General features: G+C 33.2%; 97 protein-coding genes, 6 tRNA genes and 1 riboswitch (2 of these 104 cut by a window edge). Of the genes, 33 read left to right on the top strand and 70 right to left on the bottom strand.

The window, feature by feature from the left end:
* The 3 genes in view from mobB to MYRA21_RS00590 are tightly spaced (at most 49 nt apart) and all read right to left on the bottom strand, a layout consistent with a single transcriptional unit that may run on beyond the window.
* A protein-coding gene (gene mobB, locus MYRA21_RS00580; protein WP_039328199.1) for a conjugal transfer protein MobB crosses the window boundary here: on the bottom strand, positions 1-648 show its 5' portion. It extends 630 nt beyond the left edge of the window; the window shows 648 of its 1,278 coding nt (coding positions 1-648); its start codon is at positions 646-648; its stop codon lies beyond the left edge, outside the window.
* Between the two features lie 3 nt (positions 649-651).
* Positions 652-1,080, bottom strand: a complete 429-nt coding sequence (locus tag MYRA21_RS00585; RefSeq protein WP_039328202.1) for a plasmid mobilization relaxosome protein MobC — start codon at positions 1,078-1,080, stop codon at positions 652-654.
* A 49-nt stretch (positions 1,081-1,129) separates the two neighbouring features.
* Positions 1,130-2,857, bottom strand: coding sequence for a DUF6035 family protein (locus MYRA21_RS00590; RefSeq protein WP_039328206.1), 1,728 nt, complete (start codon positions 2,855-2,857; stop codon positions 1,130-1,132).
* A gap of 151 nt (positions 2,858-3,008) precedes the next feature.
* On the opposite strand from MYRA21_RS00590, the gene mobC reads away from it, so the two are divergent.
* Positions 3,009-5,012, top strand: coding sequence for a conjugal transfer protein MobC (gene mobC, locus MYRA21_RS00595; protein ID WP_039328208.1), 2,004 nt, complete (start codon positions 3,009-3,011; stop codon positions 5,010-5,012).
* Between the two features lie 7 nt (positions 5,013-5,019).
* On the opposite strand, the gene MYRA21_RS00600 is transcribed toward mobC, so the two are convergent.
* Complete coding sequence (locus MYRA21_RS00600) at positions 5,020-6,264, bottom strand: serine hydrolase (protein ID WP_039328210.1); 1,245 nt, start codon at positions 6,262-6,264, stop codon at positions 5,020-5,022.
* A gap of 297 nt (positions 6,265-6,561) precedes the next feature.
* Between MYRA21_RS00600 and MYRA21_RS00605 the strand changes: the two genes are divergently transcribed.
* Entirely contained in the window at positions 6,562-7,032 is a 471-nt protein-coding gene (locus MYRA21_RS00605; protein WP_039328213.1) for a RadC family protein, read from the top strand.
* Positions 7,033-7,047: 15 nt separating this feature from the next.
* Here MYRA21_RS00605 and MYRA21_RS00610 read toward each other — a convergent pair whose 3' ends face one another.
* Complete coding sequence (locus MYRA21_RS00610; RefSeq protein ID WP_235280015.1) at positions 7,048-7,779, bottom strand: hypothetical protein; 732 nt, start codon at positions 7,777-7,779, stop codon at positions 7,048-7,050.
* A 257-nt stretch (positions 7,780-8,036) separates the two neighbouring features.
* Here MYRA21_RS00610 and MYRA21_RS00615 point away from each other — a divergent pair, with 257 nt between their 5' ends.
* Entirely contained in the window at positions 8,037-8,564 is a 528-nt protein-coding gene (locus tag MYRA21_RS00615; protein WP_039328215.1) for an antirestriction protein ArdA, read from the top strand.
* A gap of 63 nt (positions 8,565-8,627) precedes the next feature.
* Here MYRA21_RS00615 and MYRA21_RS00620 read toward each other — a convergent pair whose 3' ends face one another.
* The 3 genes from MYRA21_RS00620 to MYRA21_RS00630 all read right to left on the bottom strand — a co-directional run bounded on the left by MYRA21_RS00620 (position 8,628) and on the right by MYRA21_RS00630 (position 12,414).
* Positions 8,628-10,691, bottom strand: coding sequence for a type IA DNA topoisomerase (locus tag MYRA21_RS00620; RefSeq protein ID WP_039328218.1), 2,064 nt, complete (start codon positions 10,689-10,691; stop codon positions 8,628-8,630).
* A gap of 11 nt (positions 10,692-10,702) precedes the next feature.
* Positions 10,703-12,016 (bottom strand): DUF3945 domain-containing protein, encoded by a 1,314-nt coding sequence (locus MYRA21_RS00625; RefSeq protein ID WP_039328220.1) that lies wholly within the window; start codon positions 12,014-12,016, stop codon positions 10,703-10,705.
* A 101-nt stretch (positions 12,017-12,117) separates the two neighbouring features.
* Positions 12,118-12,414, bottom strand: a complete 297-nt coding sequence (locus MYRA21_RS00630) for a helix-turn-helix domain-containing protein (protein ID WP_039328223.1) — start codon at positions 12,412-12,414, stop codon at positions 12,118-12,120.
* 190 nt (positions 12,415-12,604) lie between these two features.
* Here MYRA21_RS00630 and MYRA21_RS18650 point away from each other — a divergent pair, with 190 nt between their 5' ends.
* On the top strand, positions 12,605-13,435 hold the full coding sequence (locus MYRA21_RS18650) for a hypothetical protein (protein WP_052237527.1): 831 nt from the start codon (positions 12,605-12,607) through the stop codon (positions 13,433-13,435).
* Between the two features lie 76 nt (positions 13,436-13,511).
* Here the strand turns inward: MYRA21_RS18650 and MYRA21_RS00640 are convergent, their stop codons facing one another.
* Positions 13,512-13,877 carry a helix-turn-helix domain-containing protein gene (locus MYRA21_RS00640; RefSeq protein WP_235280017.1) on the bottom strand — a complete coding sequence of 122 codons (366 nt, stop codon included), beginning with the start codon at positions 13,875-13,877 and terminating at the stop codon, positions 13,512-13,514.
* Positions 13,878-15,024: 1,147 nt separating this feature from the next.
* Between MYRA21_RS00640 and MYRA21_RS00645 the strand changes: the two genes are divergently transcribed.
* The 4 genes from MYRA21_RS00645 to MYRA21_RS00660 are packed head-to-tail and all read left to right on the top strand — an operon-like array spanning position 15,025 to position 22,773.
* Positions 15,025-18,093 (top strand): TonB-dependent receptor, encoded by a 3,069-nt coding sequence (locus tag MYRA21_RS00645; protein WP_039328228.1) that lies wholly within the window; start codon positions 15,025-15,027, stop codon positions 18,091-18,093.
* Positions 18,094-18,103: 10 nt separating this feature from the next.
* Positions 18,104-19,495 (top strand): RagB/SusD family nutrient uptake outer membrane protein, encoded by a 1,392-nt coding sequence (locus tag MYRA21_RS00650; protein ID WP_052237528.1) that lies wholly within the window; start codon positions 18,104-18,106, stop codon positions 19,493-19,495.
* A complete protein-coding gene (locus tag MYRA21_RS00655) occupies positions 19,485-20,207 on the top strand; it encodes a hypothetical protein (RefSeq protein ID WP_039328231.1) in 723 nt (240 codons plus the stop codon). The genes MYRA21_RS00650 and MYRA21_RS00655 overlap by 11 nt, the downstream gene beginning before the upstream one ends.
* Before the next feature lie 4 nt (positions 20,208-20,211).
* Positions 20,212-22,773 (top strand): S9 family peptidase, encoded by a 2,562-nt coding sequence (locus MYRA21_RS00660; RefSeq protein WP_039328232.1) that lies wholly within the window; start codon positions 20,212-20,214, stop codon positions 22,771-22,773.
* 63 nt (positions 22,774-22,836) lie between these two features.
* Here the strand turns inward: MYRA21_RS00660 and MYRA21_RS00665 are convergent, their stop codons facing one another.
* From MYRA21_RS00665 to MYRA21_RS00675, 3 genes are all read right to left on the bottom strand, one after another.
* Positions 22,837-23,133 carry a hypothetical protein gene (locus MYRA21_RS00665; protein ID WP_235280019.1) on the bottom strand — a complete coding sequence of 99 codons (297 nt, stop codon included), beginning with the start codon at positions 23,131-23,133 and terminating at the stop codon, positions 22,837-22,839.
* A gap of 315 nt (positions 23,134-23,448) precedes the next feature.
* Positions 23,449-24,093 (bottom strand): response regulator transcription factor, encoded by a 645-nt coding sequence (locus MYRA21_RS00670; RefSeq protein WP_039328237.1) that lies wholly within the window; start codon positions 24,091-24,093, stop codon positions 23,449-23,451.
* Entirely contained in the window at positions 24,086-24,859 is a 774-nt protein-coding gene (locus MYRA21_RS00675; RefSeq protein ID WP_039328238.1) for a sensor histidine kinase, read from the bottom strand. Before MYRA21_RS00675 ends, MYRA21_RS00670 begins: the two co-directional genes overlap by 8 nt.
* 228 nt (positions 24,860-25,087) lie before the next feature.
* Here MYRA21_RS00675 and MYRA21_RS00680 point away from each other — a divergent pair, with 228 nt between their 5' ends.
* The gene (locus tag MYRA21_RS00680; protein ID WP_039328242.1) at positions 25,088-25,930 is read left to right on the top strand and encodes an RteC domain-containing protein; all 843 of its coding nucleotides are present in this window, start codon (positions 25,088-25,090) and stop codon (positions 25,928-25,930) included.
* Positions 25,931-25,998: 68 nt separating this feature from the next.
* Here the strand turns inward: MYRA21_RS00680 and MYRA21_RS00685 are convergent, their stop codons facing one another.
* Both MYRA21_RS00685 and MYRA21_RS00690 read right to left on the bottom strand, forming a co-directional pair.
* Complete coding sequence (locus tag MYRA21_RS00685) at positions 25,999-27,546, bottom strand: glycine--tRNA ligase (protein ID WP_039330369.1); 1,548 nt, start codon at positions 27,544-27,546, stop codon at positions 25,999-26,001.
* A gap of 562 nt (positions 27,547-28,108) precedes the next feature.
* Positions 28,109-28,501, bottom strand: a complete 393-nt coding sequence (locus tag MYRA21_RS00690; protein ID WP_039328245.1) for a nuclear transport factor 2 family protein — start codon at positions 28,499-28,501, stop codon at positions 28,109-28,111.
* A gap of 108 nt (positions 28,502-28,609) precedes the next feature.
* Between MYRA21_RS00690 and MYRA21_RS00695 the strand changes: the two genes are divergently transcribed.
* Positions 28,610-28,942 carry a helix-turn-helix domain-containing protein gene (locus tag MYRA21_RS00695; RefSeq protein ID WP_039328248.1) on the top strand — a complete coding sequence of 111 codons (333 nt, stop codon included), beginning with the start codon at positions 28,610-28,612 and terminating at the stop codon, positions 28,940-28,942.
* Between the two features lie 43 nt (positions 28,943-28,985).
* Here the strand turns inward: MYRA21_RS00695 and MYRA21_RS00700 are convergent, their stop codons facing one another.
* The 7 genes from MYRA21_RS00700 to MYRA21_RS00730 form a co-directional block, all read right to left on the bottom strand.
* Entirely contained in the window at positions 28,986-29,534 is a 549-nt protein-coding gene (locus MYRA21_RS00700; protein ID WP_039328249.1) for a cysteine hydrolase family protein, read from the bottom strand.
* Between the two features lie 104 nt (positions 29,535-29,638).
* The gene (locus MYRA21_RS00705) at positions 29,639-30,490 is read right to left on the bottom strand and encodes a Sir2 family NAD-dependent protein deacetylase (RefSeq protein WP_052237529.1); all 852 of its coding nucleotides are present in this window, start codon (positions 30,488-30,490) and stop codon (positions 29,639-29,641) included.
* Positions 30,490-31,392: an NAD-dependent protein deacetylase gene (locus MYRA21_RS00710; protein WP_052237530.1), complete on the bottom strand. Its 903-nt coding sequence runs from the start codon at positions 31,390-31,392 to the stop codon at positions 30,490-30,492. Before MYRA21_RS00710 ends, MYRA21_RS00705 begins: the two co-directional genes overlap by 1 nt.
* A 101-nt stretch (positions 31,393-31,493) precedes the next feature.
* On the bottom strand, positions 31,494-32,375 hold the full coding sequence (locus MYRA21_RS00715; protein WP_039328258.1) for an AraC family transcriptional regulator: 882 nt from the start codon (positions 32,373-32,375) through the stop codon (positions 31,494-31,496).
* An 89-nt stretch (positions 32,376-32,464) separates the two neighbouring features.
* A complete protein-coding gene (locus MYRA21_RS00720) occupies positions 32,465-32,878 on the bottom strand; it encodes an OsmC family protein (RefSeq protein ID WP_039328260.1) in 414 nt (137 codons plus the stop codon).
* A 91-nt stretch (positions 32,879-32,969) separates the two neighbouring features.
* Complete coding sequence (locus MYRA21_RS00725) at positions 32,970-33,806, bottom strand: AraC family transcriptional regulator (RefSeq protein ID WP_039328262.1); 837 nt, start codon at positions 33,804-33,806, stop codon at positions 32,970-32,972.
* 140 nt (positions 33,807-33,946) lie between these two features.
* Positions 33,947-34,780, bottom strand: a complete 834-nt coding sequence (locus MYRA21_RS00730) for an MBL fold metallo-hydrolase (RefSeq protein ID WP_052237531.1) — start codon at positions 34,778-34,780, stop codon at positions 33,947-33,949.
* 117 nt (positions 34,781-34,897) lie between these two features.
* On the opposite strand from MYRA21_RS00730, the gene MYRA21_RS00735 reads away from it, so the two are divergent.
* The 3 genes from MYRA21_RS00735 to MYRA21_RS00745 all read left to right on the top strand — a co-directional run bounded on the left by MYRA21_RS00735 (position 34,898) and on the right by MYRA21_RS00745 (position 36,088).
* A complete protein-coding gene (locus tag MYRA21_RS00735; RefSeq protein ID WP_052237532.1) occupies positions 34,898-35,338 on the top strand; it encodes a GNAT family N-acetyltransferase in 441 nt (146 codons plus the stop codon).
* A gap of 198 nt (positions 35,339-35,536) precedes the next feature.
* A complete protein-coding gene (locus MYRA21_RS00740) occupies positions 35,537-35,791 on the top strand; it encodes a hypothetical protein (RefSeq protein ID WP_039328265.1) in 255 nt (84 codons plus the stop codon).
* Positions 35,792-35,794: 3 nt separating this feature from the next.
* Positions 35,795-36,088, top strand: coding sequence for a hypothetical protein (locus MYRA21_RS00745; RefSeq protein ID WP_039328268.1), 294 nt, complete (start codon positions 35,795-35,797; stop codon positions 36,086-36,088).
* Positions 36,089-36,110: 22 nt separating this feature from the next.
* Here the strand turns inward: MYRA21_RS00745 and MYRA21_RS00750 are convergent, their stop codons facing one another.
* From MYRA21_RS00750 to nhaC, 11 genes are all read right to left on the bottom strand, one after another.
* Entirely contained in the window at positions 36,111-37,433 is a 1,323-nt protein-coding gene (locus tag MYRA21_RS00750; protein WP_039328272.1) for a site-specific integrase, read from the bottom strand.
* A 273-nt stretch (positions 37,434-37,706) separates the two neighbouring features.
* Positions 37,707-37,791, bottom strand: a tRNA-Ser gene (locus MYRA21_RS00755).
* Positions 37,792-37,999: 208 nt separating this feature from the next.
* Positions 38,000-39,133: a 3,4-dihydroxy-2-butanone-4-phosphate synthase gene (gene ribB / locus MYRA21_RS00760; RefSeq protein WP_006264300.1), complete on the bottom strand. Its 1,134-nt coding sequence runs from the start codon at positions 39,131-39,133 to the stop codon at positions 38,000-38,002.
* A 25-nt stretch (positions 39,134-39,158) separates the two neighbouring features.
* Positions 39,159-40,619: an LptF/LptG family permease gene (locus MYRA21_RS00765; RefSeq protein WP_006264301.1), complete on the bottom strand. Its 1,461-nt coding sequence runs from the start codon at positions 40,617-40,619 to the stop codon at positions 39,159-39,161.
* An 8-nt stretch (positions 40,620-40,627) separates the two neighbouring features.
* Positions 40,628-41,266, bottom strand: a complete 639-nt coding sequence (locus tag MYRA21_RS00770) for an outer membrane lipoprotein carrier protein LolA (protein ID WP_006258623.1) — start codon at positions 41,264-41,266, stop codon at positions 40,628-40,630.
* Between the two features lie 9 nt (positions 41,267-41,275).
* A complete protein-coding gene (locus tag MYRA21_RS00775; RefSeq protein WP_006265863.1) occupies positions 41,276-43,786 on the bottom strand; it encodes a DNA translocase FtsK in 2,511 nt (836 codons plus the stop codon).
* 110 nt (positions 43,787-43,896) lie between these two features.
* Positions 43,897-44,397, bottom strand: coding sequence for a thiol peroxidase (gene tpx / locus MYRA21_RS00780; protein ID WP_006258625.1), 501 nt, complete (start codon positions 44,395-44,397; stop codon positions 43,897-43,899).
* A gap of 221 nt (positions 44,398-44,618) precedes the next feature.
* Positions 44,619-44,876, bottom strand: a complete 258-nt coding sequence (locus MYRA21_RS00785) for a hypothetical protein (protein WP_006258626.1) — start codon at positions 44,874-44,876, stop codon at positions 44,619-44,621.
* A 20-nt stretch (positions 44,877-44,896) separates the two neighbouring features.
* Positions 44,897-45,205, bottom strand: coding sequence for a co-chaperone YbbN (locus tag MYRA21_RS00790; protein ID WP_006258627.1), 309 nt, complete (start codon positions 45,203-45,205; stop codon positions 44,897-44,899).
* A 37-nt stretch (positions 45,206-45,242) separates the two neighbouring features.
* Entirely contained in the window at positions 45,243-45,881 is a 639-nt protein-coding gene (locus MYRA21_RS00795) for a peroxiredoxin (RefSeq protein ID WP_006258628.1), read from the bottom strand.
* A gap of 586 nt (positions 45,882-46,467) precedes the next feature.
* On the bottom strand, positions 46,468-47,922 hold the full coding sequence (nhaC, locus tag MYRA21_RS00800; RefSeq protein ID WP_006258629.1) for a Na+/H+ antiporter NhaC: 1,455 nt from the start codon (positions 47,920-47,922) through the stop codon (positions 46,468-46,470).
* A gap of 520 nt (positions 47,923-48,442) precedes the next feature.
* Between nhaC and MYRA21_RS00805 the strand changes: the two genes are divergently transcribed.
* Complete coding sequence (locus MYRA21_RS00805) at positions 48,443-49,369, top strand: bestrophin family protein (protein ID WP_039328278.1); 927 nt, start codon at positions 48,443-48,445, stop codon at positions 49,367-49,369.
* A gap of 67 nt (positions 49,370-49,436) precedes the next feature.
* Here MYRA21_RS00805 and MYRA21_RS00810 read toward each other — a convergent pair whose 3' ends face one another.
* The 5 genes from MYRA21_RS00810 to MYRA21_RS00830 all read right to left on the bottom strand — a co-directional run bounded on the left by MYRA21_RS00810 (position 49,437) and on the right by MYRA21_RS00830 (position 54,797).
* A complete protein-coding gene (locus tag MYRA21_RS00810) occupies positions 49,437-49,637 on the bottom strand; it encodes a hypothetical protein (RefSeq protein WP_006258632.1) in 201 nt (66 codons plus the stop codon).
* Positions 49,638-49,855: 218 nt separating this feature from the next.
* Positions 49,856-50,056, bottom strand: a complete 201-nt coding sequence (locus MYRA21_RS00815) for a hypothetical protein (RefSeq protein ID WP_029988608.1) — start codon at positions 50,054-50,056, stop codon at positions 49,856-49,858.
* Between the two features lie 352 nt (positions 50,057-50,408).
* Entirely contained in the window at positions 50,409-50,831 is a 423-nt protein-coding gene (locus tag MYRA21_RS00820; RefSeq protein WP_006265870.1) for an HPP family protein, read from the bottom strand.
* Positions 50,832-51,080: 249 nt separating this feature from the next.
* On the bottom strand, positions 51,081-53,636 hold the full coding sequence (locus MYRA21_RS00825) for a WG repeat-containing protein (protein WP_006258636.1): 2,556 nt from the start codon (positions 53,634-53,636) through the stop codon (positions 51,081-51,083).
* Positions 53,637-53,846: 210 nt separating this feature from the next.
* The gene (locus MYRA21_RS00830; RefSeq protein ID WP_039328281.1) at positions 53,847-54,797 is read right to left on the bottom strand and encodes an NADP-dependent oxidoreductase; all 951 of its coding nucleotides are present in this window, start codon (positions 54,795-54,797) and stop codon (positions 53,847-53,849) included.
* A 79-nt stretch (positions 54,798-54,876) separates the two neighbouring features.
* Here MYRA21_RS00830 and MYRA21_RS00835 point away from each other — a divergent pair, with 79 nt between their 5' ends.
* Positions 54,877-55,710, top strand: coding sequence for an AraC family transcriptional regulator (locus MYRA21_RS00835; protein WP_039328284.1), 834 nt, complete (start codon positions 54,877-54,879; stop codon positions 55,708-55,710).
* A 122-nt stretch (positions 55,711-55,832) separates the two neighbouring features.
* Positions 55,833-56,444: a hypothetical protein gene (locus MYRA21_RS00840; RefSeq protein WP_039328288.1), complete on the top strand. Its 612-nt coding sequence runs from the start codon at positions 55,833-55,835 to the stop codon at positions 56,442-56,444.
* A gap of 48 nt (positions 56,445-56,492) precedes the next feature.
* Here MYRA21_RS00840 and metE read toward each other — a convergent pair whose 3' ends face one another.
* On the bottom strand, positions 56,493-58,802 hold the full coding sequence (metE, locus tag MYRA21_RS00845) for a 5-methyltetrahydropteroyltriglutamate--homocysteine S-methyltransferase (protein WP_039328290.1): 2,310 nt from the start codon (positions 58,800-58,802) through the stop codon (positions 56,493-56,495).
* A gap of 177 nt (positions 58,803-58,979) precedes the next feature.
* A riboswitch (cobalamin riboswitch) is annotated at positions 58,980-59,167 on the bottom strand.
* Positions 59,168-59,329: 162 nt separating this feature from the next.
* Here metE and MYRA21_RS00850 point away from each other — a divergent pair.
* A complete protein-coding gene (locus MYRA21_RS00850) occupies positions 59,330-59,791 on the top strand; it encodes an Lrp/AsnC family transcriptional regulator (RefSeq protein ID WP_006258641.1) in 462 nt (153 codons plus the stop codon).
* A 276-nt stretch (positions 59,792-60,067) separates the two neighbouring features.
* Here MYRA21_RS00850 and MYRA21_RS00855 read toward each other — a convergent pair whose 3' ends face one another.
* The 4 genes from MYRA21_RS00855 to MYRA21_RS00870 form a co-directional block, all read right to left on the bottom strand.
* A complete protein-coding gene (locus MYRA21_RS00855) occupies positions 60,068-61,459 on the bottom strand; it encodes a TolC family protein (protein WP_039328293.1) in 1,392 nt (463 codons plus the stop codon).
* 94 nt (positions 61,460-61,553) lie between these two features.
* Positions 61,554-64,688 carry an efflux RND transporter permease subunit gene (locus MYRA21_RS00860; protein ID WP_039328296.1) on the bottom strand — a complete coding sequence of 1,045 codons (3,135 nt, stop codon included), beginning with the start codon at positions 64,686-64,688 and terminating at the stop codon, positions 61,554-61,556.
* Between the two features lie 14 nt (positions 64,689-64,702).
* A complete protein-coding gene (locus tag MYRA21_RS00865) occupies positions 64,703-65,824 on the bottom strand; it encodes an efflux RND transporter periplasmic adaptor subunit (protein ID WP_039328299.1) in 1,122 nt (373 codons plus the stop codon).
* A gap of 997 nt (positions 65,825-66,821) precedes the next feature.
* Positions 66,822-67,685, bottom strand: a complete 864-nt coding sequence (locus MYRA21_RS00870; RefSeq protein ID WP_039328302.1) for an AraC family transcriptional regulator — start codon at positions 67,683-67,685, stop codon at positions 66,822-66,824.
* 197 nt (positions 67,686-67,882) lie between these two features.
* Here MYRA21_RS00870 and MYRA21_RS00875 point away from each other — a divergent pair, with 197 nt between their 5' ends.
* The 7 genes from MYRA21_RS00875 to MYRA21_RS00905 all read left to right on the top strand — a co-directional run bounded on the left by MYRA21_RS00875 (position 67,883) and on the right by MYRA21_RS00905 (position 77,630).
* Positions 67,883-68,722 carry an NAD(P)-dependent oxidoreductase gene (locus MYRA21_RS00875; RefSeq protein ID WP_039328305.1) on the top strand — a complete coding sequence of 280 codons (840 nt, stop codon included), beginning with the start codon at positions 67,883-67,885 and terminating at the stop codon, positions 68,720-68,722.
* 31 nt (positions 68,723-68,753) lie between these two features.
* Complete coding sequence (locus tag MYRA21_RS00880; RefSeq protein WP_006264316.1) at positions 68,754-69,569, top strand: 2,3,4,5-tetrahydropyridine-2,6-dicarboxylate N-succinyltransferase; 816 nt, start codon at positions 68,754-68,756, stop codon at positions 69,567-69,569.
* Positions 69,570-69,647: 78 nt separating this feature from the next.
* A complete protein-coding gene (locus MYRA21_RS00885; protein ID WP_082013828.1) occupies positions 69,648-71,516 on the top strand; it encodes an LTA synthase family protein in 1,869 nt (622 codons plus the stop codon).
* Positions 71,517-71,566: 50 nt separating this feature from the next.
* Entirely contained in the window at positions 71,567-72,310 is a 744-nt protein-coding gene (locus tag MYRA21_RS00890) for a glycosyltransferase family 2 protein (protein ID WP_039328312.1), read from the top strand.
* 55 nt (positions 72,311-72,365) lie between these two features.
* The gene (locus MYRA21_RS00895; RefSeq protein ID WP_006258650.1) at positions 72,366-73,130 is read left to right on the top strand and encodes a glycosyltransferase family 2 protein; all 765 of its coding nucleotides are present in this window, start codon (positions 72,366-72,368) and stop codon (positions 73,128-73,130) included.
* A gap of 149 nt (positions 73,131-73,279) precedes the next feature.
* Positions 73,280-76,951 carry a phosphoribosylformylglycinamidine synthase gene (gene purL / locus MYRA21_RS00900; protein ID WP_039328313.1) on the top strand — a complete coding sequence of 1,224 codons (3,672 nt, stop codon included), beginning with the start codon at positions 73,280-73,282 and terminating at the stop codon, positions 76,949-76,951.
* A gap of 187 nt (positions 76,952-77,138) precedes the next feature.
* A complete protein-coding gene (locus MYRA21_RS00905; protein ID WP_006258652.1) occupies positions 77,139-77,630 on the top strand; it encodes a hypothetical protein in 492 nt (163 codons plus the stop codon).
* Positions 77,631-77,660: 30 nt separating this feature from the next.
* Here the strand turns inward: MYRA21_RS00905 and MYRA21_RS00910 are convergent, their stop codons facing one another.
* The 3 genes from MYRA21_RS00910 to MYRA21_RS00920 all read right to left on the bottom strand — a co-directional run bounded on the left by MYRA21_RS00910 (position 77,661) and on the right by MYRA21_RS00920 (position 80,416).
* Complete coding sequence (locus MYRA21_RS00910) at positions 77,661-78,098, bottom strand: hypothetical protein (RefSeq protein ID WP_016648893.1); 438 nt, start codon at positions 78,096-78,098, stop codon at positions 77,661-77,663.
* 2 nt (positions 78,099-78,100) lie between these two features.
* A complete protein-coding gene (locus MYRA21_RS00915) occupies positions 78,101-79,189 on the bottom strand; it encodes a hypothetical protein (RefSeq protein WP_039328316.1) in 1,089 nt (362 codons plus the stop codon).
* A 105-nt stretch (positions 79,190-79,294) separates the two neighbouring features.
* Positions 79,295-80,416 (bottom strand): SPFH domain-containing protein, encoded by a 1,122-nt coding sequence (locus MYRA21_RS00920; protein WP_006265887.1) that lies wholly within the window; start codon positions 80,414-80,416, stop codon positions 79,295-79,297.
* A 252-nt stretch (positions 80,417-80,668) separates the two neighbouring features.
* On the opposite strand from MYRA21_RS00920, the gene MYRA21_RS00925 reads away from it, so the two are divergent.
* Both MYRA21_RS00925 and MYRA21_RS00930 read left to right on the top strand, forming a co-directional pair.
* Positions 80,669-81,640, top strand: coding sequence for an SMP-30/gluconolactonase/LRE family protein (locus MYRA21_RS00925; protein ID WP_006265888.1), 972 nt, complete (start codon positions 80,669-80,671; stop codon positions 81,638-81,640).
* Between the two features lie 119 nt (positions 81,641-81,759).
* On the top strand, positions 81,760-82,233 hold the full coding sequence (locus tag MYRA21_RS00930; RefSeq protein ID WP_006258657.1) for a DUF4265 domain-containing protein: 474 nt from the start codon (positions 81,760-81,762) through the stop codon (positions 82,231-82,233).
* A gap of 71 nt (positions 82,234-82,304) precedes the next feature.
* Here the strand turns inward: MYRA21_RS00930 and MYRA21_RS00935 are convergent, their stop codons facing one another.
* The 4 genes from MYRA21_RS00935 to argS all read right to left on the bottom strand — a co-directional run bounded on the left by MYRA21_RS00935 (position 82,305) and on the right by argS (position 88,689).
* On the bottom strand, positions 82,305-83,966 hold the full coding sequence (locus tag MYRA21_RS00935) for an MBOAT family protein (protein WP_006261788.1): 1,662 nt from the start codon (positions 83,964-83,966) through the stop codon (positions 82,305-82,307).
* Between the two features lie 4 nt (positions 83,967-83,970).
* Positions 83,971-85,401, bottom strand: a complete 1,431-nt coding sequence (locus MYRA21_RS00940) for a LysM peptidoglycan-binding domain-containing protein (protein WP_039328318.1) — start codon at positions 85,399-85,401, stop codon at positions 83,971-83,973.
* Complete coding sequence (locus MYRA21_RS00945) at positions 85,388-86,848, bottom strand: membrane protein (RefSeq protein ID WP_039328320.1); 1,461 nt, start codon at positions 86,846-86,848, stop codon at positions 85,388-85,390. The genes MYRA21_RS00940 and MYRA21_RS00945 overlap by 14 nt, the downstream gene beginning before the upstream one ends.
* Before the next feature lie 62 nt (positions 86,849-86,910).
* Positions 86,911-88,689 carry an arginine--tRNA ligase gene (gene argS / locus MYRA21_RS00950; protein WP_039328322.1) on the bottom strand — a complete coding sequence of 593 codons (1,779 nt, stop codon included), beginning with the start codon at positions 88,687-88,689 and terminating at the stop codon, positions 86,911-86,913.
* A 409-nt stretch (positions 88,690-89,098) separates the two neighbouring features.
* On the opposite strand from argS, the gene MYRA21_RS00955 reads away from it, so the two are divergent.
* On the top strand, positions 89,099-89,935 hold the full coding sequence (locus MYRA21_RS00955) for an AraC family transcriptional regulator (RefSeq protein WP_039328323.1): 837 nt from the start codon (positions 89,099-89,101) through the stop codon (positions 89,933-89,935).
* A gap of 88 nt (positions 89,936-90,023) precedes the next feature.
* Complete coding sequence (locus tag MYRA21_RS00960) at positions 90,024-90,572, top strand: YbhB/YbcL family Raf kinase inhibitor-like protein (RefSeq protein ID WP_039328324.1); 549 nt, start codon at positions 90,024-90,026, stop codon at positions 90,570-90,572.
* Between the two features lie 80 nt (positions 90,573-90,652).
* On the opposite strand, the gene MYRA21_RS00965 is transcribed toward MYRA21_RS00960, so the two are convergent.
* From MYRA21_RS00965 to MYRA21_RS00990, 5 genes are all read right to left on the bottom strand, one after another.
* The gene (locus MYRA21_RS00965; protein ID WP_039328325.1) at positions 90,653-91,915 is read right to left on the bottom strand and encodes a hypothetical protein; all 1,263 of its coding nucleotides are present in this window, start codon (positions 91,913-91,915) and stop codon (positions 90,653-90,655) included.
* 62 nt (positions 91,916-91,977) lie between these two features.
* On the bottom strand, positions 91,978-92,385 hold the full coding sequence (locus MYRA21_RS19245) for a hypothetical protein (RefSeq protein WP_225600898.1): 408 nt from the start codon (positions 92,383-92,385) through the stop codon (positions 91,978-91,980).
* Between the two features lie 27 nt (positions 92,386-92,412).
* Positions 92,413-92,802 carry a hypothetical protein gene (locus MYRA21_RS00980; protein WP_039328326.1) on the bottom strand — a complete coding sequence of 130 codons (390 nt, stop codon included), beginning with the start codon at positions 92,800-92,802 and terminating at the stop codon, positions 92,413-92,415.
* A 140-nt stretch (positions 92,803-92,942) separates the two neighbouring features.
* Positions 92,943-93,935, bottom strand: a complete 993-nt coding sequence (locus MYRA21_RS00985) for a DUF6266 family protein (protein WP_039328327.1) — start codon at positions 93,933-93,935, stop codon at positions 92,943-92,945.
* A 656-nt stretch (positions 93,936-94,591) separates the two neighbouring features.
* Positions 94,592-95,485 (bottom strand): IS982 family transposase, encoded by an 894-nt coding sequence (locus MYRA21_RS00990; RefSeq protein ID WP_039328328.1) that lies wholly within the window; start codon positions 95,483-95,485, stop codon positions 94,592-94,594.
* Positions 95,486-95,662: 177 nt separating this feature from the next.
* Here MYRA21_RS00990 and MYRA21_RS00995 point away from each other — a divergent pair, with 177 nt between their 5' ends.
* Together MYRA21_RS00995 and MYRA21_RS01000 are read left to right on the top strand one after the other, a co-directional pair.
* Positions 95,663-96,016: a hypothetical protein gene (locus MYRA21_RS00995; RefSeq protein WP_006260368.1), complete on the top strand. Its 354-nt coding sequence runs from the start codon at positions 95,663-95,665 to the stop codon at positions 96,014-96,016.
* Entirely contained in the window at positions 96,003-96,989 is a 987-nt protein-coding gene (locus MYRA21_RS01000) for a transposase (RefSeq protein ID WP_039328333.1), read from the top strand. The genes MYRA21_RS00995 and MYRA21_RS01000 overlap by 14 nt, the downstream gene beginning before the upstream one ends.
* A 123-nt stretch (positions 96,990-97,112) precedes the next feature.
* Here the strand turns inward: MYRA21_RS01000 and MYRA21_RS01005 are convergent.
* The 10 genes from MYRA21_RS01005 to MYRA21_RS01050 all read right to left on the bottom strand — a co-directional run bounded on the left by MYRA21_RS01005 (position 97,113) and on the right by MYRA21_RS01050 (position 102,316).
* Positions 97,113-97,187 (bottom strand) — tRNA-Val (locus MYRA21_RS01005).
* 30 nt (positions 97,188-97,217) lie between these two features.
* Positions 97,218-97,292 (bottom strand) — tRNA-Val (locus MYRA21_RS01010).
* A 30-nt stretch (positions 97,293-97,322) separates the two neighbouring features.
* Positions 97,323-97,397 (bottom strand) — tRNA-Val (locus tag MYRA21_RS01015).
* A 30-nt stretch (positions 97,398-97,427) separates the two neighbouring features.
* Positions 97,428-97,502, bottom strand: a tRNA-Val gene (locus MYRA21_RS01020).
* Positions 97,503-97,544: 42 nt separating this feature from the next.
* Positions 97,545-97,622, bottom strand: a tRNA-Val gene (locus MYRA21_RS01025).
* A 92-nt stretch (positions 97,623-97,714) separates the two neighbouring features.
* Positions 97,715-98,932: a folylpolyglutamate synthase/dihydrofolate synthase family protein gene (locus MYRA21_RS01030; protein ID WP_039328335.1), complete on the bottom strand. Its 1,218-nt coding sequence runs from the start codon at positions 98,930-98,932 to the stop codon at positions 97,715-97,717.
* Between the two features lie 16 nt (positions 98,933-98,948).
* Complete coding sequence (locus MYRA21_RS01035) at positions 98,949-99,764, bottom strand: energy transducer TonB (RefSeq protein ID WP_039328337.1); 816 nt, start codon at positions 99,762-99,764, stop codon at positions 98,949-98,951.
* Positions 99,765-99,766: 2 nt separating this feature from the next.
* On the bottom strand, positions 99,767-100,162 hold the full coding sequence (locus MYRA21_RS01040; protein ID WP_006258674.1) for a biopolymer transporter ExbD: 396 nt from the start codon (positions 100,160-100,162) through the stop codon (positions 99,767-99,769).
* Complete coding sequence (locus MYRA21_RS01045) at positions 100,162-100,881, bottom strand: MotA/TolQ/ExbB proton channel family protein (RefSeq protein ID WP_006261801.1); 720 nt, start codon at positions 100,879-100,881, stop codon at positions 100,162-100,164. The genes MYRA21_RS01040 and MYRA21_RS01045 overlap by 1 nt, the downstream gene beginning before the upstream one ends.
* A gap of 346 nt (positions 100,882-101,227) precedes the next feature.
* Positions 101,228-102,316 carry an anhydro-N-acetylmuramic acid kinase gene (locus tag MYRA21_RS01050; RefSeq protein WP_006264331.1) on the bottom strand — a complete coding sequence of 363 codons (1,089 nt, stop codon included), beginning with the start codon at positions 102,314-102,316 and terminating at the stop codon, positions 101,228-101,230.
* Between the two features lie 234 nt (positions 102,317-102,550).
* On the opposite strand from MYRA21_RS01050, the gene MYRA21_RS01055 reads away from it, so the two are divergent.
* Positions 102,551-103,690 carry an acyl-CoA dehydrogenase gene (locus MYRA21_RS01055; RefSeq protein WP_006258677.1) on the top strand — a complete coding sequence of 380 codons (1,140 nt, stop codon included), beginning with the start codon at positions 102,551-102,553 and terminating at the stop codon, positions 103,688-103,690.
* 60 nt (positions 103,691-103,750) lie between these two features.
* Here the strand turns inward: MYRA21_RS01055 and MYRA21_RS01060 are convergent, their stop codons facing one another.
* On the bottom strand, positions 103,751-104,566 hold the full coding sequence (locus MYRA21_RS01060) for a hypothetical protein (RefSeq protein WP_006258678.1): 816 nt from the start codon (positions 104,564-104,566) through the stop codon (positions 103,751-103,753).
* A 367-nt stretch (positions 104,567-104,933) separates the two neighbouring features.
* On the opposite strand from MYRA21_RS01060, the gene MYRA21_RS01065 reads away from it, so the two are divergent.
* The gene (locus MYRA21_RS01065; RefSeq protein WP_006258679.1) at positions 104,934-107,390 is read left to right on the top strand and encodes an ATP-binding protein; all 2,457 of its coding nucleotides are present in this window, start codon (positions 104,934-104,936) and stop codon (positions 107,388-107,390) included.
* Between the two features lie 63 nt (positions 107,391-107,453).
* Here the strand turns inward: MYRA21_RS01065 and fabV are convergent, their stop codons facing one another.
* Together fabV and MYRA21_RS01075 are read right to left on the bottom strand one after the other, a co-directional pair.
* Positions 107,454-108,647, bottom strand: coding sequence for an enoyl-ACP reductase FabV (gene fabV, locus MYRA21_RS01070; protein WP_006258680.1), 1,194 nt, complete (start codon positions 108,645-108,647; stop codon positions 107,454-107,456).
* Between the two features lie 174 nt (positions 108,648-108,821).
* On the bottom strand, positions 108,822-109,466 hold the full coding sequence (locus MYRA21_RS01075; RefSeq protein ID WP_006258681.1) for an OmpA family protein: 645 nt from the start codon (positions 109,464-109,466) through the stop codon (positions 108,822-108,824).
* A gap of 144 nt (positions 109,467-109,610) precedes the next feature.
* Here MYRA21_RS01075 and MYRA21_RS01080 point away from each other — a divergent pair, with 144 nt between their 5' ends.
* Positions 109,611-110,606, top strand: a complete 996-nt coding sequence (locus tag MYRA21_RS01080; RefSeq protein ID WP_006258682.1) for an IS110 family transposase — start codon at positions 109,611-109,613, stop codon at positions 110,604-110,606.
* 116 nt (positions 110,607-110,722) lie between these two features.
* Here the strand turns inward: MYRA21_RS01080 and MYRA21_RS01085 are convergent, their stop codons facing one another.
* The 3 genes from MYRA21_RS01085 to MYRA21_RS01095 all read right to left on the bottom strand — a co-directional run.
* Positions 110,723-111,787, bottom strand: a complete 1,065-nt coding sequence (locus MYRA21_RS01085) for a gliding motility-associated C-terminal domain-containing protein (RefSeq protein ID WP_006258683.1) — start codon at positions 111,785-111,787, stop codon at positions 110,723-110,725.
* 997 nt (positions 111,788-112,784) lie between these two features.
* On the bottom strand, positions 112,785-114,755 hold the full coding sequence (locus MYRA21_RS01090; protein ID WP_039330374.1) for an OmpA family protein: 1,971 nt from the start codon (positions 114,753-114,755) through the stop codon (positions 112,785-112,787).
* 25 nt (positions 114,756-114,780) lie between these two features.
* On the bottom strand, positions 114,781-115,343 hold the 3' portion of the coding sequence (locus MYRA21_RS01095) for a type IX secretion system membrane protein PorP/SprF (RefSeq protein ID WP_006258685.1). The gene runs 370 nt beyond the window's last position; the window shows 563 of its 933 coding nt (coding positions 371-933); its start codon lies beyond the right edge, outside the window — the gene reads right to left on this strand; the stop codon is at positions 114,781-114,783.

Below are 115,343 nucleotides of genomic sequence, written 5' to 3' on the forward strand. Positions count from 1 at the left end.
AACTTCTACCCTCTCAGCTCTTATGTTAAATAGAGATAATAAAACATTGTAGCTTCCAAAACTATCATAACTATAGTATTTAGGTAGATAGCGTATTACAGAGGCTATTTGCCCTTTTAAATTGTGTTTAGTATAATCAATTGGGCTAAATTGAACTTGTTTGGATTCTTTGTGTGTATGATTGACTGATGAAGTTAGATTAAACTGTTTTTCAATTTCACGACAAGCTTTCATTGATTTTAGATGATCATATTTATCATCAATTTTCTTTCCATGAAGATCTGTGCAAATGGTAACTATATGGATATGCTCTCTTTCTATATCACTATGTTTATAGACCATGTAAGGTTGATCTTCATACCCCATACTATCCATATACTGTTGGGCTATTTTATTTAAGGTCACATCGGATAATTTATCATTAGGGTTAGGATTTAAAGAAATATGCCTAACAACTTTTTCAGTCTTGTTATTTAAAAGAAAATAGGGTTCAAAGTGTTTGTAAAGTTGAGGGATATAGTTTGACGTATTAGTTGGTTCAGGCAAGTTGTTTGTAAACAAAACGGAGCCTTGTCCTTTATCAACTTTTAATTGATTGTAGGACAAAGCTCCAATAAGATTACTTCCTTTACCAATCTTAGCTATCATAATTTATGGATTAACGTTAAGATACTTCTCTTCAAACTCTTTGGTTAGCTTGATAATATAATAGCATAACTTGGATAAGTCCTTGGTATATTCTTCAAGTTTTGAGATAGATTGTTTCGCTTTATCTTCAGAGAAGTATTGATTGCATAGCTTTACAATCTGGTTGTAGTTCACTCCTACCGCTCTAAATTGATTAAAAAGCTTAGTAAGTGTTACATGATATTGCAAAGCAGCAACATCTACTTTGACTGTTTTAACTTGTCTATCTAATAGCATAGAAACAAGAAAGCTTGCTTTGTTTGTCATTCCTGATGATGCAAACAAAGCAAGCAGTTTATTATTTTCAGATTCAGTGAGTCTAAAAACATGTCTATATTTTTTAGGATTGGATTTTAGTTTTCTTCCTCCTTTGTTTTTATTGGTAGTTTGCATAGTTTCTTATTTAATTCTATCAAAATAAGATTCTCTTAAACAAACCTCTTTAAAATGACCTTGAGAGGTTTAATTTGGAAGTTATGTAATCCTCAAAAATATCAGGATGTACTTTTACAAGAATATTATAATATGTTGTATCTGTTTCTTCGTCAACCAAATTTTCTAGTCTTTTAGCAATTGTTCCATTCTTATCTGTTCTTTCTAATTCAGCACCTAATTCTGTTTTATTTAATACATATACAAAATAGGAATGAAGATGTTTATTTTGATCTACTATTGGAGTAAGATATTGAACCCAAGATTTAAGGTTTTTCCCAATTATCTTCATCTTTTTAGCAGACTCAATAAATAAAAGGAAGTCAAGTATATTTCGTACTTTATCTAATTCTTCTAACTTACTAAAATTAGAATAATACATCCATTCATAATACTTTGAATCCCAAAACTTTCCTCCTTTTAAAATTAATAAATCTTTATCCTGTTCAGTAGGTTGATAACCATGATAGAAAATAGATTTTTCAACCTTATAGAGTCTTTTTAATAAATACTCATTACCATAGAGATAATCCATTACTCCCTTTCCTAAGTTATCCTTTAGGTTTATATCAAAATCGAAATTTTTCGTTGTAAGTAAAAATTCAACTATATTCATTGAGCTTTCCTTTTCTTCTTTACCGAATTGATATTGTTTTATATAGAATAAAAACAGAGGTATCCCTTCTATTTTTTTATTCAAGTCTACAGCAGACTTTAGTGCATCAATCTCAAGATAACTAAAATTATCTACCTCTTTTTTCAGTGAGTAAAAGTTCCATCCCCTACTTCTATAAGCTTTCATCCTATTTAGTAACGAAATAATCTTTTCCTTAGCTTCTCCTTTCTTCAATGATTTGATCTCTTCCTCTTCCCTAAGTTCTAAGTTTCTTTTTATGTAACTAAGTTCATTTTCTTTCCGCCCCAACTCAAAGTTAAAATGATAATAAAAACAATAATATTCTTGAATATTAAAAATCAAATTATCTAATGAGATTCTAACATTATTCCACCTATTATGGATTACTTCATCCTTGTAAATAAATGGTTCTTTAAAATAACATTCCAAAACAAGTTTGTCATCTTCATTGTTATCTACACTTAATAAATTTTGATGTGACCAAACGTATTTTATATCACGTTGAAAATTATATAATTCTGTAGGCATATTTTTTAAATCAATAATCCAGATTAAATAAATACCGTTATTTTTATAAAAGTCATATCTATGTTTAATATAGTGTAATGGTAAACTAGACAACTGTATTTCAAAGGCTAGTTTATATCCTTTATACTCACAATATACATCTGGTCTTCTTTTACCATCTAGTCCCATAATAAACTTTGAATCTATATCAATAGAATTAATATCTACACCAGGTTCTTTCATCAACAATTGTCCAATTTTATGCTTTAGTTCTTTATGTCTCGAACTTTCTTTACAAATTGCAGAGATTTTATAGGCTTCTAATAAATTGTTGTCTGGATTTAATAGTTCAGAATCACATAACACACAATATGTTGCTTGAGGTAGATGTCTAAAGTAAACTTTGTCTTTACTACTGTTTGCGCAAACTAGATTTTGCCCACATTCTACACATGTAAATCTAATAGTATTAGAATTATATTGGTTTCTTATTTCAAAACCATCCTTCTGAGACTTAATAGTTTCATTTAAATCTATTATCTTCTTTTCTTCATTATCATAAACATAGTCAATACTTCTCTCCTGTTTACTCATCCTTATGTATCCTATTGATATTATACATTAGCAATTTAATTAAAATAAAACTATCAATCTAATGTAGCCAAACAAAACCACTGCATTCCATTACAAGGTACTTTCTTTAATACAATTTTACTTTAAATCGTTAATCTTAATTACATTCATTATGCAATCAGAAGACGATTTAAAAGCGCTTGCTAAAATCTTAGCGTTTATGCGAGCAGTAAGTATTCTTATTATACTTATGCACTTATACTGGTATTGTTATTCTTTCTTTTTAAACCTTGGAATAACACATACTGTTGTAGATAGAATACTAGTGAATTTCAATCGAACAGCAGGACTGTTTTCTCATTTACTTTATACGAAACTCTTTTGTCTGGTTTTACTCTCTTTAAGCCTATGGGGAGGCAAAGGTGTAAAACATGAAAAGATAACAATCTCTAAAATCATAGGTATTTTTACAGTTGGTTTTAGTTTGTTCTTTTTCAATTTCTTTTTACTTGATTTTGGATATGTTTGGAGTGCTATACTGTATATAGCAAGTACTTTCTTAGGCTATATTCTACTTTTGGTATCTGGTGCTTGGATAAGTAGACTCTTAAACGATAACCTAATGCAAGATGTATTTAATTTTGAAAACGAGAGTTTTATGCAAGAGACTCGTCTTATTGAAAATGAATACTCCGTAAATCTTCCCTCAAGGTTTTATTACAAAAGAAAATGGAATAGTGGTTGGATAAATATCGTTAATCCTTTTAGAGCAACGATTGTACTTGGTACGCCTGGTTCTGGTAAATCCTATGCTGTGGTTAATAGTTTTATCAAACAACAAATTGAAAAGGGATTCTCCATGTATATCTACGATTTTAAGTTTGATGATTTATCAACTATTGCTTATAATCATCTGCTTTTACATAAAGATAAATACGCTATTGCGCCTAAGTTCTATGTGATAAACTTTGATGATCCCAGTCGTAGTCATCGCTGTAATCCAATTAACCCATCTTTTATGACTGATATATCTGATGCTTATGAATCAGCTTATACCATCATGCTTAACCTAAATCGTTCGTGGATACAAAAACAAGGTGATTTTTTTGTAGAATCTCCAATCATTCTATTAGCTGCAATTATATGGTTTTTGAAGATTTATCAAAAAGGTAAGTACTGTACGTTTCCACACGCAATTGAGCTTTTAAATAAAAAGTATGCAGATGTATTTACCATCCTTACCTCCTACTCTGATTTAGAAAATTACCTCTCTCCTTTTATGGACGCATGGGAAGGTGGAGCTCAGGACCAATTACAAGGGCAAATAGCTTCTGCTAAAATTCCCCTTTCTCGTATGATATCACCATCACTGTATTGGGTAATGACAGGGGATGATTTTACTTTGGATATTAATAATCCGGCAGCGCCTAAAATACTATGTGTAGGAAACAATCCTGATCGCCAAAACATTTACTCTGCAGCTCTTGGACTATATAACTCTCGTATTGTAAAACTAATCAATAAAAAAGGACAACTTAAAAGTTCTGTTATTATTGATGAATTACCAACAATCTACTTTAAAGGTCTTGATAATCTTATTGCTACTGCTCGTAGTAATAAAGTAGCGGTGTGTTTAGGGTTTCAAGATTTCTCACAGCTTAACAGAGATTACGGAGATAAAGAAAGTAAGGTAATTCAAAACACAGTTGGTAATATCTTCTCAGGTCAAGTTGTTGGAGATACAGCTAAAGCACTATCAGAACGCTTTGGTAAAATACTTCAAAAACGTCAAAGTATTTCTATTAATAGAAATGATCGTTCTACCTCCTTCTCTACCCAGCTTGACACGCTTATTCCTGCTTCAAAAATATCTACCCTTACACAAGGAATGTTTGTAGGGGCTGTCTCTGATAATTTTGATGAGCGTATAGAGCAAAAGATATTTCACTCAGAAATAGTGGTTGATAACGAAAAAGTCTCTAAAGAAATGAAATCCTATAAAAAGATACCTCAGATAACTTCGTTCTTAGATGCTAAGGGTAATAATACCTTAAATGAAACGATTCAAACCAATTACAGGCAAGTTAAGCATGATGTTGAGTCTATTATTGAATCAGAGTTAAAACGTATTGAAAACGATCCTGAATTGGTTCATTTGATTAATAAGAAGAAGTAAACTAAAATTAGTTATCTAACTTATCTTGATACTTTTCTAACACATCCCATATTCCATAGAAGTCTTGGCTTCCCTTTTGTCCTGAAAAAGAAGTGTTCAAAATCAAAATACGTCCCGTATTATTCTTTGGATCAAAGAACATAACGGAAGCTACTCCCGGATCTCCGCCAGTATGACCAATATAGCCTGAGAACCCAAAACCAATAAACACTCCTACATTGTAACTTTCATTGTAGGGGTTATTTTCATCTCTTTCTAAAAAATTAGCTTCTTTTAAATGTGGGCGAAAGAACTCTTTATAACTCTCCTTATTTAGTATTGTGCCTTTTTGATTGTATCCTTTTATTAATTCTGTTAGAAATAAACTCAAATCGCTAATAGATGTAATAAAACCTCCATCTGGATAAGTAATGATATGGTAAAAAGGTAATACTGTTTTCTTATCAGCATACAGTTTAGAATAATTCTCAAACTTCACATTTTGAAAACTCCATCCAGAATCCTTCATTTTTAAAGGTTCTAAAATATATTTCTCAGTAAATGTATCAAATCGCTCCCCTGTTGCTTTTTCTAAAACAAAAGCAGCTAATGTTGTACCAATATTAGAATACTCATACATGGCTCCTGGTTTATATTTAGAATAAGAATCTTTTGTATTCCATTTACCTCCTTGTACAAGTACATTTTGTAAAAACTCTTCTATTGAAATAATAGAATCAACAGGGTTAAAGGTTTGCATATCATCAAAGCCTAAGTTTGCCTTTTCAGTAGACATTTCTTCTTTTAAAATGTAGTTCTTACTTAAATAAAATTCATTATCTACAATACCTGAGGTATGAGTTGCTAAATGTCGAATTGTTATTTCCTTGTCAGGATAAGAAGGGTTGACTACTTTAAACGGTAAGTAGTTATTAATTGGATCATCTAATTTTAGTTTCCCTAATTCTTGAGCTTTTAACAACGCAACTCCAACAAACACTTTAGAGACCGAAGCTATATTTTGAATGGTTTTATCTGTATAAGGAATCTCATTTTCAATATCAGCATATCCAAACCCTTTCTGATACAAAGTCCCCTTATCATTGACAATAGAAACGGCAAATCCATTAAAATCACTTTGCTTGTAGATTTTACTAATAGCCAATGTCAGTGAATCTGTATAAGACACATCCTGTGCTTTTCTCTGTGAACTCTCTTTCTTACAAGAAATAGAAAACACTACTAATAAAACTAAAACAACTATTTTTTTCATCAAACTAAGATTCTATTTAAGTGATTTAAAACCAAATAGCTATACTCTTTGCTTTACAGCGTAGAGATATACTTTCCACTACTCCCCTATTTTTTCACTAACAATAATAAACAATTCATTCCTAATACGATATATTTTTCACCAATTATCTCACTAAGCTAGGCAATGCTTAGCTATTCGCTTTCAAAAAATTCCCCCATAAATGCTTGATCTTGTCTTCGCTTTATTGCGTTGCTTTTTGATCTTGCTTAAGCATTACCTGTAGCTGCTCCATAATTAATTTAAAAATATAATAGTATGGAAAATGCAGTTTTACACAGCAATTGGTTAGTGGCATCAGAGATAAAACTAATCTACAAATCTAAAGTTAAAGCATCTGAAAGACCAAGAATTGACTCTTCTTACTCCGCTTTTGAAGTAGCTTTAAAAGCATGGGATGAGAATAAAATTGAACTATTAGAGCAATTTAAAGTACTTATGCTTTCAAACAATAATAGAGTACTTGGTGTACTTGAGATATCATCAGGTGGTATTACTGGAACAATCGTTGATCTTAGATTGATATTTGCTGCTTTATTAAAAGCAAAAGCAACTGCTTTTATCTTAGTACATAATCACCCTTCAGGGAAATTACAACCAAGTGATGCAGATAGGCAAATCACACAAAAGATTAAACAAGCAAGTCAAATACTTGATATTGCTCTTTTAGATCATTTAATAATAACTTCTGAGAGTTATTACTCTTTTGCAGATGAAGGCGTCTTATGACGCCTTCTTTTTAATTTAGTTCTCTTTTCTTATAATATCATTTTTAATTTCAGTCAGTTCATCGCAAATAACTAAACATTCGCGTGCTTCATCTAAAACTATTTTATTAATATACCATTTAAAGAAATACACTGCAACAAAAAGAGTAAGGCCTAAGAAAGCTATGTTTAATAACGAAGTATTACCACCTACATCTTTTATATACAAAGTCCAAATACCTCCCATGAAAAAAACTAAAATTTTACTATTTGAGCTAATAGTATCTTTAAAATCAGATTTTTTCCTATCAATAAGAGACAAAAGATGTTTTAAATCAGCTTCAAGTATAATAATATTATTCTCTTCATTATCTTTTTTCAAAATCTCTTTCTCAATTAAGTTATTCTTAAAGTTTACCTGTTCATCTTTCTTCATACCTTGAGTTCTCCAATCTCCTTTTAGGATATTTTTCAAATTCTCCATTTTACTATCTCGAAATACCTTAATTGCTTTCAATACATCAAACATACAGAGAGAAATATAAACTGAAGAAAATAAACTAATAACAAACATTAAAAATTGGAATGACCATAAATAACTAGGAAAGAAAAGTATTACTATTAGAATACCTAAAATTATCCCTATGACTCCTCCTCCTATAAAATGGAGCGTTTTTTTCTTTATTTCTAAATCAGTTAATACAGTATTCCTTGATCTAGCTTTAACATAACACTCCCTATACTTCTGAAACAACAATCCTTTATTCATTATTTAAATTTTAAAATTAACTACAAACATAAGAAGTATTAAAATTTAGACAGTATTAGTCAATGACTTAGCACTGGTATTTCAATAGGCAAAGTTTTTTAGCTTTTTAGCCCTTACAAGTTCATGTCCTTTGGATTACTGCAATAAATCTTCCTCAAGTTTTGAGCGTATTTATTTTGTAAGACTTGCCTAACCTAAAAATCAAAACTCAAATGCCATGAAATTAACCAGACCCTAAGGTCATAATACTATTTATCATGGAAAATTTAATGCACTCAAAAGTTTATGTTGGTACTTATGCTAAGTATAACAATGGTTCAATTAAAGGAGAATGGATAGAGCTTAGTAACTTTAGTTCTATTGAAGAGTTTTATGAGTTCTGCTTAGAACTACACGCTGATGAAACAGATCCAAAGTTTATGTTTCAAGATTGGGAAAATATTCCATCTGAGTTAATCTCAGAAAGTAGTCTTTCAGAAAATATCTTTTCAATCATTGAAAAAGTATCAGATTTAGATTATAAAACCTTAGAAGCTTTTTCAACTTGGGTAAGTATAGGTAATCACGATATTGCATCTGATGATATAGACTCATTATTTGAATCATTTGAAGATGATTATCAAGGACATTATGATGGTGAAGATGATTTCGCTTATCAAATCATTGATGAATGCTATGATTTATCTGATTTTGCTAAAACTTACTTTGATTATGAAAGCTTTGCTAGAGATCTTTTTATGAGTGATTATACCTATGAAAATGGTCATGTATTTAGAAATAATTGATTATTTGATTAATATATATAACAAAAGAAGTTATCTAGTGTCAGATAACTTCTTTTTCTTTGGTTACTTATTATTAAACTCAAAGCCTGTTGTACAATCTTCTTTTAAGATGATGTAAGCATCAAAACCCTTCCCTGCTTTGCTTATCAATCCTTTTAACAGTTTGGTTCTACCGTTTTCTATCAAATCTGTTACATCATCTACCGAGAGTTTAATTCCGCAAATGATTCTAAACAAAATCCAATTGCAATCTGTATCTAAACATTTGACAACCTTTTCTCTTAGTTGAAGTGTATGCTGTTTACACTTGGGACAAAATAAATGATCTGTTTCACTGTTTGATCTGATGGATAGAAGCTCATTAGTAATCTCTGTGGTATAATCCTCTATCTGCCTATGAAAGTCTTCCATATCGGTTTTATTCTCTTCTATTTCTTTAAAACCAGATTCCCATTTAGCTGTTAGAAGTACATCGGAGATAAGTTTATCCTTGACTATTTCATACACTTTGAGTCCTTTTTCTGTTGGAACAAGGGATTTCGATTTTCTTATGATGTAATCCCTTTTTAAAAGCGTTTCAATAATAGAAGCTCTTGTTGCTGCTGTTCCAATTCCAACGTCTTTAATAACGCTCTGAAGTGATTTATCCTCAACCTCTTTAGAAGCGTTTTCCATAGCAGAAAGCAGTGTGCTTTCTGTATACAATGCTTTTGGTCTTGTTGATTTTTCAAGGGTTTTAGCTTCTTTTATCTTTAAGTTATCTCCTTGCTTTAACTCAGGTAAATCTACAATTACCTCATCATTGGTAGGTAACTCCTTTCTTACCTCTCTCCACCCAAGCTCTATAATTGAAAACGTTTTAAAACTAAACTCATAATCCAAAACATTTAAGGTTACCTCTGTTTGCTTTTTTACACAAGGTTCAAACACCGCTTCCCATACTCTTTGAGCAATTAGATGGTAAATACTCTCTTCTTTAGCATTAATAGCTGAAGGAAGTCTGTCTGTAGTTAATAGTGCATGGTGATCCGTTACTTTTACATCATTTACTATCTTCTTATTAAGCCTTGTCATCTTTAGTTTTAGGAGCAGGTTACTATATCTACTATCATCTGAAAGTACCTTTAGTAAATTAGGAACCTCAGCCCATAAATCCTCTGGAATATACTTACTTGATGTTCTTGGATAGGTAGTAAACTTCTTTTCATACAAACTTTGAGCAATACTGAGCGTCTCATCGGCTGAAAAACCAAACAGCTCATTGGCTCTTTTTTGAAGTGAGGTTAAATCAAAAAGAAGTGGAGACTCTTCTCTTATTGTTTTGGTTTCTACTTTCTGTATTTTAACCTCACTTTGTTTGTCAATGAGTTTTAAAGCTTGTTCTGCCTTTTGTTTATCTTCCCATTTATCAGTTGAGAGTGATTTAAAGAGTAAATCATCTTTTAAGTGTTGAAGTTCAATTTGATAGTACAGCTTCTTTTTAAAAGAAGTGTTCTCTAAATACCGTTTACATATTAAACTGAGCGTTGGAGTTTGTACTCTCCCAAGTGAATACACCGAATCATTCATTGAAACAGTAAGCGCCTGTGAAGCGTTTATACCAACAAGCCAATCCGCTCTCCTTCTACTGTGACCTGCCCTGAAAAGTCCATCAAATTCGCATCCTTCTTTAAGGTTTTGAAGTCCATCTTTAATGGCTTTTTCAGTTAGTGAGCTTATCCAAAGTCTTTTAAATGGCTTATTGCAGTTTAGATACTGGTAGATGTAGCGAAATATGAGCTCTCCTTCCCTACCTGCATCAGTGGCTACAATAATCTCAGAACAATCTTTAAAGAGTTTATCAATGACTTTAAGCTGTTTTAAAGCTCCTGGATCAGAAGTGTATTTGTTTGCTTTTTTGATCTTTCTTGGAAGTAACAAATATGACCTTGGTAAAATAGGCAAAGCCTCTCTTTTAAAACCTTGAAATCCATAATCCTCTGGCATAGCCAAAGAAACTAAATGTCCAATAGCCCAAGTAACGCAGTATCCATTTCCTTCTATGTAGCCATCCTTTTTTGTTTTAGCTCCAACAAGCATAGCTATCTCCCTAGCTACACTTGGTTTTTCTGCAAGAATTACAATCATAGTCTTTAGCTTTACATTTTACGTCCTTTTGATTTTTTAGGCTCATCCGCTTGTTTTTCTGACTGTGATTGCGCCTTTGACTGCTGTTCTTTATTTGGATTTTGAAACGAGAAGTCCCTCTGCTTGGTTTCTTTGTTATACGTTACATACCCTTGATACGGATTTCCTCTTTTATCCAACAAATCTTTAATATAAATAGGTTTACCTTCTAGTAAATCGCTTTGCTGTTTTTCAGTAAGTTCTTTCCCTCTAAAGGTTTTTAAATCATCAGATAGTTGTGATTGGTTTTGCGAGTTATTCTGACTTTGTTTATTGGTATTGTCAAACAAGAACTCAATATGGCCTTTAGCTGCGTTAAACTGAATCTCAGCATTAAAAAGATTCCCTTTAGCCGAGGTCATCCCTTCTACAAGAAGCGGCTTACCTTCTTTTAAAGTTTGTAGCTGCTGTTCACTAAGTACAATGCCTTTTACCTCTTGTGGTAACTGCATCTTTTCAACTCTTGTTACCACAAGGTTATTAGTTAGTCTATCCACGCTTACAACTGATGGAATCATCTCCTTAGTAGTTGGATGGACAAGATCCACTACCCTACCCATATTACCCGTTTTTAAAAGGTTGTGTTTATCCTGCTTTGAAAAATCGTGCCCATAAAGTGGTACATTTAAATTGGGGTATTTCTTTACTCCTTCTAGTGCCATTACCACTTTACCTTCTTCGTTTTTCTGTAGTGAAAGTCTTGCATCCAAAGAAAAAACCGCTGAACCTAAATCAAGATTTACAGCCACTAAATCTTTGGTTTTATAACCTTGTAATAATGGTTCTAATAAATCCATTTCTTGAAGCTTCTCTTGTGAAAGACCAAGTCTTGATAAAGAGTCCCAATCAACGTCTTTAATATCAAACTTGTTAGAATTATACTGCTCCTGCTCTTTTGTAGGTTCAGCTACTTTGTTTTCTTTTTTTGACTCGTTACCTACTTCTGTTATTTGGTGCTTTAAAAACAGCTCATGAGTAGGCCCTGATTGATTGAGTTCCTTTTGCATTTGATTGGCCATCTTGATGGTCAATAGTTCTGGAACTCTAAAGAAGGTAAACTGCGTTGGATTTTTAAGTTGGCTGAAAAAATTAGAAAAGAAGTTTGAAAAGAAATCTCCGTTGCGATCAACTTTTAAAAATTGATTTTGATTCTTTTTAGTAGCCGGCACTGTTTCAAGTTTACCATCTTTATCTAATCCCTTTACCACCTGAATCTTGTTTTTTGTTTTGTCATTGACAAGAAGCACATCGTGCTCTACTTGTCTTTGTGTGTCTTCTGTACTCATAATACATAGTTTTAAATGATTAAAAACTTAAAACTAAAGCCAAGAGAGTCTGCTCAGTAAATAGTATGCTTTAAAGGTCATTCTTGGCTTTTAGCTGCTATTTACTTCTTGCGTACAGGATGTTTAAAACATTCTCTGATAAACTGATTGACATCGGAGCGTTTGTAATAAAGTTTACCACTAATGGTATAATAAGGGAGTTTGCCGTCTGAGCGGTAACGTTGTAAGGAACGTGGGCTTATTTTAAAAAGTGCCATTACATCTTGACTGTCTAAAAGCTCTTCTCCATCTATAGTTTGAGTTTTTATAGGGAGGTCTTTGATATGTTCTGACAAATGATCAAAGCGTGTTATAATACGCTCCATCCATAAAAGGAATTCTGTGCGATCTATATTCATAATGTTAGAATTTAATGGGTTAATTAAATTTGTTAGCTAACATTACAAAGCAACAAAGCTTGGGAGAATAAATCTGCCAAGCTCTGCCAATGGGTAGTTGTAAAATAAAAACAATAATTAATATTCCTACCTTTGTTAAAAAGAATATTCTTTTAATACCTTAGATTTAATAAATATAAACCATTATTCTATGACAAATAGAGATGATTTTACTTCAAAAACAAAAGACATACTATCAAAAAGAGTTGGACTAACATGTAGTAATCCTGATTGTAAGAGAATTACAAGTGGACCAAATGAAGCTCCCAATAAAGTAACTAGTATTGGTGTAGCTGCTCACATAACAGCTGCTGCCCCTGGAGGCCCTAGGTATGATGAGAGTATGGATAGTAGCTCTAGAAAAGATATAAATAATGCAATTTGGTTATGTGTAAACTGTTCTACTCTAATAGATAGAGATCCTATTAATTACACTGTCGATGTTTTATTAAATTGGAAAAATTCAACAGAAGCAGCTATTTATAGTGCATTGACTGGTTCTACAACATCTTCTAATATAGTTCCATTTATTGAAGCTGATTTGATTTATGATTTTAAATCAAGAATGTCAAATGGCTTTAGTCCTAAAAATTTTATTTATTATGACGAACCTTTTGATGCTAATACTGATTTTTATAAATATTGGACTTTAACATGGAAATTTAATATAACATTACATAATAATTCTGAAACACCTTGCTATAATGTTAAGGTAATAGACACCTCTAATTTACTGTCTCACTTACAAGATTTGGGTAGAGTAAACCACATAAAGCCGTTTCATAGTATTACAATTGAAGCCATTTTTACAAAAGAATTTGAAGGTACTTCAAAAGAAGCTAATATACTTCTTTCAGAATATATTCCTATAGAGCTAAATAATGAAACGTTAAATATTATCTATTACGATAATCAAAGAGTCGAACACAAAACTATTGTGACATTATCTACAACTAATATTATCGTTAATACAAAAATTTAATTATTATTTTTTTTATTAATGATAATATCTTCATCACATTTTTCAAAAATTATTAAAGAAGAAATAAAAAAACATTCTATTTCTTCTTTAATAACTTCTCCTCCTCAACAGATTGCCATTCAGAAATGTACTTATCAACATCAATTTCTATATCGAATATACTAAACTTTTTTATTTCTAATCCTTTTGCTAGAATAATCAGTTTATCCAAGGTTGGATTTGATAACCCACGTTCTAAAAGACCTATATAATTTTTTGTAAGATCTAAGCTTTTATCAGCTAACTCTTGTTGGGAAATATAATCTTTATTATAATCAGAACTTTCTACCTTTTCTCTAATCTTTCTGATTCCTTCCCCAAGCTTCTCTTTTTCCGTCATTTCAAAACTTTTTATAAAAGTCTCATTTATAAAAAAAACTAATGGAACTATATATCGTTCCATTAGTTTTTTTTACTATATTTGCTTATATCTATATTCTAAAAAGATATAATTATAGTCTTGATGACATACAAAATATAAGCTAAAGCTTATTTATTTCTCGCATTAGAAAACTGGCACTTTTCATTTTAGCAACGAGAAAATAAGTATCTTAGCCCATGACCTAGGCATGGGCTCACTTATTCGTTGCATGGTATGCCAGTACCCCTAATGCGGATATTGTGAGTACCCATGCCAACTTATTTTGATATAGGTTTGTTATTTGCTTCTCACTTTATTGAAATACTTAAGTTTCGCTTTATATTAAACATACTACATACCTCTTGTTCATACCGTCTCCCAATTAGGTATATAGAGGTTTAAAACAAAGGTGGATTTGTTTAGTGTTCATTGTATTAATTAATGAATGCTTGCAATACCTTATCTATCCTTAATGGACTTATCGAATGATTCTATTCGAGATTTTTTTCAATTATTACATTTTATTAAACAACAAACAAGTAGTAACTAAACTCACATTTAGCCTATGATTAAACTTTAGTTTAACTAAATCTTATCGATGTAGATTGATTTGACATTAACTCTTTAATGTTAGATGGCTACCCTATTATCTATTTAGTTAGAGTTATAACACATTTTGCGCTAGGTCTAAAAACAGTTTTTAGATGCGTACAGGATAACTATTGCCTTTAATTCACACATAAAATAGTTCGTTCATCCATTCGACTAAAAGGCAATATGGATTAGTTAGTAAGGAAAACGCTATGAAATAAGTCTCTCCTAACTGTTTATTTAATAATCTATTAATCACTTGTAAAACTATTAATTATGGAGAAAAACCGCTTGCTAAAAGGCTTTAGCCTAGGTTGGTTAATGTAGGCTTAGTCCTTAGTGAGCATTTTAAACAAAACAAAAAAATAGGATGGCTTAAAGGGATTTTAAGTCGTGCTATAAGTCCATGACTATCCCTTTGCTCTAGTTTGCATTTTGGGAGACGTGCTTTAGAGCTTGGGGATAGTTTTTATAAAAATATATATGAATTAAATATTACCAATTAACTAACCTTTTGATATAAGGCTTGTTTTAGTACTACGGCAATAAGAATCTTAATGATTTAAAAGCATTTATATCAAAATCAATTATAAACATTATGAAAACTCAATTTTTAACCTTTTTTGGTTCTAGGAAGGCTATACCGCTAATATTTTTAATTAGTTTAACTAGCAGTCCAATCTATGCCGTATCAAATGATAAACATTTGTTTTTTAGTGTATCTGATTTGCAGCAAGATACAAAACAAAAACCAACTATAAAACTCTCAGGAACAGTAAAAGATTCCTTTGGTACTCTTGGAGGTGTTATAGTGACTGTTGGAAGCAAAGTAGTTACAACAGATGTAGATGGAAAATACACCACCTATATTACCTCTGGTGATAAGATAACCTTTTCAATGATTGGTTATAAAGATCAATCAATTGTGTACTCTGGAGGAAGTGTACTTAATATTACACTTAGTGAGGATAATAATACCCTTGACGAGATAGTAGTCAATGCAGGGTATTATAGCGTTAAAGATCGTGAGCGAACTGGAAGTATTGCTCGAGTAACTGCTAAAGAGATCGAGTTCCAGCCAGTAACTAATCCTTTACAAGCAGTACAAGGTAGAATGACTGGGGTGGATATCACACAAAGTAGCGGAATTGCTGGTGGTAATATGGATATAGAAATACGTGGAACAAATTTCATGGGAGACAAATTGTCTGGACGAAATAATCCACTCTATATCATTGATGGTGTACCGTTTCTTTCAAATGCTCTTGGCTTATCAAGTGGTAATATTGGTATTGAAATCTTGCAAAGTGGTATGTCACCGCTTAATGCTATAAATCCAAATGATATAGAAAGTATTGAAGTTTTAAAAGATGCAGATGCAACAGCTATCTATGGTTCACGTGGAGCTAACGGGGTTGTCTTAATAACAACTAAAAAAGGAAAATCAGAAAAAACAAGCTTCACTGTATCCTCTGCAACTAGTTTTAGCAAAGTTCCAAAATTATTAGAACTAATGAATACTGAGCAATATGTACAGATGCGCGAAGAAGCCTTTACTAATAGTGGTATTACTGATCTTCCTGCAAATGCATATGATCTAAACGGTGCTTGGGATAGAAATCGCTATACCAATTGGCAAAAAGAATTAATTGGAAAAACAGCAATAGCCCAAGATATTTCTCTAGGAATAAATGGAGGTAGTAATCAAACCCATTTTAATGTTAATCTAGCTCATAACAATTCCAATACAGTATTTCCTATTGATAAAGGATATAAAAGAAACTCTGTTTTAATAGGACTTAATCACCAAAGTAAAGACAATAAATTACAGCTTAACTTTTCTACATCCTATTCTAACCAGAGCAATAATCTACCGACAATGGATCTAACAAGACAAGCATTGACCTTAGCTCCCAATGCACCTGCCTTATATGATCAATATGGAAATCTTAATTGGCAAGGGGGAACTTTCACTAATCCATTAGCTCAATTAGAAGGAGCATATGAAAACAGCACTAACTCGTTAATTCTGAATATGAATCTTTCATATAATATCTTTAAAAATCTTGATCTTAAAGTAAATACTGGACTAACAACGAATAATCTTGAAGAGAGAAACATCATTCCTCATACTGTTTTCAACCCTAGTGATGGATATACTAGTGAAATGTCTGAGTCCTCAAAGGCTACAAATCAATCCCAAACCTATATCATAGAACCTCAACTAAACTTCAAAAAGAGTTGGAATAAACACTCTTTTGAAATCTTAGTGGGTTCAACATTACAATCCACCGAATCAGATAACCTAAATATTACTGGTAGAAACTTTTCTTCCAATGCCTTAATAAGAAATATAAGTGCTGCTAAAGACAAATACATTGGAATATCATCTGATTCACAATATAAATATGCAGCAATATTCTCGCGTATCAACTATCAATATGATAGTAAATACTTTTTAAACTTAACAGCAAGAAGAGACGGTTCTTCTCGTTTCGCAGAAAACAACCGTTTTGGTAATTTTGGGGCAATTGGGGCTGCTTGGATTTTTTCAGAAGAATCGTTTCTTAAAGATATATCTTGGCTTTCTTTTGGAAAGATTCGCGCTAGTTATGGAATTACAGGTAGTGATAATATTGGAGATTATGCTTATTTGGATTCTTATACCGTATTTGCACCTCAATATAATGGAGAAACGGGGTTATATCCTACTGCTTTACACAACACAAATTATAAATGGGAAAAGACTACCAAACTTGAGACAGCATTAGAACTTAGTTTCTTGCAAAATAGAATAAACACATCTGTTGCTTATTATAACAATCGTTCTACTGACCAACTAGTAGGAATGACACTTCCAACAACTACAGGATTCTCTACTATTTTAACTAATTCCCCTGCGGTGGTTGAAAATACAGGATGGGAATTTACACTTAACACTACTAATATTAATACTAGTGAGTGGAAATGGTCTACAAATTTTAATATCTCTTTTCCTAAAAATAAATTAGTGGCTTATCCTGGTCTTGAAGAAGGCACTCAAAGTAGTTTTTATGTAATTGGGAAACCATTAAACATTGTAAAACTTTATCAATATGAAGGCATTGATTCAAATACTGGAGAATTTACTTTTAAAGATTTTGATAATAATGGAATTATAAATGCTCAAGATCAACAACTAGTAAAAAACTTAAACCCAAAATTCTACGGAGGTATACAAAACACTATTATGTATAAAAACTTAGCATTAGATTTTCTGTTTTACTTTAAAAAACAAGAGAATTATAATTTAAATCAATACTACAATGTTGCTGGTGCAGCCCTAATTAATCAACCTATAGAGATGATAGACAGATGGTCACAATCGAATCCTAGTGGAATCTATATGCCTGCAGGTTATAAAAACAGTGCCCTTAACAAACTCTCAACTCCATTTAAACGAAGTGATGCTTCCATTAGTGATGCTTCATACATAAGGTTAAAAAACGTATCTCTTTCTTATATTTTAAAAATACCAAGAGCTCATATAGAATCATTAAGAATTTACCTGCAAGGACAAAATTTATGGACAATTACTTCTTATAAAGGAATGGACCCCGAATTTACAACTTTTGGATACCTACCTCCTCTTCGTACTTATGCCTTTGGAATGCAATTAATTTTTTAAAACTGTAATCATGAAAACGACCAAAAAAAACACCAGTATAAGAGCTACAATCTTAGTCTCAATGGCTATTTTCTTACTTGCAAGTACTTTGACTTCTTGTGAGAGTATGATTGAAGTAGACTCCCCAACCAATATGGTTAACAAAGAAGATGTTTATAAAGATATTGCTACAACAAAATCAGCGCTCGCCTATTTATACTCAAATATTAGAGCTAATTCTTTTTTATCCAAAAAACCAACAGGATTACATCATGGATTAAGTCTATACACGGATGAACTTGAACATATTGGAACAACAGATAACAATTATTTTTTAAATACTATACAAGCAAGTGGTTCTGAAACCGCTCAATGGTGGAATAATGCATATCAAGATATTTATGCTATTAATGCATTTATAGAAGGATTAAGCCAATCATCATATATTGAACAAGAGATAAAAAAAACACTCTTAGGAGAAGCTTATACACTTAGAGCGTTATACTTCCAAAATCTAGTCCAACTCTATGGGGATATTCCCTATACAACTTCAACAGATTTTAAGTCAAATACGACTATTTCTAAAAAACCGTATCAACTAGTATTAATTGATATAGAACAAGACTTACTCAAAGCTATAGAGTACCTAAAGTATTCCTTTAGAAGTCCTGATAAATATTACGTTAACAAAGCTGTAGCAGAGTTGCTTCTAAGTGAAAATTATTTACTTCAGAAAAAATATGATTTAGCTGAATTATACAGTAAAAATGTAATAGATAGCAATTTATATCATATAGAAGAAGATCTAACTAAGACTTTCAAAAAAGATGCTAAAAGTACTATTTGGCAAATTAGCCCAGAACAAGGTAGTTATATAACACCAGAAGCAAGTAACTATATTTTTACAACGATTGCTGCTAATACTTCAGTTATTAGTGACAAGCTATTAAATAGTTTTGATACTAGTGACTTAAGAAAACAGTATTGGCTTAAAGAAATAGAGGTAAATGGACAAGTATTTTATGGGGTTTACAAGTATAAAAACAAAACGAATAATACAGATGAAAATTCTATTTTCTTTAGAATAGAACATGTCTACTCCATTTTAGCTGAAAGTCTTTTAAACCAAAATAAACTTTCTCAAGCAACTCAAATAATAAATAAAATAAGAACCAAAAGAGGTCTATTACCACTTGATACAAATATTGCTAAACAAGAATTAGAGCAAAACTTTTTACAAGAAATGTATAAAGAGTTTTTTGCCGAAAATGGGCATCGCTTTTTTACCTTAAAACGACTAAATCAATTAGGTCAAATAAAAGAAATAAAAACTAATTGGAAAGATTATAACAATCTATTTCCAATTCCTGAAAAACAATTACTAATTAATACAAACCTTAATCCTCAAAACAATGGTTATTAAAATAAAACACATCATATTACCTCTTAGTAGTATCCTTATTCTATTTCTCTTCTATGCATGCTCTCCTATGCTAAGCAACAAGGTTCAGAATGACTCAATACTGATTCAAGGCAGAGTTACTCTTTTAGGAACAGATTCTATTCCTTTGGGAATAACATCAGTCAACATAAAAAACAAATGGGTATGGAAAGATGAAAATCTAGAAGCTTATGGAGAGAACAAAAGAGTATTCATTGATAAGGAAGGATATTACAAAATTCATATTCAAAAAAACGACACTTTAGTATTCATACCTAATCACATACTTTATGGAAATAATATTGACCAATATACGTATTCCAATCTCAACGAAAGTCAAACTTTAAATGTGCAAATAAAAAAAGACCCAAAGACCTATGAGGCGCTTACAAAAAACAATCCTATTCTTAAAGCTAACTTAGAGAAACACCTGAAGGATACAGATACCGAAACTCTTGTAACTGTTTCTGGTACAATATTTAGCAAAGAGACACACAAACCATTAAAAAATGTAGACGTAGGCTCTGCCTTTAACAACAGTACTTTTGGTACAGGAACCTACCACTTAACAGATGAAAAAGGAGAATTTAAACTCCAACTACACAAAGGCAGTTTGTTTAGTGTTCTTTCTCTTTCCCAAAATTCTATTGGATTCTATCCACAAAGAGATACGATTGTCAACCTTTATATATAACAGCATGAATAAATTAAGTAAAACACTAGCTTTAGTTGGCATTGTAACCACATCATTTCTATCTTATGCTAACCTACAGCAAGACAGCATACCTTCGGATACTAGATGGAATATTTTATTGGCCTCTAAAATTAGTCCTGACGGGAATTGGGCATTAGTTTATAACAAAACCCCTATTAATCAAACGCCTAATTCAACTGATTATGTCAATACTCAAAGTGGCCAAAAAGTTGATATTACAAAGCTAAATGGCGCAAATAATCATATGTTATACAATGATATTCTTGTGGGGAAAAAGCAAAATAAAATAGAAATTGTACATCTTCATGATGAGCAAAATTCTTTTTCTCTTGAGAAAATAAAACGCTTTGAAACCAGAGCTAAGCTAGATCACAATCTACTACTAACTTTATCTGATGACTCAGTTTTAGAAGTTCGAAACCTCAATAATAAAAATAAGGTGGTATTCTTGGACACAGCTGTAGATGAGTTCGCTCTAAATCCAAACAAAAGCACGCTTCTTTATCGCAAATCCAATACAAAAGATACCTTATTTATCGTAGATTTAAATACAACTAAAAAACAATCGATAAACCTAGCTACTGATAGCTTAAAATCGCTCTACTGGAATACCAATCAAGATGTTTTTGCTTTTTTAACTAGTGATAATAATTTAAAAATTGTCAATATTAAGTTGCAATCGGTAAAAAAATTAGCTCTTGACAAGGAAAAACTAGAGCGTTTTGAGCTGAAATTCTATAGCAACAACGATATTTTTATTAAGTATAACATTAAAACGGATCAAATAATTGAAAGTTCTGATTATCTTGATATTTGGAATGGAAATTCTAAATTTCTATCACCTAGTTTATTCAATCTAAAACATAAACTAAAGTACAAAGCCCTTGTATATAAATACAAGGAAGAAGTTGTACATCAGATTAATCGTTCTAGAGAGAACGACTGTGAATTCGTAAATATCCCAAATCACATTTTAACGTATAATCCTTTTAATTTAATCGATTTTAACGACAATGTTAAACGAGCAAATTACGCATTAGTAGAGCTTTCAACAAATAAACAAGTGCTATTAACTACAGCTAGAGGAAAATGGGACTTCATTCCTTCCAAAAATTCCAAGCACTTGCTTTACTTAATGGATGAGAAATTAGCTCAATGGGGGGTTTATACAATACAAACTCAAGAAACAGTAGACCTATATATTAATAATGACTACTCATTTAAACCTACATGGAGTTTAGATTCAAAAAACATTTATTATGCAAATGAAAATGAACTTTGGAACTTGGATATTACTAAAAATCAACATAAAAAAATCTCCGATTTTAAACTGGAAAACATAATAAATCCAATAAATGATGTTCGTTTTATAAACTATGATAATGCCTTTATTAATACTGCTAAGTCAGTTCTATTTGTTTCAACAAGTATAAAAGGAACTGCCATCCATTCTTTACAGAAAGATCGGTTTGAACTTCAAAAAAAAGCCAATAATACATCGCTGACCAATACTTCAAAAATTTATGATTTAGTAAGTCAAGATGCTAAAACCATCGTATATACAGAAGAGAATCTTTTAACACCTCCTACAGTTAAGTCACTTAAGAACAAAAAAGAAAGTACAATCCTCCCACCTAACCTACCACAGGAGCTATACAACTGGTATAAATATGAAACCATTGACTTTACTGATAAATATGACGTTCCACTAAAGGCTTTACTATATTATCCTAAAGATTATAATCCAAATAAGAAGTATCCAATGATTGTATACATTTATGACATAGTTAATACAACAAAATCTTTTTCTGATCGTTCATTTAAAAGCCCAGAACCTCTAAATTCAGTGGGATTTAACCATGTTAAATTAAATGAGGATGGTTATTTTATCTGCTATATTGATACCTATGTTTCTGATGAAGGACCTGGACTATCAGCAGTTGAATGTGTGACAAAAGGAGTTGAAGCTGTAACTTTAGCGCAGCCAAGTATTGACAAAACTAAACTAGGACTTATTGGACACTCTTTTGGAGGATATAAAACCAGTTTTATTGCATCCCATTCAAATCTGTTTTCAGCAATTGTTAGTGGGGCTGGAGCACATGATTTTATTGGTGGTTTTACTTATAGATTCAGTAACTATAGGTATAACCCAGAATGGTTTATGGCGGAAAACGGTCAGTATAATATGAAGCAAAGTTATGCGGAGAACCCTCAAAAATATATCGATAACTCTCCTATTTTACATGCACAAAATGTCAACACACCTCTTCTGATTTGGACTGGACTCCTGGATGAAAATGTATATTGGGAAAATACTCGTAAAATGTATATTGCACTTCTGCGATATAAAAAGCCTACAATTGCTCTTTTTTATAACGATATGGATCACGGAGGAGGTTTTGATGTTCCCACACAAACATTAGACCTGAATCATCGTGTTAATGATTGGTTTGACTATTACTTAAAAGGCAAACAAGATAGAAATTGGATTATAGAAGGTATTAAAAATCCTTATTCATGGAATCAATTAGATGATTTTTAGAAATAATAGTAGAAGACGCCAATTAGCGTCTTCTACCTTTTTATTAATGTCTATCAAACTCTTTTATTGAGTAATCTCAAAAAGAGGAAGATATCTCCCTTGAATAGAATCCCAACCATACATACGCTCATTCTGACCATCTACATCTTCATAATAAGGAATACTTGTTCCTTCTAAAGTACAGATCTCCAGATTTGTTATACCTGCCTCAGGATACAAATTTCCAACTTTATAATGAAGTTTTCCTGTATAGGGAACTTGGGCTAATACTGCTGTTTCTTCTTTAACAACTTGATCATTATTACTAGCATTCACACTGAATGCACCTATACTTAGCATTGCAACAACGGCAAATGACATAAGTAGGGTTTTTATTGAGTTTTTCATAATTTACTTGGTGTGAAATTAAAATAACAAACCTCGTGTCTGTTATCGTTTATGGTCGTTTTTTAAGTTAGTTGGTTTTACTTTTATTTAGTCGATTTGTATGGTTACTTTAAATCGAACAGCTGTGCTACTTTATATCTCTAGAAAACATAAGGTATTAGTTTTCAGTATCAATTCATTTTAGATTGATTCGAACCAAAGTAAAATTACAAAGGACTATTATTCAAAACAATACGTGTTTTCACGATATTTTTATATTTGATATAAACCAATAACCTCCTTAAAAATTTACCGATATAACTCACTCAAGGATATGTAATGTCTTTGCATTGCATAAATAATTACACCTATAAAATTACTAGCACTAGTTTTGTATATCAAATTTTCTTTATACTTTTCTATGGTTCTCAAACTTAAATTCAATTTTTCTGCTATTTCTTTTCCACTATGTTGTAGAGCAAATAATTTAATAATTACAATTTCTTTATCCGTTAAAACTACTTCGCTTTTATAAACATGCTGCTGAAATATATGTATAATCTGTTTTATGTTTCCATCATAAAAAACTCCCCCTTCAGAAACTATTCGAATTGCTTTTTCTAATAAACTAGGCTGTATACTCTTTGTTAGATAACCTGAAATATTTAACTGTAACATTCTTTCAATGTTATACAAATCACTAAAACTAGTTAGTACTATTATCTTTATTTTTGGGAATCTAGCCAATACCAAAGAAGCTGTTTGAAAACCATCCATTACGGGCATTTGAAGATCTAAAAAAATCAAATCAATTTCTTTTTCTTCTAACTCTTTCAATAGCTCTAATCCATTAGAACATTGAGATACTACTTTACTATTTTCAAATTGATTAACTAATAATTCGAAGCTTTCTCTAAAAAGTGTATGATCATCAACAATACCTATTCTAACCATATTTTTCTCTATTAATACTTAAACAAACTATATTTTGCTCTTTAACAAATTCATGCGTTAATATTGCTTTAATCTTTTTTGCTCTTAAAATCATACTTTTTAATCCTAACCCTTCTTGATCAGTAAAACATAAACTAAAATTGTATTTCATTCCATTATCAGAAATAAACAAGGTAAATTTCTGAGAGTACCATACTATTCTAACACCAATATTTGTAGCATTACTGTGCTTGATAATATTTTGAACTACTTCTTGAGTAATTCTATAAATCTCTAATTTAACTGAATCACTAAAAAAAAATGTTTGCTCCATTGTTTTCATAGACACATTAATTTTATTTAACTTGGATACTTTAAGTACATAATTTTGTAAAATACAATTGATAGAATTATCTAATATTAAAGGAGGTAAAAGTCCATAGCTAATATGCAAGACATTATCATAACATTGCTTTAGCTCTTGCTGTAGATTTTTAATAATCATATCACGCATTTTAGGGTCCTTTGTCAACTCAAAAGACGCTAACAAATTAAGTAGACTCACTAGATCACTACATACTCCATCATGTAACTCCTTTGCTATTCTCTCTCTTTCTCTATAAACTAGCAAAGACTTATCAATTATACATTTATCAAGTTTTTGTTTTGTTTTAAACTTATTCAAAACATTACAATACCCTATAACTAGTACAAGGAAAAAAGCCACTAAAATAAATAGTCTAATTTCATACTCAAAGAATACAAATAATTGCAAACAATCTCTCATACTTCTAAATATTATTAATCTACCTACCTATTACCTATGGTACTAAATTTGGTTAGTAAAAAGAAAACAATTCTAATCTTATTAAACTATACGTGTTTTCCGTACATTTTATAGTGAATTCACGTATTGACTCACTATTTAAATTCGAACTATATTTAAATAGTGCATATAAAAAAGAGTAAAACACTTCTAATGCATACCAGTCATAAATAACCAACCTTATTTTTTATGACACAGATCGCTAATTACAAAAACTCGTTAAAGCTCATTGAAAAAAAAGAAAATGAATTAATATCATTTGAACCTTTGACAATTGAAAAATCGTTTGAAATGATTCAATTTCTAAAAAAAACACTAACTGATATCAAAACAGAACTTCTTCTAATAGGTTTTGAAAATTCAAATGAAGAAGTGTTTTTTTTTAAAAACATAAAACCCATAATACTAGGAAAACTTATCTTTTATAATAAAATCTATAGAATAGAGACAAATTGTCCTATTAATGCTTCAAACAAAAATGAATACTACCTTGAAAAAATTTCTGAACTAAATAAAGAATACGAAAAATATTTTCGCAATAACGATTTCTATAAATATTACCAAGCTAATCGTGTAGATAGAGATTTAGAGTATTTTACTCTAGGTCAAATCAATTTACTTGTGGGAATCAACAGTTTTGCTTTTGAAATTGATCCTCTTTTTTCAACTTATTATGATTACAAATTAGCTAGAATACTAGCCAACACTCATTTAATCAACTATCTACAAGAACAAGTATCCTACTCAAATGATCCTAAAATTAACTATGTAAAAAACAATGAATCACTCACATGGTCTGAATCCCAGAATGCACTTATAGAATTAATATATGCTCTCTATGTAAGTGGTTCTATTAATAATGGCAAGTCTGATATCAAAAAAATAGCCGTTCTATTTCAACAACTTTTCGGAATTTCATTAAATGACATCCATCACGCTTTTCACAGAATGAAAAGTCGAGCAAAATCTAGAACAATATACTTAGATAGACTAAAAGAATCATTGGAAGACTACATGAATAACTCTTTGTAAATCTATTCAAAACACTACATACAAAACGACTATGATAGTTGTATTTGTATGTAGTGTGCCGTTTCCTTTTACATTACTCTTTTTAACCAACTTTTTATCGATATTTCCTCATTGATTAGCGTGCGAAGGTCAGCAATTGCAACACGATCTTGCTTCATTGTATCTCTGTGACGGATGGTAACTGTTTTGTCTTCTAGTGTTTGGTGATCCACCGTAATACAGAAAGGAGTTCCCAAAGCATCTGCACGACGGTAACGACGTCCTACAGCATCTTTTTCATCATAAGCGACATTGAAATCCCATTTCAAGTCTTCGATAATCTCTTGTGCAATTTCTGGTAAACCATCTTTTTTCACTAGAGGGAAGATTGCCGCTTTAGTTGGGGCTAATACCGCAGGTAATTTCAATACCGTTCTCGTTGTTCCATCTTCTAGTGTTTCTTCTTGAAGTGATTTAGAGAAGATAGATAAGAACATACGATCCAATCCTACTGATGTTTCTACAACATAAGGAACATAAGATGAATTTGTTTCGTTGTCGAAGAACTGTAATTTTTTACCAGAGAATTGCTCATGTGCTTTTAAATCAAAATCCTTTCGAGAGTGAATTCCTTCCAATTCTTTAAATCCAAATGGGAAGTTAAACTCAATATCCGTAGCAGCATTGGCGTAGTGTGCCAACTTCTCATGGTCGTGGTAACGGTAGTTTTCTGCTCCCATGCCTAGAGATAAATGCCATTTTAAACGCGTATCTTTCCAATACTCGTAATATTTCATTTCCTCTCCTGGTTTCACAAAGAATTGCATTTCCATTTGTTCGAATTCGCGCATACGGAAGATAAACTGGCGGGCAACGATTTCGTTACGGAATGCTTTTCCTGTTTGTGCAATACCAAAAGGAATTTTCATACGTCCCGTTTTTTGAACGTTTAAGAAGTTTACAAAAATACCTTGAGCTGTTTCAGGACGAAGGTATAAATCCATCGCTGTATCTGCAGAAGCTCCTAATTTTGTACCAAACATCAAGTTGAATTGACGTACTTCGGTCCAGTTTTTAGAACCTGTATCAGGATCAGCGATTTCTAACTCTTCGATAAGTGCTTTTACATCAGCCAAATCTCCTGTATCTAAACCGCGAGCCATACGCTCTAAAATTTCTTTTTTCTTTGCGTAGTATTCTACAACGCGTGGATTAGTCGCAATAAATTGCTCTTCATCAAAAGCTTCTCCAAAGCGTTTTTTCGCTTTTTCAATTTCTTTTAATGCTTTTTGGTGTAATTTTTCACAGTAGTCTTCAATTAAAACGTCTGCTCTATATCTTTTTTTACTGTCTTTATTGTCAATTAAAGGGTCATTGAATGCATCAACGTGACCTGAAGCCTTCCAAGTGGTTGGATGCATAAAGATTGAGGCATCAATTCCTACAATATTTTCGTGCATTTGTACCATGGATTTCCACCAGTACTCTCTAATATTTCTCTTTAATTCTACACCGTTTTGAGCATAGTCATATACTGCGCTTAAACCATCGTATATTTCGCTAGATGGAAAAATATATCCATACTCTTTTGCATGCGAAATAACGTTCTTAAAAATATCTTCTTGTTGTGATACCATAAAATAATAAATGATTAAATTAAACCTAAATTGACCTCTCTCTATAGAACCTTTTATTTTAAAACCATACTGATTCGCAATTTGTCCAATAAATTCATTTTTCACATTTGGTCAAAAAAACAACACGCGCGACTTTTACTATCACAACTTTTTAGTTAGATGGTTGAAGTAAAAAACATGAAAAATCTATAGAGAAAATAATATAACTGAAATACTTTTAGCTAGTAAATGCTTAAGTATTAAAAAACAAAGAAAGACACAACATCGCTATCTGGGTAACGATTAGTGTAAGAAATGCGAGAATTTATAGTCTTTTTAGACATAAAGTTTGATTTAAACTACTTTGAAAATAAACAAAATCAAGGATTTTAACAACTATTTATCAATACATTAGAATAAACTAATTGAAAAAAAACATACTTTACAAAGTAATAATCCTTGTTTGCTAAAAAGCAAATATAGAATAAAAGTCACATCAAACATTAACTTTTATTGTAAAAAGTTAAAAGGAATACCACAAGAAGGTATTCCTCTATTGGTTATTTTTTTTGGTAAAATTCTATTATTTACCCCAAAAAACATCTTCTTCTTCTTGATTGTCAGAAAACAACCATATTTCTACAATCTTATCTCCTTCTATTTTAAATAGGTCAATACCAAACATATTGATAGTTCGATCCTCCACAGTACCCGTAAAATTTAAGGGCATAGAAACAAGATTGCCATTTACCATCAAAGATCCTTTAGGAACTAAAGAGAACGTTCCTTTAGATACTTGCATCATTGCATTAAGCATCTCTCCTATTGATTCAACACCCGTTTTTACTCCAGAAAATTGATTATTACCAGGTTGATGCCATTTAACATTTGAATCAAAAAAAGAAAATGCAGTTGGAATATCACCTTTTCCCAGTGCATCAACATAAGCTGTTACTACTTCTATTGAATTTTTCATACTTTTTAAAATTTATTGTTATACGAATTAAATTAATATTTTACTTTTACACAAGTACTTACCTATGGGTTAGGTACTTACTAATTAGTTAGAATAACTGATAATCAAATGGAAAAAAAACTAAAAAAAATAAATACATCAGATGAGAATTGCCCAGTAAGGAAAACAATGTCTCTTGTAAGTGGAAAATGGACGCTATTAATATTATTTCAGATTAATGATAGAACTATACGATATGGGGAACTAAAGAAAACAATTCCTGGTATAAGTGAGAAAATGCTTATTCAACAGCTAAATTTTTTAGTCAAAAATGAATTTGTTTCCAAAAAAGCATACCCAGAAATTCCTCCTAAAGTAGAATATACCCTCACAAATCTAGGATTAAAAACACTTCCAATTATAGAGCAATTAGCTAAGTTTGGACTAGAAAATTTAAAATAAGCAAAAGCTGGAACATCATATTCCAGCTTTCTATTAAATCTAATTAAGCAGACAAGTATTCTTCTGAAGTTACAACATTGGCGTAAAAAAATGTCAATGCTGCTAAAAACGCTGTATGAACTTCTAAAGCTGGTACTGTTTTTCCGTCTAATACTTGATCTCTTGAAGCACAAGCATCTGAAATCACCGTACATTCAAAGCCAAAATCTTTTGCTGCTCTTGTTGTTGCATCTACACACATATGAGACATCATACCTGTAATCACAACTTCAGTAACTCCCTCAGCTTTCAAATAGGCTAACAAATCAGTTTCTCTAAAACTATTGGGATAATTCTTTTTAATTAGTTTCTCTCCTTCTAGTGGTTTTACATTTTCATGAATCTCTGCCCCATTTGTTCCTTCATGGAAAAAAGGAATATTACCTTGAACAGCAAAATGCTGAATATGTGCAATAGGTAAATTATGTGATCTAAAATGATCAATCATTTTTCGTGCCTTTAAACTAGCCTCTAAAGATCCCACCAGTTCCCAAGCTCCGTTTTCAAAATAATCATTTTGAATATCTATTACTAATAATGCTTTTTTACTCATAATTATCTTTTTTATATAATTAAACATCTAACACAAATCTCTTCAAAATAATAATTTAAACAGGTACCCAATCAAGCATTTAAACTACCATTTTGATAAATCAACTAGCGACCATTAAGTCCTACAATCTCACTTAAACTTTGTCCAATATCCCCATCTAATGTTATTGACTGTGCATCAATCTCAATAGGTACATAAATCTCTCCTTTATTAAAAGTTATATAACAAACATTAGAATTGTAATAAGTTAAATTCATAAATGGTTGTTTTATCAATATATTGCGTAAACCTACACCTAACTCCAATAAAACAATTTTCTTTTGCTTATTCTTAGCTTGATCTAAAAATGCCCTATATTTTTGGTTATTCTCTTGCCAAGTAGCTCCCTTTACAAAATGGGAGTCAACCTCTATATTAAGTTTCATATTACCTCCACATTTAGGGCATTTGGGCACAAGTTTAGTTGGTATACTCCCATTTTCTTGCTTTGCGTAAAATGCTAATAATTTTTGTTCGGCATCATAAAGCGTATCATGACAAGCAGTTTCGCATTGCATAAAACGACAATTACCCTCTATCTCAAATATAGCATGCGGATCAAATCCAGAATTTATAAAATGAGAATCAATATTTGAAGTAACAACAAAATAAGGCTTATCCTTCATTAAGGACAATAGCTGTTGCATAACCTGAGTAGGTTTTCTATCTATAGTAAAATAATGATACATCTTACTATAAAATGCCCATTTTTGCTCCTCTTTAGAAAACTGATGAAAACAACCTTGTATAATACTCTTTATTGCATTGTTGTTTTTAAAATCACTGAAATAATCATTAAAATCTTGATTATCTGCAAAAATATGAATACCCTGAGCAATAGACAGTCCATTGCTAGCTCCAATTAATACCATATCAGCTTGTAAAATAGCCTTTCTTGCGCGTTTGATACTATCCATTAATATACACGTGAAGGGTTGAAAATTTTCTCCGCATCAAAATGATCTACGGAATCTATGGGCTTATTTAGAAGTTGTTTCAAAATAATTGAAATATCATCACTCAATGCCAAACCTTTTGAGGCTATGATTTCAGGCACAAGTGCATGTTGAGGGTTTAATGTTGCGTAAAAAGCATTGGGCAATTGGTAAACCATGCTTATAAATGGTTTTTTTATAAACATTGGAGTCATTAATCCTACTCCTAATTCCAAAAACAAAATACGATCTCCTGCGTGCTTTTCAATAAAATCATAATACAACTTCATTTCTTGTTGGTAGTAATTTCCCTCTAGAAAATTTCTTGATCGTATCCAGGCATCCATATACCCACCACATTTAGGACATTTAGGAATTAAAGCGTCTGTGAGCTTATCTGCCTCTATATATTTGCTTAACTCTAATGTTTGTTCTTTGTTGTCATAAATTTGATCATGACAACGTTTCTTACATTGCCAATAGCGCCAATCTCCTTGAATTCTTGTAATTTTGTTAGCATCAAAAACTCTATAAAATTGAGCGTCTTGATTCGTTGTTGCTATATAGTAGTTTTTACCCTCTAATAAGGCTGCCAAATCCTTATAGGTCTCTCCTGTGTCACAATAATGAATATAATGCGACAAACGAATCAACATGGCCCAATGTTCCTCTAAAGTGTGATGAGGATCGTATAAACCATCAAAAAAATTACAAAACCCGTATTTCTTTTCTAAATTACCTGCAATCATTTGAAATACTTCATCATGCTGATAGTAAAACTTAAACCCTGAAGCAGCAGACATACCAGAAGCTCCTCCAACAACAATTGCATCAGCAGCAGCTATTTGCTCTTTTAAAATATCTATTTGTTCTTGAGAAATCATATCCTTTAATTGTTCAATTATTTAAACAACTAAAGTACTTTGTTGGCATTAGAAGTAGAATACCAATCAAATTCTAAGTTCTACCAGTTTGATAAGAATAATTAAATCTCTTTTTCTATTTCTATGTGTTCTTGTAAAAACTCTCGTGTAGTCATACCCGTTTGTGTCTTAAAGAATCGCATTAAATGATTTGGCTCTGAAAAATTTAATTTATAAGCGATCTCACTAACTGTCATGGAAGAATGAATTAGATAGTTCTTAATTTCAACTAATAACCTCTGTTTTAATAAATAGGTTGCTGTTACATTAAATTGCTCTTTTACAGACGAATTCAATAAAACTCTACTTATCCCCAGTAATTCAGCATAATCATTTACTCTATGTTTTTTTTCAATATGCTTTTCCATTAAATATTTAAATTGGAAAGCATAGTGTTGCTCCTGTCTATCTACAGATAAGGAATTTAACGTTGCATATTCTCTATTTAATTTATGCAAAATATAATATAACAAAGAACGCACAATATGTATACTATCAGGTTTTGTAAAAACGAGCTCTGTTTTGATCTCTTGAAGTAATTTGCAATAAACATCAATACTATCTCGTTCTAAACTTATTTTTAAGGGAAAATGAAACTGATGAAAATAAAGCAAACGATATGAAAATAGTTTGTCTTCAAAAAACTCATTTAAAAAATCTTCTTGAAAAAGTAAGACAGAAAATTCTAAATCCTTCGATGTAAAATTCCACTGTCGTTTTTGAAAAGGAGATATAAAAACAATACTATTATCTGTGAGTTCAATTCTTTGGTGATTTAATACAAGATATCCCTGAGCTTTTTTAAAGAAAATAACCTCAAAGAAATCCGTATTAAATGGTATACTTTTTAAGTAACTTCTATTTATATCATTGCCCTCTATATGCAGAACGTTTAATAAGAATTCAACACCACACTCCGTTTTATGAAATTTTAAAGTTTGCATATAGACACGATTATTTAATTAATTTGATTAAAATGGTTGATTAAAATCTCTAATCAAAGAAAAGAGATCTTAATCATTGCTAAGATATTCTATAAAAGTTGAGCGTTAACTTCAATTTCTACTTTTAAAGCATTTCCTACTGCACACATTTGTTTTGCTTTTATAACGTAATCTTGAAATTCCTTATCGGCAATGCCTGGTATTTTTGCAACTAAATTTAAAGTCGAGCTAAGTATAACATTGTTGTTTATTCCGATAACAACCTCAGTTTGCAATGATTCAGCACTTATCCCTGCTTGAGATAAAATATAACTTAAAGTCATATTAAAACATGTTGCATGAGCAGATCCTAATAGTTCTTCTGGATTTGTTATAGGTTGACCGCTTGCCTTAGCAAAGACTGGTTTATATTCTACTCCTTCGAGAGTGGAATTCTCTCCCTTTAAAAATCCATTTCCTTCCTTAAAATTTCCTTGCCAAATGGCTGTAACAGTTGATTTCATCTATTTTATTTATTAATATTTATTAGACAAAATTACCCATGCATCATTTTTTAATCAAGAGACATATTTCTCAAAACACAGCACTTTTTTCTTATTTGTTATTCCTGTTTCGAAAATTTAAAGGTGTTTGTCCTGTTTGTGATCGAAACAGACGAACAAAATAGGACTGATCTTGGTATCCTAGTTCTATTGCTATCTCCTTTACAGTAAGCATCGTATTGGATAATAAACGTTTAGCCTGAAGAACAATTCTATTTTTTATAAATGTATTGGGAGCCATTTTCTTCTCACTCACAATCTTGCGATTCAACGTCTTTGCCGTTACATTTAGCATTGCTGCATAATCTGATACACTGTGATAGGTCGAAAAGTTTTCTTCAACAAGTTGACTAAATTTTCTACTTAATTCATCCTCTCTACTACCTAAACCTTTTTGATTGGGATTTTGATTGAGCCACATTCTGCTAACTGTAATAATTAACTCTTTTAACTTTGTTCGAATCATCTCTTCTGTCCAATAATCTCCTTGATTCAATTCTGTCTTTATTTCAGAAAATAAGTTATCTAAAATATCAGAATCTTTTTGAGTTATATTAATAGAGGGCGTATCGTAAATATTATTAAATAAAATACCATCACAAGTCAACTCATTATCGTGAAAAGCTATACAGTAGAATTCAGAATTGAAAATAATAATCTCACTTTTGCTACTAGGGTTTAGAGAAAACCGCTGTCTCGAATCTAGAAAAAAAAGAATATCCTGTTTAACTTGAATCTCTTTAAGATCTATAGTCAACACACTGTCTGCTTTTACATTCATGATCAAATAACATTTATGTTTACTCTTACATGAAGAATGCAATGCTTGAATATCCATAAACGAATCAAATGTATAATACCCAATTCCCTTATCTCCAAAAAATCTCATAGTATCAAATAAATTCCTCCTTTTTAATTCGAATATTTAATTTCAATTATTATTATCAGCTTTTACATTATAAATAACACTATAAAGTAAAAACAAAAAAAGGAGGAACAAAAAATTCATTTTTAATATAAGTCAAGCTTTTAAAATTCTATGATCTCTCCATCATTAGGTATTAATAGTTTTTCACTACTAATTTTGAATTTATCAGCTTCTTTTTTTAGTATTTCACGAGTAGTATAGCAATGATCAATTGCATCCATATGAACTGCAATTACTACAGCTTTACCACTTTCCTGAACTAAAGACATTGCCTGTTTTTCATCCATGATAATAGGAGTAGCTTCAAATCCATTTATCTTAGCTCCACCTGTATTTACAATGATATAATCTGGTTCATATCTTTTAATGTTTTGATAAATACCCTCTGTCCATACAGCATCTCCAATTACATAAATAGTGGGTTGATTCTTTGCTTGTAGCACAAACCCAGAAGCGTCTCCCATCATTTGATGGATTCTTCCTGTACCATGCTCTGCAATTACTCTTGTTATCTTAATATCTTTCCAAACTATTTCATTATATATAGTTTCTGCATTTTGAAAACCAAGTTTCTGAATTGTATCACGATCAGCTGGTTGATGCAATAATTTAGTTTTTTTATTTAGATTTTTAACCGCATCACTATCAAAATGATCAAAATGATTATGCGTTACTAAAACCAAATCCAAATTTTCTACTATTTCTGAAATTGGTATAGGTAAGTCAACCAAAGGACTATTCTGTTTTCCAGCTACTGATATCAATCCTCCCTTCGGAGAAAGCATTGGATCAACTAAAATCTTATACCCTCCGTAATTAATAATTGTTGTTGCATTTCTAATGAATTGAATGCTTCCATTATTTTTTGTTTGAGCTTGTAATGCTACAGATGTGAAAAATATAAACACAAATAATCTACTTATCAATGTACTCATTTTATTACTTTATTAATTTGTACAAAAATACCTTTCAAAAAAGATTATGTTTATACCAATTACACATAGACTTATACCATTTTGATAACGATTAACAAAGTATTCACTTACTCAAGCATGTCATTTATAAAGTATAAAATACATACTAATTATCCTTTACTTGATAACCAATGCAAAACAATGTTTCTCCTTTTTGAAAATCCTTTGCCAAAAATTTATACCGATGCTTTTCTGAATATTGACAAAGACCTAAATCAGGAATTGATTGTTGTTGAAGATGAAAATGGGCAAATTATCGGCACACTACAATTGAGCTTTTTGCAGTATTTGACATACCAAGGAGGTGTTCGTGCGCAGATTGAAGCCGTGCGTATTCATAAAGATTTTCGCGGCAAAGGTTTGGGTGAGCAATTTTTCCGTTGGGCCATTGCACATGTCAAAGCAAAAGGTGCTCATGTATTGCAATTGACTTCAGACAAAAAACGTCCTAATGCCATTCGATTTTATGAAAAATTAGATTTTATAGCTTCGCACGAAGGCATGAAATTACATTTATAAAAAGAAAATATACGTTTATAGATTGACCTGTACCAGTTGGTTCGAATCCCTACTACAACTAAAAATTAATGTTAGTTTGTAATTCATTTTGCAAATCAACATCTCATTTTAACGCCAACCTCTTCTTTATTATTCCAGTAATACTAAGCACTCCTATTCTCCACATAAATTAGTTGTTTAACCTTAAAAACAACTATTATGGACAATCAAATCACAAAAGAAGATCTAAGACTGTTTAGTCAAACAATCGTTGCAGAATTAAAAGAATTCTTTAGTCAGAAATCAAATGAGACTTCACTTGAATGGGTAAAGACAAAAGTCGCAAGGCAACTTCTTAGTATTTCAGCAGCTTCGCTACAAACACTTCGTATTATTGGAAAACTTCGATATAGAAAAATACTCGGTTCCTATTATTACAATAGAACTGATATTGAAAACCTTTTTAATGAGTAGTATATGAGTATATCAAATAAACTACTTCGTTATATTGTAGAGCTTAAAAATGATGCTAGACTAAATGTCTGGCATTTTGCACTACTACTTGGGATTATTCAGTTTGCATTTTTACAACAACAAGGCAAACTAATTAGAGTTAGTAGACGTAAACTGATGAAATATGCTCATATTAATACACTTCCTACTTATCATAAATACTTAAAAGAACTTCAAGAATTGGGCTATATAAAATATACTCCCTCGTATCACCCTAACATGCGTAGTACAGTTGAATTATTGCATAAAAGCCTATGATTGTACGAGGGAGCAATTACTATTAAACTAACTTAGTTATAATATCTATTAACTGAGTTAGTTTTTCTTGATTAAGATCTAAGGATTCTAGTTTCTCAACTAAACTCTTATACTCTGCAGTTCTCTTAGTAGCTTGTCCTTCCAATTTACCTTTTAATATCTGCATTTCACTTTTGATAGCTTCCTCTTCCGTTAAAGCATATTCCTCTGTCTGTTTAACAGAGTGATGACCTAACATTTCTTTGACCACATGAATAGGAACTCCATTACCAAGAGTTACAGTACTACCAAAAGTTCTTCTTGCTTTGTGTGTATTTAATTCACTGATTTCACAAAGAGAAGAAATTTCCTTTAAATAAGCATTCATCTTTTGATTAGAGCGAACAGGAAGTACTACATCTTTTCCAATACAATCAGGATGGTCTTTATACTTAGCCATTATCTCTATAGCTTTAGGTAGTAATGGAATGGTGATATTAGCATCTGTCTTTTGTCTATTGGTTCTTATCCACAAATTACCTTCAATATCTTTAGTAATATCACTTTTTTGAAGTTTAAATACATCAATGTAAGCAAGTCCTGTGTAACACTGAAATACAAAAACATCCCTTACAATAGATAATCTTTCATTATCAATTTCTTTTTTCTCTAAAATAGAAAGCTCTTGTTTACTCAAAGGTTTTTTATTGAGCTTAGTCTTCTTAGGCTTGTATTGTGCAAAAGGATTAGTAGGAATAATTCCTTTTGCAATGGCTCTCAGAACAATCTTCTTGAAGTTTGAGATATACTTTATAGCTGTATTGTTAGAACATGCTCTAACGGTCTTTAAATAGTGTTCATATTCAAGGATAAACTCATGATCAAGTTCTCTGAACTCAATATCGTCTTTATTGTAAACCTTTTTAATAAACTCTCCAACATGAGACCGTGCTGTTACATATCTCTCATAAGTACCAGGAGCATACTCTTTAGGTACTAATTCCAAAATTTCATCATTGTGTTTTTGAAACTCAACCAAAACTTTACTCTTATCAGATCCTTTACCCTGAACAAAATCCATTAACACAGATACAGTAATAGGTTGTCCATTACTTACAAGTTCTAATTTGTAATGATTAATCTTAGATACAATTGTATCCAATAGAAAATTAAGAGTCCTTGCCTCTTCTTTTGTACCAAGTGCACGACCTGATCTCTGGTTCCATCTATTGATATCCCATTTGTGGTTAATGGAAGTCTCTCTAGCGATTCCATCTACGATGATTCTAAGGTAAACCATCCTTAAATCACCTCCATCTCTTCCTTTCTTAAGGAAAAAACTAATTGATAAGCGTTTTTCTAGCATAATTCAACTGTTTAAAATTAGTAATAAATGTCGAATTAAAACACTCAAAAATCAAGATGTAAATCTCTTTAACCCCTTACTATCACTAGGATTTAGTTAATTTTTGTGGCACAGGACAAAACATTTCCTCTGCGCCATGAATTAAGCGATTTCTTATGAGCATTTTTGAAAAAAATGCGATAGGGTTAAAAAAGAAAAAACCTATAATTCATTGGGAATCATAGGTTTTAAGCTGTTTTGATGACTTTTAAAAAGTTATCATTTATAATTTCGCGGAGAAAGAGGGATTCGAACCCCCGGACCTGTTACAGTCAACGGTTTTCAAGACCGCCGCATTCGACCACTCTGCCATTTCTCCAGTGGTCTGCATTACTTCTGTATTGCGAGTGCAAATATAGACACTTCCTTCAATTCTGCAAAAAAATATATACTAAAAAACACACTTTTTTTCAGCAATAAAACTAACTCTCTCGGCATGAAATATTTATAAAGAATAAAAAAAGGTCTTAATAAGTAAAAAACTTATCAAGACCTTCTTATTCTACCTCTAAAAACTAATTATACTATTAGTAATTGATATATTCAGTGATTTCTAAACCATATCCTGTCATCCCTACTCTTTTGCCTTGAGCAGAATTAGACAACAACTTAATCTTAGAAATATTTAAGTCATGTAATATCTGCGCTCCGATACCGAAGTCTTTTTCATCTCCTGATAACTTAGGTGTATCAAGATCTAGCTTCGCTCCAGAGTTTTTAAGTACAGCTAATCTATTTAAAAGACTTGCATTGTGATCTTCCTGATTAATAAATAAGATCGCTCCTTTATCCCCTTCGTTAATCTTAGCAAACGTATTCTCCATACGAATGCTTAATTTACCACTTAAGGCATCTAAGATATCATTATTACCGATCGTTGAATTAATACGTGTTAAAACAGCCTCATCAGCATTCCAATCCCCTTTAGTCAAAGCGATATGCACTTGTCCATTTGTATTCTGTTGATACGCTCTTAATCTAAAAGTACCATACTTAGTTTCTAACTCGAAGTCTTCTTTCTTTTCGATTAAGCTATCGTGCTTCATACGATAAGCCACAAGAGCTTCAATAGATATAATTTTTAAGTCCCATTTCTTCGCTACATCCATTAACTGTGGTAGTCTAGCCATAGAACCATCTTCATTTAAAATCTCTACTAAGATACCTGCTGGTTTAAACCCTGCCAGTCTTGAGATATCCACTGCAGCTTCAGTATGACCTGTTCTTCTCAGTACACCACCCTCTTTAGCAATCAATGGGAAAATATGTCCTGGACGACCAAGATCTTCTCCTGTAGTCTCTTCTTTTACCAATGATTCTATTGTCTTAGCACGGTCATGTACAGAGATACCTGTCGTACATCCATGTCCTTTTAAGTCTATAGATACTGTAAATGCTGTCTGGTGAAGTACAGTATTATTAGTTACCATCGGATGCAAGTCTAATTCTTGACATCTCTCTTTAGTAAGGGGAGCACAAATAAGTCCACGTCCATGAGTGGCCATAAAATTGATCATCTCTGGAGTAACCATTTCTGCAGCAGCGATAAAATCGCCTTCGTTTTCACGATCCTCATCATCTACCACTATGATTACTTTTCCTGCTTTGATATCTTCAATAGCTTCCTCGATAGTGTTTAATTGAATGTGATTATGTGACATTATAGTTGTATTTTGTTGTTTTGTATTATTTCTTTTTTTGTTGTCTTTTTGATTTTAAAGCAACAAATAAATCTTTAAATGTATCTAACGATAGACTAAAGCTAACATCTCCATTATCCCTTGTAGCCTTATACGTTAAATATATAGCCAATGGAGTAAGAACTAAAGATCCTATCCACCCTCCAAAGAATGGGATAATTCCATCCTCCTGAGCCATCTTTCTTCCAAAAGTATTTATAAAGTGATAAGTAATAAAGATACCTACTGCAAATACAATTGGCAAACCAATCCCCCCTTTTCGAATAATAGCTCCCAATGGTGCTCCAATATAGAACATCAGGAAACACGAAAAGGCAATCACAAACTTCTCGTATAGAGCTAACCAGTGATCATTTATCTTCTTTACTTGATTTAATATAGAAAGGTCATTACTCTCTGTATTAAAGCTAATGTTATTCGTATAATCTATCGCTGACTGTAAGATTCTACTCTGATTATCATAAGAAAAATCCTTTATTAAGTCAGCATCCGCTATTTCTATTTTTGCAATAGTATCATTACTAGAAGGTTGTCGATCCATAGACAACAGATTTCCTAATCTCAAAGTTAAGTTATCTGTATTAGATGCTTTCTCTACATTCATAGATCTTTGAAGAGAGTCTATCGTATAGTTTAGCTCCTTTATATTCAGCATACCATACGTATTGGTAATCTTATCCTCATCTTTCCCCTCATCTTGAAAACTACTCAAATCAATATTCATCGTATATTTTTCAAAAGAAGTTTTGATAAACGGCTCTTTCTTCTGTTCTTCATAGTTCTTCGCTACTACATCATCATAGTAGTTACCATCGAATAAATGAAGCTTTAAGATATTAGACGTTTCTTCTGTTTCTAGTTCTCCATTTACTGATCTAATCACCGTCTTATTTTCATATCCAGAACTAGACTTGACATGCATCGTTACATTGTCTAAATACTGACCTTTATCTCCAGTCTTATTATCTACCTTAATGTTGACCTGTCCTAAATCATTAAACTGCCCAGCGGCTATTGCCATAGCTGGTTTTGTTTGAATAATTTCTTTTCGAAGATTTAAAAAACGATATTCCGCCTTTGGAATAACATCATTCGCAAACCAAAATGATACTCCTGCTAATATAAATATGAATATAGACAATGGACGCATCGCTCTCTGAAGAGAGATTCCTGATGCCTTCATCGCTGCGAACTCATAGTTCTCTGCAAAGCTACCAAAGGTCATAATAGATGCTAATAACACTGACAAGGGCAATACCAAGGGTACCATCTTAGGTGAATAGAACAGTAAGAACTGAACAATCACAATCAAATCAAGATCCTTTCCTGCTAATTCTGAGATGAATAACCACACCCCTTGTAGGATAAAAATAAAGTATAAAATAGCGAACACTGTTAGCAGTGTCGATATAAAGCTTTTTAAAATATAACGGTCAAGTAATTTCACTTAAATCTTTAATCTATATTGTTGATGTAATAATTAGGGTACAACGACTGTGTAAAGGTAAAATGATTTTTCGACATTGACTGATTTGTTTTAAAAGAATTAACCGTCAGTGTTGATTTAGAACCGTCTTTATTTACTTGAATCTTGTTATAGATATCTTTCGTTGCCGTATCTATCCCTAGATATACCTCTTTTATAACAGATTTTTTATCCGTAGGTATTAGTTTTATATACTGTACTTTCTTCCCATCTACATTCTGTAGAATATCCCACTGAAATGTATATCCTTGATTAAAGAAAGTCAGCATCTGAGAAGGCAATATTCCATCTGCATTTTTCTCATTAAACTTAGAGACTGTCACCTCTTCATCTTCATCCGAGATAGTATATATCTTCTTGCCATCATATATCTTCTTTATTCCCATAAATGTCAGGTTATAAAGGTCTTTCTTTAGATCCAGATGTCCTTTGCCATCGAAGTCTTTATTAGCCCCTTTTTGATTAAAAGAAAAGTCGATTGAGATATTCTCATACCCATTTATCTTCTTCGTTACTTCTAACAAATAATTCTTAGCTCGTTGACTACTCTGTGCATTTGCTGAAAAAGCAAATAGTACTATTCCTATAAGTGCAATAATCTTTCTCATTCTATTTCTTTAATTGTTGTTTTCTTCATTATCAAAAAACTGATCTAAAGCCATCAAATCTGGTATATTCACTGTACGTGCCTTACTTCCTTCGAAAGGCCCTACAATACCGGCAGCCTCTAACTGATCAATTAATCTACCTGCACGATTATAACCTAGTTTTAACTTTCTTTGTAACAATGAAGCTGACCCTTGCTGTGCTGTAACGATGATAGCTGCAGCGTCTTTAAACAGAGGATCTCTCTCACTAATATCCACATCTAAATTACTAGCTCCCTCCTCACCTACATATTCTGGTAATATATAAGCCTCTGGATAAGCCTTTTGTGCCCCTATGTACTCTGTTAGTTTTTCTACCTCTGGAGTATCTACAAAAGCACACTGTACACGTACCAAATCATTTCCTTGTGTGTACAACATATCCCCTCTACCGATTAACTGATCTGCACCCTGCTGATCTAAGATCGTACGAGAGTCTATTTTAGAAGTAACTCTAAAAGCTACACGTGCTGGGAAGTTCGCTTTAATAATACCAGTAATAACGTTTACAGATGGTCTCTGTGTAGCGATAATTAAGTGAATACCAATAGCACGAGCCAACTGAGCTAAACGTGCGATAGGCGTCTCTACCTCCTTACCTGCTGTCATAATCAAATCTGCAAACTCATCCACTACTAATACGATATAAGGCAAGAAGCGGTGTCCATTCTCAGGATTTAACTTGCGCTGTTTGAATTTCTCGTTGTATTCCTTGATGTTTCTAACCATTGCATCTTTTAGTAGCGTATAACGGTTATCCATCTCTATACACAGAGAATTCAGCGTATTAATAACTTTCGTATTATCTGTTATAATAGCATCTTCCGAATTAGGCAATTTAGCTAAATAATGTCGTTCTATTTTATTAAATAAAGTTAATTCTACTTTCTTTGGGTCAACTAATACGAACTTCACTTCTGCTGGGTGCTTTTTATATAGAAGTGATGTCAATAGAGCGTTCAGTCCTACAGACTTACCTTGTCCTGTAGCCCCTGCCATCAGAAGGTGAGGCATTTTTGCTAAATCTACTACGAAGGTCTCATTCGAAATCGTCTTACCAAGTGCCACTGGTAACTCCATTTCAGCACTTTGAAATTTAGGAGAAGCTATTACACTTCTCATAGATACAATAGAAGGGCTATTATTAGGTACTTCTATACCTATCGTTCCTCTACCTGGTATAGGTGCAATAATACGAATACCTAAGGCAGCTAAAGATAAGGCAATATCATCTTCTAAGTTCTTAATCTTCGAAATACGAATACCTGCCTCTGGTACGATCTCATATAGCGTCACTGTAGGCCCTACAGTCGCCTTAATCTGAGCAATATCGATCTTATAGTTACGCAGTGTATCTACGATTCTATTCTTATTCTCTTCTAACTCTTCTTGATTAATCGTAATTCCTGAACCACTGTATTCTTTCAATAATTCAATAGAAGGAAACTGATAATTAGACAACTCTAATGTAGGGTCAAACTCTCCAAAGTCTTGAACCAATCTAGCCGCTAGATTCTCTTCTAAACTTCCTTCGTCTTTTATTTCTTCAATAACGAAGTCATTAGCACCTGCTTCCTTAGCAGTCACAGATTCTGTCTTCTCTACGTTTGGCTTTGGATTTTTATGATCTAATACTAACTCAGAGCTATGTTCTATCGTCGGTTTGATATTTTTAGGTTCTACTATAGCAGACTTAGGAGACACAGGTTGCTCATAGATACTAAAATCTTCTTCTTTAACAGGTGTTTCTTGCTTAGCAGACGGTGTTTCTACCTCCTTATTCACTACTGCTACAGGCTCTGGATCTCCCTGATTTACTTGTCCATTATTATCGAAGTCAGCAGGAGTCTCTATATGTTTCTTTTTAAACTTCTTAAAGAACGCTGGCAACCCTTCTATTCCTTGACGAATAGAAGTAGGTGATAATTTAAATCTAAACAGTGCAAAAGCAATCGCAAAGAATAACAGTAACAATACCGTACCAGCTGTACCTAGATAATCTACAAAATACAGATTTAACTCATACCCTACTGTTCCTCCTAAAAGAGGATTACTGCTCCAGAAAAAACCTAAGAAAACAGACAGTAATAACATCGAGAACAAGTCCCAGAAAATCACTTTCTTGATTCTTCTAGCTGGTATAGTGAAAAAGGCATAAATACCTGAATGAACTAATAACTTTGCAAAAAAGAAAGACGCTACTCCGAATCCTTGGTATACAAATAGGTGAGCTAGATATGCCCCTAGTTTACCTAACCAGTTAGCCACCTCAGCCTGTCTATCACCTAATAATTCTAAGTTACTCTGATCTTCTATCCCTGTGATTAAATAGGATATAAAACTCAACGTTAGTGCGATACCACTGATGATTAACAGTATAGTGATTAAGAATCGGCTATTGATATGTATCGTTGTATCAAATCGTTTGGCCGTACTCGTTGATTTTGTAGTTTTCTTTTTTGTTGTATTTTCTTTTTCCATTTCCTTTTTTATTGACAATATGGCTATATTGTTTTCAACCTAATTCTTTTTATAACAATAGACTGCTAGTAAATCATACAACATACTAGCAGTCTATGTATATAAAACCCTTATTTTAAAGCAGCGATAGCTTTTTCATAATTTGGTTCATCAGCTGTCTCAGCCACTTGTTCTGTATAGATTACTGTACCTTCTTCGTTTAAGATAACAATAGATCTAGACAATAATCCTTTTAAAGGTCCGTCTGTAAACAGCACCCCATAATCTTTTCCAAATTGTCCGTCTCTAAAGTCAGACAACATCTCTACATTCGCAATACCCTCTGCTCCACAGAAACGCCCTTGTGCAAAAGGTAAATCTCTTGAAACACATAATACTACTGTATTTTCTAGTTTAGAAGCATCTTGGTTAAAATGTCTTACAGAAGTAGCACATGTAGGTGTATCTACACTAGGGAAGATGTTTAAGATTACTCTTTTTCCTTTATAATTCGCCAATGTTTTATCAGCTAAATCTCCTCCTACTAAATTGAATTCAGGAGCTTTCGTATTTAATCCTGGTAATGTTCCGATAGTTTGGATAGCATTACCTTTTAATGTTACAGTCGCCATATTGTTTTATTTTTTAGGTTACACAAAAATAAGTAAAATTCGATAGAATATAATGCTAAATACTGATAGATATATTAGCAAAACCTAAATGTAATAAATATATAATCAATGAGGCACTCCTATGCAGTCTTCTAGAATTGGACTACAGACTTATTTAACCCTAAAAACAAAAAAAGGACTGTACTCAGAGTACAGTCCTTAAAAATTTTATAAAGAGAGTTTTATTTATCTATTGATCCTAAAACTCTTTGCATAAAGGTATTCAACGCTTCTTTTTGGGTAGCTCCTTCTTTTACAAGTTTCTGAACCTCTAGAGCCCCATACATATTAGAAATAAGTTCACCGATCACATCTAGTTCTTCATCTTTAAGAGAAGGCACCTCAGTTAGGTTTTCTAATACTTCTAGCGTTTCTATAATATAATCTTGGTCGTTATCTGCAATGAATTGAGACAACTGTCTTATCACTGGTAATTTCATTCTATATAAGATTTATGAAATTATACAATTTCGTTTACTAATTCGTGTAACACCTCAGTTTTATTTGTCTGAGTTTGGTTAACTAATTTACCGTTTACGAATGTAGCAAAAGTTGGTAAATTGCTTACATCAGCCAACTTTCTTGACTCAGGGAAGTTCTCAGCATCTGCAATTACAAATGTCATGTTTTCTTTCTCTGTAGCCAATTTTTTGAATTTAGGCTTCATAATTCTACAATTACCACACCAAGATGCAGCATATTGAACAACCACTTTTTCATTTGAATTTACAATTTCTTGTAAATTATCTTTATCTAGTTCTAAAAGCATTTTTTTTAAATTTTGGGTTAGTAACCTGGTTTATTTCTTAGTGTTTGCTTAAGTATTCAGCTACACCTTTTCTGTCAGCATTCATTGCATCTTTTCCTTCTTCCCAGTTAGCTGGACATACTTCACCATGAGTTTGTACGTGAGCGTAAGCATCGATTAATCTGATGTACTCATTTACGTTTCTTCCTAATGGCATATCGTTTACTGATTCGTGGAAAATTTTTCCAGTCTCATCGATTAAGTAAGTAGCTCTATATGTAACGTTAGATCCTTCGATTTGAACTGAATCTAATTCTTCATTATATACTTCGTTTTCTACATCTAAGATTCCTAATACTGAAGATAAGTTTCTTTGAGTATCTGCGATAATTGGGTAAGTAACTCCTTCGATTCCACCATTGTCTTTTGCTGTGTTTAACCAAGCGAAGTGTACTTCGTTAGTATCACATGAAGCTCCAATCACCATAGTGTTTCTTTTTTCAAACTCTGGTAAAGCTGCTTGGAAAGCGTGTAATTCTGTAGGACATACGAATGTAAAGTCTTTTGGGTACCAGAATAATAATACTTTTTTATTGTTCTTTGTTGCTTCTTCGAAAATGTTGATTCTTAAATCATCTCCCATTTCAGACATTGCGTCTACTGTGATGTTTGGAAATTTTTTACCTACTAAAGACATAATAATTTATTTTAAAGTTAATAATCCTTCTTGATTTCTTTTACAAATGTAAGGCTAGTAAATACGATAATCTATTAATCTTGATTATTGTTTTTTATTCTAACATAAATAAAATCTATACTTACATTGCATTGTCTATTGATTAGTTTAGACATGTCTAAAGATAGTCATTTTATATAGAACTAGGAAATCTTAGCATGTTATAATAATATTAATAAACCTAAATATTTTTATAATCTATAGTATATCAGCTCCTTTATAGATCTACATATTTATTCTGCGTCACTTTCTTCCCTAGCTTCTCTATAACAAAATAATTTCCACCTCATCATCCAAGTCTTTAATTTTCTCATCTTTTATTCATTTTTACAGAAGTGATCGCATACTTATCGCATACTTATCGGATACTTATCGCATAGTGGTCGCATAAAAAAGGGCTAAAAGTATGCGACCACTATGCGATAACCTTCCCATCACAAGTCGACCACTCCAAAAATGAATCAAAAAATAAGCAATGAAAAAAGGCGATAAGCTTAGTACTACCTAAGTTTATCGCCCCTTTTCTCTATAATATATAAGGTATGTCTTATGCCTTATTCACTATCTTTCTAATTTTATAATTAAATGCTGCATATAACAAGGTCACAAATGGACTCAAATAATTAAAAAATGCATACGGTAGATAGGTCATCGTAGGTATCCCCAATACTCCTGAATGATATGCTCCACAAGTATTCCAAGGGATCAATACTGATGTCACAGTCCCTGAGTCTTCTAATGTACGGCTCAGATTCTCTGGTGCTAATCCTTTTGCCTTATAAGCGTCAGAAAACATCTTACCTGGTACCACGATAGATAGATACTGATCTGATGTCATCACATTAATCGCTAAACAACTAGCTACTGTACTTGCAAATAACCCGAATACATTATTAGCAATATTCAACAGTGCCATCGAGATCTTCTGTAATGCTCCAATAGCTTCCATCGCTCCACCAAAAAACATAGCACATAAAATCAACCAAACCGTATTCAACATACTTGCCATCCCTCCTGCTTCAAACAAGCCGTTCAGGCTCTCTAATGGCGACAAGATTCTGATATCTGTAGTCAGTGCTAGCATAACACCTTTATACGCATTATAAAAATTAAATGTATCTCCACCTGATACTGCGACTACGATGTCTGGCTGGAAAATCAGTGCAAATACTCCTCCTAATAGTGTTCCTATCAATAATGCTGCTATAGGCTGTACTTTCTTAACGATCAAAAAAACTACAAATACTGGTACTATAAATAAAATAGGTGTGATATTAAATGTATCTGCTATAGCCTGTAAAGTCACTGATGTATCTACATCTCCTCCATGACCATATAATACCCCTAACACAGAGAACAGCACTAACGTAACGATATAAGTAGGTACTGTAGTGTACAGCATATATCTGATATGGGTAAATAAGTCTGTACCTGCCATCACTGGAGCAAGGTTAGTCGTATCAGATAATGGGGATAACTTATCTCCAAAATAAGCTCCTGATATCACAGCTCCTCCTATCATCCCTATAGGCATCCCTATCGCATTACCTATCCCTACTAACGCTATCCCTACTGTAGCAGATGTAGTCCATGAACTACCTGTAGCTATAGATATAATAGAAGTAATGATCAGACAGGCTGGTAGATAAATAGCGGGATGTAAAATCTGTAACCCGTAATAAATCATACTAGGTATAATCCCGCTTAAAAGCCAAGTACCCGATAAGGCTCCTACTAATAATAAAATAAAGATAGCACTAGAGGTATCTCTAACATTATTAATAATCTGCGTGATCACCTTATCGTAACTTACATGATTAAAGATACCCACAACAGTAGCAATAGAACCACCTATTAATAAGATAAACTGATTCGTACCAGACAAGGCGTCATCCCGGAATACAAACACATTAATAGCTAATAATCCTACTAAAATAACAACAGGAATTAGCGATTGGAATAACGTGATTGGCTTCTCTACTTTGTCGTGTTTACTACTCATTTACTTAAATCTTAAATTTATTTTGATGCGAAAGTAACGATTTTACAGTTATATCTTATGCAAAATAAGACATAATACAATATAACTATTAAAAAATCATATTTTACTTTACTGATTCATAGTTTATTATAAAAAAGAATACCAATAAATCCAATTAAAGGTTCAAAAAAATTGTTAAAAACAAAACTTTTTTCTATATTTACTACATACATATAAAGCAATTTATATGCAATCTTTATGTACTATCTCTAAAGAAGAGATACATTTAGATATAAAATATTGTTGTTTTGATGTTTTTAGAGGACATCATATTAAGCTACTTATCTACAATAAGTAGCTTTTTTTATACCTCTAAAGTATAGGTACCTCACCCCTTAATTACAACAATATTATTTTACACAAACCTTATAGTCAGTCCATTATTCTATTTTTTAACGATTGCTTTTATTAATTTCACAAGGATTATTTGTCTAAGACTGAATCCCAAACTAACTTTGCTCTTATATCAAAACTCAACAATATGATAGTAAGACACAAAAAGCATATCATACAAATGCTTTTTATATGGAAGGGGTCTGTCCTTAAAAAAATATTTCCAACGCTACTGGCTATCTTTATATTCTCTTGGATTGTCTATTTTGCTCATTACCTATTCCCTGATGTAATAATCCCACTTAATGTAGGAGCGTTTGCCTTAGTAGGTATTTCGCTAGCGATATTCTTAGGATTTTGTAATAGTGCGGCTTATGATCGCTTCTGGGAAGGAAGGAAACAATGGGGAAGCCTAGTGATACACTCTAGATCGCTTGCTTTTCAGATTCAAAACTATATAGACGAAAGCCCTTCGTTCTCTAAAAAGGAAAAACAAGAGGGGATCAAACTTATTATTGCTTTCTGCTATCTCTTAAATAAACAACTGAGAGAAAAGACAGACTATGAAGAGATACGTCAGTACCTGAAAGAAGAGGTATATCAAGAAATGCTGACTAAGAAATTTAAACCTGCGTATATTCTTAATGAATTAACGAAATGGATAGCTACACAGCAGCGTGCAGGTAGACTAGATACTATCACACAAGCTAGGATAGACAAGAATATCGATGAACTATCCATAGTATTAGGTGCATGTGAACGTATCGTACATACTAAAATTCCGTTTGTATACTTTGTTATTCTACACAGGACAGTCTATGTGTACTGCTTTATACTTCCGTTTGGATTAATTGATCTTATTGTCTGGACTATGCCCTTCTTTGTGACCTTCGTAGCGTATACCTTTATCGCACTAGACGCTGTAGTAGCAGAGATAGCAGAGCCATTCGGAGAAGAAGAAAACGACCTTGCTCTAGATCAGATGTGTGCTAATATAGCTTATTCTCTAAGTGAAATATCGGAAATGCCTCTACCAGAGCTGATGACACCTGATAAGAACTATATCGTTACATAATGTATCGAAAGTACATCACTAACGCTCATAAAAAAAGCACTTCGAATGAAGTGCTTTTTAGTTATAATTAAGCGTTAATTAAATTTAAAGATTCTTGAAGTTCTGGTTTTTCTAGAACATAACCATTCACCCATTTCGTTAAGCGATCTACATCATAAGGCAATAATTGATTAATAGCTTTATGAAGTTCTTTGTAAAATAACTTTGGATCAAAACTTACATTCTCAAGTATAGTTTTTGCGAAATCAAACATTAAACGTGTTTTCATATCTGTAATTTTTTATCTTACTACATAGTAAACATAGTCATTTTGAAAAGTATTTCCCGTTTTTCCCTCAGACTTTAATACAATTTTAGCAATTAATATCTGATTCTCATAATTTGAATAAATTGACTGAATTTTATTAAATAAATATTTCAATAATTTCATTTTCTGCAATGAGTTGATCTTATAAAAAAAGCATCTCCTATGGAAGTGCTTTTATCTTATGCGTTCAGTAATTCTAAGGATTGATGTAGTTCTGGTTTTTCCTGAACATAACCGCTAACCCACTGTTTTAACTGATCTAAATCGTATGGTAATAAATTCTGAATTGCTTTTTGCAATTCCTTATAAAATAACTTTGGATCAAAACTTACATTCTCTAATATCGTTTTGGCAAAATCAAACATTGTTCTTCTTTTCATATTTGTAATACTATTGTAACACATGAGCTAAATTAGCACTTACCGTATTAAAACACAAAAATAAATAACATTTTATTATTATTTTAAGCATTTATACATTAAATAAACTTTTATATCTTAATATATAAAATAGTATCAACAAACATCTGTAAGTATTATATAAAAACATCATGTTACCCTATAAATTCACAAAATGTGTATTTCCAAACAAATTGGGGGTATAAAAAAATGAACTCTATTCATAACTAATGATGAATAAAGTTCATTTAGATATTAAGATAAATTCTTTTCGACCGATTTATCCTGCTTTATATTATCCTGATAGAGTCACACCTATCTTATCTTTATGACACTAATACTGTTTTAAGAAGTACTTCAATAAATCCGTAGTAGTCACTATTCCTTTTAAATGTCCTAGCTGATCAACTATCGGTATAGAGTGATAGCTCTGCTTTGACAGTATTTCTGTTACCTCTTTTACTGTTGCTGTAGGTAAGGCACTTACCACTACTTTAGCCATTAGTTGTTCTATAGAATATAAGTCATAGACTACAGAAGGCATGTCTTCTGACTCATCCTCGACCACATCGATATAACTAATTTTAATCAAATCAGAATAACTTAGCACTCCTATTAATTTATCCCCCTTAACGATAGGGATGTGTCTTATTTTATGTTTTTTAAACAATCTCTCTGCATCATATAAACTATCGGATAAAGTAAGAGTGATGAGCTCTTTAGTCATAATCTCTTCAACTGGAACCTTTTGTTTCATAACAATCAGATTTTAGTTAGACAATACACATATAAAAAGGTCACCTTTTTATTACTTTAAATTTACGATACTTATAGGAATATAACAAATTAACTGCCAATGGATTAATTCTGTTTTTCAAGTAATTAGACAATATCTTCATTATTTAAAAAGGAATATCTTCATTTTCATTCTTTATAGCTTATATCCTGCCTTCTTTACCATAAAAAAGCACTTCTGTATCTCTACAAAAGTGCTTTTTATACAAACCTATATTTCCTTTCCATTTATATCAATAACTACTGCTACTCCATTCTTTATCGCAGTAGTTTTACCATCTTTAAACTCTCCTATATGACTGTATGTAGTCGGTTCTAATACGATTACCCCTTTATCATTCATAAATCCTACATAGTTATTCAGCCTAATTCGCGCTGTATTATCTTTAGTGAAGCGCTCTACCTTATCATATTTCGCTACTGATACTACCTTTTGTAACTTATCCGCTATGCCCCACTTACCTTTCTCTAAATATGTAGCGTAGCCTTTAAATAAGTTATCTACATCTGTATACTGACCTGGTTTAAATAACTCTATCCCATTCTCATAATTAACAATAGTCAATAGTCCATTCGCTCTCACCTTTGCTAACTTGTCTTTTGTCAAAGCATAATCTGGTATTTCATATTTGGCATGCACAGTCGTAAGCCCTACATGATTCACAAATCCGTATAAACCTCCTTTTACTAAATAGGCATATCCTTCATTATTAAACTCACTGATACGATCGTACATCGGGTTTATAACAATGATGCCCTGTTTATTAATCAGTCCCCATACCCCATTCTGTTTCATCCTAGCTACTAGAGCATTGGTGAAGTCTAGCTCGTTCTCATAAACAGGAGAAGTGATATGTACAAGATTAACAGATGCAAAACCATGTAAATCATTCATCCCTTTTAACAAAATGACTTTGTTTGCATAGTCAAACTTTATCTCTTTATAGTTATCCTCTAAGATCTTTCCGTTCTGATTAAAAACATTATACATTGTCACTGAAGAAGTGTGGATAGTAAGCTTTCTATTACTCTCTTTGTCTGGCGTAGATACCTCATCATATTCTACAGCTAGAACTTCTTTCCACTGTCTATTAATTAACCCGCTCTTATTGCCAAAAGACACTACTGCATGATTATCCTCTGCGAACTCTTCTATATCTGTGTACTTAGTAGGTTCTACCAACATATTCATTCTAGAGTCAAATATGCCTAAATAAGGAGCCTTAAGTACTTTAAACACTCCAGCTTCATTAAATGGATATATCTCTGTATAATAAGTATCTAATCGCTCTTCGAAGTTTTTATCTATAAGATTCTTAGATATCTCATTCTTCTGTACTAATGCATATCCAAAAGAGTTATAATTATCTATTCGCTCATAGGTTGGTTCTAAACGTTTATACGTTTTTAGATGGAATAACCCTACAGCTCTTTCTATACCTGGTATATCATTGTAGATTCTCACAGTACCTTGGTCTTCTGTCACATTGATATCCTTATAGTCCACAGGTAATACAACTTCCCAATTCTTATTCGCTAACCCTAGTTTACTGTCTAGTGTTAAGATTGTCATATCATAAGGTAGTAAAGTTCCGATATTATCATACATCACAGGTAGCACTACTTTCCATTGTTTATTAATCACTCCCCATTTACCATTCTGATTGACACGCGCAAAGCCCTCAGCGTTAAACACGGTTATATTATCATATTCTGGAGCTAATAATACCTTAAACTCTCTGTTAATCACTCCCCACTTCTCTCCTACTTTAATACGTGCAAAACCTTGTTCGTCGAATTCTGTGATCTCATCATATATAGGCTCTAAGATTACCTTGTGATTCTTATCAATGAATCCCCACTTCTCCCCTACATGTAATCTGGCATAACCTGATTTATCAAACTCAAATATCTTAAAGTCTGCCTCAAAACGAGGTGCTATAATTTCTTTCCAATCTTTATTTAACAGCCCCCATTTCTCTTTTAAAACTACTTTATAAGTAACTTCTACCTCATCATTAGACTCTTTAATCTCATCGTACTTAGGCTCTAGAATTTTTCCTTCCGTGTTAATCATCCCCATCTTTAACGAGTCGATTAACATCGCTATACCTCTAGTATCAAATTTGGTAATACTGTCATACTTAGCATTCGCTAATACTTTCCAATTCTTATTAATCAATCCTCTCTTTGTATTCTGCTCTACGATGATGTGATCTGCATTCACTCCTTCTGTTCCAAAATCGCGAATCTTAGTATAAGAAGGTTTGATTGCTAATTTCCAATCCTTGTCTATAATACCATACTTCTGCTCTATCATCACCTTTACATACTGCTTATCATAGTAGCCTGTAATCTCATCATACAAAGGTTCTATCTTCTCTTCTCCCTTAGTATTAATCACTCCACTTTTTTCTAATCTCACTACAGTCGCATATCCCTGTATACTAAAATCTTTAATATCGTTATAAGTAGGAGCTATTACAGGTTTGCCCAGCATATCTATTATTCCCCAAAGCTTACTCTTTTTTACTCTAGCTATTTTATGTTGGTCAAAATCTTTTACAGCTTCATACTGAGGTACCACTACCACAACATTAGCCTGTGGGTCTCTGAACCCCCATAAACCACGCTCTTCAAAAGGGATTAGTATTTTAGGTTGATAATCTGGTTTCTCTTCTTTAGGTTTATCATTCTTGTTATTGTCATCATTGCTACAAGAAAATGACAAGAAGCCAATTAATATAAGTAAGGTTATTTTTTTCATAAACGTTTAACGATTATTTGAATAGTTAACAAGGAGAATCAAACAAATTCATCAATCCAAATATATAAAAAATTAACATTATTTAATTATTACACTTAAAAAACAACAATATAACCACACAAAACACTAAATAACAAAACATATAAAAACAAAAAAAGATGATATACTTTATATTTATACCATCTTTTATGTTTGATTATTATATTTATTTTAAGAAATACACACAACTACCTTTCCTACAGTATTCCCACTTTCTATATATAAATGTGCTTTATCCATGTCTTCAAAGTCAAAAACACGACTAATATGAGCTTTTACAATACCTTTTTCTAAGAGATCAGCTATGATTTTCATATCTCTTCCACTCGAATACACACTCATAAAACAACTTCCGTGTAACTGTTTTTCATTAAACAATGCTTCATCTTTCTTTGTATATCCTGATGGCAAAGCTACAAGAGTACCGAACTGCTTAAGTACCTTTACTGATTTCTGAAAATTGTCTCCACCTACTGCCTCTAAGACAAAATCTATATCTGACACTACTTCCTCAAACTGCACACTTCTATAATCAATATGCTCATCAGCTCCTAAGTTTAAAACAAAGTCTTTATTCTTCAATGAAGATGTTCCTATCACATAAGCGCCTAAATGCTTAGCCATCTGTACAGCATAATGCCCTACTCCTCCAGATGCAGCATGTATTAGTACCTTATCATTAGGTCTTAGTTTACCATAACTATCAAAAGCTTGCCATGCTGTCAAAGCGGCTAAGGTAGACGCAGCTGCTTCTTCATGTGTGATATTACTAGGCTTTAATGCTATTTGATCTACAGAGACAGCGATATACTCTGCATAAGCTCTACCATGTCCAGGAAAGTTAACCATACCAAAAACAGCATCCCCTACTTTAAACTCCTTGACATTCTCGCCTATAGATTCTATAATTCCTGAGAAGTCCCATCCTAAAATAATAGGACTAAACTGTCCCACTATCTTAGACATTCCTACTGTACCTGATCTAGTTAGTGCATCCACAGGATTAATGCTAAGCGCATTCACTCTTACTAGCACTTCCTCTTTATTGATAAGAGGTATCTCTACCTCTGTCATTTGAAGATTCTCTACTCCTCCAAATTCATTTAACACAATTGCTTTCATATAATTATTACTTTTACACAAAAATAAACTGATTAAACACCATCATACAGGTACATTTCAATCAAATAACAGTATATACATGGCAAGAGAAAATATATATCAACCCTTTGAGGTCTTTTATGAGAAGGTAGATTCTTGTCCTCTACAGAACAGGCAATTCAATTTTTTTGAGTTTGTATTTGTGATTTCAGGAGAAGGAACACACACTGTAAATGGCAATAAAAGCAAAATAACTATGGGTGACCTATATCTAATCACTCCAGAAGACAAACACTCTTTTGACCTAACAGCTCAATCAGAGTTTGTCGTTATTCGTGTGAATGATGAATACATCAAGCAATACAATGCTGCTAATATTAATCACTTAGAATGCGTGCTGTACTATGCTACGCATCTACCTACTTCTATTATAACAGATGAGGAAGACAAACATATCATTCACAAAATAGTAGAATGTCTTATACTCAGTATCCAAAATACTAAAACGTGTAACTATGATTTGCAACGTCAGTATATCAATGCCATCATGATTATCGCTACGCGTAATCTAATGAACTATATTCCTGAAAACTTAACCACTAAAGAACAAAAGGTATTAGACATCATAAGTTACATACAGCAGAACATCTATGACCTCAAACGATTAACAGCACAGGTTATAGGACAAGAGTTTGGTCTAGCACCATCTTATATAGGTAATTATTTCTTTAATCAATGCGGAGAAACTATGCAGCAGTACATCACTACTTATCGACTAAAACTTATTAAGCAACGCCTACTGTTTAGCGATCTTAGAATAGGTGAAATAGCTTCTGAATTTACGTTTACAGATGAGAGTCATGCGAATAAGTTCTTTAAAAAACACGAAGAGATGAGTATGTCGGCTTATAGAAAGACACATCAGAAAAGATAATCTTTTTTATATCAGAAATAATTGTAATTTCATTCTGAATAAGCTTTTCCTTTTTCTATCTCTTAAAAAAGGATATACTCTTATTCATCAAGCCCTTACATCGTTTTTTAAATAAAGACATTATGAAAAACAAAATCAATTGGCCAAGAGTAGGTATTGTGACGAGTACAATTATCTTCTTTATCGTAGCCATAACTTTTGAAATATTTGAACTAGCTTCACTTCCTGGTCAGTTCTTTGGCACCTTATTAGGGGTTGTAATTACAGCTATTATTACTGTTCTTTTATTACAAGGACAAACTAAAAGTGAAGAGTCTAGAGAACGTCACTTATTAGTATTTGAAAAAAAGCAAGAAGTTTTCTTTCAATTCTTGACACAACTAAACACAATCTTACAACGAGAGTCTCTTAGCCCACACTTATCTACAGGTAAGAAAATAGAGAAAGAAGTGAATAACCTACACGATCTGATCTTTGAGTTTGGTTTTCTTCAAATGCATACCTCAGCAGAGACCTTTGATAAAATATTAATTCACGTAGGCAATCTAATGACTGAAAGTCATCAGATCAAAATAGCAGAAAATCAATCAGTAGAAAAAGTAGAACAATACTACTTAACGCTTACTTCTGATTTCTTTGCTATCGTATCACTGCTTAAGCATGAACTATACAATGAATTCTCTCCTCATATAGACAAGGATAAATTAGATAGGATCATTCGTCTATCTTTCTAAATAGAATAAGAAATAAGGCTCTTGTTGATCAACAAGAGCCTTATTCTATTAAATAGCTTCTACTAAACTTTCTTCCCTCAATTTTTTAGAGACATTCACCATCGCTATAAGCGCTTTTTCAGTCTCTTTCCAATGACGCGTTTTCAATCCACAGTCAGGGTTTACCCATAATTGCTTAGTTGGTATATAGTTTTCTGCCTTTTTAATTAAAGTCAACATCTCTTCTTCTGTAGGTACACGTGGAGAGTGAATATCATATACTCCTGGCCCAATCTCATTTGGGTATTTAAATGCCGCAAAAGCATCTAATAAATCCATCTGAGAGCGCGAACACTCTATCGTAATTACATCTGCGTCCATAGCGGCGATATGCTGTATAATATCGTTAAACTCAGAATAACACATATGAGTATGAATCTGTGTCTCATTCTTCACTCCTGAAGCAGAAATTCTAAATGCTCTAACAGCCCATTCTAAATAGCTATCCCATGCAGCTTTACGCAACGGTAAGCCTTCTCTTATCGCAGGCTCATCAATCTGGATGATTTCAATATTAGCACTTTCTAAATCTACTACTTCATCTCTAATTGCTAAAGCTATTTGAGTACAAGTCTCAGACCTAGGGATATCATTTCGCACAAAAGACCACTGTAATATTGTAACTGGCCCTGTCAACATTCCTTTTACTTTTTGTTTAGTCAATGATTGTGCATAAGCAGACCAGAATACCGTTAATGGCTTACTGCGATACACATCTCCATATATAACAGGAGGTTTCACACATCTACTACCATAACTTTGCACCCAACCGTTCTGAGTAAATGTAAACCCTTCTAATTGTTCTCCGAAGTATTCCACCATATCATTGCGTTCAAACTCTCCATGTACTAATACATCTAGCCCAATTTCTTCTTGCCATTGTATAGCTCTAGCAGTCTCTTGTTTTAATAAATCTTCATACTGCTGTGCTGTAAGCTCTCCTTTTTTAAACTTAGCTCTCCACTGTCTTACTTCTGTAGTTTGTGGGAACGAACCTATTGTTGTTGTTGGATATAAAGGAAGATCTAGTGCTTTATGTTGTAAGGGTTGTCTTGTACTAAACGGAGCTTTTCTTTGTGCATCTTGCTCTGTGATTCCTTGTACGCGTCTTTTTACTGCTTCATGATGTATAAGTGTAGATGTACGTTTATTGTGTTGAGCTATTTTATTCTCTTGATAAGCTGACACACCCTCTCTATCAATCACAGTCGTTAACTTAGCTAAGTCTACTACTTCCTGAATCTTCTGTTTAGCAAAAGCGAGCCATTGCTTGATTTCTGTTGTTAATTTCACTTCTCCTTCTAAATCAATAGGGCTGTGAAGTAATGAACACGATGTCGCTATGATGATTTTCTCTTTCCCTCTTCGTTCAATAGCTTTATCTATCAATGTTAATGATTGTTCATAATCGTTCTTCCAAATATTACGACCATCCACTACACCAAGTGACAATTTTAAACTAGCAGGAACCTTATTAAGTATCTCCTCTAATTGTTCTTCATTGCGAACTAGATCAATATGCAATACTTCTACTGGTAATGCCAATGCCAACGAAGCATTATCTTCTAATCCTCCAAAGTAAGTAGCTACAATTACCTTAAGATCTGGAAAAGAAGATTGTATAATATTGTAAAACGATGTGATTGCTTTTTTCTGTTCTTCTGTCAAGTCAAGCACTAGAAAAGGTTCATCAATTTGAATGTATTGAACTCCTTCATCTGTCAGACGTTTTATTATTTCAAGATATACAGGTAACAAACTATCTACTAAGCTTAATACATTGAAATCTTGTTCTTTTGCCTTACCTAATAGCAAATAAGAAACAAGACCTAAGATAACGGGCTTAGTCTCTATACCAATCTTCTTTGCTTCTTTATATTCCTCTACTACCTTTAGTGAAGTTAATTCAAACTGCTGTCCTTTATAAAACTCCGGTACGATATAGTGATAGTTAGTATCAAACCATTTTGTCATTTCCATAGCAGTAATATCAAATCCACCTTTTTGATACCCTCTAGCCATCGCGAAGTATAAATCTAGTAAAGACAGACCTTCATTTGTACGGAGAGGCTGATACCTTTTAGGAATAGCTCCTAAGGTTAAACTCCAATCCAATACCTGATCATAAAATGAAAAGTCATTAGAAGGAATTAATGTAATACCTGCTGTCTTTTGTAATTGCCAATTTTGATGACGAATAGCTTGCGCAACCTGCTCTAACTCTTCTCTTTCAATTTTCTCAGCCCAATACTGTTCATTTGCTTTTTTCAGCTCTCTTTGGCCACCAATACGCGGATAGCCTAATACTTGTGTTTGCATTTTCACAACTTTTTAAAATGGTTAATTAATCACTTAAAAAGTTCTCTCTTCCTAATGCATTACGCGGTAGTGGGGAAACTCTAATAGATAAGGAATAGCTATACAATACTACTTCTATATAACATAGAAACAGCACATCATAGCATCAAACCTGACTATAGCTCTTTACCGCGAAAGCATTGTCAATTCAAAAATGGCAGGTCTCCTGACTTATAACTACACTAATCGCCCTTCCCGATTTTATATCAGTGAGCATAATATGACTAGTATATTCAATGTTACTTACAGTTGCGCGACAGTTCGTGATTCTCACACGATTCCCTTTTAATCTACAGTTAAGTAAAACCTATTTTCGCCTGATGAAGTATTTTAAGAACAATTCATTAATTCTAAACAAAGATACAATTGAAGAATATAAACACATTACATATTCAACAATTAAGAACAAATAACCATAATAATAATTTAAACAGATTTTAATTCTATTATCACTACATTTGGTACCACTAAAACAAAATATTATTCTAATGCATAACCTAGACGAGACAGATTTAAAACTACTTCGAATACTATGTGACAACTCTAATCTGACTACAAAAGAGATTGCTCAACAAGTAAACCTATCTGCTACTCCAGTTTTTGAAAGAATAAAACGACTAGAAAAAGAAGGCTTTATAAAGAAATATATCGCTTTAATAGATGCTGAAAAGCTAAATAAAGGCTTTATTGTATTCTGTAATATTAAACTTAAACAACATGAGCGTCTTATCAATAATAAGTTTGTTGAAGATATTATGCTGATAGACGAAGTTGTTGAATGTTATAATATATCAGGAGATTTTGACTTTATCCTAAAAGTATACGCAAATGATATGAAACACTACCAAGACTTTGTATTTAATAAACTTGCAATGGTAGACAGCATTGGTAGTACTCATAGCTCTTTTGTGATGAGAGAAATTAAGAACACTCACAACATTTCTTTTTAAATATTAAAAGAAATCAATTAAAACAAAAAAGCCACATCTCACGATGTGGCTCTCTCAATTAAAAAGTAGTAAAAAATCGACAAAGATTATTTGTCTAGAAAGACTCAATCTATTGACATAATCCAGTTTTATAAATAGTTTCCAAATTAGCACGATGATTAACTATCTAAAAGTAAAATGCCGACGAACAGATTGAGTCAAGTAATTAATAATCTACTATAAAGATTGTTCTCCCTATAGTATCACTTTCATTACTCTATATATAAATGGAAAAAATTATTCTCTCCAACCTCCTCCTAATGCTTTATAAAGCTTAATAATGGCTTGCCATTCTAATAGTTGATCATTACTATGTGCTAATTGTGCATAAAGATGTGCTTGTTCTGAAGTCAATACATCTGTATAATTCGTTGATGAATGATACACTAATAACTTCTTCGTATAATCAACAGCTAAGGCTAACTTATCCACTTGTTGTTGTCTCATAGTCAGTTGCTCTCCTGCCATTTCATAAGCGTATAGTGCATCAGAGACCTCTTGCCCTGCTACTAACATTGCCTTTTGAAAGTTATACGCTTTCTCTTGATAACTTGCTTTCGCTATCTCTAATCTTGTTTTGTTTTGTCTTTTATTAAAGATAGGCTGTAATAAACCTCCTGCTATATTAGCAAACAATCCTGTAGAAGTAAACCAATCTTTAAACTCATAACTAGAGAATCCCGCTCCTCCTGTGATATTTAATGAAGGGTAGAATGCTCTCTTAGCCGCATTCACATCTTCAAAATACGCTGCCAACTCATACTCAGCTGCCATCACATCAGGTCTATTCTTTAATAGATGTGCAGGTATCCCTATACTTGGTTCTATTGGTAGTTCTTGTACAGTTAAGTTAGCTCTATCTATTGTACCTACAGGTTTCCCTAATAGAACATTCAACGCATTCTCTACTTCTCTGATTTGGCGTTTTACCCCTGGTAGTGTAGCCTCAGCGTCATAGTAGTTAGCTTCACTCTGTACCACAGCCACACCTGTTACTACACTTGACTCCTTCAACTTTTGCATTGTTTCAACGTCTACTTTTCTATTCACTATCGTCTTTTCGATAATAGTTTGTTGTTGATCTAACGCCAATAATTGGTAATAATAATCTGCTATCTGAGCGACTATCTGAGTCTGCACAGCCTTTTGTCCTGCATCAGACTGAAGCATTCTATAGTAGGCAGCACGCTTACTACTCGCTAATTTTCCCCATACATCTATCTCCCAAGAAGTATTAGCGAACACATCATACTGTGTCGCATTCTTTACAAAACCAAAACCCTGAGGATAAGACAATCTTGATCTTTTCACTCCTCCACCTATACTTAAGTCAGGTAAAAACGCAGCTTTAGATTGTTTTAATAACGCTTCAGAAGCATGTAGCCTTTCTATCCCTATCTTTAGGTCTAGGTTATTTTCTATTCCTTCTGTTATTAGCTCTTGTAGCTTTGCATCTTTAAACAAAGTTTGCCAAGGCATCATACCTATACTTAATGTGTCCCCTTCTTGGGTATCTCGATAAAGCTCTTTTGCAGCAATATCTAAGTGCTGATAACTCTGTGTGGATTGGCATGAAGCCAACATCCCTATAGCTAGAGCACCTATATATATTTTATATGTCCATTTCATGATTCTTCTGATTTATCGCATTGACTTAAGTCATTGTGTAACGTATAAGTGCACCCTTAGATACACTTATACATTTCTCACTTTATAATTACACTTACTCTTGTTCTTCTAATACAGGAGCTCCACTTATTTTCTCTTGTAACGCCTGGAACACAACAAATAATGAAGGAATAACTAATACCCCAATCAGCGTACCAATCAACATTCCTCCTACCGCAGCTGTACCAATTGATTTATTACTCAATGCTCCTGCTCCTGTCGCCATCATCAGTGGTAATAATCCAAATATGAAAGCAAACGAAGTCATCAGAATAGGTCTTAGACGAATACGCGCCCCTTCTATAGCAGCCGCTGCAATAGACTGACCTGACTGTCTTCTCTGTAGGGCAAACTCTACAATCAGAATAGCATTCTTCGCTAATAAACCAATCAACATAATCAAACTAATCTGTAAGAAAATATTGTTTTCTATTCCAAATAGCTTAGCGAAGATAAAAGCTCCTGCTAACCCAATCGGTAAAGAGAACAACACTGCCAATGGAAGTATATAACTCTTAAACTGAGCACTTAATAAGAAATAAACGAATAAGATAGACAATACGAAAATAATAACAGTCTGATTACCACTACCACTCTCTTCTCTTGACAATCCTGAATACTCAAAACCATACCCTTGTGGCAAAGTCTGTGCTGCTACTTCTTCTATCGCACGTATAGCATCTCCAGAACTAAAACCTGGATTAGGGCTACCATTCACGAAAGCTGAGTTAAACAAATTAAAGCGCGTCAAGAACTCTGGACTGTACACTTTCTTCAGATCAATGAAGGCTGTGATAGGAGACATTACTCCTTGCTCATTCTTCACATATAGTTTATCGATAGCCTCTTTATTCTCACGGAAATTAGGATCTGCTTGTATCATCACCTTATACTGCTTACCGAAGCGGTTAAAGTTCGTTGCATAAATACCTCCTAAATACCCTTGTAGTGTAGTCAGAATCTCTGTTACCCCTACCCCTGCCTCTTTTGCTTTTGCTACATTGACAGACACTTCATACTGTGGGAAGTTCGTATTAAAAGACGAAGTGGCATACATAATCTCAGGACGTTGATTTAACGCTCCTAAGAATCCTCCTATTATTTCTTCAAACTTCTTATAATCTCCACCAGTCTTATCTTGTAACTGTACTTCGAATCCTGAACTGTTACCAAATCCTTGTAGTGTAGGTGCTGCAAAGAATACCACATTAGCATCCTTAATATGCGCTGTCTTAGCAAATAACTGTCCTACTACACTGTGAATATTTTGCTCTGGATTTGGGCGATCTTTCCAGTGTTTTAACTTAATGAACTCTACAGCATACGAGCTACCATTCCCACTGAAGAAGTCCATACCTGCTAGTCGTGAAGTGAACTTCACCTCAGGTATGCTCATCGCGATACTATCGATCTCGTTAGAGATACGCTCAGTCTCTTCAAGAGAAGTAGAAGGAGCTAAGATAATATTACCATAGATAGAAGCACTATCCTCGTTAGGGACAAATCCCGTTGGTGTCGTTTTCGTTAAGAATACAAACAAGGCACCAAATACAACGATACTTCCTAACGACAACCATTTATTCTTATTCAAGAAGCCTAATACACCTACATAGCGATTAGTCATTCTGTCAAATGAACTATTAAAAGCTGATTTAAATCTATTGACAAAACCTCTTTTCTCCTCGTGTATACCTGTCTCAGGTTTCAACATAATAGCACATAACGCAGGACTCAAGGTCAAGGCATTAATAGCCGAAATCAAAATAGCGACAGCTAATGTGATACCAAACTCTTTATAAAATACTCCTACAGATCCTTCGATAAATGTAACAGGTACGAATACAGCTGACATCACTAACGTAATCGAAATAATAGCTGTAGTCAACTCATTCATCGCGCTCACTGTAGCCTTCTTCGCTGTCTCTGCTCCTTCATATAGCTTGGCGTGTACTGCCTCTACTACGATGATGGCATCATCCACCACAATACCGATGGACAGTACTAGAGCAAAAAGAGTCAACAAGTTAATAGAGAAGCCAAATAAATTCAAGAAAAAGAACGTACCTACGATAGCTACTGGTACCGCTATAGCGGGTATCAAAGTAGAACGCCAATCCTGTAAGAACACTAATACTACTATGAACACTAATACAAATGCTTCTATTAAAGTCGCTATCAATTTATCAATAGAGGCTAATAAGAAATCATTAGAATTCGCATATACTTCGAATTTCGCCCCCGCAGGCAAGTCTTTTTCTGCTTCTTTTAATAATTCTTCACATTGCTTAATAATCTCATGGGCATTAGACCCTGCCACCTGATTTACCGCGATATAAGTACCGTGCTGTTTATAAGCAGTCATGGTCATCGCATACGAGTAGGCTCCTAAGTCTATCTCTGCCACATCACTTAGACGCAATATCTTACCTGTACCATTAGAACGGATAATAATATCTCCGAACTCTTCTGGCGTTTCTAATCGACCTGTGTATTTTAAAGCATACTGAAAACTCTGTCTGCTATTCTCTCCTACCTTACCTGGTGCTGCCTCTACGTTTTGCTCTTGTAGCGCTTGTACGATATCACTTGGTGTAAGTCCATAAGAAGCCATTGCGTTTGGCTTTAACCAGATACGCATACTGTACTCACGCCCTCCATAGATAGAGGCATCCCCTACTCCATTGATACGCTTGATCTTAGGCAGAATATTGATACGAGCATAGTTCTCTAAGAATGCCTGATCATATCTACTATCAGAGCTATACATTAAGAAACTGAATATCTCACTACTCAATCTCTTGGTTGTAGTCACCCCTTGTTTTATTACCTCTTCTGGCAATTGACTCATGGCTTGGCTCACACGGTTCTGCACGTTCACAGCTGCCATATCAGCGTCTGCTCCTTGTGTAAAAGTGATGGTAATAACAGCCGAACCATCATTACTCGCCTTTGAGTTCATATACGCCATATTCTCTACTCCATTAATCTGTTCTTCTAATGGAATAATCACACTCTTCATTACCGCCTCAGCATTAGCCCCTTGGTAATTAGCAGTCACCTGTACTGTAGGCGGTGCTATCTCAGGATACTGTGTGATAGGTAATGAGAATAGTCCTAACAACCCTAGTATTACTATAATGATAGATATCACGGTAGATAACACTGGGTTTTCTATAAATCTTTTCAACATAATGCTATCCTCTATTACATTTTAATCTTCATTCCTTCACGTAGTCCTCCTATATCTGCACTTACGATTTTGTCTCCAGGTTTTAACCCACTTGTCACTACGAAGTATTGACTCGAAGGCACCTTCTCCATAACCGAAATTTCTGTGCTAGTCACTACACCCTCTGCATTAGCCACATAAATAAAACGCTTTCCTTGCACTTCAAAAGTCGCCTTCTGAGGAACTAGGATAGCTTCGCTTACACTCTCGTGTACACGAATGGTAGCACTATTTCCACTTCTCAATATTCCCTGTGGATTAGTAAACACAGCTCTGAAGTTCACACTTCCAGTACGAGGATCTACTTGTCCACTCACTGTATTTATTTTCCCTTTCTGATTGTATTCACTTCCATTCGCTAATAAAAGAGATACTTCAGGCATACTCGCGAGTCTCTGTTCTAGAGTTTGTTCTCCTCCTTTTTGCATAAAGTCGATAAACTCTTTTTCATTCATAGAGAAGTAAGCATTGATACTTCCTATCTCAGATACTGTAGTTAGAGGCTCTGGTGAAGCGCTACTTACCAGTGCTCCCACTTTATAAGGAATTAATCCTATAACTCCATCAAAAGGAGCTACCACTTGCGTATAGCCTACATTAGCCTGTGCACTGTTTAAATTCGCTTTAGCTTGTGCTAGTTGTGCTTCTTTACTTCTTAATGCATATTCTGCAGACTCAAGCTCATAGTTACTGATAATACCCTCATTGACTAATGGTTTAGCTTTAACTACTTGCATACGAGCGTTGTTTAACTCTGCCTCTGCATTTTTTATCGAAGCCACCGCTGCCACACTCTCTTCGTGATATTGTGGAGCGTAGATTTTGAATAAGGGTTGCCCTTTTTTGACTGTTTGCCCTTCATCCACATAGATTGCCTCAACGAAACCATCAATTTTTGGACGCAATTCTACATCTTTTATCCCTTGTAACACCACTGGATAATCTGTAAATAAATTAGCTTGCTCCGCTTTTATTGAAAGTACAGGATACTGCTCGACTTGACTGTCTCCTCCCCATTCTCCTTCTTGCTTTTTATCTTGACATGCCCATAATAAGGCGATTGTAGTAAGACCTAAAAAAGTAGATGTTTTTTTCATCTTTAACTATTTATTATTGATTGAACTATTGCGTTAAGTAGTAGCACTATTTCTATTTAAACCCGTGGCAAATGTATTATCTAAACAAAATGAGGTAAAGGGGTAAAAAGTAGATTTTTTAGTCAAAAGGTAAGATTATAGAAATCAAGAAGTATCTCCCTTAAGTACAAAACACATTATTTCTCTTCCCTACCGCACTATGCCCTAGCTTATAAAAGAATATAATACACAGCCATTAGGCTACTATTAACATGAGGCAAAATTCCATCAATGAGCACTAGCACACAAGCACTATAACACGGTATAGATGTTCAAAATGTCGGATTTCAAACATTTAACTATAATCGTTCTAAATAAGTTAATTTTAGCCAATAAGTAAGTTTCAGCCACTTATCCCTTCTATTTATAGTTCTTAAAAAATGGGAAACACTTTTTTAAAATCATCTACTTATTACTACCTATTTATAGCAATAAAACACTTTTTTAAGCTCTATTTTTTCTAAAAAGCACTCTATTAGGCTAATTCTAGCCATAAATAGTAAAAAAGAGATTCACTTTTTTTAAACAGCAAAAACAACCAACAATATAGTAATCAACACATTACTATCTATTTCGTTTTTTATTCAATGAAGTACTATCCCCTACCATCCCTTATATAATCTAGCATTCATCCTAATTCCTTCGACAATACATGGAGAATACCTCGAAAATGATGGAGCTAAGATGGTCTTTGTCGAGGGATGCTTCTTTTATTCTCCCATTATTTTCCAATCATTTCGTTTGGAGAAAAACACAGTACTAAATGATAAATCACTTAATGATCATTCACAACATTCAATAAATAGACTAATAAAATAGAGAACTAGATACAGGCAAGGAATAGACTTTTATTGATTGGCAACACCTTCTTATCTCCTATAACAAAAATGGGATACACTATAAAAAAGCAATACTATTATCGATAAAAAGGTGATAGCACTCTGATAAGTAATTCCTCTTATAGACTGTGACGATAAGTACTAGGACTAATACTGCTATACTTTTTAAAGTATTTGCCAAAGGTACTCTGGTCGCTAAAGTGAAGTATCTCTGCGATGATACCTATAGAGAGGTTTTGGTCTTGTAGTAAGATTTTAGCTTCTAAGACGACTTGATTTTGGATCCACTCACTAGCAGTCAGTCCCGTTTCTGATGAGATTACTTGACTTAGATATTTAGGATGTACATGAAGATAGTCAGCGTAGTACTGTACACTTCTGTGTTCTTTACAGTGCTTACCTACCGCTTCTCTAAACTTGAGAGCTAGTTTATGTAAACTTTTGGTCACATTACCATATTTCTCATACAGATACGCTACTTCGTTAATCATACTGTAGATTACTCCTCTGATGACCTCTGTATGAAAAGAGTTGGTTGAATTATGATAGAGATCTATGACCTTAAACATGGTTTTAAAACTCTCAAACTCCTTAGAATCTAACTGTGTGACACAACCTCCTAGACTAGATAAATCCGAAAAAGAAGCGAGTACATTATTCTCTACTAACTTATCTTGTAAGAAATCTTCTGAGAATAAGATAGTCGTCATCTCATAGGTACGACGTGTCTTATCCCATCTTTTAATCGATGTAGTATCTGCAAAAATGATAGCAGGCCCCTTGATAGTATACTCTGTAAGATCGATATAGAAGGTAATCTCTCCTTCTTCTAAGAGCCCTATTCCATAATAATTAGACCGATATGGCTCTGCCGGATAATATGCTAGATTAATAAATGGCATATAGATATAGTGCTCTTGAGTCTCTAATTCTTTGAAACTATTCTTTAAGCGATCTAAGGTTTCCCATTTAATATTCTTCATTTCTAGTCTAGCTGATAGGCAAAAATAGAAAGTTATTTAGAATAATTTCGTTTTTTGATACTTCTTGTACCTCATTGCCTCACTACATTTATTCGTATAAAATCTGTAACTCCATAGCATGAGAAACGACTCTCAAAAAAAAATATCGTTATATTTGCTTTATCATTAAAATAACCTCAACACAAAAAATAAAAGATATGAAAACAATAGGATGGATAGGATTAGGAAATATGGGAACCCCTATGGCGCACAATCTTTTAAAGGCAGGTTATAAACTAAACTTCTATAGAAGAGATAACTCTAAGACTTCTCCACTTATCGCTGAAGGAGCTACTCCTATAGAAGATCTTACAGACTTTATCGCTAAGACAGATATTATCTTTCTAACACTGCCTGATGATAAAATAGTAGTAAGTACTTTTGAGCAAATTCTCACTACGGATCTAAAGGGAAAAACATTCGTTAACAGTAGTACAATATCGCCTACATTAGCTGAAAAACTATACCAACAAGTACAAGAGAAAGAGGCTTTCTATCTAGATGCTCCTGTATCAGGAAGTGTAAAACCTGCGATAGATGGTACACTCTTATTCTTAGTGGGTGGTGATCTAGAAGATCATTTGACTTGCGAACCTCTTTTTGAAGTAATGGGTAAAAGCCATTATTACTTAGGAACGGCAGGTAGTGGTAGCAAAGCTAAATTAGCAATTAACTACTATATGTCTGTAGTAGTACAAGGGCTAGCAGAGACTGTACTATACGCAGAACAGAATGGAATAAATAGAGAGATGATGACTGCTATCGTAAATGATAGTGCATGTGGCTCTGGTATGAGTAAGATAAAGACCCCTGCTATACTAGAAGATAACTATCCTGCTGCATTTCCACTAAAATTTATGCTAAAGGACATTCGCCTAGCACAAGATGCAGGATGGAATACTGCACTGACACAAGCTGCTGAACAAGCGTATGCAAAAGCAAGTGAACAAGGATTAGCCGAACAAGACTTAATGGCGGTAATCAAAGCCATTCAATAATTATATATTAACAAACCTCAATCTAATACAGATGACGCACTTACAAGAAGTAATCGAAAAGGCGTGGGACGACCGCTCACTATTACAAGATCAAAACACTCAAAATACTATTCGTGAAGTTATAGAGCTGATTGACAGTGGTAAATTGCGTGTAGCTGAACCTAAGGGAACAGAATGGCAAATCAATGAATGGGTAAAGAAGGCAGTAGTGCTATACTTCCCTATTCAAAAGATGGAAACTTTAGAAGCTGGTATCTTCGAATACCACGATAAAATGCCTCTAAAGAAGAATTATGCTGCAAAGGGAATCAGAGTAGTACCTAATGCTGTGGCTCGTCATGGAGCTTATATCTCATCAGGTGTTATCCTTATGCCTTCTTATGTGAATATAGGTGCTTATGTAGATGAAGGAACGATGGTAGATACATGGGCTACTGTTGGATCTTGTGCTCAGATAGGTAAACATGTTCACTTATCAGGTGGTGTAGGTATCGGAGGAGTACTAGAACCTCTACAGGCTGCGCCTGTTATTATTGAAGACAATGCATTCATCGGATCGCGTTGTATCGTAGTAGAAGGTGTTCGTGTAGGTAAAGAGGCTGTATTAGGTGCTAATGTGGTACTAACAGCATCTACTAAAATTATAGATGTAACAGGAGATACTCCTAAAGAAATAAAAGGATATGTGCCAGAGCGCTCTGTAGTGATACCTGGTTCGTATACAAAACAATTCCCTGCTGGTGAGTTCCAAGTGCCTTGTGCATTAATCATCGGACAGAGAAAACCATCTACAGATCTTAAAACATCTCTAAACGATGCTTTAAGAGAATATAATGTAGCTGTATAAATACTAAATATACCATTACTATCATAAAACAGAGTACTTTTGTGCTCTGTTTTTATTTATTAAAAAAAGTTTTTATTATTGATTATGAGTAAATTATTTTCTCAAAATTGTATCCTATTCTTTAAAAGATTTCTTTTAATCTTCTTCTTTTATCAAATATGTAGAGTAGGTTTCTATTTTTACAATTCACACTTATTAGATCCTTGGGATTTAAAGGTATTCCTTGGAGGTGTTCGATTTGACTTAGCGGCACTAGGATTTCTTAATATGGCATTCGCCTTATTACACTTATTCCCTGGTAAATTTCAAAATAACAAAGGATATCAACAGTTCTTATTTTACAGTTTCTACTTAGTGAATATATTCATACTATGTCTAAACTTTGTAGACTACGAATACTTTAGATTTATCAGTAGACGTAGTTCTTATGCCTTTATCACTGCCTCTGGTATGGAACAAGAATTACCAGGATTATTAAAGAATTTCATTGTAGACTACTGGTGGATACCAGTCTATATGTTCTTATCCTTCGTAATATTCTGGTTGATATACAGAAAGATAGATTACAAAATCAAAAGCAGTAAATTCAATATTAAAGATACTGTCGTGATGGTATTAGTAATAGGAATCATGCTAGTATTAGGTCGTGGGGGATTACAACGCAAACCTATTCGTCTAGTAGATGCATCTCAATATGGAGGATTAAAAAATACAGCTCTAGTCTTAAACACTCCATTCTCTGTATTAAAAACAATGGGAAGAAACGAAAACTTAGAAGAGGTAAACTTCTATACTGAAGCTGAACTAGACCAGGTATTTAATCCTGTACAAGAGTTCAAATATGACAGTATTAATAAAAAGAATGTCGTCTTGTTAATCGTTGAAAGTTTCGGTAGAGAAACGATGCATAGAGGATTGACTCCATTTATGGATTCGCTAGCGCAGAATAGTCATTTCTTCGAAAATGCATTCGCTAATGGTAAAGTATCTATCGATGCTGTACCATCGTCTATCTCTAGTATTCCTAGCTTAATGAATAGAACGTTTATTTCGTCTAGCTATGCATTAAACGACGTATATACACTACCTAAAATATTAAAAGAAAATGGATATCACACTGCGTTCTTCCATGGTGCGTTCAACGGTAGTCAAAACTTCGATCAATACGCTAACGTAGCAGGTTTTGATGAATATTATGGAAAGAATGAGTATGAAGGTCCTGATGCATTTGATGGAACTTGGGGAGTATTTGATGAAGAATTCTTACAGTTCTATATCAAACAATTAGACCGATTCAAGAAACCTTTTTTTACTACTCTATTCACAATTTCGTCACATAACCCATATACTATCCCTGAGAAGTATAAAGGTAAATTCCCTAAAGGAGAAGCAGACATCCACGAATCAATCGCCTATGCTGATTATTCTCTTAAAAAGTTCTTCGAAACTGCAAAAAATAAAGAGTGGTATAACAATACTATTTTTATTATTACTGCAGACCATACCTGTGCAGAACCAATAGAAGATGAATGGAAAACGAATGTAGGTAAATTCCGTATTCCTATCTTGTTCTTTGCTCCTAATGACCCAAGTATAACAACTGAAAAAGTAGAGAAGAACTTCCAACAGATCGATATCCTACCAAGTTTACTGGACTATCTACAGATTAATACTAAGATTATTACTTATGGTAAATCTTATAAATCTGATCAAGACTTTGTAGTAAACTACTTAGATAATATCTATAACTATGAAAAAGGAGATTATTACTTAGCTTTTGACGGGAAGAAAACCTTAGGTCTATACAACTGGAAAAAAGACCCTCTACTAAAGCAAAACCTGATGAATACAGAGACAGTAAAAAGAGAAGAGATGGAAAAATTCATCAAAGCCTATATACAGTCCTTTAATTCTAGAGTCAAAAACAATCAATTGACTGTGAAATAATATTATAATAACCTTACATTTAACAATTATCTTTAGAGAACAAATAAATCATGGCAATTAGTGGACTTGTAATAACATTTAACGAAGAAAAAAACATTGGAAAATGTTTAGATTCATTATTTCAATATTGTGAAGAAGTAATCATTATAGATTCAAATAGTACAGATAAAACAGTGGAAATAGCTAAAAATAAAGGAGCTAAAGTTTATTCTAAAGCATACCTAGGCGACGGTCCCCAACGAACTTATGGATTACAATATTGTAAAAACGATTGGATTATGAACTTAGATGCTGATGAATTTTTGGATCAAGATGCATTAACTTTCATTTCGAAAAAATCTTATGAGAATAATACTTATGATGCTTATAAATTCAGAGTCAAAAACTTTTTAGGAAATAAGTTAATTAACTTCTCTGGGTGGTATCCTGATTCAAAGATTCGCTTTTTTAATAAAAAAACAGCCTATCCTTCAGATCATATGGCTCACCAACATATTATAGCAACAAATGAAAAGAGCATCAACGTCCATATTTTACACTATGGATGGAGCTCTTATAAACAAGTTATAGACAAAAAAAATCAATACTCTACTTGGGCTGCTCAACAACTTTTTGATGAAGGCAAAAAAGTTTCTTCGTTTAAACCTATTTTAAACGGTATTGTAGCCTTCATTAGATGTTATTTCTTTAAAAAAGGAATTTTTAATGGAATAGATGGTCTTGCATTTGCTCTAATTCAATCTTTCTTTTCTTTTATGAAATATACTAAATTAATTAACTTGCATAAGCAATAAAGCAGCTTTTATTCTGTTACTATTACTAAATACATTCATCATTTAAATTATTACAATGATCAATAAATTGACTCTTTTAATCCCGACTAAAAATGAAGAAGACAAGATTAAACAGTGTATTTTATCTGCTAAAGACATTGTAAGTGAAATTATAGTTATAGATTCTTATAGTCAAGATAATACTGTAAGCATTGCTGAAGGCTTAGGGGCAAAAGTTATACAACGCAAATTTGACAACTTCTCGAATCAAAAGAATTATGCTATACCTCATGCTAAAAATGATTGGATATTATTATTAGATGCAGATGAACAATTAACAGAAGACCTTAAACAAGAGATACAAGTCCTAATAAATAACGATAACATAAATAATCACGAAGCTTATTGGGTATATAGATCGAACTACTTCTTTAATCAACTTATACATTATTCTGGATATCAGAAAGACAAAGTTATCCGTCTATTTAATAAGCACAAATGTTCATATAAAAACTATGTTCATGAGAACTTAGTCGTAGATGGCACTATAGGCTTTTTAAAAAATAAACTATATCATAATACATATAGAGGATTTGACATTCATATTCAAAAACTTAATCAATATGCAACTCTACAAGCAGAGGATTATAATAAACGAACAGGTAAATTAACTCTATATCATTTTATTCTTAAACCAGCGTTTAGATTCTTAAAACACTATTTTATTCAACAAGGATTTAGAGATGGTGTACCAGGATTAATATTATCTGTTTTAAACAGTTACGCAACCTTCCTTAGATATGTAAAACTATGGATGTTAAGAAATGATATCAAATCATAACAAAGAAAGATTATAGAGTTGTCTATAATCTTTCTTTGTTAAAATGAGTTTATTGAATTAAAAATTAAGAGTAAAATATTAAGTTTTAAAATCTTGTTTTTTTAGTCTATTTTTGTGCATTACAACAACAACTAAATATTCTTAACGTAATGATTCATTTCTTCGAAAACCCTTCGAGAAAGTTCTACACTGTACAAGTGGAGAACAACTTATCTAATGAAGATATCCAAAAGTTAAATTGGTTATTTGGCAATGCCAAGCACATTAACGAGAAAACAATCAATGCTAAATTTGTCGGTCCACGCGCTACGATGGTTACTCCATGGAGTACGAATGCAGTAGAGATTACTCAAAATATGGGGATCAATGGAATTATCCGTATTGAAGAGTTTGTAAAAGCTGAAGACAGTGACGCATTTGACCCTATGTTACTACAAGAGTTTGATGCACTTCACCAAGACATCTTTACCATCAACATTGCTCCTGAAGCAATTAACTACATTGAAGACATCGCTAAATACAATGCACAAGAAGGTTTAGCTTTAAATGAAGAAGAAATTACTTACCTAAATGAATTATCTACTAAACTTGGACGTAAGTTAACTGACTCTGAAGTATTCGGATTCTCTCAAGTTAACTCTGAGCACTGTCGTCACAAGATATTTAATGGTACATTCATCATTGATGGAGAAGAACAACCTACTTCCCTATTCAAATTAATTAGAAAAACATCTGAGACAAATCCTAATGATATTGTTTCGGCTTATAAAGATAACGTTGCTTTCGTAAAAGGTCCTAAGGTAACCCAGTTTGCTCCTAAATCAGCAGACAAGCCTGACTTCTACGCAGAGACTGAGTTTGACTCTGTGATCTCATTAAAAGCAGAAACGCATAACTTCCCTACTACAGTAGAGCCTTTTAACGGTGCTGCTACTGGATCAGGAGGAGAGATTCGCGACCGTTTAGCTGGTGGACAAGGTTCATTGCCATTAGCAGGTACTGCTATCTATATGACATCATACTCTCGCTTAGAAGAAAACCGCCCTTGGGAACAAGCGATGGACGAAAGAGCGTGGTTATACCAAACTCCTATCGATATCTTAATCAAAGCTTCTAATGGTGCTTCTGACTTTGGTAACAAATTTGGACAACCATTAATCACAGGTTCTATCCTTACATTCGAACATGAAGAAGACGCTCGTAAACTTGGATTTGACAAGGTGATTATGCAAGCTGGAGGTATTGGATATGGTAAACTTGACCAAGCATTAAAACACAAGCCATCTGAAGGTGACCAAGTGGTAATCTTAGGTGGTGAGAACTACAGAATCGGTATGGGAGGTGCAGCAGTATCTTCTGCTAATACAGGTGCTTTTGGTTCAGGTATTGAGTTAAATGCTATCCAACGTTCTAACCCTGAGATGCAAAAACGTGCTGCTAATGCTATCCGTGCGATGGTAGAAGCTGAACACAACCCTATCGTATCTATTCACGATCACGGTGCGGGTGGACACTTAAACTGTCTTTCTGAGTTAGTAGAAGAAACAGGTGGAAACATCAACTTAGATGCTTTACCAGTAGGTGACCCTACTCTATCTGCTAAAGAAATTATTGGTAATGAGTCTCAAGAAAGAATGGGATTAGTTATTGGGCAAAAAGACATCGATACTTTAGCGAAGATTGCTGAGAGAGAACGTGCTCCGATGTACACTGTAGGTGAGATTACAAATGATCACCGCTTTACGATAGAGTCTAAAACTAAAGGTGATAAACCTATGGACTTCGCTATCGAAGATATGTTCGGTAGTTCTCCTAAAACAATCATGGATGATAAAACTATCAACCGTATATATGCTGATTTAGATTACTCTGTAAACAAAGTAGAAGAATACTTAAACCAATTATTACAATTAGAGGCTGTAGCTTCTAAAGATTGGTTAACAAATAAAGTAGACCGTTGTGTTGGTGGTCGTGTGGCTAAACAACAATGTACTGGCCCATTACAATTGCCATTAAACAACTTAGGTGCTATGGCACTTGATTATAAAGGTAAAGAAGGTATCGCTACTACTGTAGGACACGCTCCTATCGTAGCAATCATAGATCCTGCTGCAGGTAGTAGAAACGCTATCGCAGAGGCTTTATCTAATATCGTTTGGGCTCCGCTAAAAGAAGGTATCAAGAACGTTTCTTTATCTGCTAACTGGATGTGGGCATGTAACAATACTGGAGAAGATGCTCGTCTATACAAAGCCGTAAAAGCTTGTTCAGACTTCGCTATCGAATTAGGAATCAATATCCCTACAGGAAAAGATTCTTTATCGATGAAGCAGAAGTACCCTAATGATGAAGTAATCGCACCTGGTACGGTTATTATCTCTGCAGCGGCTAACTGTACTGATATTACGAAAATAGTAGAACCTACTTTAAAGAAAAATGCTGGTTCTATTTACTATATCAACTTGTCTAAAGATAGCTTCAAATTAGGAGGTTCTTCTTTCGCACAAGTATTAAACAAAATAGGTCAAGAAGTTCCTACTATCACTGATGCTACTTACTTTAAGAATGCATTTAATGCTATTCAAGAATTAGTAGCTAATGAGCAAATCGCTGCTGGACACGATATCGGAAGTGGAGGTTTAGTTACTTCTCTTTTAGAAATGACGTTTGCAGATGTAAACTTAGGAGCTAAGTATGACTTAACTGCTCTTAACGAAAAGGATACTGTAAAAACATTATTCAACGAGAACATCGCACTTATCGTTCAAGCAAAAGACGATGCTACTTTAGAACAAGCTTTAGCTGCTAAAGGCGTTATCGCTACTAAGATAGGTACTGTAACTACAGATGAACAAGTATCATTCACTAATGGTGCAGATCACTTTACATTTAGCGTGCCTGCTATCAGAGATACTTGGGCTAAAACGTCTTACTTATTAGACCAAAAACAAACGAAAAACAACAAAGCAACAGATCGTTATAACAACTATAAAGTACAGCCTTTAAACTTCAGCTTCCCTGCTCAGTTTGATGGTAAAAAACCTGTAGTTGACGCTTCTAAACCAAGACCTAAAGCAGCTATTATCCGTGAGAAAGGTAGTAACTCTGAAAGAGAGGTTGCTAATGCTATGTTCTTAGCTGGTTTTGATGTAAAAGACGTTCACATGACTGACCTTATCTCTGGTAGAGAAACATTAGAAGACATCCAATTTATCGGAGCTGTAGGTGGATTCTCTAACTCTGACGTATTAGGATCCGCTAAAGGATGGGCTGGTGCATTTATGTACAACGAGAAAGCGAATACAGCACTGAAAAATTTCTTTGCTCGTCAAGACACTTTATCTGTAGGTATCTGTAATGGATGTCAGCTGTTTATGGAGTTAGAGTTAATCAACCCTGAACACAAAGTACATGGTAAGATGCAACACAATGACTCTCAAAAACACGAGAGTAACTTTACATCTGTAACAATCCAAGAAAACAACTCTATCATGCTTTCTACTTTAGCTGGAAGTACATTAGGAGTGTGGATCTCTCACGGTGAAGGTAAATTCAACTTACCTGAGACAGAAGATCAATACAATATCGTAGCGAAGTACGCTTATGATGCTTACCCTGCTAACCCTAATGGTTCTGACTTTAACACAGCGATGATGTGTGATACTACAGGACGCCATTTAGTAATGATGCCTCATATCGAGCGTTCATTATTCCAATGGCACTGGGCTAACTATCCAGAAGGAAGAAAAGATGAAGTTTCTCCTTGGATGGAAGCATTCGTTAATGCACGCAAGTGGATTGAAGAAAACAACGCTAAATAATCAAATGGCTTATAAATAACAAGAAGGGCTGTCTTAAATAGACAGCCCTTCTTTAGTATATAATAAATTTAAAAAACATTACACTCTTTGATTTAATACATAATTTGAGTTAAACAATTTGAATTGTATATTTAAAAAAATATGCTTTACTATACCTTTAGTCTCTTAACCAACTAAAGAAACTATTATGAAAAAAATTGTAGTACTTATAATTATAGCTATTACAAGTTATAATTTTACAGCATGTTCTAGCGATGATAATGTCCCTTACGAAGTAGCTAATTTTAAAGAGGAAATTATAAAAGAATGGACAATCGAAAAAAAGGAATTTCTTGATAATAAAGGAAAAGTTATTCTAAGTATTGATTACACAAAGAAAAAAAAATGTTCAACTGAAAAATGGACTTTTAACAAAGAAGAAGTTAATCGAAAAATATCTTCTACAAATCAAGCAGGAAATTGTAATGAAACAACAGACAAACTAAGTTACAAAGTAGTTGAACGAGATTTACTTGTCATGGTTCCTTCACAATCTACAAGTACATTTAAAAAAATAGAAATTTCAAATTTCTACCATTATAAAATGCATTTAGTAGAAAAAGTAAATAAAGAAGAAATAACTCTTAGTTTAGATTACCCTAAAGGCACACAAACCATAAAATATACTTTTAAAAGATAACAAAGCCTCCCATTAGGAGGCTTTGTTATTTTATTTCTTCTTTACAAATTCATATGAACTATATCTAAATACTTTAGCTTTATCAGGTGACATAATGGGATTTGCTACCTTGCGTTCATAAGAAGTAGGCACCCCCTTATCAATATAGTAATGCCCTTTTAGTTTAATAAAATAATCAAACTGTTTGTGGTATAAAGTATCACTATCAATTGCCAAGTTTTCAGTACTTGGTTCTATAAAAATACAATCTTTTTCATCTATCTCATACCCTTCTACAAGAAAAGAGGCATCAATAAAATCTGCACAATCACAAGCCCAATTCACATACATCACTTCGATGGTTTCTTCTTTTCCTGAAAGTTGAGAGGGTTGTTTTGAGCGCTCAAGGTAAGAAAGGTAACCAATCCATCCCAAAATCACAGCTACAAAAACTATTAATAATCCTATTACTACCTTTTTTACTTTCATACCTATGCATCTTTAAACAAGTACACTAAGAAACATAATACAATCAATCCTAATAAAACTGCAAAAGCAATCTTCCAAGTACTGTATGGTCGTTCGCCTGTAATTCTACCTGTTACTCCATTGACATAGAAAGTATACTGCTTATTACCATAAGAAAAAGAACTTACATATAAAGGCAAAAGGATATGCTTAAAAGTAATATAGGACAGATCTGTATTCATATTATGTATACGCTGTTCATCTCCCCCTATATTTCTTCTTACACTTTCTCTTTCATATTGATAGACGATATCTCTGGCCTTATCATATCCTTCTTTTAAATCTACTTGGTATTTCTCTGTAATAAACCCACTTAAATAATCTGGTTTTATCTTTTGTACACCTTTAGGATCCCAACCTGTAGAGATAGAATTAAGCAAATCCATTTTGAGTGTTTTACTTCCTGTCACTAAGATATCATCATAGAAATTAGACACTCTACCACTTACTCTTGACCAAGAAACTCTACGTACCTTTTTTTTATTCTCGCCACTACCTACTGTCACATAATAGGCATCTCCACGCTCCCCTCTATAATCAGTATGAGTTTGCATATCGTAGGTCCAAAAAGGTACATATACTCCTCTTAAATTATCTGCTGAGAATATTCCTCTCTGTATTTTATTAGGTGCAAACCATAAATCTTTTATCCACCTCTGTAATATACCTGATACTTGATTCCTATCCACAGCAAAAGGAGATACATACTCTGGCTTAATATATCTTTCTTCGTGTATATCTTGTTCTACTAATGGATTAGCACAATAAGGACATGCCATCGACTTCAGGTTCTCATCTACGGTAGAAGTAGCATGACAACTACTGCATTCTACAACCTTAGTGGTACTAAAGCTCTCTTTTTCATAACTCTCCATAAAACTGGCGAAATCATGCTCATTCAAATCTTTTGTCCCCTGCTCTATTTCCTTTACAGTACCACAATACTCACATACTAATGCTTGAGCACTTGGCTTATAGGTCATTAGCCCACCACATGAGCTACATGGTGTAGCTTCTGATGTATTTAATTTTATCTCTTCTCCTGACGACACTTCTTATTCTAATTAAATAGCTATTAACTTTCTCTTTATTCTAATCCTGTACAAAAAAGGTGCTGAAGAAGATTTAAAGCCTCTGAAGCACCTTTGTTTATCGTATTACATATTTGGTAATGGTGGAGGTGTTTGTGCCCATAAAGGGGTCAAATCACCTTGTTCACCTGCTTTTTCCCAATTCGCCATTCCATTTTTCCAAACTAAGGTATCTCTTTGTAACTGTCCATTCGTTGTCATCTGTTTTAATCCTTCTAAATCAAAAGGACCTGCTTGTTGCCCGTTTACTGCTACAAAATAACTTACTACTACAGCACCTGGGATAGGTGGAGGAGTATTTGCCGCAGGTTGTTGTTGCTGTGTAGTAGTTTGTCCTTGCGCCATTGCTTGTCCAAACTGATTCGCCATAGCGAATCCTGCTCCCATACCTACTCCTGCTCCAGCAACACCTGATGGGTTATTAGCTGCTGCTTCCATAGCTTTAGCAGCCTTCATCTGCATTAATTTATTTAAATCAACATGATTTAATCTGCTCAACTCAAAGATCTCTTTCTTGATATCTTCAGGCATAGATACATTCTCGATTAAGAACTTCGTAACATCCATACCATAAACTTCGAAATCGTCTTTCATATACGCGAAAATCGCAGTAGACAACTCATTTAAGTTTGCAGCATACGTCTCGATAGGCAAATTAGCTTCACCAATAGAATCCGTAAAACGAGTAACAATAGCACTTCTCAGCTGATCATTAATTTGATCTGTAGTAAATGTACCTGACGTACCTACGATCTCTTTAATAAACTTACCTGGATCTGCAATTTTAAATGTATACGTACCAAAAGAACGCACCTCTATCATTCCAAAACGATTGTCATTTAGAATAATTGGATTCTTAGTTCCCCAACGTTGATCAATAAAAGTCTTTGTACTAACGAAATATACCTCTGCTTTAAAAGGGCTATTAAAGCCATATTTCCAACCTTTTAAAGTTGCTAATATTGGTAAGTTCTGCGTATTTAAAGTATGTGTACCTGGACTAAAAACATCTGCTAATTGTCCTTCGTTGATAAACACAGCCATTTGTCCTTCGCGAACAACTAACTTTGCATTATTCTTTATCTCGTTTTGATAACGCTCAAAACGGTGTACTATAGTATTCTGAGTTGGGTCTAAGAACTCAATGATATCAATGAATTCTCCTGCTAATTTTTTAAACAAGTTCATATCTTTTCTTTTTCTTATTAGTAGTTATATCTAAGTAAATGTAACAGATTTTATCCTATAATTATCACAAAGTATTCTTTAAAAAACGAAATCACTTATTCATATAACAATACTTTAGAATTTGTATTTATCTATATTTTGAAAAAGATATAATATCTATACAGCAAAAAGACTGTATTTAAATTTATTATCACAAGACCTTATATTACATTTTTTACTATATTTATCTCTATAATTATCAATTAACTTATTATGAATAAGAATCTTAAACATAATAACACTAATACTAAAAGTGGTAAACGTATAGGCAAAATTGAAATCATCAATCCTATAGCGCAATTAGTATTTGATGACAACGCATACATAGAGGTAATCGCTGAAGGTTTTCAATATGCTGATTCACCTTTGTGGATTCAAGCAGAAAACTTATTGCTCTTTACAGACTTCCCCAATAAGAAAATACACTATTGGAAAGAACATTATAACGAGCCTAGAACTTACTTAGAAGCCATCGATTTTATAGGTCAAAACACAAAGAATGGAGACCTAAACTCAAGTGCTTTACACTTTAATAACCAAGGAGAGATTACTCTTTTCCTTTATGGAGAAGATAAAATAGCTAAAATGAGTGCCATTATTAGAGAACCAAAGTTTAACTTCACCTCTTGGATCAATAACCCTCAAAAAATCAAATTAATCAATCCTTCTCACTTTACAGAAGATAACTCTGGTAATATCTATTTTACGGATACAATTCTTACAGAAAGTAAATCAAAACAGAAAAAAACTACTACTTACGGTTTATATAGAATAACAAACAAAAACAAACTAGAATTGCTCTTTCAAAGTGATTTAACACCACAAGGAATAACTTTATCTATTGATAATAAACTTCTCTATATCACCTATTCAGACCAAAAGAAAGACTATCTATATCAGTATAACTTAAATAAAAGCAAAATACAATCAGACACACCTAAAGTATTTGATTACACACCATTCATCAGTGAAATAGAAGATAAACCTAGAGGCATTGAAGTAGATCGGTTTGGCAATATATTTACTGCAGGGCCTAATGGTTTATGGATATTCAATAAAGACCTTGAACTAACCGCTCGTGTACACTTCTCAGAATTAGCTACTAATTGTGTATTCTCAGATGACTTTAAGACCTTATATATCACAACTAATACTAAACTACTCAAACTTAAATTGCGAAACTAAGCACAAAAACAACTGTTTTGGTATTATATTTTACAGTTTGCATTATCTTTGACATCGAATAGAAACATATAATGTATCTATTCAATGATTAAAACAAATAGAACAAATATTAATACACAATGGAAGAGCAATATCAACAAATCTTAGTTAGATATTATAGTGATGTCTTAGAAGAAAATACGGTCGAGACTTTTTGGGGAAAGACCATAGATAAAGAAAAAGGGTTATACCAAGTTGATAATATTCCTTTTTATGGACCTGATTTTTCATGTGATGATATTATCTATGCAGAATTTGACGAAACAGAAAACACACTTACGTATCGATATGTAGATACTGCTTCAGGGAACTCTACTGTGCAAGTTATCGTTCAAAAAGAAAAATATAACAGAGAAGATCTATACAATGAAATCCTTTATGCAGGTACAGAAATAGAAGTGTGTAGTGAGCAATACTTCGTGATTAACATTCCTAGCAAAACCGACTATCGAAATGTATATGCTATCTTAGGAGCATTAGAAGAAGAAAAAGTAATAGAATTCGCAGAACCTCTATTGTCTCCTAAACACAGTGCTGATTTAAGACAGAAATAATCTTTATAATAATAATACAAAAAAGCCCGACTCATTAGAATCGGGCTTTTTTTATCTTAAATCAAATACTTTTAGAATTGGAAATAAATAAATGGTTGTGGTCCTGCTGTAGCAGTTGCATAAACAATCCAAAACACAAAGCCAAGTACTACTGCCTTTACAAACATTGGCGCAACATTAAACATCTGATGAGGCACTGCCATCCATGACTTAGGTATATAATGCCATACGAATCCAATACCGATCAACATAAACGCATTTTTATACCCCATAGCAATAGTAGTCCAAGCTTCCCAATCAAACTCTATACTTGCAATATTATTGATAACATTTAATGCGGTATCAAAAGAGGTCGCTCTAAAGAATATCCAACAAAACGTTACAAAGTTAAAGGTTAAGAATATAGAGAAAATTCTCCATAATAAGTGAGGTTTAACTCCTTTTGCTCTAGGAAACAGCTCCATGATAATCTTATGTATCGCTAAAGCAATACCGTGTAAGGCTCCCCACACAATAAAACGCAAACTAGCTCCATGCCATAACCCTCCTAATAACATAGTCGTTAATAGGTTAAAGTTAGTATACATATTTTTCTTTTTGTCTTTTGCTAACAAGAAGGTTAGGCCGAAAACAACAATAGATGCTACAGCTAGAATTAATGGAATAATACTTTCATTCATATAGTAAATCCCCCATCCTAAGATACCTGCAAAGAATAATCCTGGAAAGAAATATCCTCCGAAACTTCCTTTTCTATTTCCTCCTACTGATATGTACAAGAAATCTTTTAACCAAGTAGAAAGCGATATATGCCATCTTCTCCAGAATTCTGTAATAGACATAGACTGATAAGGTACATCAAAGTTAACTGGCAATCTATATCCCATCAACAATGCTATACCAATAGCCATGTCTGAATATCCTGAGAAGTCACAATAAATCTGAATAGCGTACCCATAAGATGCCATTAGATTTTCAAATGCTGTATAACTATTCGGAGCATCAAATACACGATCTACGAAGTTAATAGAGATATAATCAGAAATAACTGCTTTCTTCAATAACCCTCCGATGATTAATAACAACCCTTCATTCACATAATCTCTAGACACATAAATATTCTTATATATCTGTGGCAAGAAGTCTTTTGCACGAACGATAGGCCCCGCAACCAACTGTGGAAAGAACGAAATAAAGAATAAATAATCTAAAAAGTTCTTCGTTGGCTCTATCTCTTTTCTATAAATCTCTATAATATAACTAATAGATTGGAACGTAAAGAAAGAGATCCCTACAGGTAGTATAATATCATCTAAATGCAACTTCGTATTCGCAAAGAAATTAACTCCATCTAAAAAGAAGTTTGTGTACTTAAAGTAACCTAGTAACCCTAAGTTTACAACAATACTAATCGTTAAGAGTAGTTTCTTCTTCGCTGCATTCAAGGTATGATTAATAATATTAGCAAAATAGTAATCCATTAAAGAGGATCCTATCAAGATAATAAAATACATTCCACTAGACTTATAATAAAAGAATAGAGAGAATAAGGTCACATACAATAAACGAATGTGGAAGGTTTTTCTCATCAAGATATAGAAGAGGTAAAACACAATAAATATCCCTAAAAACAAACCTGAGTTAAACAACAAAGGCTCTTTAGGATTAAAAGTAAACCAATTGATTACTTGATCAATAGTTATACTTGGTATTTCAATATTAAATAGACTCATTTAATTAAAAAGCACTATTTTGTTTGACAAATTGGTTATAAGCATCGATAAGAGCCTCATAGAATAAATCTCCTGTATATTCATACCCTTTCACAGTATAGTGCACAAGATCTTTTGATAGCATTCCGTTCTCTCTTAAACTAGGCAAACCTAGCGTTGCTCCTAGATTATAATATAAATCCCAGATAGCATACTTCCCATCTATTCCATTAATGATTAATTCATTAGATAATTCTGCTGCTACAGTATTAGGCTTATCTTTAGAGAAATAAGATGGTGGAGGTGTAGTCAATAACACACTTGCATGAGGTGCTACTTTCTTTACCTTAGCTAAGAACATATTGACTTGCTCTTGAAAATCTCTTCCACTCATTCTATCAAAGGACTCATTAGTTCCCATAGATACAATTACTAAGTCTGGCTCTAATCCTCTAAGTTGCTTAAAGAACAAATCGTATTTAGTATAATCAGAGAACCTCGCCCCATTCACACCTATTGTATGATATAGTATTCCAGGTTTATCATTCTCTAATACTACACCATTTAGGTCATACGCTTCAGCCTGTTGATTAGAGTAGAAATAGATACGGTCTAGCTCTTCTCCTAACTCAAAGGTATAGAATACGTCATTCTTCTCCCCTGATAGCTCATTAAACATATTATTAGACACCACTACAGATTCCCTCTGCTTAGTAGGAATACTAAGCCTCTTACCCGCATGAATGGTATTCGTCTTCATATTATTCGCTTTCTTAATCTCAGTAATAGTAGTATTATACTTATTAGCGATAGCTCCTAGAGACTCTCCTCTTTTAATCTGATGAGAAATCTTCTTAGGGGCAGTTGATTCTAAGAAAACTTTTTGACTAGCCGTTCCTACATTAAACTCCTTTTTATTAGAAGGTGTAAAAACTTTCATGCGAGAAAAACCATATGAAGCATCACGTACACTAAGCTCTATGACAGCATTACTATTATTTGTAGACAGCGCTATTCCACTTAATCCTACTTGTGCATCTTTTACTGGAAATATGTTTCTGTAACTACTCCATTCTGCATTAGAAGAATACCTAACAAGAGAGTTACCATTCGTCTTAGCTAATTTATAAGGAAAGGCAAATCCCAATCCTCCATTTCCAAATCTATCTTGAAGTAAAGTTCTCATTCTTCCACTAAAAAAATCAGCTTGAATATGAGAATCACCTATATGAACAATGTTTATCTTCCCTTCCTTAGAACGAGTCATCTTCTGAACTTTCTCAAAGAAAGTTTTTAATTGTTCTGCGTAATAGATCTTATTTCCTATTCCTTCTTCATTCACATTTTCTACCTCTTCATCACTAAACTCATTAGTAAGAAGTGAATTAACCTGAGCAAAAGAACCAATATGAAATAAAATACCTACAACAAAAACAGCAATTTTATTCCTTTTCATTTTCTATTTTTTGTTTAGAACTATCTTCTCTTACAACAGTTTCTTTATCTGGTTGCTGAAGAGAATCTACTTTCTTAACAGGCACTTGTCCTGCGTGTTTCTTTTTATAATCTGTATACCCCTCTTCTAATCTAGCGAAGATCTTACCTGAGATATCAGAAGCTCCTCTATGATTAAAGTGTGTATAATCTTTATTCGCTTTTGCAGGTACCTCTTCTACCCATTTGACCATAGAACCATTTCCTCCCATAGCCTCGTATAGGTTAAAGAATCCAGCATGAGCTTCCATAGCATATTTTCTCTGTGCCTTCATCAGTGGTTCTACAGCAGCATCTGTCTTCATCACACCTTCTACTTTAGATGATTTATCCGCAGTAGATATTACTAGAATACTAGCATTAGGAAAACATTGTTTTAAATGTTTCACCATATTCCCCATCTTCCTTGTATACCATGAGTAATCTAGAGATCCGTAGTTTAAAACATTAGCTCCGTAATGTAGTACGATTAGACTATAATCTAAATTCTTTTGATACTTCTGCATTAAACTCACTTTAAACAACGATAGTGGCAATCCTGAATTACCTCTACTAGAGAAATTATCCACCTGTACTCCACCACCTGCACTAAAATCTACACCATATATCGGAATAGAATCAGCATGTTTAAATAGTAGTTTAACACCTTTAATATTACCATCAGCTATCTTCAGTTTATTTAATTCTGAACTGATGCTTAATTTCTTGACAATAGTATCTTTATTTATAATAACTGCTACTTCCCCTCTTTTATTATTAGAACTTCCATAATAAAGTGTTGGATTATAAAGCATTGTCATATTTTGCATCTTACCTGCTGTGTAACTCACCCAAGTAGGTTTAACTGTATCTTTCACGAAATACACCTGTCCTGATACCCCAAAAGGCTTCTGAGGTTTTTTGACGTTTAGGTAAGACTGCATCTTGAAGTTATTCGAATATTTATGGATAACAGATAATCTAGACTGTGCAGATTCCGACATAATAGGTACATAACCTACTCCCATACCTCCATATTTACTCTGGTAATTCTTACGCAGATCTTGTACGATTAAGTCTCCATCCGTCATCGAGTCTCCATAATAAGCTATACGAACACGTGCTCCTTTTTGTTGTTCTAAAGCATATAGTTTAGCAAAGAAATTCTCCAGATACGCCATTCCCTTAAAAGAACTAGATTCTTCATCACTAGTAAATACATCTTCTGGAACGATGATTACATTCTCATCATCTATTCCTGTTTTTTCAGTCTTTAGACTATCTTTAGTTACTAGCTTCTCTTTTTCTATGCCTTCTAGTGCTTCTAACATCAGACTATCCACTACAATATTACTTGTAGGAAGAGCTTCTTCACTAAATAACTTTTTAGGCAAATTCCCTTTAAAGAATAAAAAAAAGCCACTTGCCATTACTATAATGGCAAGTGACTGGTATAGGTATGATTTCTCTACTTTCACAAAAAAATATAAGATTACATTCGGTCTGGTACAGCGATTCCCAATAATGAGAACGCATCCTTAATCACCATTCCTACTTTTTCTGACAATTGTACTCTAAACGCTTTTAATACAGCATCTTCTTCTCCTAGAATAGATACCGTTTGATAAAAAGAGTTATACTCTCTTACTAATTCATATACATAATTAGCTATAAGAGCAGGGCTATGTGTACGAGCAGCATCCTGAATCACTACAGGGAACTCCTCTAATAACTTTAATAATTCTTTCTCTTTAGGATCTAATGTGATACCTTTTATTTCTGATGTATAATCGAAGTCTGCCTTTCTTAAGATAGATTGGATACGAGCATACGTATACTGAATAAACGGTCCTGTATTTCCTGCAAAATCAACTGATTCTTTAGGATTAAACATCATCCCTTTACGAGGATCTACTTTTAGGATAAAGTATTTTAATGCACCTAAGCCTATTGTAGTAAATAGCTGAGTACGCTCTTCTTCAGAGTACCCCTCTAGTTTACCTAATTCTTCTGAGATAGACTTAGCCGTGTCAGTCATTTCTTGGATTAGTTCATCTGCATCTACTACAGTTCCCTCTCTACTTTTCATCTTACCTGATGGTAACTCTACCATTCCATAAGATAAATGATATAAACTCTCAGCCCAGTCAAAACCAAGACGTTTAAGAATTAAAAACAGAACTTTAAAGTGATAATCTTGCTCATTACCTACAGTATATACCATACCTCCTACATCACCGAAATCATTCACACGCTGTATAGCTGTACCGATATCCTGTGTCATATATACAGAAGTACCGTCTCCACGAAGTACTAACTTCTCATCTAATCCTTCTTCTGATAAGTCTATCCATACAGAGTTATCCTCTTTTTTGAAGAATACTCCCTGCTCTAGACCTTTCTCTACCTCATCTTTACCTAATAAATAAGTATTGCTTTCGTAGTACACTTTATCGAAGTCTACTCCTAAGTTTTTATACGATACCGCAAAACCATCATAAACCCATTGATTCATTGTTTTCCACAATTCAATAACCTCAGGTTTATTATGTTCCCAATCTACAAGCATCTGTTTTGCTTCTTTAATGATTGGAGCTTCTTTCTTAGCTTCGTCTTCAGACATACCTTGAGCCATTAATTCTTTGATTTGGCTCTTGTACTCTACGTCAAACTTCACATAGTAGTTTCCTACTAACTTATCTCCCTTAAGTCCAGTAGATTCAGGAGTCTCTCCATTACCATACTTTTGCCAAGCCAACATAGACTTACAGATATGGATACCTCTATCGTTAATGATCTGTGTTTTATAAACTTTTTTACCAGAAGCCTTTAATATCTCCGCTACCGAATATCCTAATAAGTTATTTCTAACGTGACCTAAGTGAAGAGGTTTATTTGTATTAGGAGAAGAATATTCTACTAACACTGACTTATCACCAGGTGTAGGTGTCACATATCCGAAGTGCTCTTCACTGCGTATAGCATTAAAGAAATCGATATAGTAACTATCTGAAACTACTAAATTCAAAAATCCTTTTACTACATTAAACCGTTCTATTACAGAAGTATGCTCTACTAAGTACTCACCTATCTTAGTACCGATTTCTACTGGGTTTCCTTTTATCTGTCTTAGAAAAGGAAAGATAACTACAGTAATATCACCCTCAAACTCTTTTCTTGTCGCCTGATACTCAACTTTATCTACAGTAGCACCGTATAATTGTTGAATCGCCTTCTCTATCTGCGGAGTTAAAATCTGATTTAATGTCATTTTGATTAATTTAATTAAAGGAGCAAAGATAATTTATATTTCTTCATTTAAAGAAGAGTATAGAAGGAATTTAAACATTTCCTTTAGATTTTATTACCATTCCTCTCTTAAAAACAACTGTCTAAATTACAATATTCTATCTCAAAAAACAACCTACTCTCTTCTTTTAAAATAAACAAAAAATTGTTAATGCATCTAACAGCCTTATCAAAATTCTGCTTACAATATTCATAAAGTAACACCAATCTCCTCACTACTGCTTAAATAAAAAGTCCTCATAAATACAATTACACTCTCCCTTACAATTTACCCTCTTTTCTCTTCGCTTATTTTACTACATTTACCCTACCTATTAAAATCTATTTGTAATAGTGAAATAGAAAGACCTACATAGCCTAAAACAGATAGCATGAAAAGTATCCTTCTTCCCAATGACTTCATCACTGTTACCTCAGAACAGATAACTATATTTGATTATCATACTAGACAAGAGCTGTCTAAGCAACAAGTTATTTTAGATCAAAACACTTTTAGTTTTTTAGTTGAAGGAACAAAAGAAGTATGGTCTGACAACCATTTTGAAGCATTAGATAACTCCAAATTCATCCTTATGAAAGCTGGTCATTGTCTAATGACCAAAAAACTATCTAATACAGCTAATTACAGAAGTATTCTCTTGTTCTTTGACAATGAATTGATACTTAAATTTATCTCTAAATACAAGATAGAACTAGTAGAAAATAAAAGTACTCACTCTATCCATACTTTTAACTACGATAACTTCAGTAAGCACTTTGTAAAAAGTCTAATGGATATAGCTAAACTCTCCCCTTCTATCCAAAAGAGATTACTAAAGATAAAACTAGAAGAGATCATGCTATACCTCATTGAGGTCAATGGAACAGCATTTCTTCAATCCTTTATAACTAACAACAATAATAAAAGTTTAAAGTTCACACAGACAATAGAAAAGAACATCTTAAACAAACTCACTCTATCTGAGCTAGCCTTTCTGTGCAATATGAGTGTATCTACTTTCAAACGAGAATTTGAAAAACACTATGGCGACTCTCCTAGCAGATGGTTTCAAAACAGAAGATTAGAATATGCACATACCCTACTTACACAGCATGCAACTACTGCATCAGAAATCTACATAAAGGTAGGTTATGAGAATGTATCTAGCTTTATACAAGCATATAAATCCAAGTATAATATCACTCCTAAACAAAGTCAAAAACAATGAGCTTCTAGCAACATTTTTTGACCCAATCCCGCTAACTCCTACTATAGACCTTACTATAAATTTGCCCTAAACATTTAATCATAACTCAATGAAAATTGCAAATTTTATAATCGGTCTAGTACTAACACTATCGACTAGTGTTTTTGGACAGAATACCTTTACGCTATCAAGTAAAGATCTAGGTGGCGAAACAACTAAACAACACGAATTTAATGGTTTTGGATGCGATGGAGAGAATCAATCTCCTCAGCTATTTTGGCACAATGCCCCTAAAGACACCAAGAGCTTTGCCATCACGATGTATGATCCGGACGCACCTACGGGAAGTGGTTTTTGGCATTGGGTAGTCTTTGATATTCCTAGCAATATAAACGAACTAGTAACTGATGCAGGAAAAGTCAACTCTCCTCTATTACCTAAAGGTGCTATACAGAGCCTTACAGATTATGGAATAAAAGGTTTTGGTGGACCATGTCCTCCTGTAGATCATGGATATCACCAATACATCATAACAGTACATGCCCTTAAAACGGATAAACTAGGACTAGATGGAAATACTACTCCTGCCATTGTAGGTTTTAATTTATGGGCAAACACCATCGCAAAAGCGAGTATTATAGCGTACTATAAACGATAATACATATTTATAAATAAGCAAAACGACTCCTGATACACCAGAAGTCGCTTTGCTTATTTTTTTATTACAGAGTCCATCCACTAATAACTATTTTGCCACTCATAATACCCTCTCCATACATATTCATACACTTTCAAAATAGGTTCCCCATGAAAACTCTGTTGCCTATGATATTCATCATCTCCTTTAATAACCTCATCAAAACTAGGTGATATAATATACACCTTGACATTTGCTTGCTCTATTAAATTCAGATAGTACATCCAATTATCAATTAATTTTTTTGAACTATCCTTATCAGTAATAAATACTTTTTTATAAAGCTCTATATCACTAATACTCTCAGGAATATCGTCGATGATTAGAGTAACACTCTTTAGATCGTCCTTCCATTTCACAGCTAATTGCTGGGCAATATTACTAATTTCACCATCTTTATCTTTTTGAGGAAGCCCAAAGAAACTCAGTTCAGCATTTTTATTTTTCTCTTTTAGCTTAACAAACAGCTCTTTTATAGACTTTTTATCCCATTCTTTTTTTTCAAGCACTATACCTTGTGTCTCCATATTAGTATCTATATAGACATAAAAATCATTAAATACCAAATCATCAATATTTGCAACACTCTTATTAATTACCTCACTTTTACTTATTTGGAACTCTTTATAATCGTACGTAGTATCTTTATACGTTCTTAGGTCTACCGTTCTATAAGAAGTATATATCTGATCTATATACTGTCTACTTTCACCAGAAGAAAACATCTTCTCCATAGCTACCATACTTTTATAATCTTTCAGATAGGCAGGTCTTTTTTGTGTATAATCTAAATTCGACAAGTCCATTGTCGTAAAGCTATGTTTAACCTCTTCTTCTTTCAAAAACAACTTCTTAACGCCTTCATCATACTCTTCTTTAGATATAGGTAAGTACTTAAATACAAAATCTTTAGTAGGCTGAGATGTACCTACATAGTGAAACGTTATCATAAGAGTATCATTCTTTAACTGAACTTTATAAATACTATCTAATAAAGAACGTCCATCATTATATGTAGCTCCTGTAAAACTCTTAAAATTCTCCAATGATTCCCTCGTTTTTATTGGAAAATCAGTAATTACATCACCATCTTCTATTTTTAGATATGGAACTACCTCAGCGATAAACTCCATATACCCTAATGCAACTCCAAACATTAGGCTATTATCTACTTTACTAAAAGAAACAGCCTTATAATGACCATCTTTAGGTGGTTGACTACATCCTAAGAAACAACAAAACACTAAACTTATTAATAAAACATTACTAAATCTTCTAAAGATATTGTCTCCATTTTTAAACATACTGCTTCTATTTTTAAACATAACAAGCTATTACTTCTATTTTATTTACCAACACTACCATCTTATCTACCTCCCATCACCCTAGCTAATACTCTACCTAAAGTTTTTTCAAAGCCTTTGCGAACTACTTCTGCTCTTTCTTTTTTATCTAACCAACCTGTCATCTCTTTATTAAATGCTCGTTTAGAAGGAACTCTCACATACACCTTCTCTGCTTCCTCTAGATTCTTATCCATCATAGACCTTCTTACACTATACATCTCTTCATATCTATCTCTCACAGATAACTTCTGTTTAGCCTTAAAGTTTGCATAGAACCTCACATCTGCATGTATTAAATACAGCTCGGGACTTCCCTCTAAATAAATTATAGATGCAGGACTCGCAAAGTGAATCGTAGATAGGACTGACTGTCCATATATACAAGGCATTCCTAGTAAAATCAACAAATAAATATACACTTTACCCATAATCTAGCGATATTAAAACACCTATAATTAGGGTAATATTCCGATAAGAAGATCGAGAAATAGGTTCTGTAAAAAGGATAAATCCTGATCGTACTCTCTTACATACCCTTTATCTGGAGACACATCCACAGCTACTCCGTTATTAAACTTAACATTCCTATTCAATAAACGATATTTATTGTACATCAGTTCTTCTAGCTCATATTTCTCTTCATATCTATTCGTCTTAGTAGAAGTATGCTTCATTTTAAAATTAGTAAAAAACCTCACCTGAGCATCCTCTAAATACATTTTAGGATTACTGTTGAGATAAAGTATAGAGGCAGAACTAGTAAAACTAGGCTCAGACAGAACAGCCTGCCCATATATACAAGGCATCCCAATCAGTAATAATAGATATAAATACATACACTTCATAACTCAAAAATAAGACTCTTTATTTAATAAAAACTGTCAAAATATTTCATTATCTCACCAAATATTATTTCTGAGATAGATTACATCTTGATAACATCAGTGAAAACACTTAACTCATCACAAATCACAAAAACGGACTCTTAATCAGAATTCTGTGAAGGAGGTATCGCTTCTAGTATAGACCGAGGTGCTTCTCCTGTGTTTTCATCTAGAGGTGCTACTTCCTTATCCCTTCTCTTCTCACTTCCATAGAAGCCAGGTGGAGCCCACTTCTTCTTAGATGTATTCTCTGTTAGCCCAACTTTCTCAGGCTCTTTATGCTGTTCTATATCTAGTGATTCTTTCTCTTTTACATCTCCTCTTTTAGTAGACACACTTAACTTTATCACCTCTCTTTTCTCAGCTACTAGCTCTTCATTCTCTATCTCCTGTTCCCTGTTACCTGCTTGTAGTTCTCTTTCCTCAGTGTGCTGCTCACTATACTCTCCTAACTGTGTTATCCCGTGATACGCACTTGTGCTGATTACTCTATCATCTGCTGATTTCCACACACTCCAGAAATGAACCTTCCCTACTTTCCACTCCTTAGGTAAATCAAAGTGAACATATCTGTCCTCCCTCTTCCCGATTGCACTTATCTCTGCTACTAGATCTAGCGATTCGCTATAGGCTATAATAGATAATCTATCCGTATTCTTCGTCAGTACATTTGTGATACTATTATCCCATTGCACCTTTATACGTCCTGTCTTCAGTTGATTTATTTTCTTTATTACTGCAGGTGGTAGTGGCCCCATCGACACTAGTACCTTCGCGATATCAATGCACGGTTCGCCTTCTACCTTAACGATTCCTTCTTTCATCAGCATAGAGATCAGTTGCTCTTTTCCTGTCGCCATTTTATTATTCAATAGAGCCTGTGGGTAATGCTCATTTACAAAGTCTTTAAACTTACTCACAAAGCTAGATACTACCCCTAGTTTACTTCGTTGAAGTACTTGAGCCTCTGTAGCTAGTTTATGAGACTTACAAGGCTTAGAACGTATAAAATAACGTCCTCTCCACATAAATCCTACTACTGTGCCCACAGTACCATGTACACCTCCTAATATTCCATCTTTTATCTCAGCCATGATTAATACTGTTTAGTTGTGATATTATTAGTTTGTCAAGGCTAATTACAATTGTCTTGAACCTTTCTCTAGTTATCTTCTCTCTATTTTTCTTATCACAAGATATAAAAAACAGAAACACAACTATTTAACTAATCAAATAGCTTTTAAAAAAGGATCTACACTATTTATCATGTATAAACCTCAATAAACTTTCGAAATAACAATTAACAAATAATTCTTTTCGACAGATTAATATTCATGCTAACTCTAGCTACACTTTTACTTCTAGAACAACACTCTATCAATACAAGAAGTATTCGTCGACTACTAATTCTCTAGTCCACTATTTATGGACTATACTCCACGGATTGTCGAGGGACTAAAGGAAAACATAGACTTACGAAGGGGTAGAGCGAGGTATATGTAAAACAAAACAAGAACACTAAAAAACGTATAGCATTGAAAAAACAATTCAATAAACAAAAAAGAGGTACAAAAAAAGTGTAGTTGTTTTTTACCTTTCTCTCATACAAAAGACAATCTCAATAGAATAGCTATTCCTAAAGGTTATATAGCTCTACGAAGAAGATAATAATAAAAAAGGAAGTCTATATTTTTCTAAGCAAGCAGACTTTAAAAGAAGATTACTGATATGATTAATAACCTGAGTTCGATTATAACAAGGCTAATTGATTAGTTATTACTTTCTCATATCTAATGGCAGGTTTCTTAGGCAAGAAATGATATGCAATAATTCCAGCGATAAGGTTAGTAAAGAAGTTAATAGGTGATCTATGTCTAGAGTGTTCTACCTGACATACATTTTTTAATTCATCGTTAACAGTTTCAATTACTGATCTTTTTCTAAGTAGTATTTTATCAGACATACTCATAAGGGAGTTCTTCATATTATTTCTTATACTGGTAATTAATTCTATTCCATCTAGAAACAGTAATTCAGCAAGCTCAGCGCCAATATATCCCTTATCACCGAATAGTTTTCCAAAGATATTATTTAAGAATCCTTCATTTTTTAAAGGATCCCGGTCATTTACATTAGCTTGAGTGATGGCAAAGCTTAAGATTTCTCCTTTATCATTAATAATGATGTGAAGTTTAAAACCATGGAACCAACCAATAGTTGACTTACCAGTTGTTGCTATATTTTTAAAAACCTTGTTTCTATTAATTCTTTTAGTTTTACAAACCTGAATTGGAGTAGAATCTACAAAAGAAATGCCTGTACACTTGCCTAAACAACATGTTTTAGCAAAAATAGTCATGGGCATAATCACTGATTGCATCAACTCTACAAAACGATTATAAGAAACAGTATTAGGAAATTCTTTAGTCATATGTTTTTGAACATAATAAATATAAAAATGCTTAAAACAACGAAAACCACTTAAATGAAATAGAAGATAAATGGTGATTACTTCAGATTTAGACATTCTAGGTGGGCGTTTTGAAGGGCTCCCTAAAAGAAATGATTTAGTAGAATTTTCAAAATCTTTGCAGAACTCATCTACAATACAAAAAATATCAGTAATTTTATCGAAACAAATCATAGGTAAAAATCTTTTATATATTTAAATTTCAGATACTTAAATATACGGATTTTTACCTTTTTTTATGCATTAATATTAATCGAACTCAGGTTTTTTAAATTGAATATAAAGTTATGAACTCATAAGGGATCAACGTTAAAAGTTGGGGAGGAAAGTGTAAAATAATATCTTTGTGCTATGATGGATAGCCAAGAAATACTAAAACTAATCTTACCTACTTACTTAGTAGAACACTTCAATATTACTAAAGTAGAAGAATTAGAGACCAAACTACATATCTACTTTGAAGAGAAGAATGATTACGGAAATCAATGTGCTGAAAGACAGCTTATTTCTAAAGGTTTCCATAGTATGATTACTATTGAAGACTTCCCGTTACGAGGTAAATCAGTTAAACTACACGTACAACGTCGTCGTTGGACAGATAAACAAACAGGAGAAATTATATCACGTGATTGGAATATCATCGCAGAAGGAACACGAATGACTACAGAGTTTTCGGAGTTCTTAAAAAAAATTGGCCGATACTAAAGTACTTAGCTGTAAGGCTATTGGTGAATTATTTGGAGTTAAAGGTGAAAAGTTTCAACGCCAATACAAACATAAAACTAGTGGTTTCAAACAATGGGATCAACAAGAACATGCACAAGACTGGCTACTCTATCCAGAAAATATAACTGAACAACTGTCCATAGATGAAGTATGTTTATCTATGAGAGAATTGTACACTATACTGACTTCTAAAGCAGGTAAAGGTCAGAAAAAGACCATTGTAGCGATAGTTAAAGGAACAAAATCAGATACTGTAATAAAGCATCTATCTAAACTACCTAAAAAATTTAGAAATAAAGTTACCGAGATTACTTTAGATATGGCAGGGGCTATGAAACAGATAGCTAAGAAGTGCTTCCCTAAAGCTGTGCAAGTAATTGATCGTTTTCATGTACAAAAGCTTGTAAGTGAAGCTGTACAAGATATTAGAATAAAATATAGATGGGCTGAGCTTGACGCTGAGAACACTGCTGTTTTAAAGGCTAAGGAAGAAGGCGTTATATATAATCCTGAAATACTTACTAATGGGGATACTAAGAAGCAACTTTTAGTTCGCTCACGTTCTCTACTTTATAAAAACCAAATTAATTGGACATCTGATCAACAAGAAAGAGCTAAGGTACTATTTGAATTATACCCAGAGATCAAACAAGCCTATCTACTTGCTAATAACCTTAGACAGATATATAATCTACAAATAGATAAAGAAATAGCTATGACTAAGCTAGCTCATTGGTTTAATGATATTGAAAAAGCTTCACTCAAACACTTTAGTACTGTTTTAAAGACTTTTAATGTACACTATAACGAAATCATCAATTACTTTATTAATAGAAGTACAAATGCTTCTGCGGAATCATTTAATGCCAAAATTAAATACTTCCGTATGATGTATAGAGGTGTTAGGGATAAGAAGTTTTTTCTTTTTAGATTAACTAGACTTTTTGCCTAGTCCCCAAATTTTGTCACTGATCCCTCATAAGAGTGGTACAGTATGGTAATCCCTAAAAACGATAGAACAGTAAACACATTAGGTCAAAAAAAAAAGCTTCACTGTATAGTGAAGCTTAGGATGTGGGCGATGAGGGATTCGAACCCCCGACCCTCTCGGTGTAAACGAGATGCTCTGAACCAACTGAGCTAATCGCCCAAAATATTACTTTTAAACAAACTTGTCTTGTGGGCGATGAGGGATTCGAACCCCCGACCCCCTCGGTGTAAACGAGGTGCTCTGAACCAACTGAGCTAATCGCCCAAAAATGTTTTAAATAACTTGGTGTTATTGTGGGCGATGAGGGATTCGAACCCCCGACCCCCTCGGTGTAAACGAGGTGCTCTGAACCAACTGAGCTAATCGCCCAAAAGAATTTTAAATAACTAGGTATTGTTGTGGGCGATGAGGGATTCGAACCCCCGACCCTCTCGGTGTAAACGAGATGCTCTGAACCAACTGAGCTAATCGCCCTAAGTATTTAAACAATTTTGGATAAAAACAATATTTTGAAAATGGTGGGCGATGAGGGATTCGAACCCCCGACCCCCTCGGTGTAAACGAGGTGCTCTGAACCAACTGAGCTAATCGCCCATTTCCTTTTTAAGAACGTGTAATCGTTTGTTGATTACGGGTGCAAATATACGACTGTGATTTTACTTTGCAAGCTTTTTTGAATATTTTTTTTATAAAATTTCAGCTACCACAAATGTGCTCCCCCCTATATATATCAAGTCCTCAGCACCTGCTGTCTCCTTCGCTTTTGCGTAAGCATTTGGTATTGAACTACAAACCTCTCCCATCAAACCAAACTCTCTCGCTTTAGTAGCTAAAATCTCAGGTTCTAGCCCGCGTAAATTATCTGGTTTAGCAAAAAAATATTTTGCTTCTTTGGGCAATAAAAGAAGGATAGAATCTAAATCTTTATCATTCACTACACCAAAAACAACATACAAATTGCGGTAATTTTCATGTTTTAGCTGATTCATCACGATAGTTAATCCGTGAGAATTATGTGCTGTGTCTGTAATTATCTTCGGATTCTGACCTAAAACTTGCCATCTACCTAATAATTTTGTGTTCGAGACCACATGAAGAAGCCCTTCTACTTCGGCTTTTTCTGTTATATGGAATGATTTTCTTAGTAATTCTATCGCTTGTCTTACAGTTCGGATATTAGATTTCTGATAATCTCCTTTTAAATCTGAGACTAATGCGTTGTCTATATAGGTATCTTGAGCAAAATAGATATCTGCAGACATCTCTTTTGCCTTACTTATAAATACAGGTTGTGTATGCTCATTATACTCTCCTATCACTACAGGTACACCTTTCTTTATAATACCTGCTTTCTCACCTGCTATAGCTTCAAGTGTATCTCCTAAGAATGCTGTGTGATCCTTACCTATATTAGTAATCACAGAAATCAATGGATGTATAACATTAGTCGCATCTAGACGACCTCCCATTCCCACTTCGATTACAGCTACATCTACTTGCTCCTGTTTAAAGTATTCAAAGCACATACCTACTGTCATCTCAAAAAAGCTCAGCGAATTCTCTTCAAAAAAGGGTTTGTTACGTCCAATAAAGTCGATTACAAAAGATTCTGATATCTCTACCCCATTGATCTTGATACGCTCTCTAAAGTCCTTTAGGTGCGGAGAAGTATACAACCCTACCTTATATCCTGCTTCTTGTAGAATAGAAGCAATCATAGAAGAGGTAGACCCCTTTCCATTAGTACCTGCTATATGTATCGTCTTCAGGCTATCTTGAGGATTTCCTAAATGATTAATTAGTTTTATTGTATTGGATAAATCTGCTTTATAAGCTATTGCCCCTTTTTGTTGATACATTGGCAATTGATTAAACATCCATTCTAAAGTTTCTTGATAATTCATATTCAAAAAAATAGGACTACTGTCCTACTTTAAAATTAATAACTATAAATCCGACTTGAATATTCGGTGCGTTGTCATCTGCTTTCCATCTAAATGTCTTGGCAGTAGCAATAGCTGCATCTGTAAGACATTTAGCAGAGTTCGTTGTCCCTTTAGTGTGTTGTGCAGATACGACCTTTCCGCTCTTATCTACTCTTATCTCCACCACTACAGTTCCTACCTCATTACATTCAGGCACTACTTGTCCTCTATTGGCTAATGCACGTCCATTCAGTCCCCAGCTAGTACCGTTACCACTACCATTCCCCTTACCGCTACCATAAGTAGAGTTAGAGTACATATCTCCACCTAGCTTTCCTTGATCTCCTCCTTTAGTAGAGTTCCCTTGTCCTTCAGACTTTTCTCCAGCTGTCTTTGGCCCATTAATAAGGCTAGCTAGCGCATCAGTTGTACTTTGACTAGGTTTTGGGTCAGGTTTAGGTTTGACAACTTCTTTTTTAGGTTCTTCCTTAGCTTTTGGCTTATCCTCCGTTTTTTTTACTACAGGAACATCTACCTTATTTTGGGTAACAACAGGCTCAGCTGTTGTCTCAACAGGAGTAGCTACTTCAGGCTCTGGTTCCATAGCGATAGGTTCTGTCGGCTGTACATCTCCTTTCCCTACTTCACTATTCCCAAAGTTAATAGCAATCTCACCACCTAATAAATAAGGTTCTTTTTCCTGAACAGGAGTTATAATTTTATAAAAGAAAAACAACAAAAAAAGAAGCACAAAAACTGTTGAAGTAATTGCAAAAGCCTTTTTTTCACTTTCTGTTTGTAATATCTTCATACCTACTTTGGTTCCACTGCTAATACAATCTTATAATTATTGCGATAAGCAATATCCATCACAAATACTGCATCCTCTACAGGTACACCTTTAGCGACATGCAATACTACATTAGGATTCTCTATTGTATTTAATTTATTTTTCAGTCCCTCTTCTAGTTCTTCAGGCATCACTTTTTGTTCATTGATATAATAGCTAGACTGGTCATCTACACTCACAGCTACAGTCTCTACTACATCAGCTTTACCATCAGAATTAGGAAGTATTAAATCTAGTGCATTAGTACTCGTCATCGTAGTAATGGCTACCATAAAAAATATAAGCAATAAGAATACGATGTCGGTCATAGACGACATATTAAACTCTGCAGATACTTTATTTCTACCTCTTATATTCATTATGCTGGATCATTTAATAGGTCTAAAAACTCTACTGCATTTGCCTCTAACTGATGTACAATCTTATCTATCTTACTTACAAGGTGATTATACCCTACATAAGATATAATTCCTACAATCAATCCAAATACTGTAGTCATCATCGCTGTATAAATCCCCTCTGATAATACACTCATATCTATACGAGCAGAGCTAGCTGTAGACATCTCATGGAATGCCATCACCATTCCTACTACAGTTCCTAAGAATCCTGTCATAGGTCCTGCTCCAGATAATGTTGCTAACAGATTAATGTTTTTCTCCATCTTATACACTTCTAACTTCCCTGCATTCTCTATCGCAATATTAATATCCTGAAGCGGTTTCCCTATTCTAGATATACCTTTTCCGATTAGGTGAGATACAGGTGTATCAGTATTTGCACATAATAGTTTAGCTTGATCTATCTTTCCTTGAGATAAGAACATTTTTATCTGAGCCATAAAATTATCATCTATCTTAGACGCATTTTTAATAGCAAAGAAGCGCTCTAAATACAAATACAAAGCCAAGAATAGCATGATAAAAATAATGATCATAATAGCCTGCCCTATTGGCCCACCACTAAAGATAATTTCGCTAAGAGCTAGTTCTTTTTTAACGGCTGCTTCTCCAGCTTCTGCTGCATTAGCTAATTTCTGTGCTACTGCTGTTGTATCCACTTGTAAGAAATGAAACATAAATAATTTGAGTTTTAAAATTTTAAAAGTCTTTTTCTGTTGTTCTATATTGTGCAAAATCGATATAGATTATTCTCATTCTATAATCTCATTTACTTCATGATAACGAAAAAAAATGAGATTTAATATTCAAAATATCAAAAAAAGTGAGATTTTGTCTTTATAATCGTTTGCCATTATAGTTCAAAATGAGTTCAAAGATAAAATGTTTTGTATGTATAATTATACATAAACGCTATATTCTTTATATAACATTCATGCTAGTCATTATCCCAGCTAGTTCACCTACTAATTAATACACTCGTATACAATACCATGCAAACATAATCTTCCTCTTCTGAATAAGCTAATTTACCTGTGTATATACCTCGTGTATTCTACCTGAGCTATGATCATACTTGGCTCCAGTAACACTAGCTAAGACATTCACTTCATCTCTCAATTTTAGCACTCCTAGTAAACCAAATATAATTGCTTCTTTATAGTCAATCACTTCATCAGAAGGTCTTTCAAACAAAACGCCCTTCGCATGTGCCTTAATCCTACTAACTAAATAATCATTTTTAGCTCCTCCTCCTGTTACTAATACACGCTGTCCTTCTTTTATACCGATCCCTGCTGCAATTTGAATAGCAATATGCTCTACTAGCGTAGCTAAATAATCTTCTACAGATAAGGTGTATTTATTAAGAATGGGTTTTATATAAGCATTTAAGAACTCTATCCCCAATGATTTAGGCGCAGACTGCTTATAGAAATCAAGTGCATTTAATTCTCTTAGCAGGTCTTCATTAATCGTTCCTTCTGAGGCAAGCATTCCTTTATCGTCATACTCTAAGCCAAGTTTGGCCACTTGTTCGTTAAGCAAGGTATTCACTGCGCTAATATCATAGGCTAATCTATAATTAAGCCTTCCTTCAAAAGAAATATTAGCAAATCCTCCAAGATTAAGACAAGCTTCGTATTCATTAAATAACAAGCGATCTCCTATAGGCACTAAAGGTGCTCCCTGTCCACCTAACAGAACATCTTGTACCCTAAAGTCACATATCACCTTCTGCTGTATTAAGTCAGCTAGTATAGGCATATTCCCTATCTGTAAGGTATAGCCTAGCTCAGGCTTATGAAAGATAGTATGCCCGTGTGAGCATACAGCATCTATATCCTCTATCGTTTTATCTTTAATGAATTGATTAATCACAGTGGCTAAATAGGTGGTATAGCGTACATCTAATATTTCTATTTGTTTACTATCAAGATCGATTGCATTCTTTAATTGTTCTTTCCACTGAGCACTATAAGCGACAGTATCAGTACAGTGAACCTCAAAACTCCACTTACCACTTTCACAATTAAAAGTGATATAAGCCAGGTCTATTCCATCTAATGAAGTACCTGACATAACTCCGATGATATTATATTGGTATTTATTCATAGTATAAAGATTGGTTTTTTACTATAATCTACAAAAGTTTAAGTACAATATTCATTACATTATTCACTTATCAATACAGGTTCTTTAAAATAACAAACATTGTTTCGTCCAAAAATAAATTATAATCATTTTATGCATCAAATTTAAACAGAATCTAAATTGAATAATTGTTTTAAATCAATTATATTTGAGAGCTACAAAAATTAGAACAACTAAAAAATTAAGAGACTATAAATGGATTTTAAATTTACAGAAGAGCAATTGATGATTCAGCAAGCTGCTCGCGACTTTGCTCAAACAGAATTATTACCAGGTGTAATTGAAAGAGATGAACATTCTAAATTCCCAACAGAACAAGTTAAAAAACTTGGTGAATTAGGATTCTTAGGAATGATGGTAGATCCTAAATACGGAGGTAGCGGATTAGACAGCGTATCTTATGTATTAGCTATGGAAGAAATTGCAAAAGTAGATGCTTCTGCTGCTGTAGTTATGTCAGTAAATAACTCATTAGTATGTGCTGGTTTAGAAAAATATGCTAGTGAAGAACAAAAACAAAAATACCTAGTACCTCTAGCTTCAGGACAAGTAATCGGTGCATTCTGTTTATCAGAGCCAGAAGCAGGTTCAGATGCTACATCTCAAAAAACTACTGCTGTAGATATGGGAGATCACTATGTACTAAACGGTACTAAAAACTGGATCACGAATGGTAGTACAGCGGACTACTATATCGTAATCGCTCAAACTGATGTAGAGAAAAAACACAAAGGAATCAATGCTTTCATCGTTGAAAAAGGATGGGCTGGTTTTGAAATCGGAGCTAAAGAACAAAAAATGGGAATCAGAGGATCTGATACACATTCATTAATGTTCACAGACGTAAAGGTTCCTAAAGAAAATAGAATCGGAGAAGACGGATTCGGATTTGCATTTGCAATGAATGTATTAAACGGAGGACGTATCGGTATCGCTTCTCAAGCATTAGGTATCGCTCAAGGTGCTTACGAATTAGCATTAAAATACTCTAAAGAGCGCAAAGCTTTTGGTACTGAAATTATCAACCACCAAGCAGTTGCATTTAAATTAGCTGATATGGCTACTCAAATCACTGCTGCTAGAATGCTTTGCTTCAAAGCTGCTGCTGAGAAAGATGCAGGTCAAGATATTTCATTATCTGGTGCTATGGCTAAGTTATTCGCTTCTAAAACAGCAATGGATACAACTATTGAAGCTGTACAAATCCACGGAGGTAATGGATATGTAAGAGAATATCACGTAGAAAGAATGATGCGTGATGCTAAGATCACTCAAATCTATGAAGGTACTTCTGAGATTCAAAAGATCGTTATTTCTAGAGCTATTGCTAAATAAGCATTACTCAATCCTTATAAAAAAGGCTATTAACCACTTGTGTTAATAGCCTTTTCTTATTTATTGTACATTGACCTTGATGGGTAATTTAAATGTTGTCGGGACACGCCTGCCATTCTGAGAAGCAGGTTGCCACTGAGGCATTGTTTGAAATACAGCTATAATATTTCTCTTTAAATAAGGTGGTAGATATCCTTGTATACTCTGAATAACAATATCAGAGAATGTACCATCTATATCTACTGTAAAGTTCACATTAAAACGATACTGCTCACCTTGATTTAAATAATGATCTAAATTAAGTTTATTAATCATATTTGCTCTAAAAGCCTCTTCCCCTTCATATGGACTTGCTTCTATTATCAAAGAAAAAAAAGGTTTACCATACTCTTCCTCCATGTATTCAATATTAGTATCCGCACTGTTAGAACTAACTTCTTCACCAGAAGCTGTAATTATTTCTTTCTCAGGACTAACAGTTATATCAGTAATACTAGTATCATATTCTATAATATCCCCTCCTACTACTCCTACTTGTGTAATATCAGCTGGCATTTGGTTGTTAAACCTAACTCTTGGACCTTCAAAATAGTTTCCTAAAGGAATTTCTTCTACAGGTACATAGTCAATTATAGGACTTGTTAATAGATAATAAGCTTCGACAGTGTTAGCTAAGTCATTATTACTATCTGAGAGAGGAAGTAAGGGACAAAATACAATAGTTTCATCTTTTCTATTAGAATCAGAAGTAAACAAATAAGAACTACCAATAACACCTAGACATAAGAATACACTTACTCCTAAAGCAAACAACATGATTTTAGCATCACTTTGTTTGGGATGAAAAGGGCTATAATATAATTTTACCGTACTCATAATCTTCTACTTACGTTATGTAAAAATAGCGTTTTTAAGATTAACAAATACCTTATAAGCAAAAAAAGACCTACTGTAAATAGTAAGTCTTTGTTTAAAACGTATTAAACATTGATTCGTGAGAATTTTCTTTTCTCTTTTTCATATAATTTAATCTGTACGATTCTACTTAAAGGGCAATAAACACCGCTAATCACCTAAACCAAAAATACAAACAAAAAGTTAAATACAAAACAAAAAACAACATTAATACCAAAAAAGATATACTTAAACAAAAACAGTTAAAAATAAACTTTAGCAAAGACTATTGCTTTTAACACAATCATTGAACTCTCTTTTGTAATTTTACACCAAACTTTATCTATACATGAAGCCACCTAAATCTATAAAAGCGAAGATTCTCTTTCTATACTTTACGCTATTTGCAGCTGCATTATTCTCTGGAGCGTATATTTATAAAGAGGCTAAAAAATTTACTATTCCTGAGGAGCATGTAATTGAAGAAAATAATAAAATCTTCTTAGTTACTAGTGCTATCAATAACCTATACAGTAGTGAAGCTTATAGTAGAACAGCTATTCTGAGTGGTAATAGTAAAGATATCAAGCTCTATTATAAAGAGCTCGACACCATCGTTAAGCAAATTAACTTGGTACAAACACATGTACAAGATCCTATTACAGTAGTGAAGCTTGACTCTGTTAAAGACCTACTTTCTCGTAAAAAAGTCAGTTTTGAAAACATTATCAAAGCTAGAAAAGATCTTTCTGCTGAAAACAAATACACTGAGGCTTTCTCTGAAATCTACAATATCCGTGAAGAAATAGAGAAAAACATACAACCTATCGTAATCCAAAGTAAAGAAAAGGAGAAAAGAAGTGGTTGGGCAAGGTTATTCAAAGGAGATCATACTGATACTATTAAAACAACTATTAACTATCCTAGTATATCTGACTCTATTATCAATGCAATGGAGCGTATCCTTATCGCTACACAAGAGAAAATCAATGACAAACAAAACAACTTGCTCAACCAAGAACAACGTTTACTGAAAGAAAACAAGATTATCACTGATCAGCTAAGAGGTATCCTACAGAATGTAGAACAAAATATACTTACACTATCTTATCAAAAGATCAATGAGTCAAAATCTAGAATTAGCGCTGCTTCTACCAATATCGCGTATATCGGAGGGACTGCACTAATCGTAGTTTTAATACTAGGGTGGATTATCATTAGGGATATCAATCAAACACAGGAATACAGAAATGCATTAGAAAAACTAAATAAAGAGAATGAAGTGCTACTGCGCAGTAAGTCTATGCTGCTCGCTACAGTAACTCATGATTTACAGACTCCTCTAGGGGGACTTATTGGTTTTACTGATTTATTAGATCAAACAAACCTTGATAACAAACAACAGAAGTACGTTAACAACATTAAGTCTTCTTCTAAGTATATCACAAATTTAGTCAACGACTTAACAGATTTCTCTAGATTAGAGAACAACAAAATAAGTATACAACAGAAAGCATTCAACCCTAAAGAACTAGTAGATAACACATGTAATATACTAGTGCCTAATGCTGAGAACAAAAACATAAAATTAAATTGGTCAATTGAAGATAGCTTAAATAGCAACTTTGTCTCAGATCCGCATCGTATAAAGCAAATACTAACAAACTTAGTCACTAACGCAATCAAGTTTACACAAGAAGGAGGAGTGAATGTTAGTGTTACGAAAGAAAAAGAATATATAGTCTTTAAAGTTTCTGATTCTGGAATAGGAATAGCAGCTAACCAAACTAAGAATATCTTTAACGAGTTTCAACAAGCTCATGATGGAATAGAAAAGAAATTTGGAGGTACTGGATTAGGACTTAATATTTCTAAAAGAATGATTGAATTATTAGGAGGAACTATTCATGTAGAGAGTATATTGAATGAAGGATCTACCTTCACCTTTACAATACCTATTATAGAAGCTGAAGAAGACACCAATATAATTGTACACACCAATGACTTACAATCTGTATTCCAATCTCTTAATAGGATAAATATAGTTGTTATAGATGATGATAAAGTACAGTTACAATTGATGGAAGAGATTCTTTCTCCTTTATTTAATAAAGTCACTGTAACTTTCGATCCTACATCCATAGAAGCTATTTTAAAAGAAGATCAATACAATTTGATACTTAGTGATATTCAGATGCCTAAGATGGACGGATTTGAGCTTATAAGTCATTTAAAGAAAAATACTGATTTTAAGACCATTCCTGTTATAGCACTTTCTGGTAAAAGAGATATTACAATGGAAGAATTCACTCAAGCAGGGTTTGCTTCTGCGCACCCAAAACCATTACAGCTTACAGAGTTACTAATTCTAATTTCTAATATTCTTAATCTTGACTATCAATTAAACAGTTCTAGAACTAAAGAAAAGAACATTGAAGACGCTAATAATCAAACAACAATAAGTGCTACTTATAACACGAATACACTAAAACAATTTATTGGAGATGATCTTAATGCTTTAAGGAACCTTCTAGTAATCTTTATAGAAAGTACAGAAGAGAACCTATTAGACATGCATTATGCTGAAGAAGATTTTGACTTAGAACAAATTGGAAATATAGCTCATAAAATGCTACCTATGTTCAGACAACTTGAAATTACATCCATTATACCTCTTCTAGAAGTACTAGAAGATAAAACAATAACTTTCGAAACTCAACTTGAACTAAGAAACTATATTGAGGTATTGGAAGATAAAATAAACTTAATACTTACTCAGATAAAACAGAATCACTTAGAAGAATAACTAATCAAAAAGCCCCTTAATACGAATATTAAGGGGCTTTATATATAACAATAATCTTGTCTATTATTTCAAACTAGCAACTGTTGTTAGCTCATCTGATTCTAATGTATAATCAATTGAATCAAACTCAAATCCAAACAAGTTGAAGAAGTCTTTTCTATATCCAGCTAAATCAGAAATAGCTTCGATATTCTCTGAAGTTACCTCTTCCCATAACTTAGCTACTGCAGATTGTACATCTTCTCTCATCTCCCAATCATCAACACGAATACGTCCTTCTGTATCTAAAGCTAAACTACCTCCATATAAACGATCAGCAAATAAACGTTGCATTTGCTCAATACATCCTTCATGAATATTTTTCTCTTTCATTACTTTATATAATAATGAAATATATAAAGGAACAACAGGGATAGCAGAACTTGATTGAGTAACTAAAGCCTTATTTACAGAAACATAAGATACACCATTAAGATCTTTAAGTAAATCATTAATTACTGGTACCGTAGCCTCTAAATCATTTTTAGCCATACCTATAGTACCATTTCTATAGATAGGGTAAGTTAATTCAGGTCCTATATAAGAATAAGCAACTGTTTTAGCTCCATTTGCTAAAACACCCGCTGCTTTTAAGTCTTCAATCCAGAATTTCCAATCCTCTCCCCCCATTACAGCAATAGTGTTATCAATATCGCTTTGTTCCTTAACAGGATCAATACTAATATTAGATACAACTCCTGTATGGAAGTCTACTGTTTTATTAGTGAAAGGTTCTCCGATAGGTTTTAATACTGAAGCATAAGCTACACCAGTCTTTGGATGAGTTCTACGTGGCGAAGCTAAACTGTAAACAACTAAATCTACTTGACCTAAGTCTTTTTTAATTAGCTCTATAGTTTCTTTCTTAATTTCGTCAGAAAAAGCATCTCCATTAATACTCTTTGCATAAATACCAGCCTGTTTAGCTTGCTCTTCAAAAGCTGCAGAATTATACCATCCTGCTGTACCTGGTCTACCTTCTGTACCTGGTTTTTCAAAGAACACACCAATTGTAGCTGCATTAGAACCAAAAGCAGCAGAAATACGTGAAGCTAATCCAAATCCTGTAGAAGCTCCAATTACTAATACCTTTTTAGGTCCGTTTACTATTTGTCCTTTAGACTTAACATATTCGATTTGCGTTTTTACATTCTCTGCACATCCTTCTGGATGAGAAGTTAAGCAAATAAATCCTCTAGTTCTAGGTTGTATAATCATTATAAATCTTTTTCTACTTAGTTGAATTTAAACCAAGTTGCAAATTACGCATTTTATCACAACAATACATATTTATTATTATAAAATAACATATCTACAAATTCCTCATCTTCAACAAGAAACTTTAATTATGAGATAAAAAAAAGGTTGGACATGTCCAACCTTTTTTACTTCTTATAAATCTGTGATTATAAATTCACTTCTTCTATTCTCTTGATGTTCTCTCTCACTACAAGGAACATTGTTTTTACAACGATTGATAATTCCTCTTTCTCCATATCCTACACCTCTTAATCTCAATCTATTCACTCCTTGACGTACTAACCAATCTACTGTTTGATCTGCACGACGCTCTGATAATCTTAAGTTATACTCATCAGGACCAACACTAGAAGTGTACGAACGAACTTCTAATTTTAATGAAGGATTAGTCATCATAATAGATGCTACTTTAGACAATTCTAATTGTGCATCACTTCTAATAACAGAACTATCATTATTAAAGTATATCGGTGCTAAATCTGTAAGCTTACCTAAATCATCTCCAATTCTTGGATTACCTTCATTCTTTCTTTTAGGTTCCATATAGTCGTTATCATCATCAGTTGGATAATTAAGAGATGAAAATGCCTTACTTCTTTCTAATTCAAAGTCAACCTCTATAGAATCATCCTTATTAACATCTTCTACAGATACTTCTTCAGATTTATATCCTTTAGCTTTAACGGCTACATAGTAATCTCCTTTAGATTTGTTGAATAAGAAAATGATAATTTTATAGAAGTATAATAAAGCAACCAAATCAACAGAGTGAACCAAACGGTTGACAAAGTTAATGACTTAAGAACTGAGTAGGACTTTGTTGATTCTACTAAAAGGTATCAGACTAGTAATTAAGACGTTCGGGTCTAGTATTAAGGTTTAGATGATATTTAGTAATAGGTTGCCTTAAATAATTATCATATGGACAAATTTACACAATTTATCGGAATCGACATTTCAAAAGAGTATTTTGATGCATCAATTTATGTAGAAGTAAACAAGTATAAGCACAACCAATTTGCTAATACAAAGAAAGGTGTTTTAGAATTTATGAAATGGATGAAGAGTGAAGGTTGTTCTATTGATAATACATTAGTCTGTATGGAACATACAGGAATTTATAAGAATATTTTAGTTAGAGAATTACAAGTTAAAAACTGTAATATCTGGGTAGAGATGGCTTACAAGATTATTAGAAGTAGTGGAATACAAAGGGGGAAAAATGATAAGGTAGATTCAGCAAGAATAGCGTTATATGCTAAAAAGAATCAAGAAGAGGCAACTTTGTTTAAAGCATCTGATCAAGTAATAGATAAGATGCAAGCATTATTAGGTCAACGTGAAATGAGTATAGCTCATAAAACGGCAATGAGTACAAGAACAAATGAATTAAAGGACTTTAATGTTGATTTGTATAAAATACTATGTACTAATGAAAAAGCTTCATTAAAAGCCTTAGAAGAGATGATTAAGTCAATAGATAATCAATTAGATATTCTGTTAAAAGAGCATCAAGAAATTAAAGAGATTTATGACTGTGTTACATCTGTAGTTGGTATTGGGCCTATTACAGCAATGTTCTTGATCTGTTATACTAATAGATTTACCTCATTTGATGATGCTAGACAGTTAGCATCATACTGTGGAGTAGTTCCTTTTGAGTATACATCAGGCAAATGCGTAAAAGGAAAGCCTAAAGTACACTTCATGTCAAATAAGAAGCTTAAAAAGCTTTTACATATGTGTGCATTATCAAGTATTAGGCATGATCCAGAGATCAAGAGTTATTATGAGAGAAAAGTGGGAGACGGAAAGCACAAAATGCTTGTGTTAAACAATGTAAGAAACAAATTAGTACAACGTATATGTGCGTGCGTTGAAAACCGAAAAATGTATGTAATGAAACAAGTAGCTTAATCAAAAGCTATACATAACGGATATAAACATAGAGGATAATATACATTATTCCAGGCATGTCTATGTCTTAGATAATTGAATTATTATCAGAAAAACGAAATAAATATTATGAATTATTATTTGCTTTTATCATAGTAATCAATCTGAACAGAATTATTTGGATACTTATCTATATTCTCTATGATAAAATAATCGTTCTTTCCATCCCCATCTGGCGAAACTGCATTATAAATCTTTAATTCTGAATTATAATCTGAATCCACTAATGCCAATGTAAAAATACCTTGAGCTTCTACTACAATAGGCGTCTTTACAGTCTTTGTTGATACATCTACTATACCTCCTAAGTCTTCCCATTTTAAGCCCTTATCATCCCAACGAACAATGTGTAAACTCTTCTCTGGATTAGTCAATAAAAAAGAAGGGGTCGTTTGCTCATTCCAACTTAAAGTTAATATAATAGCTCCATTACTCGCTTCATTCTTTACTTCCCAATACTCCTCATTATTTATATCTATAATCGCATTTTTAACATTATGTGCTCGACCCACCAAAGGATTTACACGTTTATACTGGGTTTGAAATAAATTTTGTAATCCGCTACTCTCTCCTAGGGTAATTGGGCGATAATATGTCCCATCTCCTACTGGCATTTCCATTTCTTTTTTTGCATCTAGATCGGCCATACCAACTACGTGACTTTCATCTCCTACACCCTCTACACTTGAGCTTTCTAAAAAGGTAATACTTCCTGATAATGGAGTATTTACAACTACATGACCGCGCTCAAAATAAGCTTTACCAGCAATACTTATTTCATTCTCTAAATCAATTCCATTACTATTAAAGATTACATCTTCAAACAAAGTGGAATTTGCTCCTCCTGATATTTTTTGTTTTGCTTTAGCTTCACTCAATTGTTCAAAGAATACCTGACTAGCCTTAACTGAACGTGAAAAAACAAAAGCACCTGTATTACTAAAATCATCTAAAAAATAGATATCTCCAGAATTTACAAAATTTCCTTGAGCACTATTAACAAACTCTCCACTTACAAACAAGACTTCATTAGCAGATACAAACATTTCTCCTGTATTATAAAGCTCTACTTTCTCTTGTGCATGTAGCACACAAGAAGTTATAAGCACAGGTATTAATTTCAATGTATTCCCTTTTTTCATATCATTTTTTTTACACTTATTTATATAAAATTCACAGATATACACATACCAAAAGCAAACATTATAACAAATAACAAAATTAAAAATAAAATTAACATTTAATAATCAATTAAAAAACATTTTTTAACACACTATCTATTAAACAATTATTAACAAAAAAATTCTACTTCTAATGATTTTAAATCAAAACAATACTCATCTTAAGTCTGAAAACCCTCTATAATTACATAAAACCCTCGTTTAATACATTTTAAATATTTGAAAAACATTGTTTTTTAAACTCTTGAACCAAATAAAAAAGCTAAAAAAGGCATTATATACAGTTTAGTATATTAATATTCAAACAATCAATCACTTAAAAATCTAAAAAACATTACTCAGTATAAATCCATAAACCTAAGACTAACAAAATATAGATGCCCCCCTAAGGAAACAGCACATAAGTTTCTAACTAATGGAATACTTTATCTTTTTATGTCTTTCACACCAAATAAGCTACCAATAATAAACTCCCTAATAAGACATCAGGTTAAAAAATGAAGGGGTAATCCGTCCTAAAAAAACTGTACAGCTATAGTAGGACGAGACAACCCTAATTAGACTGATCACATAGTGGTCGCATAGTTATGGGATACTGCTCGCATAAAAAAGGTACAAAAGCATGCGACCACTACCCCATAAACAACCTATAAATATCCTATTAAATGTAATATGATCAATTACATTATCAAAATCTCATAATAGAAAGCAACCATACTACTTATGTTCTAATACATCCTAATTAATCTTTAATACTACAAATAACAATATCTAAAATGAAAACTATAATAGCAATCAATACCAAATACTACAAATAAAAAAAGCTCCCTTACGGGAGCTTTTAGTGGCTAATGCTGTTAGTTTTAAATCCTACAGCAGGATCGGTCGAAAAAAAAATTGTTTTGTTGTTTTTAAGAACACTTATAATATAGTATAAACGTAGACTTAAGTCATTATATTACAATTCTGTAACAATAAATTCACTACGTCTATTTAACTGATGTTCTTCTACTGTACATGGCACTCCATTACTACACTTATTCTGTAATTGTGTCTCACCATATCCTTGTCCTGTCACTCGGCTTGCCTCGATACCTTGGCTGATAATCCACTGTACTGTAGACTTCGCTCTGCGATCAGACAATCTTAAGTTATAATCATCGTTTCCTCTACTATCTGTATGAGAACGAACATCTATCTTCATAGTAGGGTATTCTTTTAATACTTCTACCACTTTCATTAATTCAATAGATGCATCTCTACGAATATTTGATTTATCAAAATCAAAATAGATTGGATTCAGTTTTAATTTCTTAAATAGATCATCATCTTTAGTAATAGGTTTCTCTGTTTTCTCTAAAGGAATATCTTGTTTTTTAACTCCTCCAGCTACAGCATCTAATTGTACGATTACTTCTTCTGTATTATACTTCTCAGCTGCTGCTTTTAAGCGATACTTCCCTCTACACTCTAGTTCATCTATTCTATAATATCCCTTATCATCAGTGATTAGTTCTCCGATCACTTTATATGAGTTATCATACACAGTTACTTTAGCATTGGCTAATACCTCTTGAGTATCTTTATCAAACACAATACCTTCTAGGCTCTGGTGACATACTTTCTGCATAAAGAAGTAAATATCATCTCCTCCTACACCATTCACTCTATTAGAACTAACGAATCCTTTGCGTGTCTTACTATCAATATAGAATGCAAAATCATCTGTGCTACTATTAATAGGTGTTCCCATATTCGTCACTTGACCTACACTTCCATCTACATTAATCTTCGTCACAAAGACATCTAAACCACCAAGTCCTGGATGCCCATCTGAACTAAAGAACAAGAAGTGATCTTTAGATATAAATGGGAAAGTTTCTCTACCTGCTGTGTTTACTTTATTCCCTATATTCTCTACTTTACCATATTCTCCTGTAGGGTATAATGCTACTCTAAAGATATCAGATTGTCCTAAAGTTCCTTCTCTATCTGAAGAGAAATATAACCATTTGTCATCTGGTGTTAAAGCTGGGTGAGCTGTATTATGGTTATCCGAGTTAAACGGCAACTCTTCTACATTCTCCCATTTACCTTCTTCTGATAAAGTCGCTTTATATATTTTTAATAAAGTCGAATGCTCTTTATTTAATCTTCTCTTCCCTTTTACACTTGTATTATTACGTGTAAAATACATCGTCTTCCCATCAGAAGTAAATACAGCTGTTGCTTCATTTACTTTAGTGTCTAACTCAGGTGCGAACTTCACTGGCTCTTCAAAAGTACCGTCTGCATTAATCACACTACTGTATAAACTTGTAAAACTCTCGTTCGTCCATTCGTGTAATCTCTTTCCTGACTGATGTTCTGTATTACGAGCAGAAGTATAAATCAATTGATTTCCTAATAAAGCTGCTCCATAATCTGAATAGGCAGTGTTCACACTTATATTCTTTAGTTCGTATCGATCAGAGTTATTCTCTATCTCTTTTAGATAACGGTCTTTACTAGATTCAAAAAGCTGTGCTCTAGAATCGTTTGCCTCTAATTTAGAGAACTCTTCCATCATCAGTTTTGACTTATCATAGTTTTCTACAGCTTTTAGGGTCTGTGCGTAACGATAATAATATTCTGATGGTAACACTTCTTTGCCTTTATCTTCGTATTGACCTTCAAACAATTCAGTATACCACTGATTTGCTTCTATTAATTTTCCATTAAAGTAATATGCATCAGCCAACTTCTTCAGCATATCAGCATTGGTGTATCCTTTGCTAGCTATGCGTTCATAGATCTTAATAGCATCTACGTAAGCTTGGGTTTGATATTCTTTATCCGCTTTCTTCTCTGCTACTTTCTGTCCATAAGTACTAATACCTACGAAAAGCAACATTGTCAATAAGCTTATTTTCAATAGCTGTTTTTTCATACTTGTTTTCTTAAGTCCTCTTTTATTAGAAGAAACGAGGAGCATTAATTGTACTACGACGGTTAAATAATTCGAATCTTAAGAAGATCTCGTGTGAACCTGAGTTATAACGTTGAAGCGCAGTAGTCTCAAAGTCATAAGAATATCCTACAAATAAATTATCATTTACCTGGAATCCTGCCAAGGCGCTCACTGAAGCATCCCAACGATAAGCCGCTCCTAAAGTAAACTTGTCATACATCAAAAAGTTAGCTGTCAAATCTACTTGTAATGGTGCACCACTTACTGCCTTAACTAAAGCGGCTGGCTTAAATAATAAGTTCTCACTCACATCGAATACATATCCTCCCATTAAATAGAAGTGCATCTTCTGACGCATCGTCGTGATATCATTATCATCGTAGCGATCTGTAGTCAAGAAGTTCGGAACTGATAACCCTACATAAGCTTTGTCAGAGTATAGATAAACCCCTGCTCCAATATTTGGATTAAACTTGTTGTTTAGATTCTCTTGGCTTACAGGATCAGTAGGATTGTGGATATTAAGCTTGGTATAATCAACACTTAATAGGTTAGCAGTCGCTTTTA

Source organism: Myroides sp. A21, from assembly GCF_000807225.1.
In the GTDB taxonomy this organism is placed as follows: Bacteria; Bacteroidota; Bacteroidia; order Flavobacteriales; family Flavobacteriaceae; genus Flavobacterium; species Flavobacterium odoratimimum.

Coding starts and splice junctions, on each gene's coding strand:
- ribB (WP_006264300.1), bottom strand. CDS start 39,133: ATGTCACATAATCACATTCAATTAAACACTATCGAGGAAGCTATTGAA.
- MYRA21_RS00690 (WP_039328245.1), bottom strand. CDS start 28,501: ATGAAAAATTCAATAGAAGTAGTAACAGCTTATGTTGATGCACTGGGA.
- MYRA21_RS00585 (WP_039328202.1), bottom strand. CDS start 1,080: ATGCAAACTACCAATAAAAACAAAGGAGGAAGAAAACTAAAATCCAAT.
- nhaC (WP_006258629.1), bottom strand. CDS start 47,922: ATGAGTAGTAAACACGACAAAGTAGAGAAGCCAATCACGTTATTCCAA.
- MYRA21_RS00825 (WP_006258636.1), bottom strand. CDS start 53,636: ATGAAAAAAATAACCTTACTTATATTAATTGGCTTCTTGTCATTTTCT.
- MYRA21_RS01065 (WP_006258679.1), top strand. CDS start 104,934: ATGAAGCCACCTAAATCTATAAAAGCGAAGATTCTCTTTCTATACTTT.
- MYRA21_RS00895 (WP_006258650.1), top strand. CDS start 72,366: ATGATCAATAAATTGACTCTTTTAATCCCGACTAAAAATGAAGAAGAC.
- MYRA21_RS00610 (WP_235280015.1), bottom strand. CDS start 7,779: ATGAATAAAGGATTGTTGTTTCAGAAGTATAGGGAGTGTTATGTTAAA.
- MYRA21_RS00945 (WP_039328320.1), bottom strand. CDS start 86,848: ATGGCAAGTGGCTTTTTTTTATTCTTTAAAGGGAATTTGCCTAAAAAG.
- MYRA21_RS00935 (WP_006261788.1), bottom strand. CDS start 83,966: ATGAGTCTATTTAATATTGAAATACCAAGTATAACTATTGATCAAGTA.
- MYRA21_RS00695 (WP_039328248.1), top strand. CDS start 28,610: ATGGAAAAAAAACTAAAAAAAATAAATACATCAGATGAGAATTGCCCA.
- MYRA21_RS00805 (WP_039328278.1), top strand. CDS start 48,443: ATGATAGTAAGACACAAAAAGCATATCATACAAATGCTTTTTATATGG.
- MYRA21_RS00605 (WP_039328213.1), top strand. CDS start 6,562: ATGGAAAATGCAGTTTTACACAGCAATTGGTTAGTGGCATCAGAGATA.
- MYRA21_RS00865 (WP_039328299.1), bottom strand. CDS start 65,824: ATGAAAAAAACATCTACTTTTTTAGGTCTTACTACAATCGCCTTATTA.
- MYRA21_RS00715 (WP_039328258.1), bottom strand. CDS start 32,375: ATGCAAACTTTAAAATTTCATAAAACGGAGTGTGGTGTTGAATTCTTA.
- MYRA21_RS00860 (WP_039328296.1), bottom strand. CDS start 64,688: ATGTTGAAAAGATTTATAGAAAACCCAGTGTTATCTACCGTGATATCT.
- MYRA21_RS00855 (WP_039328293.1), bottom strand. CDS start 61,459: ATGAAATGGACATATAAAATATATATAGGTGCTCTAGCTATAGGGATG.
- tpx (WP_006258625.1), bottom strand. CDS start 44,397: ATGGCGACTGTAACATTAAAAGGTAATGCTATCCAAACTATCGGAACA.
- MYRA21_RS00775 (WP_006265863.1), bottom strand. CDS start 43,786: ATGGAAAAAGAAAATACAACAAAAAAGAAAACTACAAAATCAACGAGT.
- MYRA21_RS00710 (WP_052237530.1), bottom strand. CDS start 31,392: ATGATTTCTCAAGAACAAATAGATATTTTAAAAGAGCAAATAGCTGCT.
- MYRA21_RS01040 (WP_006258674.1), bottom strand. CDS start 100,162: ATGAATATAAGAGGTAGAAATAAAGTATCTGCAGAGTTTAATATGTCG.
- MYRA21_RS00875 (WP_039328305.1), top strand. CDS start 67,883: ATGAAAACAATAGGATGGATAGGATTAGGAAATATGGGAACCCCTATG.
- MYRA21_RS01085 (WP_006258683.1), bottom strand. CDS start 111,787: ATGAAAAAAGGGAATACATTGAAATTAATACCTGTGCTTATAACTTCT.
- MYRA21_RS01090 (WP_039330374.1), bottom strand. CDS start 114,755: ATGAAAAAACAGCTATTGAAAATAAGCTTATTGACAATGTTGCTTTTC.
- MYRA21_RS00940 (WP_039328318.1), bottom strand. CDS start 85,401: ATGAAAAGGAATAAAATTGCTGTTTTTGTTGTAGGTATTTTATTTCAT.
- MYRA21_RS00890 (WP_039328312.1), top strand. CDS start 71,567: ATGGCAATTAGTGGACTTGTAATAACATTTAACGAAGAAAAAAACATT.
- MYRA21_RS00745 (WP_039328268.1), top strand. CDS start 35,795: ATGAGTATATCAAATAAACTACTTCGTTATATTGTAGAGCTTAAAAAT.
- MYRA21_RS00615 (WP_039328215.1), top strand. CDS start 8,037: ATGGAAAATTTAATGCACTCAAAAGTTTATGTTGGTACTTATGCTAAG.
- MYRA21_RS00770 (WP_006258623.1), bottom strand. CDS start 41,266: ATGAGAAAGATTATTGCACTTATAGGAATAGTACTATTTGCTTTTTCA.
- MYRA21_RS00645 (WP_039328228.1), top strand. CDS start 15,025: ATGAAAACTCAATTTTTAACCTTTTTTGGTTCTAGGAAGGCTATACCG.
- MYRA21_RS00820 (WP_006265870.1), bottom strand. CDS start 50,831: ATGAAACAAAAGGTTCCAGTTGAAGAGATTATGACTAAAGAGCTCATC.
- MYRA21_RS00880 (WP_006264316.1), top strand. CDS start 68,754: ATGACGCACTTACAAGAAGTAATCGAAAAGGCGTGGGACGACCGCTCA.
- MYRA21_RS00675 (WP_039328238.1), bottom strand. CDS start 24,859: ATGAGAGATTGTTTGCAATTATTTGTATTCTTTGAGTATGAAATTAGA.
- MYRA21_RS00795 (WP_006258628.1), bottom strand. CDS start 45,881: ATGTCTTTAGTAGGTAAAAAATTTCCAAACATCACAGTAGACGCAATG.
- MYRA21_RS01050 (WP_006264331.1), bottom strand. CDS start 102,316: ATGAATAAATACCAATATAATATCATCGGAGTTATGTCAGGTACTTCA.
- MYRA21_RS00870 (WP_039328302.1), bottom strand. CDS start 67,685: ATGAAGAATATTAAATGGGAAACCTTAGATCGCTTAAAGAATAGTTTC.
- MYRA21_RS00920 (WP_006265887.1), bottom strand. CDS start 80,416: ATGAACTTGTTTAAAAAATTAGCAGGAGAATTCATTGATATCATTGAG.
- MYRA21_RS00790 (WP_006258627.1), bottom strand. CDS start 45,205: ATGCTTTTAGAACTAGATAAAGATAATTTACAAGAAATTGTAAATTCA.
- MYRA21_RS00685 (WP_039330369.1), bottom strand. CDS start 27,546: ATGGTATCACAACAAGAAGATATTTTTAAGAACGTTATTTCGCATGCA.
- MYRA21_RS01035 (WP_039328337.1), bottom strand. CDS start 99,764: ATGAAGATATTACAAACAGAAAGTGAAAAAAAGGCTTTTGCAATTACT.
- MYRA21_RS01030 (WP_039328335.1), bottom strand. CDS start 98,932: ATGAATTATCAAGAAACTTTAGAATGGATGTTTAATCAATTGCCAATG.
- MYRA21_RS00725 (WP_039328262.1), bottom strand. CDS start 33,806: ATGAGATTTTTTGGAGATAAGGGAATTGGGTATTATACATTTGATTCG.
- MYRA21_RS00720 (WP_039328260.1), bottom strand. CDS start 32,878: ATGAAATCAACTGTTACAGCCATTTGGCAAGGAAATTTTAAGGAAGGA.
- MYRA21_RS00905 (WP_006258652.1), top strand. CDS start 77,139: ATGAAAAAAATTGTAGTACTTATAATTATAGCTATTACAAGTTATAAT.
- MYRA21_RS00925 (WP_006265888.1), top strand. CDS start 80,669: ATGAATAAGAATCTTAAACATAATAACACTAATACTAAAAGTGGTAAA.
- MYRA21_RS00750 (WP_039328272.1), bottom strand. CDS start 37,433: ATGCTAGAAAAACGCTTATCAATTAGTTTTTTCCTTAAGAAAGGAAGA.
- MYRA21_RS00815 (WP_029988608.1), bottom strand. CDS start 50,056: ATGAAAAGAAGAACAATGTTTGATTTTGCCAAAACGATATTAGAGAAT.
- MYRA21_RS00985 (WP_039328327.1), bottom strand. CDS start 93,935: ATGGCTGAGATAAAAGATGGAATATTAGGAGGTGTACATGGTACTGTG.
- MYRA21_RS00670 (WP_039328237.1), bottom strand. CDS start 24,093: ATGGTTAGAATAGGTATTGTTGATGATCATACACTTTTTAGAGAAAGC.
- MYRA21_RS01080 (WP_006258682.1), top strand. CDS start 109,611: ATGGACAAATTTACACAATTTATCGGAATCGACATTTCAAAAGAGTAT.
- MYRA21_RS00835 (WP_039328284.1), top strand. CDS start 54,877: ATGGCAAGAGAAAATATATATCAACCCTTTGAGGTCTTTTATGAGAAG.
- MYRA21_RS01060 (WP_006258678.1), bottom strand. CDS start 104,566: ATGAGTACGGTAAAATTATATTATAGCCCTTTTCATCCCAAACAAAGT.
- MYRA21_RS00980 (WP_039328326.1), bottom strand. CDS start 92,802: ATGAAGTGTATGTATTTATATCTATTATTACTGATTGGGATGCCTTGT.
- MYRA21_RS00700 (WP_039328249.1), bottom strand. CDS start 29,534: ATGAGTAAAAAAGCATTATTAGTAATAGATATTCAAAATGATTATTTT.
- MYRA21_RS00730 (WP_052237531.1), bottom strand. CDS start 34,780: ATGAGTACATTGATAAGTAGATTATTTGTGTTTATATTTTTCACATCT.
- MYRA21_RS00930 (WP_006258657.1), top strand. CDS start 81,760: ATGGAAGAGCAATATCAACAAATCTTAGTTAGATATTATAGTGATGTC.
- MYRA21_RS00955 (WP_039328323.1), top strand. CDS start 89,099: ATGAAAAGTATCCTTCTTCCCAATGACTTCATCACTGTTACCTCAGAA.
- MYRA21_RS00965 (WP_039328325.1), bottom strand. CDS start 91,915: ATGTTTAAAAATGGAGACAATATCTTTAGAAGATTTAGTAATGTTTTA.
- purL (WP_039328313.1), top strand. CDS start 73,280: ATGATTCATTTCTTCGAAAACCCTTCGAGAAAGTTCTACACTGTACAA.
- metE (WP_039328290.1), bottom strand. CDS start 58,802: ATGCAAACACAAGTATTAGGCTATCCGCGTATTGGTGGCCAAAGAGAG.
- MYRA21_RS00960 (WP_039328324.1), top strand. CDS start 90,024: ATGAAAATTGCAAATTTTATAATCGGTCTAGTACTAACACTATCGACT.
- MYRA21_RS00785 (WP_006258626.1), bottom strand. CDS start 44,876: ATGAAATTACCAGTGATAAGACAGTTGTCTCAATTCATTGCAGATAAC.
- MYRA21_RS01045 (WP_006261801.1), bottom strand. CDS start 100,881: ATGTTTCATTTCTTACAAGTGGATACAACAGCAGTAGCACAGAAATTA.
- MYRA21_RS00910 (WP_016648893.1), bottom strand. CDS start 78,098: ATGAAAGTAAAAAAGGTAGTAATAGGATTATTAATAGTTTTTGTAGCT.
- argS (WP_039328322.1), bottom strand. CDS start 88,689: ATGACATTAAATCAGATTTTAACTCCGCAGATAGAGAAGGCGATTCAA.
- MYRA21_RS00630 (WP_039328223.1), bottom strand. CDS start 12,414: ATGAATATAGATCGCACAGAATTCCTTTTATGGATGGAGCGTATTATA.
- MYRA21_RS00990 (WP_039328328.1), bottom strand. CDS start 95,485: ATGATTTGTTTCGATAAAATTACTGATATTTTTTGTATTGTAGATGAG.
- MYRA21_RS00995 (WP_006260368.1), top strand. CDS start 95,663: ATGATGGATAGCCAAGAAATACTAAAACTAATCTTACCTACTTACTTA.
- MYRA21_RS00810 (WP_006258632.1), bottom strand. CDS start 49,637: ATGAAAACACGTTTAATGTTTGATTTCGCAAAAACTATACTTGAGAAT.
- MYRA21_RS00840 (WP_039328288.1), top strand. CDS start 55,833: ATGAAAAACAAAATCAATTGGCCAAGAGTAGGTATTGTGACGAGTACA.
- MYRA21_RS01055 (WP_006258677.1), top strand. CDS start 102,551: ATGGATTTTAAATTTACAGAAGAGCAATTGATGATTCAGCAAGCTGCT.
- MYRA21_RS00850 (WP_006258641.1), top strand. CDS start 59,330: ATGCATAACCTAGACGAGACAGATTTAAAACTACTTCGAATACTATGT.
- MYRA21_RS00620 (WP_039328218.1), bottom strand. CDS start 10,691: ATGATTGTAATTCTTGCAGAAAAACCAAGTGTAGCTAGGGAGATAGCT.
- MYRA21_RS00665 (WP_235280019.1), bottom strand. CDS start 23,133: ATGTCATTTGCCGTTGTTGCAATGCTAAGTATAGGTGCATTCAGTGTG.
- MYRA21_RS00625 (WP_039328220.1), bottom strand. CDS start 12,016: ATGAGTACAGAAGACACACAAAGACAAGTAGAGCACGATGTGCTTCTT.
- mobC (WP_039328208.1), top strand. CDS start 3,009: ATGCAATCAGAAGACGATTTAAAAGCGCTTGCTAAAATCTTAGCGTTT.
- MYRA21_RS18650 (WP_052237527.1), top strand. CDS start 12,605: ATGACAAATAGAGATGATTTTACTTCAAAAACAAAAGACATACTATCA.
- MYRA21_RS00740 (WP_039328265.1), top strand. CDS start 35,537: ATGGACAATCAAATCACAAAAGAAGATCTAAGACTGTTTAGTCAAACA.
- MYRA21_RS00735 (WP_052237532.1), top strand. CDS start 34,898: ATGTCATTTATAAAGTATAAAATACATACTAATTATCCTTTACTTGAT.
- MYRA21_RS00830 (WP_039328281.1), bottom strand. CDS start 54,797: ATGAAAGCAATTGTGTTAAATGAATTTGGAGGAGTAGAGAATCTTCAA.
- fabV (WP_006258680.1), bottom strand. CDS start 108,647: ATGATTATACAACCTAGAACTAGAGGATTTATTTGCTTAACTTCTCAT.
- MYRA21_RS19245 (WP_225600898.1), bottom strand. CDS start 92,385: ATGGGTAAAGTGTATATTTATTTGTTGATTTTACTAGGAATGCCTTGT.
- MYRA21_RS00600 (WP_039328210.1), bottom strand. CDS start 6,264: ATGAAAAAAATAGTTGTTTTAGTTTTATTAGTAGTGTTTTCTATTTCT.
- MYRA21_RS00705 (WP_052237529.1), bottom strand. CDS start 30,490: ATGGATAGTATCAAACGCGCAAGAAAGGCTATTTTACAAGCTGATATG.
- MYRA21_RS00640 (WP_235280017.1), bottom strand. CDS start 13,877: ATGGAACGATATATAGTTCCATTAGTTTTTTTTATAAATGAGACTTTT.
- MYRA21_RS00650 (WP_052237528.1), top strand. CDS start 18,104: ATGAAAACGACCAAAAAAAACACCAGTATAAGAGCTACAATCTTAGTC.
- MYRA21_RS00660 (WP_039328232.1), top strand. CDS start 20,212: ATGAATAAATTAAGTAAAACACTAGCTTTAGTTGGCATTGTAACCACA.
- MYRA21_RS00655 (WP_039328231.1), top strand. CDS start 19,485: ATGGTTATTAAAATAAAACACATCATATTACCTCTTAGTAGTATCCTT.
- MYRA21_RS00590 (WP_039328206.1), bottom strand. CDS start 2,857: ATGAGTAAACAGGAGAGAAGTATTGACTATGTTTATGATAATGAAGAA.
- MYRA21_RS00680 (WP_039328242.1), top strand. CDS start 25,088: ATGACACAGATCGCTAATTACAAAAACTCGTTAAAGCTCATTGAAAAA.